89 protein-coding genes, 1 tRNA gene and 1 pseudogene are annotated in these 82,885 nt (G+C 72.1%); 41 read left to right on the top strand and 50 right to left on the bottom strand.

Translation table 11 applies throughout. The annotated features are described in order from the left end of the window. Window positions 1-157 precede the first annotated feature (157 nt). Window positions 158-1,372 carry a winged helix-turn-helix domain-containing protein gene (locus ACWDN5_RS14500; RefSeq protein WP_449676616.1) on the bottom strand — a complete coding sequence of 405 codons (1,215 nt, stop codon included), beginning with the start codon at window positions 1,370-1,372 and terminating at the stop codon, window positions 158-160. 59 nt (window positions 1,373-1,431) lie between these two features. Between ACWDN5_RS14500 and ACWDN5_RS14495 the strand changes: the two genes are divergently transcribed. Continuing rightward, entirely contained in the window at window positions 1,432-1,989 is a 558-nt protein-coding gene (locus ACWDN5_RS14495; RefSeq protein ID WP_310972588.1) for a GNAT family N-acetyltransferase, read from the top strand. Between the two features lie 66 nt (window positions 1,990-2,055). Here the strand turns inward: ACWDN5_RS14495 and ACWDN5_RS14490 are convergent. Next, window positions 2,056-2,286: pseudogene (locus tag ACWDN5_RS14490) on the bottom strand (GtrA family protein); the annotation flags it as partial. 318 nt (window positions 2,287-2,604) lie between these two features. On the opposite strand from ACWDN5_RS14490, the gene ACWDN5_RS14485 reads away from it, so the two are divergent. Continuing rightward, entirely contained in the window at window positions 2,605-3,123 is a 519-nt protein-coding gene (locus ACWDN5_RS14485; protein ID WP_310972587.1) for a hypothetical protein, read from the top strand. On the opposite strand, the gene ACWDN5_RS14480 is transcribed toward ACWDN5_RS14485, so the two are convergent. The 10 genes from ACWDN5_RS14480 to truB all read right to left on the bottom strand — a co-directional run bounded on the left by ACWDN5_RS14480 (window position 3,071) and on the right by truB (window position 12,328). Continuing rightward, window positions 3,071-3,808, bottom strand: coding sequence for a hypothetical protein (locus tag ACWDN5_RS14480; protein ID WP_449676615.1), 738 nt, complete (start codon window positions 3,806-3,808; stop codon window positions 3,071-3,073). The two genes, ACWDN5_RS14485 and ACWDN5_RS14480, sit on opposite strands and share 53 nt — an antisense overlap. Before the next feature lie 35 nt (window positions 3,809-3,843). Further along, window positions 3,844-4,290: a tetratricopeptide repeat protein gene (locus ACWDN5_RS14475; protein WP_310972585.1), complete on the bottom strand. Its 447-nt coding sequence runs from the start codon at window positions 4,288-4,290 to the stop codon at window positions 3,844-3,846. Continuing rightward, entirely contained in the window at window positions 4,287-5,027 is a 741-nt protein-coding gene (gene dapB / locus ACWDN5_RS14470; RefSeq protein WP_449676614.1) for a 4-hydroxy-tetrahydrodipicolinate reductase, read from the bottom strand. Before dapB ends, ACWDN5_RS14475 begins: the two co-directional genes overlap by 4 nt. Then, complete coding sequence (locus tag ACWDN5_RS14465) at window positions 5,024-6,388, bottom strand: M16 family metallopeptidase (RefSeq protein WP_310972583.1); 1,365 nt, start codon at window positions 6,386-6,388, stop codon at window positions 5,024-5,026. The genes dapB and ACWDN5_RS14465 overlap by 4 nt, the downstream gene beginning before the upstream one ends. A 77-nt stretch (window positions 6,389-6,465) precedes the next feature. Then, complete coding sequence (locus tag ACWDN5_RS14460; RefSeq protein WP_310972582.1) at window positions 6,466-8,718, bottom strand: polyribonucleotide nucleotidyltransferase; 2,253 nt, start codon at window positions 8,716-8,718, stop codon at window positions 6,466-6,468. 220 nt (window positions 8,719-8,938) lie between these two features. Continuing rightward, window positions 8,939-9,208 carry a 30S ribosomal protein S15 gene (gene rpsO / locus ACWDN5_RS14455; protein WP_003084034.1) on the bottom strand — a complete coding sequence of 90 codons (270 nt, stop codon included), beginning with the start codon at window positions 9,206-9,208 and terminating at the stop codon, window positions 8,939-8,941. 132 nt (window positions 9,209-9,340) lie between these two features. Next, window positions 9,341-9,844, bottom strand: coding sequence for an RNA 2',3'-cyclic phosphodiesterase (gene thpR / locus ACWDN5_RS14450; protein WP_310972581.1), 504 nt, complete (start codon window positions 9,842-9,844; stop codon window positions 9,341-9,343). Further along, window positions 9,844-10,317, bottom strand: coding sequence for a helix-turn-helix transcriptional regulator (locus ACWDN5_RS14445; RefSeq protein WP_310972580.1), 474 nt, complete (start codon window positions 10,315-10,317; stop codon window positions 9,844-9,846). Before ACWDN5_RS14445 ends, thpR begins: the two co-directional genes overlap by 1 nt. A gap of 94 nt (window positions 10,318-10,411) precedes the next feature. Further along, window positions 10,412-11,395, bottom strand: a complete 984-nt coding sequence (locus tag ACWDN5_RS14440; protein ID WP_449676613.1) for a bifunctional riboflavin kinase/FAD synthetase — start codon at window positions 11,393-11,395, stop codon at window positions 10,412-10,414. A 27-nt stretch (window positions 11,396-11,422) separates the two neighbouring features. Next, entirely contained in the window at window positions 11,423-12,328 is a 906-nt protein-coding gene (gene truB, locus ACWDN5_RS14435; protein ID WP_310972578.1) for a tRNA pseudouridine(55) synthase TruB, read from the bottom strand. A gap of 63 nt (window positions 12,329-12,391) precedes the next feature. Between truB and ACWDN5_RS14430 the strand changes: the two genes are divergently transcribed. Beyond that, a complete protein-coding gene (locus tag ACWDN5_RS14430) occupies window positions 12,392-12,901 on the top strand; it encodes a GNAT family N-acetyltransferase (RefSeq protein WP_449676612.1) in 510 nt (169 codons plus the stop codon). On the opposite strand, the gene ACWDN5_RS14425 is transcribed toward ACWDN5_RS14430, so the two are convergent. From ACWDN5_RS14425 to ACWDN5_RS14415, 3 genes are all read right to left on the bottom strand, one after another. Continuing rightward, window positions 12,846-14,168 (bottom strand): MFS transporter, encoded by a 1,323-nt coding sequence (locus tag ACWDN5_RS14425; protein WP_449676611.1) that lies wholly within the window; start codon window positions 14,166-14,168, stop codon window positions 12,846-12,848. The genes ACWDN5_RS14430 and ACWDN5_RS14425 overlap by 56 nt on opposite strands. Before the next feature lie 279 nt (window positions 14,169-14,447). Continuing rightward, window positions 14,448-15,770, bottom strand: a complete 1,323-nt coding sequence (locus ACWDN5_RS14420) for an MATE family efflux transporter (RefSeq protein WP_449676610.1) — start codon at window positions 15,768-15,770, stop codon at window positions 14,448-14,450. A 79-nt stretch (window positions 15,771-15,849) separates the two neighbouring features. Then, the gene (locus tag ACWDN5_RS14415; protein ID WP_396136935.1) at window positions 15,850-16,845 is read right to left on the bottom strand and encodes a DHH family phosphoesterase; all 996 of its coding nucleotides are present in this window, start codon (window positions 16,843-16,845) and stop codon (window positions 15,850-15,852) included. 25 nt (window positions 16,846-16,870) lie between these two features. Between ACWDN5_RS14415 and ACWDN5_RS14410 the strand changes: the two genes are divergently transcribed. Then, window positions 16,871-17,902, top strand: coding sequence for a TRM11 family SAM-dependent methyltransferase (locus ACWDN5_RS14410; protein ID WP_449676609.1), 1,032 nt, complete (start codon window positions 16,871-16,873; stop codon window positions 17,900-17,902). A 4-nt stretch (window positions 17,903-17,906) separates the two neighbouring features. Here ACWDN5_RS14410 and ACWDN5_RS14405 read toward each other — a convergent pair whose 3' ends face one another. Further along, on the bottom strand, window positions 17,907-19,028 hold the full coding sequence (locus ACWDN5_RS14405) for an SPFH domain-containing protein (protein WP_449676608.1): 1,122 nt from the start codon (window positions 19,026-19,028) through the stop codon (window positions 17,907-17,909). 33 nt (window positions 19,029-19,061) lie between these two features. Next, window positions 19,062-19,292, bottom strand: coding sequence for a hypothetical protein (locus ACWDN5_RS14400; protein ID WP_449676607.1), 231 nt, complete (start codon window positions 19,290-19,292; stop codon window positions 19,062-19,064). Window positions 19,293-19,446: 154 nt separating this feature from the next. Between ACWDN5_RS14400 and ACWDN5_RS14395 the strand changes: the two genes are divergently transcribed. Next, window positions 19,447-19,989 (top strand): TetR/AcrR family transcriptional regulator, encoded by a 543-nt coding sequence (locus ACWDN5_RS14395; RefSeq protein ID WP_310972571.1) that lies wholly within the window; start codon window positions 19,447-19,449, stop codon window positions 19,987-19,989. Further along, entirely contained in the window at window positions 19,986-20,603 is a 618-nt protein-coding gene (locus tag ACWDN5_RS14390) for a class I SAM-dependent methyltransferase (protein ID WP_449676606.1), read from the top strand. The genes ACWDN5_RS14395 and ACWDN5_RS14390 overlap by 4 nt, the downstream gene beginning before the upstream one ends. A gap of 796 nt (window positions 20,604-21,399) precedes the next feature. Here ACWDN5_RS14390 and ACWDN5_RS14385 read toward each other — a convergent pair. From ACWDN5_RS14385 to rimP, 8 genes are all read right to left on the bottom strand, one after another. Next, window positions 21,400-21,876 carry a hypothetical protein gene (locus tag ACWDN5_RS14385; RefSeq protein ID WP_449676605.1) on the bottom strand — a complete coding sequence of 159 codons (477 nt, stop codon included), beginning with the start codon at window positions 21,874-21,876 and terminating at the stop codon, window positions 21,400-21,402. Then, window positions 21,873-22,691: an alpha/beta hydrolase gene (locus tag ACWDN5_RS14380; protein ID WP_449676604.1), complete on the bottom strand. Its 819-nt coding sequence runs from the start codon at window positions 22,689-22,691 to the stop codon at window positions 21,873-21,875. The genes ACWDN5_RS14385 and ACWDN5_RS14380 overlap by 4 nt, the downstream gene beginning before the upstream one ends. A 3-nt stretch (window positions 22,692-22,694) precedes the next feature. Next, window positions 22,695-23,177, bottom strand: coding sequence for a 30S ribosome-binding factor RbfA (rbfA, locus tag ACWDN5_RS14375; RefSeq protein ID WP_310972567.1), 483 nt, complete (start codon window positions 23,175-23,177; stop codon window positions 22,695-22,697). A gap of 19 nt (window positions 23,178-23,196) precedes the next feature. After that, on the bottom strand, window positions 23,197-23,490 hold the full coding sequence (locus ACWDN5_RS14370) for a DUF503 domain-containing protein (protein ID WP_003083991.1): 294 nt from the start codon (window positions 23,488-23,490) through the stop codon (window positions 23,197-23,199). A 71-nt stretch (window positions 23,491-23,561) separates the two neighbouring features. Next, complete coding sequence (infB, locus tag ACWDN5_RS14365; RefSeq protein WP_310972681.1) at window positions 23,562-26,552, bottom strand: translation initiation factor IF-2; 2,991 nt, start codon at window positions 26,550-26,552, stop codon at window positions 23,562-23,564. Between the two features lie 78 nt (window positions 26,553-26,630). Then, the gene (locus ACWDN5_RS14360; RefSeq protein ID WP_310972566.1) at window positions 26,631-26,948 is read right to left on the bottom strand and encodes a YlxR family protein; all 318 of its coding nucleotides are present in this window, start codon (window positions 26,946-26,948) and stop codon (window positions 26,631-26,633) included. Window positions 26,949-27,025: 77 nt separating this feature from the next. Then, window positions 27,026-28,072, bottom strand: a complete 1,047-nt coding sequence (nusA, locus tag ACWDN5_RS14355; RefSeq protein WP_043785288.1) for a transcription termination factor NusA — start codon at window positions 28,070-28,072, stop codon at window positions 27,026-27,028. Beyond that, entirely contained in the window at window positions 28,069-28,602 is a 534-nt protein-coding gene (gene rimP, locus ACWDN5_RS14350; RefSeq protein ID WP_310972565.1) for a ribosome maturation factor RimP, read from the bottom strand. The genes nusA and rimP overlap by 4 nt, the downstream gene beginning before the upstream one ends. Before the next feature lie 118 nt (window positions 28,603-28,720). Between rimP and ACWDN5_RS14345 the strand changes: the two genes are divergently transcribed. Continuing rightward, window positions 28,721-29,656 (top strand): ferritin-like domain-containing protein, encoded by a 936-nt coding sequence (locus tag ACWDN5_RS14345; protein WP_449676603.1) that lies wholly within the window; start codon window positions 28,721-28,723, stop codon window positions 29,654-29,656. Between the two features lie 69 nt (window positions 29,657-29,725). Here ACWDN5_RS14345 and ACWDN5_RS14340 read toward each other — a convergent pair whose 3' ends face one another. The 5 genes from ACWDN5_RS14340 to ACWDN5_RS14320 form a co-directional block, all read right to left on the bottom strand. Continuing rightward, a complete protein-coding gene (locus tag ACWDN5_RS14340; RefSeq protein ID WP_310972680.1) occupies window positions 29,726-30,322 on the bottom strand; it encodes a hypothetical protein in 597 nt (198 codons plus the stop codon). Window positions 30,323-30,434: 112 nt separating this feature from the next. After that, a complete protein-coding gene (locus ACWDN5_RS14335) occupies window positions 30,435-31,448 on the bottom strand; it encodes an aminotransferase class V-fold PLP-dependent enzyme (protein WP_310972563.1) in 1,014 nt (337 codons plus the stop codon). Between the two features lie 32 nt (window positions 31,449-31,480). Beyond that, window positions 31,481-32,254: an isocitrate lyase/PEP mutase family protein gene (locus ACWDN5_RS14330; protein ID WP_449676602.1), complete on the bottom strand. Its 774-nt coding sequence runs from the start codon at window positions 32,252-32,254 to the stop codon at window positions 31,481-31,483. A 9-nt stretch (window positions 32,255-32,263) separates the two neighbouring features. Next, window positions 32,264-33,727 carry a PH domain-containing protein gene (locus ACWDN5_RS14325; protein ID WP_449676601.1) on the bottom strand — a complete coding sequence of 488 codons (1,464 nt, stop codon included), beginning with the start codon at window positions 33,725-33,727 and terminating at the stop codon, window positions 32,264-32,266. After that, on the bottom strand, window positions 33,724-34,221 hold the full coding sequence (locus tag ACWDN5_RS14320; RefSeq protein WP_310972560.1) for a PH domain-containing protein: 498 nt from the start codon (window positions 34,219-34,221) through the stop codon (window positions 33,724-33,726). The genes ACWDN5_RS14325 and ACWDN5_RS14320 overlap by 4 nt, the downstream gene beginning before the upstream one ends. 93 nt (window positions 34,222-34,314) lie before the next feature. Between ACWDN5_RS14320 and ACWDN5_RS14315 the strand changes: the two genes are divergently transcribed. Then, window positions 34,315-34,911 carry a TetR/AcrR family transcriptional regulator gene (locus tag ACWDN5_RS14315; RefSeq protein WP_310972559.1) on the top strand — a complete coding sequence of 199 codons (597 nt, stop codon included), beginning with the start codon at window positions 34,315-34,317 and terminating at the stop codon, window positions 34,909-34,911. A gap of 137 nt (window positions 34,912-35,048) precedes the next feature. Here the strand turns inward: ACWDN5_RS14315 and ACWDN5_RS14310 are convergent, their stop codons facing one another. Continuing rightward, window positions 35,049-35,702, bottom strand: coding sequence for a GOLPH3/VPS74 family protein (locus ACWDN5_RS14310; RefSeq protein ID WP_449676600.1), 654 nt, complete (start codon window positions 35,700-35,702; stop codon window positions 35,049-35,051). Window positions 35,703-35,862: 160 nt separating this feature from the next. Between ACWDN5_RS14310 and ACWDN5_RS14305 the strand changes: the two genes are divergently transcribed. Both ACWDN5_RS14305 and ACWDN5_RS14300 read left to right on the top strand, forming a co-directional pair. Then, window positions 35,863-37,098: a sensor histidine kinase gene (locus tag ACWDN5_RS14305; protein ID WP_449676599.1), complete on the top strand. Its 1,236-nt coding sequence runs from the start codon at window positions 35,863-35,865 to the stop codon at window positions 37,096-37,098. Further along, entirely contained in the window at window positions 37,073-37,723 is a 651-nt protein-coding gene (locus tag ACWDN5_RS14300) for a response regulator transcription factor (RefSeq protein WP_310972556.1), read from the top strand. The genes ACWDN5_RS14305 and ACWDN5_RS14300 overlap by 26 nt, the downstream gene beginning before the upstream one ends. On the opposite strand, the gene ACWDN5_RS14295 is transcribed toward ACWDN5_RS14300, so the two are convergent. From ACWDN5_RS14295 to ACWDN5_RS14280, 4 genes are all read right to left on the bottom strand, one after another. Beyond that, entirely contained in the window at window positions 37,720-38,427 is a 708-nt protein-coding gene (locus tag ACWDN5_RS14295) for a M50 family metallopeptidase (RefSeq protein WP_310972555.1), read from the bottom strand. The two genes, ACWDN5_RS14300 and ACWDN5_RS14295, sit on opposite strands and share 4 nt — an antisense overlap. A gap of 84 nt (window positions 38,428-38,511) precedes the next feature. Next, window positions 38,512-41,715 (bottom strand): tetratricopeptide repeat protein, encoded by a 3,204-nt coding sequence (locus ACWDN5_RS14290; protein ID WP_449676598.1) that lies wholly within the window; start codon window positions 41,713-41,715, stop codon window positions 38,512-38,514. A 118-nt stretch (window positions 41,716-41,833) separates the two neighbouring features. Further along, on the bottom strand, window positions 41,834-42,205 hold the full coding sequence (locus ACWDN5_RS14285) for a winged helix-turn-helix transcriptional regulator (protein ID WP_310972553.1): 372 nt from the start codon (window positions 42,203-42,205) through the stop codon (window positions 41,834-41,836). Window positions 42,206-42,245: 40 nt separating this feature from the next. Then, entirely contained in the window at window positions 42,246-42,671 is a 426-nt protein-coding gene (locus ACWDN5_RS14280) for an SRPBCC family protein (protein WP_449676597.1), read from the bottom strand. Between the two features lie 23 nt (window positions 42,672-42,694). Between ACWDN5_RS14280 and ACWDN5_RS14275 the strand changes: the two genes are divergently transcribed. The 12 genes from ACWDN5_RS14275 (at window position 42,695) to ACWDN5_RS14220 (ending at window position 53,702) form a co-directional block, all read left to right on the top strand. After that, window positions 42,695-43,225 (top strand): TetR/AcrR family transcriptional regulator, encoded by a 531-nt coding sequence (locus ACWDN5_RS14275; protein WP_310972551.1) that lies wholly within the window; start codon window positions 42,695-42,697, stop codon window positions 43,223-43,225. Window positions 43,226-43,237: 12 nt separating this feature from the next. Continuing rightward, entirely contained in the window at window positions 43,238-44,983 is a 1,746-nt protein-coding gene (locus ACWDN5_RS14270; protein WP_449676596.1) for a CocE/NonD family hydrolase, read from the top strand. 65 nt (window positions 44,984-45,048) lie between these two features. Then, the gene (locus ACWDN5_RS14265; protein WP_310972549.1) at window positions 45,049-45,447 is read left to right on the top strand and encodes a hypothetical protein; all 399 of its coding nucleotides are present in this window, start codon (window positions 45,049-45,051) and stop codon (window positions 45,445-45,447) included. Then, a complete protein-coding gene (locus ACWDN5_RS14260; RefSeq protein WP_310972548.1) occupies window positions 45,444-45,632 on the top strand; it encodes a hypothetical protein in 189 nt (62 codons plus the stop codon). Before ACWDN5_RS14265 ends, ACWDN5_RS14260 begins: the two co-directional genes overlap by 4 nt. Window positions 45,633-45,677: 45 nt before the next feature. Further along, entirely contained in the window at window positions 45,678-46,364 is a 687-nt protein-coding gene (locus tag ACWDN5_RS14255) for a response regulator (RefSeq protein ID WP_449676595.1), read from the top strand. After that, window positions 46,361-47,719: an ATP-binding protein gene (locus tag ACWDN5_RS14250; RefSeq protein ID WP_449676594.1), complete on the top strand. Its 1,359-nt coding sequence runs from the start codon at window positions 46,361-46,363 to the stop codon at window positions 47,717-47,719. The genes ACWDN5_RS14255 and ACWDN5_RS14250 overlap by 4 nt, the downstream gene beginning before the upstream one ends. Before the next feature lie 219 nt (window positions 47,720-47,938). Next, entirely contained in the window at window positions 47,939-48,844 is a 906-nt protein-coding gene (locus ACWDN5_RS14245; RefSeq protein ID WP_310972545.1) for a LysR family transcriptional regulator, read from the top strand. A 120-nt stretch (window positions 48,845-48,964) separates the two neighbouring features. Continuing rightward, a complete protein-coding gene (locus tag ACWDN5_RS14240) occupies window positions 48,965-50,101 on the top strand; it encodes a CaiB/BaiF CoA transferase family protein (protein ID WP_310972544.1) in 1,137 nt (378 codons plus the stop codon). A 14-nt stretch (window positions 50,102-50,115) separates the two neighbouring features. Further along, a complete protein-coding gene (locus ACWDN5_RS14235) occupies window positions 50,116-50,859 on the top strand; it encodes a crotonase/enoyl-CoA hydratase family protein (protein ID WP_449676593.1) in 744 nt (247 codons plus the stop codon). Next, window positions 50,856-51,602 carry an acetoacetate decarboxylase gene (locus tag ACWDN5_RS14230; protein ID WP_449676592.1) on the top strand — a complete coding sequence of 249 codons (747 nt, stop codon included), beginning with the start codon at window positions 50,856-50,858 and terminating at the stop codon, window positions 51,600-51,602. The genes ACWDN5_RS14235 and ACWDN5_RS14230 overlap by 4 nt, the downstream gene beginning before the upstream one ends. Continuing rightward, a complete protein-coding gene (locus ACWDN5_RS14225) occupies window positions 51,599-52,504 on the top strand; it encodes a 3-hydroxyacyl-CoA dehydrogenase NAD-binding domain-containing protein (protein ID WP_449676591.1) in 906 nt (301 codons plus the stop codon). The genes ACWDN5_RS14230 and ACWDN5_RS14225 overlap by 4 nt, the downstream gene beginning before the upstream one ends. Before the next feature lies 1 nt (window position 52,505). After that, entirely contained in the window at window positions 52,506-53,702 is a 1,197-nt protein-coding gene (locus tag ACWDN5_RS14220; RefSeq protein ID WP_449676590.1) for an acyl-CoA dehydrogenase family protein, read from the top strand. Window positions 53,703-53,706: 4 nt separating this feature from the next. Here the strand turns inward: ACWDN5_RS14220 and ACWDN5_RS14215 are convergent, their stop codons facing one another. Then, entirely contained in the window at window positions 53,707-54,918 is a 1,212-nt protein-coding gene (locus tag ACWDN5_RS14215; RefSeq protein WP_449676589.1) for an LCP family protein, read from the bottom strand. Between the two features lie 209 nt (window positions 54,919-55,127). Beyond that, on the bottom strand, window positions 55,128-55,871 hold the full coding sequence (locus ACWDN5_RS14210; RefSeq protein WP_449676588.1) for an SDR family NAD(P)-dependent oxidoreductase: 744 nt from the start codon (window positions 55,869-55,871) through the stop codon (window positions 55,128-55,130). A 39-nt stretch (window positions 55,872-55,910) separates the two neighbouring features. On the opposite strand from ACWDN5_RS14210, the gene ACWDN5_RS14205 reads away from it, so the two are divergent. Continuing rightward, complete coding sequence (locus tag ACWDN5_RS14205) at window positions 55,911-56,915, top strand: RNA polymerase subunit sigma-70 (RefSeq protein ID WP_449676587.1); 1,005 nt, start codon at window positions 55,911-55,913, stop codon at window positions 56,913-56,915. Window positions 56,916-57,047: 132 nt separating this feature from the next. Here ACWDN5_RS14205 and ACWDN5_RS14200 read toward each other — a convergent pair whose 3' ends face one another. Next, a complete protein-coding gene (locus ACWDN5_RS14200) occupies window positions 57,048-57,311 on the bottom strand; it encodes a WhiB family transcriptional regulator (protein ID WP_310972536.1) in 264 nt (87 codons plus the stop codon). Between the two features lie 517 nt (window positions 57,312-57,828). Here ACWDN5_RS14200 and ACWDN5_RS14195 point away from each other — a divergent pair. Then, on the top strand, window positions 57,829-58,317 hold the full coding sequence (locus ACWDN5_RS14195) for an RNA polymerase sigma factor (RefSeq protein WP_310972535.1): 489 nt from the start codon (window positions 57,829-57,831) through the stop codon (window positions 58,315-58,317). Window positions 58,318-58,464: 147 nt separating this feature from the next. Then, a complete protein-coding gene (locus tag ACWDN5_RS14190) occupies window positions 58,465-59,061 on the top strand; it encodes a sigma-70 family RNA polymerase sigma factor (protein WP_310972679.1) in 597 nt (198 codons plus the stop codon). Here ACWDN5_RS14190 and ACWDN5_RS14185 read toward each other — a convergent pair. Beyond that, window positions 59,058-59,891 carry a LysR substrate-binding domain-containing protein gene (locus ACWDN5_RS14185; RefSeq protein ID WP_449676586.1) on the bottom strand — a complete coding sequence of 278 codons (834 nt, stop codon included), beginning with the start codon at window positions 59,889-59,891 and terminating at the stop codon, window positions 59,058-59,060. The two genes, ACWDN5_RS14190 and ACWDN5_RS14185, sit on opposite strands and share 4 nt — an antisense overlap. A gap of 96 nt (window positions 59,892-59,987) precedes the next feature. Here ACWDN5_RS14185 and ACWDN5_RS14180 point away from each other — a divergent pair, with 96 nt between their 5' ends. Continuing rightward, window positions 59,988-60,962, top strand: coding sequence for a bile acid:sodium symporter family protein (locus ACWDN5_RS14180; protein ID WP_310972533.1), 975 nt, complete (start codon window positions 59,988-59,990; stop codon window positions 60,960-60,962). 16 nt (window positions 60,963-60,978) lie between these two features. Here ACWDN5_RS14180 and ACWDN5_RS14175 read toward each other — a convergent pair whose 3' ends face one another. Next, window positions 60,979-61,242 (bottom strand): hypothetical protein, encoded by a 264-nt coding sequence (locus ACWDN5_RS14175; protein ID WP_449676585.1) that lies wholly within the window; start codon window positions 61,240-61,242, stop codon window positions 60,979-60,981. 134 nt (window positions 61,243-61,376) lie between these two features. Between ACWDN5_RS14175 and ACWDN5_RS14170 the strand changes: the two genes are divergently transcribed. Then, window positions 61,377-61,880, top strand: a complete 504-nt coding sequence (locus ACWDN5_RS14170) for a hypothetical protein (RefSeq protein WP_449676584.1) — start codon at window positions 61,377-61,379, stop codon at window positions 61,878-61,880. Window positions 61,881-61,921: 41 nt separating this feature from the next. Here ACWDN5_RS14170 and ACWDN5_RS14165 read toward each other — a convergent pair whose 3' ends face one another. Continuing rightward, window positions 61,922-62,188, bottom strand: coding sequence for a hypothetical protein (locus ACWDN5_RS14165; RefSeq protein WP_310972530.1), 267 nt, complete (start codon window positions 62,186-62,188; stop codon window positions 61,922-61,924). Window positions 62,189-62,372: 184 nt separating this feature from the next. Here ACWDN5_RS14165 and ACWDN5_RS14160 point away from each other — a divergent pair. Next, a tRNA-Ile gene (locus ACWDN5_RS14160) sits at window positions 62,373-62,446 on the top strand. 278 nt (window positions 62,447-62,724) lie between these two features. On the opposite strand, the gene ACWDN5_RS14155 is transcribed toward ACWDN5_RS14160, so the two are convergent. The 4 genes from ACWDN5_RS14155 to ACWDN5_RS14140 all read right to left on the bottom strand — a co-directional run bounded on the left by ACWDN5_RS14155 (window position 62,725) and on the right by ACWDN5_RS14140 (window position 67,165). Beyond that, complete coding sequence (locus ACWDN5_RS14155; protein WP_449676583.1) at window positions 62,725-64,635, bottom strand: multicopper oxidase family protein; 1,911 nt, start codon at window positions 64,633-64,635, stop codon at window positions 62,725-62,727. 128 nt (window positions 64,636-64,763) lie between these two features. Next, the gene (locus ACWDN5_RS14150; RefSeq protein WP_449676582.1) at window positions 64,764-65,363 is read right to left on the bottom strand and encodes a dihydrofolate reductase family protein; all 600 of its coding nucleotides are present in this window, start codon (window positions 65,361-65,363) and stop codon (window positions 64,764-64,766) included. Beyond that, the gene (locus tag ACWDN5_RS14145) at window positions 65,360-66,160 is read right to left on the bottom strand and encodes a metalloregulator ArsR/SmtB family transcription factor (RefSeq protein ID WP_449676581.1); all 801 of its coding nucleotides are present in this window, start codon (window positions 66,158-66,160) and stop codon (window positions 65,360-65,362) included. The genes ACWDN5_RS14150 and ACWDN5_RS14145 overlap by 4 nt, the downstream gene beginning before the upstream one ends. A 33-nt stretch (window positions 66,161-66,193) precedes the next feature. Then, complete coding sequence (locus ACWDN5_RS14140; protein ID WP_449676580.1) at window positions 66,194-67,165, bottom strand: hypothetical protein; 972 nt, start codon at window positions 67,163-67,165, stop codon at window positions 66,194-66,196. Window positions 67,166-67,352: 187 nt separating this feature from the next. Here ACWDN5_RS14140 and ACWDN5_RS14135 point away from each other — a divergent pair, with 187 nt between their 5' ends. After that, a complete protein-coding gene (locus tag ACWDN5_RS14135; RefSeq protein ID WP_449676579.1) occupies window positions 67,353-68,312 on the top strand; it encodes a hypothetical protein in 960 nt (319 codons plus the stop codon). Between the two features lie 32 nt (window positions 68,313-68,344). Here the strand turns inward: ACWDN5_RS14135 and ACWDN5_RS14130 are convergent, their stop codons facing one another. Beyond that, window positions 68,345-68,512 (bottom strand): hypothetical protein, encoded by a 168-nt coding sequence (locus ACWDN5_RS14130; RefSeq protein WP_449676578.1) that lies wholly within the window; start codon window positions 68,510-68,512, stop codon window positions 68,345-68,347. A gap of 299 nt (window positions 68,513-68,811) precedes the next feature. Beyond that, on the bottom strand, window positions 68,812-69,330 hold the full coding sequence (locus ACWDN5_RS14125) for a hypothetical protein (protein ID WP_449676577.1): 519 nt from the start codon (window positions 69,328-69,330) through the stop codon (window positions 68,812-68,814). A 208-nt stretch (window positions 69,331-69,538) separates the two neighbouring features. Between ACWDN5_RS14125 and ACWDN5_RS14120 the strand changes: the two genes are divergently transcribed. Continuing rightward, window positions 69,539-69,820 (top strand): isoamylase, encoded by a 282-nt coding sequence (locus ACWDN5_RS14120; RefSeq protein ID WP_310972522.1) that lies wholly within the window; start codon window positions 69,539-69,541, stop codon window positions 69,818-69,820. 4 nt (window positions 69,821-69,824) lie between these two features. On the opposite strand, the gene ACWDN5_RS14115 is transcribed toward ACWDN5_RS14120, so the two are convergent. After that, window positions 69,825-70,520, bottom strand: coding sequence for a substrate-binding domain-containing protein (locus ACWDN5_RS14115; RefSeq protein ID WP_310972521.1), 696 nt, complete (start codon window positions 70,518-70,520; stop codon window positions 69,825-69,827). 42 nt (window positions 70,521-70,562) lie between these two features. Here ACWDN5_RS14115 and ACWDN5_RS14110 point away from each other — a divergent pair, with 42 nt between their 5' ends. The 4 genes from ACWDN5_RS14110 (at window position 70,563) to ACWDN5_RS14095 (ending at window position 73,482) form a co-directional block, all read left to right on the top strand. Next, a complete protein-coding gene (locus ACWDN5_RS14110) occupies window positions 70,563-70,934 on the top strand; it encodes a DUF5997 family protein (protein ID WP_310972678.1) in 372 nt (123 codons plus the stop codon). After that, window positions 70,931-72,133 (top strand): kynureninase, encoded by a 1,203-nt coding sequence (locus tag ACWDN5_RS14105; RefSeq protein WP_310972677.1) that lies wholly within the window; start codon window positions 70,931-70,933, stop codon window positions 72,131-72,133. The genes ACWDN5_RS14110 and ACWDN5_RS14105 overlap by 4 nt, the downstream gene beginning before the upstream one ends. Window positions 72,134-72,209: 76 nt before the next feature. Next, on the top strand, window positions 72,210-72,647 hold the full coding sequence (locus tag ACWDN5_RS14100) for a MarR family winged helix-turn-helix transcriptional regulator (RefSeq protein WP_310972520.1): 438 nt from the start codon (window positions 72,210-72,212) through the stop codon (window positions 72,645-72,647). Window positions 72,648-72,651: 4 nt separating this feature from the next. Beyond that, window positions 72,652-73,482 (top strand): haloalkane dehalogenase, encoded by an 831-nt coding sequence (locus tag ACWDN5_RS14095; protein ID WP_449676576.1) that lies wholly within the window; start codon window positions 72,652-72,654, stop codon window positions 73,480-73,482. Here the strand turns inward: ACWDN5_RS14095 and ACWDN5_RS14090 are convergent. Further along, window positions 73,479-74,105, bottom strand: a complete 627-nt coding sequence (locus ACWDN5_RS14090) for a TetR/AcrR family transcriptional regulator (protein ID WP_310972518.1) — start codon at window positions 74,103-74,105, stop codon at window positions 73,479-73,481. The two genes, ACWDN5_RS14095 and ACWDN5_RS14090, sit on opposite strands and share 4 nt — an antisense overlap. Window position 74,106: 1 nt before the next feature. Continuing rightward, a complete protein-coding gene (locus ACWDN5_RS14085) occupies window positions 74,107-75,516 on the bottom strand; it encodes a fatty acid desaturase (protein WP_449676575.1) in 1,410 nt (469 codons plus the stop codon). Between the two features lie 520 nt (window positions 75,517-76,036). On the opposite strand from ACWDN5_RS14085, the gene ACWDN5_RS14080 reads away from it, so the two are divergent. The 7 genes from ACWDN5_RS14080 to ACWDN5_RS14050 all read left to right on the top strand — a co-directional run bounded on the left by ACWDN5_RS14080 (window position 76,037) and on the right by ACWDN5_RS14050 (window position 82,586). Beyond that, window positions 76,037-78,439 carry a nitrate- and nitrite sensing domain-containing protein gene (locus tag ACWDN5_RS14080; protein WP_449676574.1) on the top strand — a complete coding sequence of 801 codons (2,403 nt, stop codon included), beginning with the start codon at window positions 76,037-76,039 and terminating at the stop codon, window positions 78,437-78,439. A 54-nt stretch (window positions 78,440-78,493) separates the two neighbouring features. Further along, complete coding sequence (locus ACWDN5_RS14075) at window positions 78,494-78,919, top strand: roadblock/LC7 domain-containing protein (protein ID WP_013228184.1); 426 nt, start codon at window positions 78,494-78,496, stop codon at window positions 78,917-78,919. Next, window positions 78,916-79,287, top strand: coding sequence for a DUF742 domain-containing protein (locus ACWDN5_RS14070; RefSeq protein ID WP_310972515.1), 372 nt, complete (start codon window positions 78,916-78,918; stop codon window positions 79,285-79,287). The genes ACWDN5_RS14075 and ACWDN5_RS14070 overlap by 4 nt, the downstream gene beginning before the upstream one ends. Further along, entirely contained in the window at window positions 79,268-79,858 is a 591-nt protein-coding gene (locus tag ACWDN5_RS14065) for a GTP-binding protein (protein ID WP_310972514.1), read from the top strand. The genes ACWDN5_RS14070 and ACWDN5_RS14065 overlap by 20 nt, the downstream gene beginning before the upstream one ends. A 285-nt stretch (window positions 79,859-80,143) precedes the next feature. Next, entirely contained in the window at window positions 80,144-81,124 is a 981-nt protein-coding gene (locus ACWDN5_RS14060) for a hypothetical protein (protein WP_449676573.1), read from the top strand. A gap of 20 nt (window positions 81,125-81,144) precedes the next feature. Continuing rightward, on the top strand, window positions 81,145-81,774 hold the full coding sequence (locus ACWDN5_RS14055) for a hypothetical protein (RefSeq protein WP_310972512.1): 630 nt from the start codon (window positions 81,145-81,147) through the stop codon (window positions 81,772-81,774). After that, a complete protein-coding gene (locus ACWDN5_RS14050) occupies window positions 81,771-82,586 on the top strand; it encodes a hypothetical protein (RefSeq protein ID WP_449676572.1) in 816 nt (271 codons plus the stop codon). Before ACWDN5_RS14055 ends, ACWDN5_RS14050 begins: the two co-directional genes overlap by 4 nt. Window positions 82,587-82,885: the final 299 nt, after the last annotated feature.

The following is an 82,885-nucleotide window of genomic DNA, read 5'->3' as shown; positions in this document are numbered from 1 at the left end:
ATCAGGCACGGTGGCGGGCCCCGTACTCGCGCGGAGGTCGAGCGCAGTTTGGCGGAACTGGAAGAACTTCTCCTCAGGTGCCTCGCTTCGAGTGCCCGAATGAGTCATTCGCGACCTCGGGGCGGGCTGCCGTAGGGCCGGCTCTGCACCACCGGGGCTAGCGGACCAGTTTCGCCAGCGGCCGCGCCAGGTCTCCGCGGGCGCCGACGGTCACGCCCGGCAGCCCGAGCCACTCCGCCATGTGCTTCAACTCGGCCGCCAGCTCCGGCAGGACCCGGGCCACGTCCGCGCCCTCCTCCACGAACGCCCCCTGCACCCGCAGCACCCCCGCCGCGCGGTCGGACTTCAGGTCCACGCGGGCGACCAGCTCCCCGTCCAGCAGGAACGGGAACACGTAGTACCCGTACACCCGCTTCGGCTCCGGCACGTAGATCTCGATCCGGTAGTGGAAGCCGAACAGCCGCTCGGTGCGGCCCCGTTCCCAGATCAGCGGGTCGAACGGGCACAGCAACGCCCGGCCCGCCACGTTCCGCGGTGTCCGGGCCGAGGTGTGCCGGTACGCCACCTGCTTCCAGCCGCGGACCGCGACCGGCTCCAGCTCGCCCGCCTCCACCAGCTCCGCCACCGCCTGGCGGGCCGGGACCGGGCCGAGGCGGTAGTAGTCGCGCAGGTCCGTCTCCGTCGCCACGCCCAGCGCCCGCGCCGAACGCGAGATCAAGCCCCGCGCGCCCTCCTCCGCGGACACCGAGCGGGCCAGGATCTCCGGCGGGACCACCCGCTCGGTCAGGTCGTACAGCCGCTCGAACGACCGGCGCGTGCCCGTGGTCAGCTGGCCGATGCCGAACAGGTACTCGCAGACGCGCTTGACCTCCGACCGCTCCCACCACGAGCCCGGCCCGCGCCGCTGCGCGTCGGCCTCCACCGCCCGCTCGATGCCGCCCGCGCCGATCGGGCCGAGTTCCTTCACCACCGACAGGATCTCGTCGACCAGGCCCGGCGACTTCTCGATCAACGGCCCGTAGTGCCGCCACCAGCCGTCGCGCTTGGCGCCCGAGCGGATCAGCGGCCAGTCCTCGATCGGGAGCAGGCTCGCCTCGTGCGCCCACGTCTCCACCAGCAGCCGCGGGCGGCGCGCCGAGTTCGCCCACGCCGCTTCGTCGAGCATGGCCGGGTCGTACGCGCCCAGCCGGGAGAACACCGGCATGTAGTGCGCGCGGACCGCGACGTTCACCGAGTCCAGCTGCAGCAGCTGGACTCTCGACAACACCCGTTTCAGGTGCTGCCGCGAAGGCACGCCGGACGGACGCGGGTCGGTGAAACCCTGTGCGGCCAGGAACGTCTTCCGGGCCGTCGAGACGCTGATCGTTTGCATGATGACGTCATGGTGCCACCCACCACCGACAAAAACGGCAACCTATAGATTCACGCACCATGAGCGACGCCGCCGTCCGTCCCGCCGACCTGTCCGACGCCGCGGAGATCGCCCGCATCCAGCGCGAAACCTGGCACGCCGCCTACGAAGACCTGCTCGGCAAGCAGGCCCTCGCGCAGCTGGACGCCACCGACCTCGCCGGCACCTGGACCGAGACCATCGACTACCCCGGCAGCCTCGTCTACGTCGCCACCGAGGGCGAGTTCACCGTCGGCTTCTGCGTCGCCGGCCGCGCGCCCGAGGACGAGGTCGCCCAGGCCGATGGGAGCCTGCCCGAAGACGCCGAGACGACCGGGCTGATCGCCACCCTGCTCGTCGAACCGCGCTGGGGTCGCCGGGGCCACGCCGGACGGCTACTCGCGACGGCCGCCGCGGGGCTGCGGGCCGACGGCGCCACCCGCGGCATCGCCTGGGTCGCCCAGGGCGACCACGCCACCCTCGGCTTCTACCGCCGGGCCGGCTGGAACCCCGACGGCACCGTCCGCACCCTCGACACCGGCGAGCGCACCCTCCGCGAGGTCCGGCTCACCGGCACCCTCGACCTCACCCTGAGCTGAGTCCCGGAAGATCACCCACCGCATCACGGCGTACATGAACACGCCTTCGCACGCGCCCGCGAGCAGCCGCGAGACGTGGTATTCGACGCCCAGCGCCGTCAGTCCCGCGCCCACACCCAGCAGGAACGCCGCGTAATTGACAGCAATCGCCACGATGTAAAGCCCGAGCTGAATTCCGACGGCGGCGTGGGAATGGAAGTTGAATGTCCGGTTCAGCGCGAAGCTCAGCCCGAACGCGCAGACGTACGCCAGCGTGATCGCCAGCCACACCGGCCAGCCGAGCAGCCCGTGGAACACGGTCAGCAGCGCGAGGTCGACGCCGAACGTGAACCCGTTGATGAGGCAGAAGCCGAGAAACGTCGGCGCCACGATCCGCGACAGACCCAGTGGCAGCACGCGCACGACGGCCCGGCAGAGGGCGCCGAATCGGTCAGCGGGCGTACGGGATTGCTCGGCGGCCACCCCGCCAGTGTTCCGACGGGAGGTGACGGGCAGCCGTCCGGCAGGTGATCTTCTGGTGCGGACCACCCGCCGAACAGGGGGGCCAACCCCAGTGCGCAGAGATTTCGAACTGATAACTTGAAAGAACGCGAGCGAATTTCAGGAGGTGACACGATGAGCTGGATCCTGCTGACGCTGGGCGTCGCGTTCGGTTCGGCCATCGTGCCGCTGGTCAACGCCGAGATCTTCCTGATCGGGCTGTGCGCGAGCCAGCCGGGGCTGCATTGGCTGTGGCTCGGGGCGGCGGTGGCGGTCGGGCAGATCGCCGGGAAGACGCTGTACTACCTCGCCGCGCGCGGCACGATCAAGCTGCCGAAGCCGCTGCACGACCGGTTGCACCGCGAGCGCCCGATGACACCCCGGCGGGTGCGCTGGCAGCTGCGGACCAAGCGGGTGCGCGCCTGGGTCGACCGGCTGCGCGAGCGGTGCCACCGGCACCCGCACTGGATGGCCGGGACGTACGGGGTGAGTTCTCTGGTGGGCCTGCCCCCGTTCATGGCGACGAGCGTGCTGGCCGGCCTGGTCCGGATGCGGCTGGTGATGTTCCTGACGACGGGGCTCGCCGGACGGTGGATCCGCTTCAGCCTGATCGCGGCTTCTCCCGCGGTGTTCGCCGGCTGGCTGCACCACTGAGCAGCTGCCACCCCACGGTCCCGGCGACCGCGACGGCGAACGCCCACCCGCCGATCGGCTCCGCGAACACCGCCACCAGGAAGCAGAACGCCGAGAACCCGCCGAGCCCGCGCAGCACGCCTCGCGTGGTCGCCGCGGCCGCCGCCGGGCCGCCTTGCGCCAGAGCGAACACCGCCACCACGCTCGTCCCGGTCGGGAAGGGCGCGAGCACGCCGGTGAGATCGGGGCCGAGCCGGCCCGCCGCGGCCGTCAGGACCACCACGAGCACGGCCGTCGCCACCGCGCGCGCCGGCAGGTCCCACCACGGCAACGCCACCGGCCGGGCCGCCCCCGGCTCGGGCAGCAACCGGATGCCCGCCCAGGCCGCCGCCAAGGCCAATCCGAGCGCCACCCACCCCGGCACCGGCGCGAAGGACAGCGCCAGATCCAGCGCCAGGCACACGAGCCAGCCGACCAGGAGGGTGCCCGGCCAGCCGCGCGCCCGCGACACCCGCGCGAACACCACCGCGAACGCGGCCAGCGACACCAGGCCCAGCAGGGACGCCGACGCGGCCCGCGCGACGAACGCCGGCCCGTGTTCCAGGTAGGTGATCAGCAGGATCGGTCCCGCGACGACCGGCATCGCGACCAGCAGGCCCGTCAGCCCGGGTCCCCAGCGCCGTCCGGCCAGTGACGAGGCGACCACCAGCAGCGGCGCCAGGACGAGCTTCAGCAGCAGCGTCAGCGGTCGGCCGCTTCCAGTTCGACGGCCTTCTTCATCGTCTCGCGCGCCCGGCGGCGGTCGCCCGCGATGTCGTAGGCGTACGCGAGCTTGTACCAGGCCCGCCAGTTCTCCTGGTCGGCCTCGACCTCCGCGCGGCGCTCCGCGAACCAGGCGTCGGCCGCGTCGCGATCCACCCGGCCCGACGGGCGGCGCGGGAGGTCGGAGACGTCCGGGAGCGCGCCCTCGGCGTCCAGCCGCCGGGACAGGCGCTGGATCTGCAGGCCGTTGCGCCAGGTCATGACGACGACCCAGATGCCCAGGACCGGCAGCAGCAGCACCCCCGCCCCCAGCGCGATCCCGACGCCCGTGCCCGTCTTGAACAGGGCGACCGCCCGATCCGCCAGCAGGAACAGGTAGACGACCAGCGCCGCCGTCAGCAGCAGCGCCACATTGCGTGCTTTCACAGGTCGAGGACGTTTTCCAGGCCGACCGTCAGGCCGGGCCGCTGCAGCACCTCACGCACCCCGAGCAGCACGCCCGGCATGAACGACGTCCGGTCGAGGGAGTCGTGGCGGATGGTGAGGGTCTCCCCTTCGCCGCCGAACAGGATCTCCTCGTGCGCGACCAGGCCCGGCAGGCGGACCGAGTGCACGCGGACCTCCTCGACCGTCGCACCACGGGCGCCGTCGAGCTCTGCCGTCGTCGAGTCCGGGCCCGGTGCCACGCCCGCTTCCGCGCGGGCGGCAGCGATCATCCGCGCGGTGTGCGCGGCGGTGCCCGAAGGCGCGTCGGCCTTGCGGTTGTGGTGCAGCTCGATGATTTCGGCCGAGGCGTAGAACTTCGCCGCCTGGGCCGCGAACCGCATCGCGAGAACCGCGCCAAGGGCGAAGTTCGGCGCGATCAGCACGCCCAGCGACGGCTTCGGCTCGAGCAACGAACGCAGCGAGGCCAGCCGGTCTTCGCTGAAGCCCGTGGTGCCGACGACCGCGTGGATGTCGTGCTCGACCAGGTACTCGAGGTTGCCCATGACGGCGTCGGGGTGGGTGAAGTCGACGACCACCTGGGCGTCGGCCAGCGCCGCGAAGTCGTCGCCCGCGTCCAGCGCGGCCACCAGCTTCATGTCCCCGGCGCCTTCGACGGCGTTCACCACCGTCGCGCCCATCCGGCCGCGCGCACCGAGCACACCGACGTTGATGGTCATGAAGCGATCACCTCGTGCAGGTCGTCAGGAAGGTCGTCGGCGTGAGCGTACGGGCCGACGACCGCCGCCGCCGAGACGCCACCGGGCCGCGCGAACAAAGTGCGAGCGAGCGCACACACGTCCTCGGTGGTCACCGCGTCGATGCGCGCGATCGTGTCGTCGACACCCAGGTAGCGCCCGTAGTTGAGCTCGTTCTTGCCGATCCGCGACATCCGCGACGACGTGTCCTCCAGGCCCAGCACCAGCCCGCCGCGCAGCTGGCCCTTGGCGCGGGCCACCTCGGCGTCGGTCAGGCCGTCGACGCCGACCTTGTCGAGCACCTCGCGGATGACGCCGGCGACGTCGCCGAGCTTCTCCGGCTGGCAACCCGCGTAGACGGCCATGTGCCCGGTGTCGGCGTAGCTCGCCACCGACGAATACACCTGGTACGCCAGCCCGCGCTGCTCGCGGATCTCCTGGAACAGCCGCGACGACATGCCGCCGCCGAGGGCCGCGTTGAGCACCGACAGCGCGAAGCGGCGGTCGTCGTGACGCGACAGCGACCGCAGGCCGAGCATGACGTGCGCCTGCTCGGTGTCGTCGGTGTGCAGGGCCAGCTTCGGCACGGTCTTGATCCGGGCGCGACCCTCGCGCGGCGCGATCGGCGTCGCGGTGCCGGCCAGGCGCTCGCCGAGCGCCTTGCGGACCAGGCGCAGCACTTGGTTGTGGTCGATGTTTCCGGCCACGGACAGGACCATGCGCGGCAACGTGTAGCGGCGCTTGTAGAAGTTCCGCAGCGCGGCCGGGGACATCTCGATGATCGACTTCTCGGTGCCGAGCACCGGGCGGCCGAGCGGGTGGTCGCCGAGGATGGCCGTCACGAAGGTCTCGTGCAGCAGGTCCTCGGGGTCGTCGTCGCGCATCGAGATCTCTTCGAGGACGACGCTGCGTTCCATGTCCATGTCGCGGTCGGTGCACAGTGCGTCGAAGACGACGTCGGTGACCAGGTCCATGGCGAGCGGGAGGTCGGCGTCGAGCACCTGCGCGTAGTAGCAGGTGTGTTCCTTCGCCGTGAAGGCGTTGAACTCGCCGCCGACCGCGTCGATCTCCTCGGCGATCTGCGTGGCGTCGCGGTGCTTGGTGCCCTTGAACAGCAGGTGCTCGAGGTAGTGCGCGGCGCCGGCGACCGCGGCCGGCTCGTCGCGGGAGCCGATGCCGACCCACAGCCCGACCGTGGCCGAGCGCGACGCCGGGACGTGCTCGGTGATCACGCGCAGGCCGCCGGGCAGGACGCTGCGCTTGACGACCGCACCGTCCGGGGTGGACTCCAGCGTGCGGGTGGTGCCGACGGGCTGCTCGTGCCCGGAAACCTGCCGTGCCATGGGTTCCTTACTCAACTTGCCGTGAAGGCCACCCCGGGACATCCCGAGGTGGCCTTCACGAACCGGAACGAGCTGTCTTACTTGGCGTCGGCCTTCTCGGCGTCGGCCGGCTTGTCACCCTCGGCGGGCTTGGCGGCCTCGTCTTCCTTGACGACGATGAGGCTGATCTTGCCGCGGTTGTCGATGTCGGCGATCTCGACGCGGAGCTTGTCGCCCACGTTGACCACGTCCTCGACCTTGGCGATCCGCTTGCCGTTGCCCAGCTTGGAGATGTGCACCAGGCCGTCCTTGCCCGGCAGCAGCGAGACGAACGCGCCGAACGCGGCCGTCTTCACCACGGTGCCGAGGAAGCGCTCGCCGACCTTGGGCAGCTGCGGGTTGGCGATGGCGTTGATCTTGTCGATCGCCGCCTCCGCCGACGGGCCGTCGGCCGCGCCCACGTAGATCGTGCCGTCGTCCTCGATGGAGATGTCGGCGCCGGTCTCCTCGGTGATCGAGTTGATCATCTTGCCCTTCGGGCCGATGACCTCGCCGATCTTGTCGACCGGGATCTTCACGGAGGTGACGCGCGGCGCGAACGGGCTCATCTCGTCCGGGCCGTCGATCGCCTCGGCGATGACCTCGAGGATGGTGTTGCGGGCGTCCTTCGCCTGCTTCAGCGCGGCCGCGAGGACCTCCGACGGGATGCCGTCGAGCTTCGTGTCGAGCTGCAGCGCGGTGATGATGTCCTTGGTGCCGGCGACCTTGAAGTCCATGTCGCCCAGGGCGTCCTCGGCACCGAGGATGTCGGTCAGCGCCACATAACGCGTCTCCCCATCCACTTCATCGGAGACCAGGCCCATCGCGATGCCCGCGACCGGCGCCTTCAGCGGCACGCCGGCGTTGTACAGCGCCATGGTGGACGCGCAGACCGAGCCCATCGACGTCGAGCCGTTGGAGCCCAGTGCCTCGGAGACCTGGCGGATCGCGTACGGGAACTCGTCGCGCTTCGGCAGCACCGGCACCAGGGCGCGCTCGGCGAGCATGCCGTGGCCGATCTCGCGGCGCTTCGGCGAACCGACGCGGCCGGTCTCACCGGTGGAGAAGGGCGGGAAGTTGTAGTGGTGCAGGTAGCGCTTCGTCGTCTCCGGGGAGAGCGAGTCGATCTGCTGCTCCATGCGCAGCATGTTCAGCGTGGTGACGCCCAGGATCTGGGTTTCGCCGCGCTCGAACAGCGCCGAGCCGTGCGCCCGCGGGATCACGGCGACCTCGGCCGAGAGCGACCGGATGTCGGTGAGGCCACGGCCGTCCATGCGGATCTTCTCCGTGAGGACGCGCTGGCGCATGATCTTCTTCGTCAGGGCCTTGAACGCCCCGCCGATCTCCTTGTCACGGCCTTCGAAGGCTTCGCCCTCGCCCAGGCCGATCTTCTCGATGACGGCGGCCTTGACCTCGTCGGTCGCGGCGTCGCGGTCCTGCTTGCCGGCGATCTGCAGCGCGCGGGACAGGTCGTCGGTCGCGATGGCGGCGACGGCCTCGTAGACGTCCGGCTGGTAGGCCGGGTAGACCGGGAACTCGCCGGTCGGCTTGGCGGCGTCGGCGGCCAGGCGCTGCTGCGCCTCGCACAGCACCTTGATGAACGGCTTGGCGGCCTCGAGGCCCTCGGCGACCGAGGTCTCGTCCGGTGCCTTGCCGCCGGCGGCGATCAGGTCGAGCGTGTGCTCGGTGCCCTCGGCCTCGACCATCATGATGGCGACGTCGTCACCGACGATGCGACCGGCGACGACCATGTTGAAGGTGGCCTTCTCCAGCTGCGACCAGGTCGGGAACGCGACCCACTGGTCCTCGATCAGCGCGACGCGCACGCCGCCGACGGGGCCGGAGAACGGCAGGCCGGCGATCTGGGTCGACGCCGAAGCGGCGTTGATGGCCAGCACGTCGTACGGGTCGTCCGGGTTGAGGCTCTGGACGGTGATGACGACCTGGATTTCGTTGCGGAGACCGTCGGCGAACGACGGGCGCAGCGGGCGGTCGATCAGGCGGGCGGTGAGGATCGCGTCGGTCGACGGGCGGCCCTCGCGGCGGAAGAACGCGCCGGGGATGCGGCCCGCGGCGTACATGCGCTCTTCGACGTCGACGGTGAGCGGGAAGAAGTCGAAGTGCTCCTTCGGGTGCTTCGACGCGGTCGTCGCCGAGAGCAGCATGGTCTCTTCGTCGAGGTACGCGACCACGGCGCCGGCGGCCTGGCGGGCCAGGCGGCCCGTCTCGAAGCGGACGGTGCGGGTGCCGAACCGGCCGTTGTCGATGACGGCTTCGGTCTCGTGCACGGTGACTCCGGTGGAGTCGGTCATAGGGTGTTTCTCCTCTTTAGTTCCTTCGTACGACGCGAGTCTCCCACCCTGGGACCCGTTTCGCCTGAGGACGCTCGAGGAATGAGGCCGGTCTTCGATCGAAGCTCCCGGGACGCTTCCCGGGAACCACTACCGAGGACCGGCGGACGGACCCTCGTGCGCGCTCGCGCCGTTTGTGGCGAGGGGGAGCGACCGCGTGGCCACTCCCCCTCGGGTAAAGCTATCGGCGCAGGCCGAGGCGCTGGATCAGCGCACGGTAACGCTCGATGTCCACCTTCATCACGTAGTTCAGCAGCCGGCGGCGACGGCCGACCAGCAGCAGGAGCCCGCGACGCGAGTGGTGGTCGTGCTTGTGAGCCTTGAGGTGCTCGGTGAGGCCGACGATGCGCTTGGTGAGCAGCGCCACCTGGGCCTCGGGGGATCCGGTGTCCGAGTCGTGCACGCCGTACTCGGCCAGGATCGACTTCTTCTCTTCGGTGGACAGCGCCACTTGTGTTGCTCCTCGAAATAATCAGTGCCGTGCGGCCCCGGACGCCGGTTGCACGCCGGGAAGACGGTCACGGCCGCCACGGACTGCAGCCGGACCCGATCGTTGAGGTTACCAGCCCGCTGAACTGCGTCTTCAGCCGCGGTCCAGCTCGAAGGAGCGGGCCACGGAGTAGCGGGGACCACCCCGCTCGCGCTCGCTGGTCATCAGCGCCACTTCCGCGGCGCGCCACTGCCGGCTCGTGAAGTTCGCGAGACGCTCGGTCCAACGCGCGGCGAGCCCCGGTTCTTCCCGGGGGAACCGCGCGAGCGTCAGGTGGGCCCGGTAGGGCCTCGGTTCGGCGCCGGCGCCCGCGGCGTTCGCGAGCGGCGTCAGCTCCGGTCCGGCGACAGTCAACCACAGCACCCCGGGGAACGTCGCGGCCTTTTCCAGCCGGACGTCGACGGCCGGGCGGCCGGTCAGCCGCTCCCCCAGCCAGGCGGCCCGCGTGCCGACGTCGTCCGGCCCGTAGTAGGCGAGGGTGATGTGCCAGCGCTCCGGCGGCTCCCAGCGCAGGCCGTCGCCGGTCTCGCCGAGGGCCGCGGCGAGTCCGGCCACGACGTCCTCCGGCGGGAGCAGGGCGCTGAACAGGACCGGCATCAGGCGCCGTTGCCCGCCCGGCGGAGCAGGTCGGCGATGGCCGGGAAGTCGTCGTCGAGGCGCTTGGCGGCCTCGCCGAGGTCCTCGTCCTCGGCCAGGTCGCGCAGGTAGGCGAGGACCTTCTGGTCTTCGTTGACCACCGGGATGTTGTCGCGGCCGACGGTGGGCCGGGAGTCGCGGACGTCCTCCATCGCGGCCAGCATCGCGTCGCGGTTGCCGGCGGCGACCTCGGGCACCAGGATCTTGCGCTCGAGCATGATCATCCGGGCCAGCACGACCGGGTTGCCGATCTTCGCCCGCCGTCCGCTCATCACCTGGCTGAGCATGGGGGCGCTGATCCCGAGGACCTCGGCCAGGAACGCCTGCGAAACGTCGAACGCGACGACGAGCCGGCGCACACGGTCACCAAGCGGCTCCCCGTACCACTCGCGCTGCAACGCGATGTTCCGCTGGACGATCTTGTGGTCCTCCACCAGTCTCCCGCTCCCCTGTTTTTCGCGAGCACAGCCGCGCACACCGTCCGTGAGCATCTTGCCATCGCTGTCACGGAGATGGACGCGGAATCCCCTATTCGTCCCCGGTCAGGGCGTCCGGGGGCAGTTCGAGTGCCTTTCTCGTCTCGACCACGTCGTCGTCGATCTGCGCGACCAGCCCGGCCGAGTCGGCGAACCGCACCTGGTCGCGCAGCCGCGTCACGAAGTCGATGGCCACGTGCTGGCCGTAGAAGTCCTCGTCGACGTCGAGGACGAAGGCCTCGACCGTCCGCTCGCGCCCGGAGAACGTCGGGTTGGTCCCGACCGAGACGGCGGCGCGCAGCCGGCGCGCCGGGTCGGCCGAACGGGTGAACCACGCGCTGTAGACGCCGTCGGCCGGGACGGCGGCGAAGCGCGGGGTCGACAGGTTCGCCGTCGGGTAGCCGAGCTCGTGGCCCCGGCCGTCGCCGCGGACGACGATGCCTTCGAGGCGGTGCGGGCGGCCCAGCGCCTCGGCCGCGACGACCACGTCACCGGCGTCGATGCACGACCGGACGTACGTGCTGGAGAAGGTGATGGCCGACTGGTCCTCTTCGGACAGTTCCTTGCCCTGCAGCTCGGCGCCGTACGCGGCGAAGCCGAACCGGCGGCCGAGGGTGCGCAGCAGCTCGACGTTGCCGGCCGCCTTGGCGCCGAAGGTGAAGTTGTCGCCGACGATCACCGCGGCCGCGTGCAGCCGGTCGACCAGCACCTCGTGCACGAACTCCTCCGGCTGCAGCCGGGACAGCTCGAGGGTGAACGGCAGCACGCAGAAGACGTCGACGCCGAGGCTTTCGACGATCTCGGCCTTGCGCCGCAACGTCGTCAGCTGCGCCGGGTGGCTGCCCGGGCGCAGCACCTCCGACGGGTGCGGGTCGAACGTCACCATGACGCTCGGCAGGCCGCGCTCGGCGGCCGCCGCCACCGTCCGGCTGATCAGCTCCTGGTGCCCGCGGTGGACACCGTCGAACACGCCGATGGTGACCACGCACCGGCCCCAGCTGCCGGGAAGGTCCCCCAGCCCACGCCACCGAAGCACGTCACACTCCCGTCTCTCGAGCCCACCCTAGGCGGGCAGCAACACGACCACCGCGCGGGACACGCCTTGTTCGTCGGCGGCCAGGGCGAGCACCCGGCCGTCGGGGCCGAAGAGCCCGTAGGTGCCCGCGAGCCCGGCCGCCGGGATGCGCTGGCCGTGGCGGACCGCTTTCGCCGTGGCGGCGTCGAGGTCGCGGCGCGGGAACGCGGCGGCGACGGCGGCGTCGAGGTCGAGGCTCAGTTCGGGCTGCTCTTCGAGCTGGTCGAGGGTCCTCGCCTTGGCGAGGGTGAAGGGGCCGACGGTGGTGCGCCGGAGCGCCTTCAGGTGACCGCCGACGCCGAGGTCGGCACCGAGGTCGCGGGCCAGCGCGCGGACGTAGGTGCCGGAAGAGCACTCGACGACGGCGTCGACCTCGACGTGGTCGTCCTCGTGGCGGACGGCGAGGACGTCGAAGCGGTAGACGGTGACCGGCCGGGCCGGGATGACGACGTCCTCGCCGGCGCGGACGCGGGCGTAGGCGCGTTTGCCGTCGATTTTGACCGCGCTGACCGCGCTGGGCACCTGCTGGATGTCGCCGGTCAGTTTCGCGACGCCGGCGGCGATGTCTTCGTCTGCCACGGTCGCGGTCTCGGCGGTGGTGAGGACTTCGCCCTCGGCGTCGTCGGTCGTGGTGCTGCTGCCGAGGCTGAGGGTGGCCAGGTAGGTCTTGCGGTCCAGGGCCAGGTGGCCGAGCAGTTTGGTGGCGCGCTCGATGCCGAGCACGAGCACGCCGGTCGCCATCGGGTCGAGCGTCCCCGCGTGCCCGACCTTGCGGGTCCCCATGATCCGCCGGGCGCGCGCGACGACGTCGTGGGACGTCATGCCGGCGGGCTTGTCGACGATGAGGAGGCCGGGAGGCGGGGCGGGACGGCGGGGCGGTTTCGGGCTCGACACGCGGCAAACCCTAGCGGCCGCTCGTCGTGGATCGGAGGACGGCCGGGCGGCCACGATGGAGGCGTGACGGAGATCGAAGTCCGGGCCGTCCGGCCCGCGGAACTGGAAGCAGTCGCCTCGCTGCGGTGGCGCTGGGTGGCCGAGCGCGACGGCCTGCCCGCCGACGGCCGGGCCGCGTTCGTGCGGGGATTCGCCGCCTGGGCGCGGGAGAACGCGGCCACCCACCGCTGCCTCGTCCTGATCCGCGAGGGCCGGGTGCTCGGGATGGCGTTCCTGGCGATCACGCCGCGGGTGCCGACCCCGGCGGCGCCGTCCCGGGCCGCCGGGGACCTGCAGAGCGTGTACGTCGTGCCGGAAGCGCGTGACGCCGGCCTCGGCGGGCAGCTGATCGAGGGTGTCCTGCGGCTGGCCGGGGAGCTGGGCCTGGAGCGGGTCACCGTGCACTCGTCCCCGCGCGCGGTGCCCGCGTACGAGCGGCGCGGGTTCGCGGTGGCGCCGGAGCTGCTGCAGGCGCCGGTCAGGCGGCGACGATCGGCGTCTCCGGCAGAGCGGCGTCCCAGCGGCGGCGGGTGATCCGCACCGGCAGTTCCTCGCCGCGGGCCTCGGCGAGGAACAGGTGGGTACGGGTCCGGCGCCACCACACGAGCATCCGGAAGGTGCCGAAGGCGAGCACCGCGACCAGCGCCAGCAGCGACAGCCGGAAGTTCCCGCCGGTCACCTGCAGGAGCACGCCGACCGCGAGCGCGGCGATCGTCGTCGCCACGAAGCCGCCGACGTTGACCACGCCGGTCGCCGTGCCGACGCGGCTGAGCGGGTTGTAGTCGCGTGCCAGGGCGAAGCCGATCATGGACGCCGGGCCGCCGAGGGCGAGGAAGGCGAAGGCGGGCACCAGCACCGGCAGCGGCACCTGGCCCGGCCAGCCCAGCAGCACGGCCCAGACGAGCGCGGCCCCGCCGATGTACCCGCCGACCAGCGGCATCCGCAGCGACGGGCGCCGTCCGATCAGGCCGCCGAGCGCCGGGCCGCCCGCCATCGAGCCGAAGACGAACACGGTGAGCAGCGCACTCGCCGTGGCCTTCGACTGGCCTTGGCCCTGGACGAGCCAGGGGACGCCCCAGAGCAGCGTCAGGGCGTTCGGGGCGAACATCGTGCTGAAGTGGACCCAGAAGCCCAGGCGCGTCCCCGGCGTCCGCCAGGCCTCGGCGACCCGGTGGGCGAGCTCGCGGGGGCGGACTTCCTCGCGGACCGGCGGCTGTTCGCCGGCCGGGACGTCGCGGACCCGGAGGGCGACGACGGCGGTGTAGAGCACCGTGATGGCGCCGACGGCCAGGAAGGTGGGGGTCCAGCCGGCGCCGTCGAGGACCAGGGCGAGCGGGACGGTGGCGGCGAGGTTGCCGATGTAGCCGACGGCCGCGGTGAACGACGTCAGGAGGGCGTACTGGCGGCCCGGGAAGTGGGCCGCGACCAGGCGCAGGACGCTGACGAAGGTGAGCGCGTCACCGAGGCCGAGGACGCCGCGGGCGAGCAGGCCGAGGCCGTAGGAGTGGGCGAAGCCGAGCAGGAGCTGGCCGGCGCCGAGGACGAGCACGGCGACGGTGAGGACGCGGCGGGGTCCGTAGCGGTCGACCAGGACACCGGTCGGGATCTGCATCGCGGCGTAGACGCCGACCTGCAGGACGGTGAAGGTGCCGAGCGCGGCCGCACCGACGCCGAAGCGCTCGGCGGCCTGCAGCCCGGCGACGCCGAAGGACGTCCGGTGGAAGACGGCGAGGAGGTAGACGGTGACGGCGGCGAGCCAGATCAGCCAGGACCGGGCGGTGGCACGGCCGGTGGCGGGCACAGGTTCCTCCAGGGGTGGGGCGATTCGGGGCGCAGGACGCCCACGCTGCCGTCCCTACTACTTGTATCGCCTAAGCAACCACGAACCATAGCCGCGACCCGGGTGGTTTTCCCCACAGGTAACCCCCGTCACCCGTGCTCAGAGGGTCATCACGCGTGATTGGAGAGCCGACACGCGTGATTGGAGAGACGACACGCCGCCGGCGTGCGGCCCCGCCGTGTCGACCCTTCAATCACGCGAGCTGACCCTCCAATCACGCGTGATGACCGGTGGGGCACGTCAGACGGGGCGGGTGGCGCCGGTCACCGCCCAGTTTCCGGAGCGCCAGCGGGCCAGAACCGCCGCCAGGCGGAGGACCATGAAGAGGGACAGGCCGGTCCAGATGCCCGTGAGGCCCCAGCCGAAGCCGAGGGACGCCCAGATCAGCGGGAGGAAGCCGAGGGCCGCGCTGCCGAGCGTCGCGTTGCGGAGGAAGGCCGCGTCGCCCGCGCCCAGGAGCACGCCGTCCAGGGCGAAGACCACCCCCGCGATCGGCTGGAGCGCCACGAAGAACCACCACGCGTGCGGGATCTCCGCCAGCACGCCCGGGTCGGACGTGAACGCGTGCGGCAGCACCCACGACAGCGCCGCGAACAGCACGCACAGGAAGCACCCGAGCAGCAGCCCGTACCCGGTGATCTGCGCCGCGACCCCGCGCGCCTGCCGCGCCGAGTTCGCTCCCAGGGCCGCCCCGACCAGCGACTGCGCGGCGATCGCCACCGAGTCCAGCACCAGGGCCAGGAACGTCCACAGCTGCAGCACCACCTGGTGCGCCCCGACCGCTTCGGTCGACGTCCGGGCCGCGACGGCCGCCGCCGAGACGAAGCACGCCTGGAACGCCAGGCTGCGCAGCACCAGGTCGCGGCCCAGGCCGAGCTGGGCGCGCATCACCGCGAAGTCCGGCCGCAGCCCGACCTTCTCGCGGGCCAGCGCCAGGACGAACAGCGACGCCGAAATCACCTGGGCGGCGACGTTCGCGATCGCCGAGCCCTCCAGCCCGAGCCCGGCCCAGTACACGAGCACCGGGCACAGCACGGCCGAGATCCCGTTGCCCGCCAGCACGTACCGCAACGGCTTCGCCGCGTCCTGCACCCCGCGCATCCAGCCGTTGCCGGCCATGGTGACCAGGATCAGCGGCGCGCCGAACAACGCGATCCGCAGCCACGACACCGCGGCCGAGGCGATCTCGTCGCTGCCCGACAGCACTCGCGCGATCGGCCAGGCCAGCAGCTGCCCGGCGACCAGCACGACGAGCCCGACGAACACCGCGAGCCACGTCGCCTGCACGCCTTCGCGCACTGCGTCGGCCCGGCGGCCGGCGCCGTGCAGCCGGGCGGTGCGGGACGTCGTGCCGTAGGACAGGAACGTCAGCTGGCTCGACACCTGGGCCAGCACGACGCCGCCGAGCGCGAGCCCGGCCAGCGACAGCGCGTCGAGGTGGCCGACGACGGCGGTGTCCACCAGGACGTACAGCGGCTCGGCGGCCAGCACGCCCAGCGCGGGCACGGCCAGGCCGAGCACGCGCTTCGCCGGGACCCGTTCGATCTCCTCCACGTTCGCCACGAACCGGACTCTAACCGCCACCACCGACGGTTCTGACCGGCGGGAACCGGGAACTTTTCGGCCCCGCCGTCCGACGGGCCTACAACAGCGGCGCGCGCTCCAGCGCCTCGCGCAGCCCGGCGACGACCTCCGCCGCCGAGCCCGCGATCGTGCAGCCCGCGGCCTGCCGGTGCCCGCCGCCGCCGAACTCCGCGGCCACCGCCGAGACGTCGATGCCGATGCTGCGCAACGAGATCTGCCATTGCCCGGGCTGCGCCGGGTCCTGTTTGAGCACGGCCGCGACGGCCGCCTCGCGTACCGAGCGGATCACGTCGATCACCGACTCGACCTCCTCGCCGCGCACCGTGCGGGCCGCGTCGAGGCCGACCACCGCGTGCACGAAACCCCGGCCCTGCGCGGCTTCCGGCTCCAGCCGGGCCTCGCGCAGCACCGACGACAGCATCGGCAGCCAGGCGAACGGGCGCTCGTCGACGATCCGGCGCACGATCGCCTCGGCGTCGGCCCCCGCTTCCAGCAGCCGGGCCGCCATCCGGTGCGTCTCCGGGCTGGCCCGGCGGAACCCGCTCGTGTCGGTGACGATCCCCGCGTACAGCCCGCGCGCGATCGGCTCGTCCAGCTCGGCGCCCAGTGCCTCCAGGACGCGGAACACGAGGACCGCGCTGGCCTCGGCGCTCTCGTCGACGACGTGGCAGGTGCCGTAGAACGTGTTGGTCGCGTGGTGGTCGATCACCAGCACCGCGCCGGCGAGCTCGACGCGCCCGGCGAGCCGGCCGAGCCGCTTCGGTGTCGGCGTGTCGACACACACGAGCAGCGCCTCGGAGTCCGGGAGGTCGTCCGGGTGGGTGAGCAGGCCGTCCTCGTCGAGCCAGCGCAGCGTCTCCGGGGCCTCGTCGGGCTCGCCGAAGGAGACGCGCACGCGGGCACCGCGCTGCCGCAGGGCCCGGCCGAGGGCCAGTGCGCTGCCCAGCGCGTCCGCGTCCGGCCGCACGTGGCCGAGGATCGTCACGTCGCCGGCCGACGCGAGCAGTGCCGCCGCGTCCCGGATGTCCTGCACCGAAGCCGAAGTAGAGGTCACGGTGCGTCACGCTACGCTCTGCGGGATGCCTGAGTACGCGATGCTGGTCTACCCGTCGGCCAACCGGGTCTACGCCGCCTCCTCCCCCGCGCTGCTGCGCGCCGAGCTGGCGGTGTTCGGCGCGGGCCTGGCGGCCGAGCTGTCCGCGATCGAGGAGGTCGAGCTCGGCGGCGTCGGCTACGTGCGCTTCACCAGCTCGGCGCCCCTCGGCGAGCGCGACCTCGCGCTGCTGTCGAACGTCTCGTCCCTGTACGCGCTGTTCGAGCTGGGTGACGGCGTCCTCCGGCCGGTGCCCGTGACGCCGCTGGCGAAGGCCGACTCGGACCTGCTGACCATCCAGAAGTACGCCGGCAAGACGAACGAGCTGTTCACCAAGCTGCTGGTGAACGTCACCCTGCTGGCGACGGCGGACCCGTTCTCGGCCAAGCCGAAGTACCTGCTCGACCCGCTGTGCGGCCGCGGCACCACGCTCAACCAGGCGATGATGTACGGCCTGCACGCGACCGGCCTGGACGTCGACGCCAAGGACTTCGAGGCCTACGAGGCGTTCATCAAGACCTGGCTGCGCACCAAGCGCGTGAAACACACCGCGGAGTCCGGCCAGCTGCGGCGCAACAAGGCCCGGCTCGGCCGCCGGCTCGACATCGAGTACGCCCTGGACAAGGAAGCGTACAAAGCGGGCGACACGCGCAAGCTCACCTACTTCAACGCCGACACCCTGACCACCGACGAGGTCCTGCGGGCGAACTCCTGCGACGTGATCGTCACCGACGCCCCGTACGGCGTCCAGCACGGCAGCCACCGCGAGACCGGTCTCCAGCGCAGTCCGCGCGACCTGCTCGCGGCCGCCGTTCCGGTGTGGACGCGGGTGCTGAAGCCCGGCGGCGCGCTCGGGATTTCGTGGAACACCACCGTGCTGCCGCGGGAAGAACTGGTCGAGGTGCTCCGGAAGGCCGGGCTGGACGTCCGCGAAGGCGGCCCGTGGGAAGAGTTCGCCCACCGCGTCGACCAGGCCATCCTGCGCGACCTGGTCGTCGCGGTGAAACCGGCTTCCTGAAGCGCTACTGGGTGAGTTCGGGCTTGGCCACCTGCCCGTTCGATTCCGGCGCGGGGGCGGGCGGGGTGCTCAGGCCGCGCTTCACCGAGTCCAGAATGGACAGACCCTGGCCGACGAGCCCCGCGGCCATCTCGCCGAGGCCGTCGGCGCCGTTGAGAATGTTGACGTTCGCCCCCGACAACCCCCGCCCGGCTTCCTTGACGATCTGCGGCAGCTGGTCGATCAGCATCCGGTCGAGCGCGACCCGGTTGTGCGACGCGGCCGCCTCCGCCTGGATGCGCATCTTCTCCGCCTCGGCGACCGCCAGGATGCGGATCCGCTCGGCCTCGGCGTCGGCGGGCTTGATCACCTCGGCGACCAGCTGCTGCTGCCGCAGCTCGGCCTCGCGCTGAGCCAGCTCGGTGCGCGCGTCGATGACCTCCTGCTGCGCCTTCGCCTGCGCGAGCGGGCCGGCCTGGGCGGCTTCGGCCTGCGCCGCCTCGACCTCGGCCCGGTACTGCGCCTGCACGATCGACGTCTGCCGGGCGTACTCGGCCTGCGTCCGCTGGGACTTCTGCTCGGCCTCGGCGGCCGTCTGGTTCGCCACCGCCTGGGCGATCTGCGCGTCCCGCTGGATGGCGGCGTTGTGCGGCGCGGCCATCGCGGCGATGTAGCCGAGCTTCATGTCGTCGATCGACTGGATCTGCAGCGCGTCCACGGTGAGGCCGATCTTCGCCATCTCCACCGCCGAGCCGTCCAGCACCTCGGTGGCGAGCTTCTGCCGCTCGGTGATGATCTCCTCGACGGTCATCGACCCGATGATGGACCGCAGGTGCCCGGCGAAGATCCGGCCGGTCAGCACCGACATCTGGTCCTGGTCGGAGAGGAACCGCTGGCCGGCGTTGACGATGCTCTCGGTGTCGTTGCCGACCTTGAACGCGATCACCGCCCGGACCGTCAGGGCGATGGCCTGCTTGGTGACGCACACTTCGGTCACTTCGGCCTCGCACATGGAAAGCGTGAGGAACCGGACCTTCCGGAAGACCGGCATGACGAACGCACCGTGGCCGGTGACGACCCGGAACGGCGACGTGCCCTTGCTGTTCTTCCCCCCGGAGATCAGCATCGCCTCGTTGGGAGCAGGCACGCGATAACCCGAACATCGGCTGTCCTTCTGGTTCTACGGAGAAGCGGGATCCGAGGCGTCCCACGCCACGACGTCGACCGTGCGCCGTCCCCGGGTTTCCACGACCAGGACGGTCGTGCCCTTCGGCAGCTCCGTGTCGGACCAGGCAAGGAAGGTTTCCAGGCCGCCCCTGATCCTGATCAGCACCTCCCCGGGGCCCCGCTGCCCGCGGGTGCCGACCAGGAGGACTCCGGTGCGGCCGGACGGGGAAAGGTCGGAGTGCACGGGTGCCGACCTCCCCTCGGTGGCCGTCTCGGTGCGGGTTGACCCCCGCTGGCACCATTGTGCTCCCGCCGGGCACGCGAAGCGGACACTGTGAGGTTCCGATCAGAAGGCAACCAGGCGGGCCGCCCGGGCGTACGCGGCTATACTTCGCAGCGTGAGCGTCGAGCACCGTCCCCTGCGCGCGGACGCCCGGCGCAACCGCGAGGCGCTGGTCGCGGCGGCGCGGGAAGTGTTCGGCGCCAAGGGGGTCGACGCCCCGCTCGACGAGATCGCCCGGCGCGCCGAGGTCGCCATCGGCACCCTGTACAACCGGTTCCCGACGCGCGCGGACCTCGTCGAAGCCGCTTTCCTGCCGACGCTGCAGGAAGCCGAGGCCGTGCTGGACGAGGCCCTCGCCCGCGAAGACCCGTGGGACGGTTTCGTCCTGTTCCTGGAACGTTCGGTGCAGATGCAGGTTTCCGACCGCGGCTTCACCGAGGTGTGCTCGCGGACGTTCGACCCGGCGTCGGGGCTGGAGAAAGCCAAGGAAGCCAACGGTTCCCGGATGAACCGGATCATCACGCGCGCCCAGGAGGCCGGCGCGTTGCGGAAGGACTTCCGGGGGCCCGACCTCGCGATCGTGTTCGCGGCCGCGACCGCCACCCCGGACTGGCGGCGCGCGCTCGGCATGGTCCTCGACGGTCTGCGCGCGCGATGACCTGGCTCGCGGACACGGCCGCGTCGTACGACATGGTGGCTTCGAGCTACGCCGAGTTCGTGTCCGACGCGCTCGAGAAGCAGCCGTACCTCAAGGCGGCGCTGACGCTGTTCGCCGCGCAGGTCGACGGGCCGGCGGTGGACGTCGGCTGCGGCCCGGGCCACTTCACGGCGTACCTGGCTTCCCTGGGCGTCGACGCGTCCGGCGTCGACCTCTCGCCGGGGATGATCGACCTCGCCCGCCGCTCGCACCCGGACCTGCGGTTCGAGGTGGGCTCGATGACGGACCTCCCGCTGCCTGACGCGTCGGTCGCGGGCGTGCTGGCGTCCTGGTCGCTGATCCACGTCCCGGACGAGGCAGTGCCGCTGACACTGGGTCACTTCCACCGCGTACTGCGGCCGGGAGGGCTGCTGACGATCGGCTACCACGTCGGCGTGGGCACGCGGCTGAAGACGTCGGGGTACGGCGGGCACCCGATGCGCGTCCACGTCCACCTGCGGCAGCCCTGGTGGCTGGCCCGGCGGGTGCGGGAAGCCGGGTTCACGATCGAGGCGGAGTGGGCGCTGAACCCCGGGGCCGAGGTTTCGCAGGCGATCCTGTTCGCTTCGAAATAACCGGCACTCGCCTCGACGCTGCTGCTCGGCAAGCAGAACTGGGTGGTCAGTCGCCGGTTCACCGACGCCGTCGGCCGCAGCTACCTGCGGCTCGGCTATTTCGTGTTCGACCCGTCGAGCAACGCAAGACGCGCCGGGATTCACCGGTGACCCGAACGGCCACCTCACCGGGACTTCCGCCTACGACGCGACATCCGGACAGGTGACGATCACCTGGACCCAGCAGGACGATCAACGGCTCGATGACCGCGGTGAACCTCGGCGGTCTCCGAGCTGCGCCCGGGCCTGGGCCGGATGCAGCTGGTGACCGACACGTACTCGATCACTGGCGGGTACGCGTACGGCTGCAACGCCTCGCTGACGCAGACCATTAAGGCGTCGATGAGCAGCATCCGCACCACCCAGCCGTCGTACGTGTACGAGGCGCAGAGCTGGAACAACAAGAAGATCACCGCCCTGGCCCCCGGGTCGGCCCCTGGAACACCTGCAACGACGCGACGTGCCTCGGGTACGTGCAGAAGAACGCGGGCTGCGACGCGGCACCCTGCTGCGGGGCCCCGTCCACCCCGGGGTACGCCGCCTGCGTGCAGAAACTGACCGACAGCGGGCGACCGCCGAGTTCAGATGCGATGCCTGTCCTACGACGGCCGCGACCTGCTCAACAGCCACGTGCGCCCGCTGCTGCAGGTGATCGACGACGCGGGCACGTTCCAGGGCTGGGTCGGCGCGGAAGTCGGCCCGACCGAAGCGGCACCCGGCCCCAGGGAGGCGAGTACTCCGGCGCCTTCGCCCGGACCTAAACGAACGCCTGCTCGGCGAAGCTGAGTCCCCCGCGCTCGGGCAGGGTCAGGACCTGCCGGTCGACGTGCTGCGGCGGCCGGCGGATGTACTGCCGGAAGCCGCGGGCCCGGAACTTCAGCTCGAACTCGTGCCCCTCCAGGTGCCAGGCGGGGTACGGCTGGTCGTCCGGTGGGTCGAGGCGGTGGAGGTCCGCGACCTCCAAGCCGCCGTACAGGGGGCCGACGTCGCCGGTGATGTCCCAGGCCTGGTCGAACACCAGGGTGGCCGGGGCGACCCAGAACGTGAAGTGCTTCTGCCGGCGGGCCGGCTCGACCCAGCGGACGAGGTAGTCCAAGTCCAGCGAGAGCCGGCCCGGCGGGAGGTCGTCGTCCTCGGTGAGGGCGATCGCGTGGATGCGGCTGTCGTGCCAGCCCATCTGCGGGAAGTCGGCGTCGGTCCACACCGCCTTGGACAGGCCGGACGGGTCGGTCATGCCACGCGCTCCCCCACGAACTCCACGATCTCCGGCAGCACGCCCCGCCAGTACTCGTCGTTGTGCTCGCCCGGCGAAAACCGGGACACTTCCGGCGAAACCGCCTTCACCAAGCGACGATCCGCGCCCAGGAACGGGTCCGACTCGCCGCACCACACGCCGAGGCCCGCGGGGCGCAGATCGGCAGTGTGCAGCAGGGGTTCCTCCGCGCGCCAGTTCTTTTCGTCCGCGAACACCTTGCGGCTGCGGGCATCCGGCCAGCTGACGAACAGCGCCGCGCTCGCCGTCGCCACCGCCTTCACGTCCGGGTGGGCCCGGGCGAACCGCAACGCCCCGAAGCCGCCCATCGAGATGCCGAACACCGCCGACGGCGGACGCAGGTCGCAAGCCGCCAGCCAGGCGGGCACTTCGTCGGTGAGCATGCGCTGCGGGTCGTCACCGCCGCCGACATTCACCCAATAGTGGTCACCATCGACGGCCGCGATCGCGAACGGCGGGGTTCCGGCGCGGACAGCCGCCGTCAGGACGTCGGGGACGCCGAGGGAGAGGAACGTCCGCGCCTGAGCACCGCGGCCGTGCAGGGCGAGGCAGACCGGCAACCCCGCGGCCGGCACCCCGGACGGGGTGATCAGCACCAGGTCGACGTCGGTGCCGCGGGCTGCCGAGGGCATGCGCTGGACCGTCACCGGCCCGGGCAACGCCGAAGGGCGGCTCGGCGCCGGTACCGGGGGCGGTCCGGGAGGAGGTTCGGAAGACGAGCAGCCCGCCAGCAGCGCCAGTGCGCTGCCGGCGAGCAGGCCGCGGCGGGAGAGCACGGGTCAGCCCCGGCTCTCCTCCTCCGCGAACTCGTCGTCTTCGGCGTCTTCGGCCTCGCGAGGGGCCTTGTACGGGTCGGCGTCGCCCGCGTGCTGGGCTTCGGCCGCGCGCCGCGCCACCTCGGCGTCGGCCTCCCGGGCCTTGGCCAGCAGGTCCTCGATCCGCTTCGACTCCTCGGGAATCGTGTCGGCGACGAACGTCAGCGTCGGCGTGTAGCGGACGCCGGTGCCCTGCCCGACCTTGGTGCGCAGCATCCCGCGCGCCGATTCGAGCGCGGCGGCCGCGCCGGCGAAGTCCGGCACGGAATCCAGCTTCTCGCCGAGCACCGTGTAGTACACCGTGGCGTCGTGCAGGTCGCCGGTGACCTTCGTGTCCGTGATGGTCACGTAGTCCAGGCGGGCGTCCTTGACCTCGTGTTCGATCGCCGACGCGACGATCTGCGAGATCCGCTTGGCGAGCTTGCGAGCCCGAGCAGGATCGGCCATGTCGTTCTCCTAGAAAGTGCTAATCGTCCGGACCGAGCAGCCGGCGGCGCGCGGAAAGCAGTTCGAACTCCGGCCGGCTCGCCACGTACCGCTCACACGAGTCGAGCACGTCCCGGACGTGCTCGCCACCTTCGGCGACCACGGCCACCCCGATGAGAGTCCGGCGGTGCAGGTCGGTGTGCCCGGCTTCGGCCACCGACACGGCGAAGCGCTTGCGCACCTCGGCCAGCACCGGACGGACCACGGATCGCTTCTGCTTCAGCGAATGGACGTCGCCGAGCAGGATGTCGAGCTCGAGAGCTCCGACGAACATAGGCAGTTTTGGTGGTGTAGTTGGGAAGCACCGGGTGTGCGCGGGAAGCGCACACCCGGTGCCGGACATCCTTACGCGCGAGGCTTCTCGCGCTGCTCGTAGGTCTCGATGATGTCGTCGACCTTGATGTCACCGTACGAACCGAGCGTCAGACCGCACTCGTAGCCCTCGCGGACCTCGACCACGTCGTCCTTGAACCGCCGCAGCGAGCTGATCGGCAGGTTCTCCGCCACGACGGTGCCGTCGCGGAGCAGACGCGCCCGGGCGTTGCGCCGGATCTCGCCGGACATGACCAGGCAACCCGCGATCGTGCCGATCTTGGAGGACTTGAAGACCTCGCGGACCTCCGCGCGGCCCAGCTCGACCTCTTCGTACTCCGGCTTGAGCATGCCCTTGAGGGCCTGCTCGATCTCGTCGATCGCCTGGTAGATGACCGTGTAGTACCGGACGTCGACGCCCTCGCGGGTGGCCCGCTCGGTCGCCTTGCCCTGGGCCCGGACGTTGAACCCGAGGACGATCGCGTCGGACGCGGTCGCCAGGTCGATGTCCGACTCGGTCACGCCACCGACACCGCGGTGGACCACGTTCAGCTCGACCTCGTCACCGACGTCCAGCTGGAGCAGCGAGGCTTCGAGGGCCTCGACCGTACCCGAGTTGTCACCCTTGATGATCAGGTTGAGGCTGTTCGTCTCCTTCAAGGCGGAGTCGAGGTCCTCGAGGCTGACCCGCTTGCGGCGCGACGCGTTGAGCGCGTTGCGCGTACGAGCGGAGCGGCGCTCGGCGATCTGCCGGGCGACGCGGTCCTCGTCGACCACCAGGAAGGTGTCGCCCGCGCCCGGCACCGAGGTGAACCCGATGACCTGGACGGGCCGCGACGGCAGCGCCTCGGTGACGTCGACGTTGTGCTCGTCGACCATCCGGCGGACGCGGCCGTAGGCGTCACCCGCCACGACCGAGTCACCGACGCGCAGCGTGCCGCGCTGGACCAGGACGGTGGCCACCGGGCCGCGGCCTCGGTCCAGGTGCGCCTCGATCGCGACACCCTGGGCCTCCATGTCCGGGTTGGCCCGGAGGTCCAGAGCGGCGTCGGCGGTCAGCAGGATCGCCTCGAGCAGGCCGTCGATATTGATGTTCTGCCGCGCGGAGATCTCGACGAACATCGTGTCGCCGCCGTACTCCTCGGCGACCAGGCCGTACTCGGTCAGCTGCTGCCGGATCTTGTCCGGGTTCGCGCCTTCCTTGTCGATCTTGTTGATCGCGACCACGATCGGGGCCTTGGCGGCCTGCGCGTGGTTGATCGCCTCGACCGTCTGCGGCATCACACCGTCGTCGGCCGCCACCACGATCACCGCGATGTCGGTCGAGTTCGCGCCACGGGCACGCATGGCGGTGAACGCCTCGTGACCCGGGGTGTCGATGAAGGTGATCAGGCGCGGGTTGCCCTCGAGCTCGGTCTCGATCTGGTACGCACCGATGTGCTGCGTGATGCCGCCGGCCTCGCTCTCGCGGACCTTCGTCTTCCGGATCGTGTCGAGCAGGCGGGTCTTACCGTGGTCGACGTGACCCATGATGGTCACGACGGGCGGCCGGACCTGCAGGTCCTCTTCCTCGCCGGAGTCTTCGCCATACGTGATGTCGAAGGTCTCCAGGAGCTCGCGGTCCTCCTCCTCGGGGCTGACGACCTGAACGTTGTAGTTCATTTCGCCGCCGAGCAGCTCGAGGATGTCGTCCGACACGGACTGCGTCGCGGTGACCATCTCGCCGAGGTGAAAGAGCACCTGCACCAGCGAAGCCGGGTTGGCGTCGATCTTCTCGGCGAAGTCGGTCAGCGAGGCACCGCGCGGCAGCCGGATCGTCTCGCCACTGCCCTTGGGCAGGCGGACGCCGCCGACGCTGGGCGCCTGCATGTTGTCCATGTACTCCTGGCGCTTCTGCCGCTTCGACTTGCGGCCCTTGCGCGAGGGACCACCGGGACGCCCGAAGGCACCCGCGGTACCGCCACGGCCACCGGGGCCGCCACGACCGCCGCCGCCACCGCGGAAGCCGCCGCCACCGGCCGGGGCACCGCCCCCACCGGGACCGCCGCCACCCGGGCGGAAGCCGCCGCCACCGCCGCCGCCACCGGGACCGCCGCGGAAGCCACCGCCGCCGCCACCACCGGGACCGCCGCGGAAACCGCCGCCGCCACCGGGACGACCGCCGCCACCGGGGCCGCCACGGGCGCCGCCACCGGGGCCACCGCGGGCGCCGCCACCGGGACCGGCGGGACGCTGCGTGCGGCCCGGCATCATGCCGGGGTTCGGCCGCGGGGGCATGTTGCCCGGGCTCGGCCGGTTGCCACCGGCGCCACCACCCGGCCGCGGGGCCGGACGGTCACCGCCGGCGCCACCGCCGGGACGCGGGGGCCGGTTGTCGCCGCCCTGGCCGCCACCGGGGCGCGGAGCCTGCGGACGCGGGGCCGGGGCGCCGGAACCGACGCCGAACGGGTTGTTGCCGACGCGCGGCGTGCGCGGGCCGGGCTTGGGACCGCCGGGCTTGGGGCCCTGCGGCTTCGGCGGGACGACCGAACCGGTGCCCTGCGCGGGCGCGGCCGGGGTGTCCTGCTTGGGCGCAGCCGGAGTCTCGGCTTTGGCGGCCGGGACCTGCTGCTGGGGTGCGGCCGGAGCCGGGCGCGGGCCGGGCCGGGGGCCGGGGCGCTGCCCCGGGGTGGCCGGCTTCGACGCCGCGGGCGCCTGCTGCTGGGGTGCCGCCGGAGCCGACGCGGCCGGAGCGGGCGCCGCCTGGGCCGCCGGAGCCTGCTGGGCAGGCGCGGGGGGCTTCGGGGCAGCGGGTCCGGGCTTCGCGGCCGGCGGGCCGGGGCGCGCCGACGGGCCGGGGGTGGGCGTGGGCTTCTTGGCGCCCTTGGGGGCGTACGCGTCCCGGAGACGGCGGGCGACGGGCGCCTCGACCGTGGACGACGCGGACTTGACGAACTCGCCCTGTTCCTTCAACTTCGCGAGCACGTCCTTGCTGGTGATGCCGAGCTCCTTCGCGAGCTCGTGTACGCGGGCCTTGCCTGGCACAACTCTCCTCATCTAGGGGAGGCCAGGCGGAAAACCCGCTGACCTCGTCCTTATTGTCTGACGCTCATGGCTTCAGCTTCACGGCTGACTCATGACGGGTCGACCTGCTTCCTTGCTTCCTCGCGACCCCGGGGACATCCCGGGTTCGTGGTGCGGGGTGGTGCGCCCGACGTGCTCGCGGACCTCCGAGGCGTCGGCCGCCCCGGGAGCCCGCAGGGCCCTCGGGAAGGCTCGCCGCCGTTCGGCCTTGGCCAGGCAGTCCGGGTCGGGGTGCAGCCAAGCCCCCCGGCCCGGCAGCCGCCGACGCTCGTCGACGACCACCCGCCCGGCCACCGCGACCACGCGCAGCAGCTCACCGATCAATGCCCGCCGCTTGCAGCCGACACAAGTCCGCACCGGGGAATTCCGGTGGGGCTGGTGCCCGGCTACCCGCCGCGGGCTTCGAACCACTCCTGAGTCTAGCGCTTCGACCTTCACTCAGCCGAACCGGTTGTCGCGGCGGGCCGCGGCGGACGGGCGTGGTCTTGATCACCCTCGTCGTCCGCCGGTGCGGCGTCGCTGCGGATGTCGATCCGCCAGCCGGTCAGGCGGGCGGCGAGGCGGGCGTTCTGGCCCTCCTTGCCGATCGCCAGCGACAGCTGGAAGTCCGGCACCACGACACGGGCCGTCTTCGCCCGCTCGTCCACGACTCGTACCGAGACAACCTTCGCGGGCGACAGCGCATTCCCGACGAAGCGAGCGGGGTCCTCGGAGTAGTCGATGATGTCGATCTTCTCACCGGCCAGCTCGCTCATCACGTTGCGCACGCGCGCGCCGACCGGGCCGATGCAGGCGCCCTTGGCGTTGACGCCCGGCACGGTGGACTTGACCGCGATCTTCGTGCGGTGTCCCGGCTCGCGCGCGACGGCGGCGATCTCGACCGTCCCGTCGGCGATTTCCGGCACCTCGAGCGCGAACAGCTTGCGCACCAGGTTCGGGTGCGAGCGCGAGAGCGTGATCTGCGGGCCGCGGTTGCTGCGCGAGACCGTGACCACGTACGCCTTGATCCGGCTGCCGTGCTCGTAGGACTCCCCGGCGACCTGCTCGCCGGACGGCAGCACGCCCTCGGTGTCACCCACCTGGACCACGACCATGCCGCGCGCGTTCGCGCGGGCGTCGCGCTGGATGACGCCGGCGACGATCTCGCCCTCCTTGGTGGAGAACTCGCCGAAGGTCTTCTCGTGCTCGGCGTCGCGCAGCCGCTGCAGGATGACCTGGCGCGCGGTGGTGGCGGCGATCCGGCCGAACCCCTCCGGGGTGTCGTCCCACTCCTCGTCGACCTGGCCGTCGTGGGTCAGCGTGTGCGCGAGCACGCGCACCAGGCCCGTCTTGCGGTCGATGTCGATGCGGGCGTGCGGCTGGTGGCCCTCGGTGTGCTTGTACGCGGTGAGCAAGGCCGTCTCGATGGCCTCGATCACCGTTTCGAAGGGGATGTCCTTGTCCCGTTCGATCGCCCGCAGCGCGGCGATGTCGACGTTCACTTCGACCCCTTCTCCGTCTCGGCCGCGATCGAGCCGGACGCGTCGTCTTCGAGCAGTTTCAGGTCCTCGGCGGGCGGCTGCTTGAACTCGATCTCCACGACCGCCTTCGCCACGTCGGCGTAGCGGACGTCGCGGATCTTGCCGCCTTCGAGGACGCGGGCGGCGTGTTCGCCCGCGTGGCCGACCCGGCCGATGAACGCCGCGCCGTCGTTCGGGGTGACCTTGACCAGCCGGAACCGCGCGCGCCGCCAGTGCCGCGCCTGGGTGAGCGGGCGGTCGAGCCCCGGCGAGGTGACCTCCAGCGTGTAGGCGCTCGCCAGCACGTGGTCGTTCTCGTCGAGCGCCGCCGAGACCTTGCGGCTGACCTCGGCGACCTCGTCCAGCCCGACCCCGTCGTCGGCGTCGACGACGACCTTGACCAGCTGGCGCCGGCCGGCCTGCTGCACCTCGAACGAATCGAGGTCGAAACCCGCGGCGGTGACGGCTTCGGCCACTATCGGCTGAAGCCGGCTGGCGAGTTCTCCTGGCACGTGGGGGTCTCCTTGCTCGGGCTGGGTGGTCGGGTCGGTGGTGGACCAGCTTATCCGGTCGCCCGCTCACCCCGCGCGAGCGGCGGGGCCGCCCCGGGGCCTGGCAGGATGGGGCGGCGTGACCGGAAGACCGACCGAGCTGACCCGTCGTACCGCCCTCCGCGCGGGGGCGCTGGCCGCACTGGCCGTTCCCCTCGCCGCCTGCGGGCCCGGCTACGACGAAAGCCCCGACCCGCTGCAGCCGCTGCTCGCCGCCGCCCAGGCCGACGCCGACGCCGCGCGGGCGCTGGCGAAGGGGGCCGACGCCGACGCCGCCGGCCAGCTCGCCGACGCGCGCGCGACGCACGCGGCCGCCCTCAAGTCCGAAGTGGACCGGCTGAACCGGCCCACGCCGTCGCCGTCCGCCGCGCCGCCGGCGCCCGCCGCGCTGGGTGACCTGAAGGACCGGCTGGCGGCCGCGCGCAAGCAGGCCGAAGACCTCGTCGGCGGGCTGCCGCGCTACCGCGCCGGGCTGGTCGCGGCGGTGGCGGCGGGCTGCGCGTCGCTGCAGCGCATCGCCCCGGCGCTGGGCCCGGGCGAGGACGCGCCCAAGGTGGGCACCGCCCCGGCCGGGGCGATCCCGCCGGAGGCGGTGGACCCGCTGCAGGCGGCGCTGGCGGCCGAGCACGCCGCGGTGTGGGTGTACGGCCTGGTGAGCGCGTTCCTACCGGGCGAATTCGGCGACGCGGAGAAGAGCGGCGCGGCGGAGCACGCCCTGCGCCGCGACTTCCTGCAGACGGCGCTGGCGGCGGCCGGGGCGACCCCGGTGGCCCCCGAGGCGGCGTACGTGCCGAAGAACCCGGTGACGGACGCGAAGTCGGCGTCCCAGGTGGTGGCGACGGCCGAGGCCGACTGCGCGTCGGCCTGGCACGCGGTGATCGACCACACCGACGACGCGGGGTTGCGGACCACGGCGTTGCACGCGCTGGTCGCCGCCTCCCGCCGCGGCACGCCGTGGCGTTCCGAGGCGGGCGAGAAGCCGGTCGCGATCGCCATGCCCGGCCGGACGAGCTGACCCCCGTCGTGAGTGTCAAGGCGGGTTCTGACCCGCCTTGACACTCACGACCGGCCGCGGCGGACCGGGTCAGGAGTGGAGGTCGGCCGACAGGCGGAGGGCGTCGTCGGCGATGCTCTCGATCAGCTTCTCGTCCTTGTGCTTGTCGTAGAAGTCGGCGAGCACGATCGTCGTGTTCGTGCCGTCGACCTTCGACGAGTACGCCGCGTCCTTGCCGCTCACGCTCGGGGTGCCGCTGCCGGCGAACGTCTTGTCCTTCACCAGGTCCGTGACGTTGCCGGTGCCGTCCCGCTCGGTCAGCGCCTTGAGCGCCTTCGCCTTCGACGAGTCCGGCATGCCCACCAGCGCCACCGACACCAGTGCCTTCGCGCCGCCCGACTCCGTCGTGTACAGCGCGCGCACCAGCGACTGGCACGGGCTGTCCTGGAAGAACGCCTTCGTATCGCCGTAGGACTTCTCGACGCAGTCCGTCGTCTTCGCCGGCCCGGCGACCAGCGTGAACTTGTACTGCCCGGTGTTCTGCGCCGGCGGCTGCGCGACCGGCTCGTCCGGCGCCGAGTCGTGCCGGATCAGGAACCACAGCAGCCCGGAGACGACGGCGATCGCGACCAGCCCGGCCCCCTTGAGCAGCAGGGACCGGGTGTCACGAGCCGGCGGGCCCGGCACGGGCGGGCGGGGCTGCGGGGGGACCGCGCCCAGCGGGGCCGTGTCGGACGGGCCTGGGGTGAAATGCGCACCAACCACGGGGCCATACGGTAGTTCACCGGCGTCCGGCGGTTCACTCGAACGCGCGTAAAACCCGTTCGACGTCGTCAAGCGTGTTGTAGAGGTGGAAGCCGACCCGCACCCGGCCACCGCGGACGCTCGACACGACGCCCGCCTCGGCGACCCGCGCCGGGTCGGCGTCCAGCGACACGATCGCGGTCCGGCGCGGCGGCAGCCCGAGCTTCTCCAGCAGCGTGTCCGCGAGGCCGGCGTTGTGCGCCCTGACCTGGGCGAGGTCGAGGCCGGCGAAGTACTCCAGGGCCGCGGCCGAGCCGACCTGGGCCAGCCAGACCGGCGAGAGGTCGAACGCGCGGGCGTCGCCGGCCAGGCGCAGCGGGAGGCCGTAGACCGTGGCCCACGGGTCCTCCCCCGCGTACCAGTTCGCCGCGACCGCGCGGGTGCGCTCCTGCGCGTCCGGCCGCACCGCGAGCCACGCGGTGCCCCGTGGCGAGCAGAGCCACTTGTACCCGGCGCCCACCACCCAGTCCGCCCAGGCCACGTCCAGCGGCAGCCAGCCGACCGCCTGCGTCGCGTCCAGCAGCACCGCCGCCCCGGCGGCCTCGGCCGCGGCCCGCAGCGCCGCCAGGTCCACGATCCGGCCGTCGGCGGACTGGACCACGCTCACCGCGACGACGTCGTGGCCTTCGACCCGCTCCGGCAGCACGTCCAGGGGCACCTCGGTCACCGTGACGCCGGGGTTGACCGCGAAGGGGAACGTCACGCTGGTGAAGTCGCCTTCGGCGGCGAGCACCCGGGTGCCGGCGGGCAGCGCGGCGGCGACGTTGGCGACGAGCTGCGAGACCGACGCTCCGCTCGCGACGCGCTCCGGTTCGACGCCGAGCAGCCGCGCGAACCCGGCCCGCGAACGCGCCACGTACTGGTCGAACTCCCCGGGCCTGGTGGCGCCGGTCCGCCACCGTTCCACCGATTCGGCCACGGCTTCGGCCACCGGTGCGGGCGGGACGCCCACGCTGGGCGTGTTCAGGTATCCGGACGGGGCGGCGAAGTCGGTTCCGAAGGCGCGCATACCCCTCACGCTCGCAGATCCGGCCGGTCGGTTCACCCCGATTTCGGCAGCAGCGCCAGGACGTCGGCGTAGGACGGCGGGCTCAGCGGCAGGGCACGGCCGTCCCGCACCGCGAGTGCGCTTTCGGCCGCGGCGGCCAGCGCGACCCGGTACGGCAGCGAGCCCAGGCTGACCCGCGCGACGCCCAGGCCGGCCAGCCCGGCCACGGTCACCTTCCCGGGCAGGAACAGCAGGTTGAGCGGCAGGCCGACGGCGACGATCCGCTCGACGTCGCCCGGCTCGGCGAGGCCGGGGACGAAGACGCCGTCCGCACCCGCCGCCGCGTACGCCCGGACTCGCCGCTCGGCCTCGGCGAGCGAGCGGTCGCCGGCCCAGTGCGTATCCGTCCGGGCGTTGACGAACAGGCTCGGCACACGTTCCTTGACCGCGGTGACCAGGGCGCACTGGACGTCGACCGGGGCGAGCGAGCCGTCGGCCCGGCCGTCCTCGAGGTTGACGCCGGCCACGCCCGCGTCCGCCAGCTCGGCCGCGAGGTCGGCGACCGCGGCCGGGTCCGCGCTGAAGCCGTCGGCGAGGTCGACGCTGACCAGCACGTCCAGCCGGGTCAGGCGGGTGGCGAGGGCGACGGTCGCGGCGCGCGTCGAGGGCGCGCCGTCCGGCTCCCCCGCCGCCGCGGAGACGCCGAGGCTGGTGGTGCCCAGGGCGCGGAAGCCCTGCGCGGCGAGGAAGGCGCCGACGCCGAACTCCCACGCGTTCGGCAGCAGCAGCGGGGAACCGGGGACGTGCAGGGCACGGAAGTCGTCCATGCCCCGAACCTAGGTCCGCGACGCTTCGGCGGGCGCCGAACTCTCGAGGAACGGCGCCAGCACCCCCGGGACGGCGTCCGCCGCGAACTCCAGGCCTTCGTCCGCGCCGGCGTCGAGGATCGAGTAGGCGCCGGAGCCCGCCGCGGTGGTCGCGGTGAACGTCGCGAGCCCGCGACGGCGCTGGAACACGGACTGCTTGACGGTCCAGCCGATGACGCCGTCCCGCGCCAGGACGGCCGTGCTGCGCCGGACCGTGCCCGCGCGCGTCACCAGGTAGCGGCCGCGCAGGCCGTGCCCGAGGCCGCGGTAGGCGTCCCGGGCGAGCAGGACGGCCACGGGCAGCGCGACGACGGCGAGGGCGACGCCGAGCACGAGCAGGACGTCGGTGAGCAGCGCGCCGAGGAGCAGCAGGACGAGCACCGGCGTGAGCGCGGTGAGCAGGGCCCAGCGCAGCCGCCGTCCGCGGGCCGCGGGTGGGTGCGGCACCAGCTCGACGGCGTCGAGGCGGTCGCCCAGCACCCGCGCCGCGACCCGGTGCGCGTCGGCTCTCGGTGCGGCGGGCAGGAGTGTCTTGGACTCGGTCTTGTCGTCGTCCCGTTCCAGCCCGGTGGCGATGGCGTCGACGCGGGCGGCGCCGGCCAGCCGGGCACCCAGCGGCTCGACCAGTTCGACCCCGCGCAGGCGCCGTTCCTCGACGGTGATCGTCCGGGTGGTGAACAGCCCGCGGCGGACGCGCAGGGTGCCGCCGGGTTCGCGGTCCAGCCGGTAGTGCCACCACATTTCGGTGAACAGACCCACCGCCCCGGCCACGCCGACGACCATCGCGAGAACGAGCAGGAGCAGGATGCTCACGACGAGGGGCAGGTCGCCGAAGAGGTCGAGGAGCCAGCGGAGGAGGCCGCCGCCGGCCCCGAACCAGTCGGCGATCTTGAAGAGGGACCCGAACGCGGCCAGCCCGAGCGTCGGAGCGACGAAGGAGACCGGGGCGTAACGGATCCAGCGCGGGTCGAGTGTCGCAAGTGAACCGTCGTGAGTGGACGGTGCGCGGTGCAGGAGTTCGGTGCGCAGCGCTTCGGCGTCCGCCTTGGCGAGCGGGGAGAGGGTGATCCGCTCCTGCCGGCCGGTGCCGATGGAGAGGGTCGCGACGCCGAACGCGCGGTGCAGCGGGTTGGCGGTCAGGTCGGCGGTGCGGATTCGCTCGCGCGGCAGGGATTTGCGGGTGTGGACGGCGAACCGGAACTCGATTTCGAGGCGTTCGGCGGTGCAGCGGAAGCGGGTGTACCGCCAGCGGACGTATTCGACGAGCACGCCGGCGCCGACGAGCAGCGCGGCGGCCGGGAGGAGCCAGAGGGACCGGGTGCCGATGGCGACGGGCGTTCCGGCGGAGATCGCGACGCCGGCCATGAGGACGGCGGTGACCCCGAGGGTGCGCCGGTCGAGACGACGCCACCCGGCTTCGTGCTCGCCGCTCATGTCGCGTCCCCCGGCGTGGCGTCCGTGCGTTCCGTCAGCCGCTCCGCCACGTCCGCCGCGACCTGCGCGTCCAGCCCGCGAAGCCGGACCGCTCCGCGCGCCGAGGCCGTCGTCACCGTGACCGTCGCGAGGCCGAAGCGCTGCTGGAGCGGGCCGCGCAGCGTGTCCACCGTCTGCACCCGCGACAGCGGCGCCACCCGCCACTCCTGCCACAGGAATCCCGAGCGCACGTACACCGCCGTGTCGGTCACCTCCCAGCGGTGCAGGCCGAACCACCACCGCGGCAGGACCGCGCACCACGCCACCCCCAGCACGGCGACCACCGCCGCCGGCGCCAGCAGCCAGAACGCGGCCGGCGGGATCAGCAGGCCGAGGACCGCGAGCACGAGCACGACCGGCCCGAACGTCAGCGCTCCCTGCGTACGCCACCAGGCGATCGCGCGGCGGTCGAGTGCGTGACGCGGTGGCCGCAGCCGTAGTTTTCCGGTCTCCACCGGACACCCCCCGGGATTGTTTTACAATGCGACCGCATCGTAACGGCGGAGCCCGCGTTTTCGCAATGCGATCGCATGACAACGGGAGCGGACGTGCCGAAACAGGTGGACCACGAGCAGCGCCGGGTGCAGATCGCCGAGGCGCTGCAACGGCTGACCACGCGCGCCGGCCTGGAAGGCGTCAGCCTGCGCCAGGTCGCCGCCGAAGCCGGCATGTCGATGGGCTCGGTGCAGCACTACTTCAAGACCAAGGACGAAATGCTGCGCTACGCCCTCGAGCACCGGCACAAGCTCCGCAGCGAGCGGATCACCGCGAAGGTGCTGGCCGAAGGCCCGCCGACCCCGCGCTCGATCCTGCGCGCGTGCCTGGTCGAGATCCTCCCGCGCGACCCCGACAGCGAAGCCGACTTCCTCATCGGCGTCGCCTACTTCATCCGGGCCATCGCGGACCCGGCGATGGCGAAGGCCTTCGGCGAAGGCATGCCGGAACTCCTGGACTTCTTCGCCGGCCAAGTCCGCGAGGCCCAGCAGGCGGGCGACGTCCCGGCATCGGCCGACCCCGCGACCGAGGCCGCCCTGCTCTGGGCGATCGCCGACTCCCAGGGCTCGGAAATCCTGATGGGCCACCGCACCCCGGCCCAAGCGATCTCCACAGTGGACTACTACCTCGACCGCCTCTTCACCCCCTGACCGTGTCGACCCGCCAATCACGCGTGTCGACTCCTCAATCACGCGTGTCGACCCTTCGAGCACGAACGACCTGTGCGGGAAAGGTCGACGCGCGTGATCCCGGGGTCGACACGCGTGATTGAAGGGTCGACACGGCATCAGCCGCCTCCGCCGCCCGAGGCCGCGGAGATCGCGGCCGTGCGGGCGGCCCGGACTTCGCGGATCACCTTGCGCAGGGCCGGGACCGCGGCCCCGGCCTGCTCCTCCAGCCGGGCCAGGCGGTCGCGGTGACGTCGGCGGTCGCTGCGCGGCAGTACCGCGCCCAGCTCGACCGCCGCGGCCAGCGACGTCAGGGCCGCGATGTCCGCGGACACCGGCGCGTCACTCCGCAACGCCGCCCGCACCGAGTCGCGGAGCGCGGCCGCCGAGGCCGGCTCGCGGACCACCGGACGCCGGCGCGGGAACAGCCCCAGGACCCGGGACGTCCGCAGCGAAATCACCCCCGCCGCGGCGAGCTGGGCTTCCAGGGACCGCAACGTCTCACGCGCCCCGCGGCGGACCCGGGCGCGCCACTTCCGGTGCGGGTCGGCGGCGAGCTCGGCGAGGAGGTCGTCGAGCACCAGGTGCCCGGTGCCGCCGGCGTCCGAGACCACCGGACGGCCGCCGTCGTCGGTGATCCGGCCGCGTAGCACCAAGTCCGTCAACGCCGCCGCGCGCACCAGCAGCGCCACCCGCTCGCGGTCCGGCAGCCGGTCGCGGGCGGTGTCGCAGGCCAGCAGGTACGCCCGGGCCGGCAAGGACAGCTCGCTCATCCCCGTTTCCCTCCCTCGTCGCCGGACCCCAGTCCACCGCGCCGGACCACGCGGGCGAAACCGGACGACGGAGGTGATCGCGAAGACGAACGGGGGGACCCGGGCGCAACCAAAGTTGCACGCCCGGGCGGCGGCCCGGAACAGCGGTTACCGTGACCGCGTGACCACCGCCCGGCGGCCGCTGTGGCCGAGCCGCTCCGACGGCTACTGGCTGATCTTCGCGGCCCTCGCCTTCGCCGGGATGAACACGCTCCTCTACGTCCTCGGCGACCGGACGACCGGCGCGTGGGGCCCGGCCGCCGGGCTGGTCCTGCAGATCGCCTGCGACCTCACCCTGATCCTGCTGTTCCGGTTCCCCGGCCCGGTGTGCGCGTTCGTCATCGCGGCGGCGGTCGCGATGCTCGCGGCCGACACCTTCGCGCCCGGCCTGCTCGTGCCGCCGCACCCGCTCGCCCTGACGACCGTCCCGACGATCACCTCGGTGATCCTGTCGCAGGCGGCCCGGGTGCTGGACAAGCGGACCGTGCTGTGGGTGGCCGGCATCCTGGCCGTGATCGCCGCGCGGCCGTGGACGCCGAGCTGGGCGACCACGCCGTTCGGCCTGCTCAGCACCGCGCTGCCGGCGCTCGCCTCGCTGTACTTCGAAGCCCGCAAGCAGCTGCTCCAATCCCTGCGCGACCGCGCGGAACGCGCCGAGCGCGAACAGCACCTGCTCGCCGAGCAGGCCCGGGCCGCGGAACGGCGGCGGCTCGCGGGCGAGATGCACGACGTCGTCACCCACCGGCTCAGCCTGATGGTGCTGCACGCCGGCGCGCTCGGCGTGACGTCGGCCGACCCGGCCGCGCGGGCGGCGGCCGAGGACATCCGCCGCGAAGGGGCGCTGGCCCTGGACGAACTGCGCGACCTGGTCGGCGTCCTGCGCAACGGCGCCGAGGCCGGGCCGCGGACGCTCAGCCCGGAGCAGCCCGGCGACCCGGCGCGGCTGGTCGAGGAGTCCCGGTCGGTCGGGGTGACGACGGACCTGGTGGTGGACGGCGACCCGGCGCAGGTGTCGCCGACCGTCGCGCGCACCGCCTACCGGCTCGTGCAGGAGGCGCTGACGAACGTGCGCAAGCACGCGCCGGGCGCGTCGGCGGCGGTGTCCCTGCGCTACCACCCGGGTGGCCTGGACGTCTCGGTCGACAGCACGGCGGCGCGGCAGCCGCCCGACCCGGCGCTGGCGGGCAGCGGTTCCGGCGCGGGGCTGGCCGGCCTGCGGCAGCGCGTCGAACTGGTCGGCGGGCGGTTCGACGCGGGCCCGCGGCCCGGCGGCGGGTTCCGGGTCGGTGCGATACTGCCCGCCTACGTCCCGACGGCGGAAGGCACGCACTGTGATCCCGGTGCTCGTGGTCGATGACGAGCCGATGGTCTGCGCGCACCTGCGCACGATCCTGGGTTCGGCCGACGACATCGAGGTGGTCGCCCAGGCCGCCGACGGCGCCGAAGCCGTCGAAGCCGTGGTCCGGCACCGGCCGCGCGTGGTGCTGATGGACCTGCGGATGCCGGGCGTGGACGGCCTGACCGCGATCGCCCGCATCACGGCCATGCCGGACCCGCCGGCGGTGGTGGCCCTGACGACGTTCGACGCGGACACGTACGTGATCCGCGCCCTGCGCGCGGGCGCGGCGGGCTTCCTGGTGAAGTCGACACCCCCGGAGGACCTGATCGGCCTGGTCCGCGTGGCGGCGGACGGCCACACGGTGCTCTCGCCGTCGGCCGCGCGCCGCCTGGTGGCGCTGTCGTCGGACAGCCGCGAACGCGGCGAAGACGCGCGACGCCGGACGGCGGGACTCACCGAGCGGGAGCGGGACGTGCTGGCCTGCCTGGGTTCCGGACTGTCCAATGCGGACATAGCCGCCCGGCTGCACCTGGCCGAGGCGACGGTGAAGAGCTACGTCTCCCGGATGCTGGTGAAGCTGGACTGCGCGAACCGGACCCAGGCGGGCTTGCTCGCGCACGAGGCGGGTCTGGTGGCCCGTTAGGGGAAGAGCAAGGGTGCGGCGTGCCAGATCGCCCAGCCGTTGAGCAGGAACCACCCGCCGATCCACAGCGGCGACGGCATCTTGGTCTGCTTGGCCAGCTTGGCGGCATCGTCGGTGTGGCCGCGGAACCCATGTTCGCGGCGGTTCGAGACGAGGACCTGCACGCCGCCGAGCTCACTGATCAGCAGCAGCCAGGCTTCGGTGTAGGCGGTGGCAGTGCGCAGCCATCCAGGCGCATAGCGCAGGGCCGAGTACACCACCGCTCCCACCGCGACGACCACGGCCAAGGTGCGCAGGTCCCGGGTGAACAGGACGATGAACACCAGCGCGACGAGGGTCAGGACGAGCACGGCCGTCACGCGGCCCTGGTGCAGGAGGACCGCCGCCCCCAGCCCCGCCAGGGGTGGCATCGCGTACCCGGCGGCGGTGGCCAGGACGACGCCCAGGCCCGGCGCTTGCCTCCAGTTGGTGAAGCCACCTCCCGGACTCGTGATGGCGACCCGAGTGACGTCACCGCCGGTCAGCAGGCTGACCAGGGCGTGGCCGCCTTCGTGGAACAGCGTGGCCAGGACGTTGGCGTTGCGCAGGAAGCTCCGCCGGCCGGAGGGCGGCGTGACGACCGAGGTCAGCGACACCGCGAAGGCGAACAACGCGGTGAGGGCAACGACTCCCCAGCCCGGCGCGGGCACGGTCTCGTTGAGCACGGCGACAGTGTCCCTGCGGACGGCGCCGCGGAACCCGTCCCGAGGCGGATTGTCCAGGAGCTGTCCACTGGACGGTGCCGCGCTTCAGCCGGCTTCGGCCTCGGCCAGGCGGTCCAGGAAGATCGACTGAGCGTCCGGACCGGCCAGCACGGTGGCGAAGTCCGGGCCGAAGATCCGCCGGCAGATCGCCCTCACCAGCCGGTATTCCCGCTCGGCTTCGTCCCGCCGGTCCAGCTTGAGCAGCACCCCGGCCCGGTTGAGCCGGCAGACCACGGTGTCGCGGCCGGTGGGGCCGAGCACCCGCACGCGGGTCTCCAGCGCGGCGCGGAACTCGTGTTCGGCCTCCGCGAGCCGGCCCAGGTCGAGCAAAGTGGCGATGAGCGCGTCCCGGCTGTGCAGGGTGTCGCGATGATCCGGCCCCATGACCCGCGAACACGTCTCGAGCTCGGCCCGGTGTTCCCGCTCGGCCTCGCCGAGCCGGCCGAGCTTGCCGATCACCTTGGCGAGGTGGTAGCGGCTGGTCAAGGTGCCGCGGTCGTCCGGGCCGAGGGTGCGCTCGCGGAGATCGAGGACCGCGCGGTGTTCCCGCTCGGCCTCCGCGAGCCGGCCCAGCTCGCCGAGCGCGATCGCCCGGTTGGCCCGGCTGGTCAGGGTGTCGGCGTGGTCCGGGCCGAGGGTGCGGGTCCGGCTTTCGACCTGGATCCGGTATTCGCGCTCGGCCTCTTCCGTCCGGTGGGAGTCGCGGAGGGCGGTGGCGAGCAGGTCCCGCTCGAACAGGGTGTCCGGGTGGTCCGGCCCCAGGACGCGGCCGGTCACTTCGAGCACGGCCCGGTGCCCGGCCACGGCCTCCTCCCACCGCCCGAGCCCCTGGAGGACCGTTGCGTGGTGGCGGCGGCTGCCCCGGGTGTACGGGTGCTCGGCACCAAGGATCCGGGTTCGCGCCTCGACCACCGTGCGCTGTTCGCGCTCGGCCTCCGTGAACCGGAGCAGCTCACCCAGGACGATCGCCAGGTTGTTCCGGCTCGTCAGCGTGTCGGGGTGTTCCGCCCCGAGCACCCGGGTCCGCGCTTCCAGTGTGGCCCGGCCCTCCTGCTCGGCTTCCTCCAGCCGCCCCAGGTGGTACAGGTCGAACGCGCGGTTGCTGCGGCTATACAGGGTGTCGGGGTGCTCCGCCCCGAGGATCCGGACGCGGTCCTCGAGGACGGCGAGGTGGTCGCGTTCGGCTTCTTCGTACCGGCCGAGGCCGCTCAGCACGGCCGCGAGGTTGTTGCGGCTGGTCAACGTATTCGGATGTTCCGGGCCGAGAACCTTGCGACGCGCTTCGAGCGTGACGCGGTCTTCGTGCTCGGCCTCCGCCAGCCGCCCCAGCCGGCACAGCGCCAGCGCGAAGTTGCTGCGGCTGGTCAACGTCTCAGGGTGCTCCGCGCCCAAAGTGCGGACGCGGGCTTCGAGGACGGCGCGGTGCTCCCGCTCTGCTTCTTCCCAGCGGCCCAAGCTGCAGAACACGCGCGCGAGATCGTGACGGTAATTGAGGGTCTCGGGGCTTTCCGCGCCGAACAGGAGGATCATGCCGTCGAGCGTGGCGCGGTGTTCGCGCTCGGCCTCCGCCCAGCGCCCCTGTCGTTCGCTGATGACGGCGAGATTGCCGCGGACGGTCAACGTGTACCAGCTCTCGGTGCCGACCAGACGCACCAGCACCTCCAGCGTCGCCCGCTGCTCGTGTTCGGCCTCAGCCAGCCTGCCCAGGTCACTGAGCGCGGTGGCGAGGTTGTTGCGGCAGGCCAGCGTGTCGAGGTGTTCCGGCCCCAGCGCCCGCGTGCGGACTTCCAGGACCTCGCGGGTCTCCCGCTCCGCCTCCGCGAAGCGCCCCATCGCGTGGAACGCACTGGCCAGACTGGCCCGGCTCGTCAGGGCATCGGGGTGCTCGGGCCCGAGTTCACTCGTCAGCCGCCGCGTGGCGCGGGAAAACGCCTCGAGCGCCAGCGCGTAGTGCCCCTGCCTGGTGCAGGTGGCCCCGATGGCCATCGCCTCGGAGCCGTCGGAGATGTCGAGCACCGCGCGCAGGGTCGGCTCCGGCACGTACCCTTCCGGACCGCCGACGTGCTGGGCCTCGTCGACCAGGTAGTCGAACACGTCGTAGCCGGTCCTGGCGGACCCCGTCATCAGTGACGTCGTCGCCCGCCGGGCCCGCAACGCCCATTCCCAGGCCGCCGCCGTCGATTCGGGACGCAGCCGGTCACCGCCGCGCCGGCGCAGGCAGTCGTCGGCCAGTTCTTCCAGCAACCGGCCGGAAAGCGGCGGCTCGAGGCCGGCCCGGCGCACGTCCACCGCGGCGGTCACGAACGCCGCGCCCCGCGGGTGGGCCCCGACGTCCCACCCGTCGTGCCACGCCCGCAGCAGTTCGGGGCCGGCGGCGAGGTATTCGGCCAGCCCGTACTCCCCGACGTGGTCCATCGCGTCGGCGATCCGCGGGTCCCACGCCAAGCCGGCGGCGCGCCCGGCTTCCGCGCTGCTCAGCAGCCGCTCGACGCGGACCTCGTCATCGACGAGGGCCAGCGTCTCGCGCGCCGCGCGGTACATCTCCCGGGTCGCTTCGTCCAAGCCGCCGGAATCGGCGAACCGGGCGCGCTCGAGCGCCCGGATCGTGCCCACGACCACGGTGTGCCGCGATCCGGCCAGCAGCCGGCCCAGCACCTCGCGGGTGAGGCCCGCGGGTCCCAGGTAGTGCTCCACGTCGTCCAGCCAGACCACGCAGTTCCCGGCCCGCATGGCGCGCTCCAGCGCGGGTTTCACCGCGCCGCGGTCCTGCGGGGCCACCAGCACGTGATCCGGGACGGTCGCCAGGATCGCCTCGAACGCGGTGCGCGACTTCCCGGCGGTCGAGTCACCGACGAGCAGCACGAATCCCCCGCGCGCGATCCGCGCCCGCACCCGCTCGTCGACGTCGCGCGGGACGTACGCCGGCATCGTCTCCGCGGCGTCTCCGGGCCCGGTGGGATCGAGCTGGGCGGCGGGGTGCACGCCCAGCCGCCGCGGATCGGCGACCTGCCGCACTTTCGGGAACTTCCCGCGGGCGGTCACCAGGCAGCCGTGCACCACCGACAGGTCGCCGTCGTCCCGGCGGGAAATCCGGCTGCGTATCCGGTCGGCGGCCACCTTGACGAACGGCGTCACGAGCACCGCGGCCCCCGCGGCGGCGCCGGCCCACCAGGAGTTCCCGGCTCCCGCCGCTTTCAGCGCGGCCGGAACCGCGAGCACGGCCGTCCCGGCGAGCAGCGCGAACGCCACCCAGCCCCACCTTGGCACCGGCACCCCCCGCTCACGGCTTCGACGAACCGCAAAGTGTTCCATCCGCGCCTCGATGGCCGAGAAGACGGGCCGACCGGTCACCCGGACGGATCAGTCTCTACGCGGACGCGGGCGTGTGCTCCGCGTCGTAGGCGTCCCGGGCTTCCTGGACCGAGGCCATGTGCTGCCGGGCCCAGCGGTCCAGCATGTCCAGCGGCTCCGACAGGTTCCGCCCCAACGCCGTCAGCTCGTACTCGACCTTGGGCGGGATCGTCGGGTACGCCGTGCGGGTGAGGATGCCGTCGCGGACCAGGCTGCGCAGCGTCTGCGTCAGCACCTTCTGGGAGATCCCGTCCACGCGGCGGCCGAGTTCGGTGAAGCGGAGGGGGCCGCCGGAGAGGGCGCCGACGATGAGGACCGTCCACTGGTCGCCGATGCGGTCGAGCAGCTGGCGGGTCGGGCAGTTGCGGTCGTACGGATCGGGACCCACGGCGCGTCTCCTCACTCTCCCAGGGAGAGTAACACGCCGATCAGGCCGTGGCGCGCGCCAAGCCCGCGGCCACCCGCTTGATGAAGGAGCCGAGGAACCACCGGTAGAACCAGCCGGTGCCGGGGACCTTCGGCGTGAACGTCGAGTGCCAGTGGATGTCCGTCCCGCCGTCACGCGGGACGAGGTCGACGTAGGCGACGTAGTCCTGCAGCGGCAAGCCGCGCTCCAGCGCGTAACCGAACCGGCGGCCGGGCTCCAGCGCGACGATCTTCTCGTACGAGCTGACGCCGTTGGTCTTGAACAACCGGACCGCGCCGAGCCCCTCCGGCTCGCCCTCGCCTTCGCGGACCAGCTCGAACGACCCCAGCGGCGACCACTTCGGCCAGCTCGCGCCGTCCCTCAGCAAGGCGTACACGGTGTCGGCCGGCGCGGAGGACCGGGCACGCACCGAAATGCGTTGTACCATTTGGTACGTGTACCATCTGGTACATGATCGACGCAAGCCCGCGGGCGAAGCTCCTCGCCGCGGCGATCGACCACATCGCCCACCACGGCGGCGCCGACCGGAGCCTCCGGGCGCTGGCCGCGGACCTCGGCACCAGCCACCGCATGCTCATCTACCACTTCGGCTCGAAGGAAGGCTTGCTCACGGCGGTGGCGCGGGAGGTGGAGGCCCGCCAGCGCGCCGCCCTCGCCGGCCTCGACCCGTCGGAGTTCTGGCGCCGGCTCACCGATGACGACCTGCGCGCCAACGAAAAGCTGTTCTTCCAGCTCTACGGCCAGGCCCTCGGCGGCACCCCGGGCACGGCGGAGTTCCTCGACGGCGTGATCGACGACTGGCTCGGCCCCATCGAAGCCCGGCTCGCCCGGCTCGGCGTCCCGGAGGCCGACCGGCCCGCCCACGCCCGGCTCGGGCTCGCCGTGGCCCGCGGGCTGCTGCTCGACCTCGTCACGACCGGCGACCGCGAAGCCGTCGACGCCGCGATGGAAAAGTTCCTGGCCCGATACGAAAAACCGTGATCCCCTGGCTTGATGCGACTGATCCTGGGGTTCTTGGCCGCTTCGCTCACGACAACGGGGCTCGCGGCCCCGGCCGCCGCCGCGGAAAGCCGCCCGGCCTATTCCTACGCCGACGCGATCCGCGAGACGGCGTGGGTGGAGACCGGCACCGACCATGACCACGACGGCAAGCCCGACCGCATCGCCGCCGACGTCATCCGGCCGGACACGCGCGGGCGCGTCCCGGTGATCCTCGACGTCAGCCCGTACTACGCGTGCTGCGGCCGCGGCAACGAAATGCAGAAGAAGACGTACGCTCCGGACGGCAGGCCGCAGCAGTTCCCGCTGTTCCTGGACAACTACTTCGTGCCGCGCGGGTACGCCGTCGTGCTCGCCGACGTCGGCGGGACGAACCGGTCGTCCGGCTGCTTCGACGACGTCGGCTCCGGCAACGCGGTCGTGAACTGGCTGGGCGGCCGGGCGAAGGCGTTCGACGCCCCGGAGGGCGGCCGCCCGGTGCAGGCGGATTGGTCGACCGGGAACGTCGGCGCGATCGGCAAGTCCCAGGACGGCGCGACTGCGATCGGGATGGCCGCCTCGGGCGTCGCCGGGCTGAAGACGATCGTGCCGATCGAAGGCGTCGCGGACAACTACGCCCAGGTCATCGCGAACGGCGCTCCCCTGGCCACGCCGGAGAACACGGGCTCGTCCTTCACCTACAACGAGCGCGCCGCCGAGCTGTGCAAGCCGTTCGAGGCGGACCTCAAGGCGCGCGCGGGCACGAACGGCGACTACAACGCCTACTGGCAGAGCGTGCACTACGTCCCCCGCGCCGGGCAGGCGAGCGTGCTCATCGCCCAGGGCTTCGGCGACTGGGTCGTGGCGCCGAACCAGTTCGCCCGCTACTGGGAAGCGCTGGGCCGGGCCGGCGTCCCGCGCAAGGCGTGGCTGAGCCAGGCCGGGCACACCGACCCCTTCGACCTGCAGCGGGCGCGGTGGGTCGAGACGCTGCACCGCTGGTTCGACCGCTGGCTGCTCGGGCTGCGCAACGGCGTCGAGCGCGAGCCCGCCGTGCACCTCGAAACCGCCCCGGACCGGTGGACCGACGTCCGGAGCTGGCCGCCCGCCACGCTGCCGGCGACGTTGCGCCCGTCGGCAGACGGGACGCTGGGGCCGACCGGGTCCGGGACGGCGAGCGTCGTCGACGACCCCGCCGTCACGCGCGAGCAGTGGGCGGCCGGGGTGTCGGCCGCGAAGTTCACCGGCCCGGCCCTGCCCGCGCCGGTGCGGATCGCCGGGTCGCCGTCGGTGACGATCACGGCGTCGTCGGACAAGACCGCCGCCCGGCTCGGGGTCGCGCTCGTCGACTACGGGCCGGCCGACCTGCGCGACACCGCCGAGTACGGCAGCGGGGTGAAGAACCTGGCCACGCGGTCGTGCTGGGGCTCGAGCACCGGCGCCGACAGCGCGTGCTTCCTCGACACCGTCGCCGACGTCGTGCGCGTCGACCACCGGATCGTCGCCGCCGGCTGGGCCGACCTCGGGCACCACGCGTCGCTGCGGCACGGCGAACCGCTGGTCCCCGGGCGGCCCTACACGATGACGTTCGGCCTCACCGCGCTCGACCACGTCGTGCCGGCGGGGCACCGGCTCGGGCTGCTCCTCGGCGGCACCGACGGGCTGCTCTTCGACCCGGCGCTGCCGGACTTCGGCGACACGCTGACGTTCGACCTCGCGCGGACGTCGGTCACCGTCGGCCTTACAAAGCCCGAACACTAGGCGGACGCCCTTCGTACACGCCCCGGCCAGAGTTTTCCTCGTACCCCCGATCACGAGGAGAAACGATGCGAGGAACCACCTGGACGCGGCTGGCGCTGGCGGGCGGGGCGAGCGCGGTCTGCCTGCTGGTGGCGGCGCCGCTGGCTTCGGCCGAGACACCGACGCCGGTGGCACCGATCACGCTCAGCCCCGAGGAGTCGCAGCAGGTCTGTTCGGACTGGGTGCCGAAGCTGCAGAAGCGGGCCGACAACCTGAAGAAGCGGATCAACGGCGGCGCCGAGGTCAAGGGCTCGGTCGCCAACCTCAAGGCGCGCGCGGCCGACCAGCGGGCCGCCGGGCACACCGCCCGCGCCGACCAGCTGGACCAGCGCGCCACCAAGCGGCAGGGCCGCGTCGGCGAGCTGGACGCGGCCAAGCAGAAGCTCGACGCGTTCGCGTCCGCGCACTGCAAGCCGGCCAAGTGAGGGGCGCGAGGGTCGCGGCGGCGGTCGGGGCCGCCGCGCTCATCGCGCTCGGCTGCTCGGCGTGCCGCGACAACCTGATGGGCTCCCCGGACTCCGGGAGCGCGCCGGCGTCGTCGGAGCTGAGCGGGATCGAGTCGACGCTGAACGGCATCGAATCCGACATGAACAGCGATGGCTCGCCCTGACCGGCTAGCGTCTCCCCTCTGAACACGGCGGAGACGGGAGCAGGCATGGGGTCACCGGGACGCGGCCTCGTCCTCGTGGTCGAGGACGAGGCCGCGATCGCCGAGCTGGCGGCGCTCTACCTCAAGCGCGACGGCTTCGGCGTGCACGTCGAGGCCGACGGCGGCCGCGCGCTGGACGCCGTGCGGCGGCTCAAGCCGGTGGCGATCGTGCTCGACATCGGACTGTCCGGAATGGACGGTATCGAGATCTGCAAGGCGTTGCGCGCGGCCGGGGACTGGACGCCGGTGCTGTTCGTCACCGCCCGCGACGACGAGCTCGACCGGCTGCTGGGCCTGGAGATCGGCGCGGACGACTACCTCACCAAGCCGTTCAGCCCACGCGAGCTGGCCGCCCGGGTCCGGACGGTGCTGCGGCGGGCCTCCGGGGCGACGCCGGTCGCCTCGGTGCTGACCGTCGGCGGGGCGCGGGTGGACCTCACCAGCCGCCGCGCCTGGGCGGGCGACGCCGAGGTGTTCCTGACGTCCACGGAGTTCGACCTGCTGACGCACCTGCTCCGGCACCCGGGGCAGGTGCTTTCGCGCGACCAGCTGCTGAGCGCCGTCTGGGGGTACGCCGCGGCGGCGGGGACGCGCACGGTGGACGTCCACGTGGCGCAGCTGCGGGCGAAACTCGGTGCGTCGAGTCCGATCCGGACGGTCCGGGGCATCGGGTACGCGGCGGATCCGGCATGAAGTTCCGGGGGTCCCTGGCCGGGCGGATCACGCTGGTGTGCCTGGCCGTCGCCGGGGTCGCGGTGATCGTGGCGGGGCTGGTCGCGTCCCGGCTGATCCGGACCACGGCGGACAACGTGCTGCAGTCGACGCTGGCCGCGCAGGCCGACGTCGTCGCGTCGCAACTGGACGAAACGGGCATCGGCAATCGGCTGGGGGTCGGCAAGGTGGCCGACGTCGTGCGCGGGCAGGGCATTTCGGTGGTGGTCCGCCGGGCGGGCGGGCAGGCGCTCGGGGACGCCGTCGCCGTCCAGGCCGCCGTCAAAGCCGGTCTGGGTGCGGACAAGTCGCAGCGCGTCACCGTGGCCGGGTCGCAGTACCTGGTCGAGACGCGGGTGGTCGGGTCGCGCGGGGCGGCGTTCGCGCTGGTCCTGCCCACGCGCAACGCCCAGGCGACGCAACGGGCGCTGGTGCGCAACATCCTGCTGGCGCTGGGCATCGGCCTGGCGGTGGCGGCCGTGGCGGGGTTCGTCTCCGGATGGCTGCTGGGCCGCCCGCTGCGCCGGGCCGCGCTGGCGGCGGGCTCGCTGCGGGCGGGCCGGCGGGACGTGCGTGTGCCGGTGCAGGGGCCGCGCGAGGTGGCGGAGGTGGCCGGGTCGCTCAATTCGCTGGCCGACGCGCTGGCGGTGAGCGAGGCGCGGCAGCGGGAGTTCCTGCTGTCGGTGTCGCACGAGCTGCGGACGCCGCTGACGGCGGTGACGGGCTTCGCCGAGGCGATCGCGGACGGCGTCGCGTCGGGCCCCGACGCGGTGCGCGCGGGCGAGACGATCCAGCGGGAGGCCGCGCGGCTTTCGCGGCTGGTCGAGGACCTGCTGGAGCTGGCCCGGCTGGGCGCGGACGAGTTCCGGCTGGACATGGCTTCGCTGGACCTGGCGTCGTTGGTTCGTGATTGCGCGGAGGTGTGGCAGCTGCGGTGCCTGGCCCAGGACGTCCGGCTGTCCGTCTCGGTGCCGCCGTCGCCGGTGCCGGTGCTCGCGGACGCCCGCCGGCTCCGCCAGGTCGTCGACGGGCTGGCCGAGAACGCCCTGCGCGTCACCCCCGCCGGCGCCCCGATGGTGTTCTGGCTCGCCTGCGACGGGGTCTCGGCGTCGCTGTCGGTCCGCGACGGCGGCCCGGGCCTGGCCCCGGAGGACTACCCGGTGGCGTTCGAGCGAGGCGTCCTGAACGCCCGCTACCGCGACCGCCGCCCGGTCGGCTCCGGCATCGGCCTGGCCCTGGTCCACGCCCTGGTCACCCGCATGGGCGGAACCATGACCGCCGGCCCCGCCCCCGAGGGCGGCGCCGCCTTCACCCTCACCCTCCCCCTCGCCTCCTGACCGTGTTGACCCTCCAATCACGCGAGATGGCTCCCCAATCACGCGAGATGCGCGCCGGATCACACGAGTCGTCCATCCAGGTACGCGAGTCGTCCGCCTGGGTACGCGAGTTCGCCGGTCCGGTACGGGGACTCGCGTGATTGAGGGCGGAACTCGCGTGATTGGAGGGTCATCATGCGTGATTGGAGGGTCGACACGGGTGGGCCGTAGGGTCGGGGCATGGAGATGCTGCACCTGCGCTACTTCGTCGCGGTCGCCGAGGAACTGAACTTCTCCGCGGCCGCGCGGAAGCTGCACATGGCCGCGTCGCCGCTCAGCCAGCGGATCAAGGATCTCGAGCACGAACTCGGGCAGCAGCTGTTCGACCGCAGCACGCACCACGTCACCCTCACCGACGCCGGGGCCGCCCTTCTTCCGCTCGCGCGGGACGTCCTCGAGCAGGTCAGCGCCATTCCGTGGAAACTCGCCGAAGCCACCAAGCCGCAGCGCAGCACGCTCTTCCTCGGCATGCCCGCCGGCGTGCACCCCGATCTGCGGGAACGCGTCAACGCGCTCGCCGAGCGCGTACGGGAGAAATACGAGCTCAAGCGGTGGCCCGGTACGACCGCCGACCTCGTCCAGGGCGTGCACGACGGCAAGCTGGCCCTCACCCTCGCCCGCCTGCCGGTCACCGATCCCGCGCTGGAACAGCTGCCCGTGATGACCGAACGGCTCGGCGCCGTCGTCCCGGCCGACCTGTTCGCCGGCCGGGAGTCCGTCAGCCTGGCCGAGCTCACCGAATTCCCGTACGTCGCCTCACCGGGCGAAATCGTCCCCGCCTATTTCGACCAGCTCGATCATCAATTGAACGAACTCGGCGTCAAGAAACGCATCCGGCTGACCAACACCGGTTACGGCGGGACGTCGGAAATCATCTCCAGCGGCGAAGCCTTTTCCATTTCCATGCTCGACGCCAAGTCCCCGATGCACGGCTACCGGCTCGACAACGTCACCGTGCTGCCCTTCACGGATTTCCGCCCCCAACTGGACACCGGCCTGCTCTGGCGGCGCGACCGCACCGACGGCGACCTGCGGGACCTCGTCGACGCCGCAAAAGAGATCTTCGCCGAACCGCTCAGCAGCTGAAACAATGGTATGACCACCAGAGTCATACCATTGTTCGCATCATGATCATTCCCTTTCCCGCCGGACGCGCCTACGTTCGTAAGTAGAGCGAAGCAGCAAGGCGCGAAAGGACGGAAACACATGACGACCGGACCGCTGGACGGCGTGCGCGTGATCGACCTCTCGACCGTGGTGATGGGCCCGTACGCGGCCCAGATCCTCGGCGACCTGGGCGCCGACGTGATCAAGATCGAGTCCCCCGCGGACACCGTGCGGGTGGGCGAGTACCGCACCACGCCCGGCATGACCGCGCTGAACCTCAACGTCAACCGCAACAAGCGCAGCGTGGCCCTCAACCTCAAGGACGAGACCGAGCGCGCGCAGGCCCTCGAGCTGATCGACACCGCCGACGTGCTGATCACCAACATGCGCCCCGGCGCGCTGAGCCGCCTCGGCCTGAACTACGCCGACGTCGCCGAGCGCAACCCCCGCCTGGTCTACGCCCACGCGCAGGGCTTCCGCAGCGACTCCCCCCAAGCCGGCAACGCCGCCTACGACGAGACCGTGCAGGCCTCCTCCGGCCTGGTCGACGTGGCCAACCGGGCCCTGGGCGAGCCGGTCTACCTGCCGACGATCATCGGCGACAAGGTGTCGTCGCTGACCATCGCCTACAGCGTGCTCGCCGCGCTGGTCCACCGCGACAAGACCGGCCAGGGCCAGCAGATCGAGATCCCGATGACCGACACGCTCATCGCGTTCAACCTGGTCGAGCACCTCGCCGGGCACACCTTCGAACCGGCCGAAAGCCCCACCGGCTTCGCGCTGTCGATGACGAAGGGCCACGCCGCGGTCCGCACCAAGGACGGCCTCGCCTGCGTCATCCCCTACAACCCGAAGAACTTCCGCGACTTCTTCGCCGCGGCCGAGCGCCCCGACCTCGCCGAGGACCCGCGCGTGAACGGCGACGCCATCAACCGCGCCGACAACGAGTGGCTGACCGAGCAGATCGCCGCGTGCGCCCCGGCGCTGACCACCGAGGAGTGGGCCGAAGTCTGCGCGAAGCACAGCATCCCGATGGCGCCGGTGCTGGAGCTGGACCGGGCCCACGAGGACCCGTACGTCCGCGACGGCCACCTGCTGGACACCGTCGAGCACCCGAGCGAGGGCACCATCCGCACGGTCGGCATCCCGGTGAAGTTCTCCGCGACGCCCGGCTCGATCCGCCGCCTGGCCCCGCTGGCCGGCCAGGACACCGCCGAAGTCCTCGCGGAACTCTGAAAGAAGCAAGAGTCATGAGTGAAGTACGCACCGAACGGATCGGCAGCACCCTGCTGATCACGATCGACCGGCCCCAGGCCCGCAACGCGGTCAACGCCGCCGTCGCGACTCGGCTGGCCGCCGCCCTCGACGACCTCGAGAGCGACCCCACGCTCCGGGCCGGCGTCCTCACCGGCGCCGACGGCACCTTCAGCGCGGGCATGGACCTCAAGGCCGCGCTCAAGGGCGAGTCCCCGGAGATCCCCGGCCGCGGGTTCGGCGGCCTGACCGAAGCCGAGCTCACCAAGCCGCTGATCGCCGCCGTCGAAGGGTTCGCCATGGGCGGTGGGTTCGAACTCGCCCTGGGCTGCGACCTCATCGTCGCCGCCGAAGACGCCGAGTTCGGCCTGCCCGAGGTCAAGCGCGGCCTGATCGCCGCGGGCGGCGGCGTGGTCCGGCTGCCCCAGCGGATCCCGCACCACCTGGCGATGGAGTTCCTGCTCACCGGTGAGCCCGTCACCGGCCGCCGCGCCGGCGAACTCGGGCTGGTCAACCGCGTGACCGCGCCCGGTGACGCCGCCGCCGTCGCCGTCGGCCTGGCCGAGAAGCTGGCGGAGAACGCGCCTCTCGCGCTCGCAGCCGTCAAGAAGATCGTGCGCGCCACGGACCCCAAAGCCGCGGAACGCGCAGAGATCAAGAACCTGATGCAGTCCAAGGACGTCCGCGAGGGCATGACCGCCTTCGCCGAACGCCGCGCTCCGAAGTGGACAGGCGAATGAAGATCGAAGAAGTCCGCCGGCACGTGACGACCCCGCTGACCGCCCCGGCGTTCGCGCCCGTCGTCCCGCGGTTCACGAACCGCGAGTACCTCAACATCGTCTACCGCACCGACGCCGACGTCCTGCGCGCGGTCGTCCCGGAGCCACTGCGGGTCGAGGAACCGCTGGTGCGCTTCGAGGTCATGAAGATGGGCGACGTCTCCGGCTACGGCCCGTACACCGAGTCCGGCCAGGCGATCGAGGTCAGCTTCGACGGCGAGCGCGGCGAGTACCAGCACGCGATGTACCTCGACAACTTCCCGGCCACCGCGTCCGGCCGCGAGGTCAGCGCGTACCCGAAGACTGCCGGGTCGCCGAACCTCTATGTCGACAACGGCGTCCTCGTCGGCACCTTGGACTACGGGACGCTGCGGGTGGCCACCGCGACCATGGGCTACAAGCACCACGAACTGGACGCCCGCGAGGCCGAACGCCAGATCACCGTCCCGACGTTCATGCTCAAGACCATCCCCGGCTACGACGGCGCCCCGCGCGTCCAGGAGCTGGTCCGCACCGAGATCACCGACGTCGTGGTCAAGGAGGCCTACACCGCTCCCGCCCGGCTCCAGCTGTTCCAGCACGTCCTGGCCCCGCTGGCCGACCTGCCGGTGCTGGAGGTCGTCTCCGCGAGCCACGTTCTCACCGACCTGACGCTCGCCCCGGTCAAGCCGGTTTTCGACTACTTGAAGGGAGCCCAGGCATGAAGAACGCCGCAGTCATCGGCGCCGGCACCATCGGCCTGTCCTGGACGGCGCTGTTCGCCCACCACGGCCTGACCGTCCGGGTCACCGACCCCCGTCCCGACCTCGCCGAGGCCGTCGAAACCGCGCTGGCCCGGTTCGCCCCGCACCTCGGCACGACCGCCGACGAGCTGGCGAGCCGCGTGCGGATCGCCGCCGACGTCACCGAAGCCGTGCGGGACGCGGATGTCGTGCAGGAGAACGGCCCGGAGAACGTCGAGTTCAAGAAGGACCTCTTCAGGCAGCTCGTCGAAGAGGCGCCGAAGCACGCGCTGCTGCTCAGCTCGTCGAGCGCCATCCCCTCGACGGCGTTCACCGGCGGAATCGACGGCAGCCGGGTCCTCATCGGACACCCGTTCAACCCGCCGCACCTGATCCCCCTGGTCGAGGTCGTCCCCGGCGAGCGCACCAGCGCCGAGGCCGTGCAGCAGGCCGTCGACTTCTACACCTTCCTCGGCCGCACCCCGGTCGTGGAGCGCAAGGAGATCCCCGGGTTCGTCGGCAACCGGCTGCAGAACGCGCTCAGCCGCGAGGCGATCTACCTCGTCGAGCAGGGCGTCGTCACGCCCGAGGACCTCGACAAGGTGATGACGAATTCGCTCGGCATCCGCTGGGCCACGGTCGGGCCGTTCCTCGGCTCGCACCTCGGCGGTGGCCCCGGTGGCTACCGGCACATGGCCGAGCACATCGGCAAGTCCATGAAGCAGATGTGGGCCGGCCTGGGCAACCCCAGCCAGAGCCCCGAAGAGCAGGAACGGCTCATCGAAGCGGTCGAAAAGGCTTACGGCTCCTCCACGTACTCGGAACTCGCCGAGACGCGCGACCGCAAGCAGCTCGCCGTCCTGACCGCAGTGGAGGAGAACTGACATGAGCATGGCACGACTCGAAGACCAGCTGACCGCCGACTTCTACAACTACGAGACGCTGCTGAGCGACGAAGAGCTCAAGCTGCTGGTCCAGGCCCGCGACTTCATGCGCACCGACGTCAAGCCGCTGGTGAACGAGAACTGGGAGGCCGGCACCTTCCCGAAGGAGCTCATCGGGATGTTCCGCGAGAGCGGTCTCGCGGGCCTGCCCTACGAAGGCTACGGCGAGCACAAGCCGGCGGTCAGCCACCTGCTCACCGGCATGATGGCGATGGAGATGAGCCGCACGGACGCTTCGGTCGCCACGTTCTTCGGTGTCCACAACGGACTTGCGATGTACTCGATCCATTCCGGCGGCAGCCAGGAGCAGCGCGACCGGTGGCTGCCCGAACTGGCCGCGATGGACAAGATCGGCGCGTTCGCGATGACCGAGCCGCTCGGTGGTTCGGACGTCGCCGGCGGCATGCGCACCACCGCCAAGCGAGACGGTGACACCTGGGTCCTCAACGGCGCCAAGAAGTGGATCGGCAACGCGACCTTCGCCGACTACGTCGTGGTGTGGGCGCGGGACCTCGACGACAACAACGTCAAGGGTTTCGTCGTCGAGAAGGGCACGCCGGGGTTCGTGGCGGAGAAGATCCAGGGCAAGACCGCCTTCCGGATCGTCGAAAACGCCGAAATCACCCTGACCGACGTGCGGGTGCCGGAGGAGAACCGCCTGCAGGGCATCAACTCCTTCCGCGACGTCGCCGAGATCCTGCGCGCCACCCGCGGCGGCGTGGCCTGGCAGGCGCTGGGCGTGATGGTCGGCGCCTACGAGCTCGCGCTGGACTACGCCAAGGAGCGCAAGCAGTTCGGCCAGCCGATCGCCCGCTTCCAACTGGTGCAGGACCTGCTCGTGAAGAGCCTCGGCAACATCACCGCCTCCTGGGGCATGCTGGTGCAGCTGGCCCGTCTGCAGGACGCGGGGATCTTCCAGGACGAGCACTCGTCGCTGGCGAAGGCGTTCGTCACCGCGCGGATGCGCGAGGTCGTCGCCTGGAGCCGGGAGATCTTCGGCGGCAACGGGATCGTGCTCGAGTACGACGTCGCGCGGTTCTTCGCCGACGCCGAGGCGATCTACTCCTTCGAGGGCACGCGCGAGATGAACACCCTGATCGTCGGCAAGGCGATCACCGGGCAGAGCGCCTTCGTGTGAGGTCTCAGTTCACGCAGCCGGCGGCCGTATTGGTCGCCGGCTGCTTCGTGTCCGACGAAGGAGGAGCCGGCGCCTTGGTCCCGGTGGCGGCCACCGGCTTCACGCCGCCGGTCGTGTCGTCACCCGAGGCCTGCACCGCCGCGGTGCTGATCGCCGTCCGGACGAACTGCTGGACCTGCGCGGGGTCGACCTTGACCGCGTCACCGTCGTAGGGCGTCGCCAGCGACAGGCTCTGCACCGGGATGGTGGCGAACGCGATCGCGCCCGAGGTCATCCCCCGCAGCTGCTGCGCGAAGCTCAGGATGTCCCAGCCCCGGTCCAGCACCACCGAGCCCTGCACCGCGCTGACCAGCGAGCTCAGCTTCGACGGTTCGGTGAACGTGCCGGCGCTGAGCACCTTCTTCGCCATCCCGGACAGGAACGCCTGCTGCCGCGCGATGCGGTCGAGGTCGCCGTTGAGGAGCCCGTGACGCTGCCGGACGAAGGCGAGTGCCTGCGCCCCGGACAGGGTCTGCGTCCCGGCCGGGAAGTCCGCGCCGGAGTAGCTGTCGTGCACCGGTGCCTTGAGGCAGACGTCGACGCCGCCGACGGCCTGCGACAGCGCGTCGAAGCCCGCGAGGTTGATCGCCGCGTAGTGGTTGATGGTCAGCCCGGTGAACTTCTCGACCGTCTGGATCGCCGTCTTCGCGCCCGCTTCGTTCGCCGCCACCTCCAGCTGCGCGCCGGAGAGCCCCTGGGCGCGCAAACCGGACATCGAAGCGTTCTTGCCGCGGCTGTAGGCCGAGTTGATCTTGTGCTTGCCGTAGCCGCCCGCGATGTCCACATAGGAGTCACGCGGGATCGAGATGGCGGTGGCCGCGGCGCCGCCCGCCGGGATGTGGACGACGATCATCGTGTCGGTGGTGTCGCCGCCGTCGTCGCCGCCACCGGCGTGGAGCGCGTCGAGCACGTTCTGCGGCAACGGGTTGCCGTACGCGTCGGTGCGGGCGTCGATTCCGACGAGCAGGATGTTCTGGGCGACCGGCAACGGCTCGCCGGGCGGGGTGTCCTCGGTGTCGAGCTGCGCGGCCGGCGGGATGACGTCGGCGGTGACGATGCCGGAGTCCAGGGAACTCAGCTGCGTCCACAGGTAGCCGGTGGCGCCGAGCACGACCGTCGAGACGACGCCGAGCGCGACCCGGCCGCCGATGCGGCGCCCCCGCGACGACAACAGCACGGCTTTCCCCTTGCTTCCCTCTGGCGACTTCCCCTCCTTCGAGGATCACCGCGTTAGCTGGGAATCAGCTGAGAAAGTTGTCGGAAAGCTGTGACGCTGCCCGATCGGCCGAGCGGATTCGGGCCTCTCGGCCGGTTTTGCGACGCACGGTGAGGAAGTGTGCACGAACATGCGCTGTGGCACCGGCCACAATGGTCCCCGCTATCGCGTCACCGCGGCAACTTGCGCCAGATCGCGCGCGGCAGAAGGCGCATCAGGAAGAAGACCGGACGGAGCATTCCGGGCACCCAGACGACCCCGCGGCCCCGCCGCAACGCCGCGACGGTCGCTTCGGCCACCTGGTCCGGCGTGCTGGAGAACGGCGCCGGCGTCATGCCTTCGGTCATCCGGCCGATCACGAAACCGGGGCGCACGAGGAGCAAGTGGACGCCCGAGCCGTGCAGGGCGTCGGCGAGTCCGCTCGCGAAGCCGTCGAGACCGGCCTTGGCCGAGCCGTAGACGTAGTTCGCGCGGCGCACCCGCACCCCGGCGACCGACGAGAACACGACGAGCCGGCCGTGCCCCTGCGCGCGCAGCAGGTTCGCGGCGTGGGTCAGCACGCCGACCTGGGCGACGTAGTCGGTGTGCACGATCGCGGCGGCGTGCGTGGCGTCCTGTTCGGCGCGCGCCTGGTCGCCGAGGATGCCGAAGGCGAGCACGACGGTCTCGAGCGGCCCGTGCGCGGCCGCCACCTTGTCGAGGAACGGGCCCTGCGCGGCGAGGTCGTCGGCGTCGAACTCGGCCGTTTCCACCGTCTCGGCGCCGGCCTCGCGCAGCGCGGCGACCTCCGCGGTCAGGTCCGCACCCGGCCGCGCGGCCAGCACGAACCGCCGGGTGTCCCCGCTGACCAGGCGTTTCGCCACGGCCAGTCCGATCTCGCTGCGGCCGCCCAGCACCAATACCGTTCCGCTCATGGCAGCAGTCTCGCAGCCGGGGTGCGCTAGCGTTCTCGGGTGGGTCAGGACTTCGAGACGCTCGTCGAACGGCACCGCCGGGAAATCCAGGTGCACTGCTACCGGATGCTCGGCTCCCTGGCCGATGCCGAAGACCTCACGCAGGAGACGTTCCTGCGCGCCTGGAAGGCCCGCGACGGGTTCGAGGGCCGGGCGAGCGTGCGCACCTGGCTCTACCGGATCGCGACGAACGCCTGCCTCGACGTCCTCGCCCGCCGTCCGCGGCGGGTGCTGCCCGACCAGCTCGGCCCGGCCGGGGAGCCGGACGGCCCGATCGCGGCCGCCGACCTGCCGTGGCTCGAGCCGTACCCGGACCGGCTGCTCGACGGCGCGGGCCCGGACGACGCCGTCGTCGACCGGGAGACCATCGAGCTGGCCTACCTGGCCGCCGTCCAGTACCTGCCGCCGCGGCAGCGGGCGGCGCTGATCCTGCGGGACGTGCTGGGCTGGTCGGCGAAGGAGACGGCGGCGTCGCTGGAAACGAGCGTGGCGTCGGCGAACAGCGCGCTCCAGCGGGCCCGGGCGACACTGCGTGAACGACTGCCCCCGCGGCGTACAGAGTGGACGGTCGGCGACCCGACCGCCGAGGAAGCGGCGCTGCTGAAGCGGTTCATCGCCGCGTACGAAGCCGGCGACGTGTCGGCGGTGGCCCGGCTGCTGCACGAAGACGCCCAAGCGATCATGCCGCCGTACACGTTGTGGTTCGGCAACCGCGCCTCGATCGTCCGGGCGCTCTCGTTCTCGCTGGACCCGGCGTCGCCGGACTGCGTGGGGCGGTTCCGGATGCGGCCGGTGCGGGCCAACCGCCAGCCCGCGGTGGCGACCTACCTGAAACGCCCGGGAGAGCACGATCACCGGTGGTTCGGGGTCACCCTGTTCACCGTGGAGGCCGGGTCGATCACGGCGATGGCCGCGTTCGAGTCGGCCACGGCGGCGGCGTGGGGCCTGCCGGAGACGTGGCGCGACGACCCCGGACCGGCCGGAAAGATGCAAAGCGGCGCATAGATATCGCGCGTAAAAAGCCCGGGTGGGTGATTCACGGGGAATCACCCACCCGGGCGCGCACACGGCCGGAATCGGATTTCTTCCGGATTCGTGTGGTGCTCGAGGCCGCCGGGAGAGGTCACCGGGCGGCGGTCAGGCCACTCGGTGCCGCTCAGGCGCGGTGCGCACCAGCCGGCGGCGTTCGTCCGCGGTGGTGCCGCCGAAGACGCCGTGGTCAAGGCCGTTGTCGAGCGCGTAGCCGAGGCATTCGGCGCGCACGGGGCAGCGCGCGCACACGGCCTTCGCCTGCGCCGTCTGCCGGGCGCCGGGGCCGACCTCGGAGATCGGGAAGAACAGTTCCGGGTCCTCGTCCTTGCAGGCCGCGAGTTCCGCCCAGCCCGTCATCGTGGCTTCCATTTCCTTCGTTCACCTCCTTCTCTTACTGCTTCCCATTGTTGGGGCGCGTCAACCGACTTAACTTCGGCGGACGCGCGAGCGTATCCGCCTGAGTCAAGGAGGTTTTGGCTTCGGTTCCCGGCTCACCCTCCGGGCAACCAAGACTGCAACACATGAGAGTACGCCCTTCTTCCCGGGATCTCGATGTCGATCACGTCACCCGATCGGCGAACTCCGCACGCCGTCAGGCGACTCCGGACCGGCCGCCGCCGGTCCGCTTCTGCGTTGTCCGGTAGGGGTTTCCGGCTCGGCGTGATCGAAACGCGGCGATGGGCGATCGCGGTGCCCGCTGTCCGGAACCCGCCGTTCGCGGGCCCGGACGTCGCCGGGCGCGGAGGGGCGGCCGGGGCGTTCGTCACCAGCCGTCACCGAGACAACGCGGTCCATTACTCCTACCGAGGAGTCTTGATCGGATCGTTACACGTAGCGGGCGACTCACTGCACCTGTCCTTGTGAGGGCGAGGGGTGGTGGGGTCAGGTGTGCGGTCACGACGAGTTCGACACGTTCTTCCGCGCCGACTTCCCGGCCCTCGTGGCGTTCCTCTGCAAGGCCGGGTTCGAGGTCGAGACCGCGCGCGACGTCGCCGCCGAGGCGATGCTGCACGCGCTGGAGGCGTGGCCGACCGCCGAAGACCCGCGGGCCTGGGTGCGCCGGGTGGCCGGGCGGCTGATCGAGGCCCCGGGCGACGCGCGGGCGGACTGGACCCTGGCCGGCGACCCGCGGGACGACGAGGAGCTCGCGGGGCTGGTCGAGCAGCACGCGGGGCTGATCGACCTGCTCGCCGCCCTCCCGGGCAAGCAGCGGATGGTCCTGGCGTGGTCGCTCGACGGGTTCACGCCGTCACAGATCGCGGACGCGCTCCGGATCGCCCCCGCGACCGTCCGGTCCACCCTCCGCCACGTGCGGGAACGCCTCAGGCGAGTCCGGGCCGCCCGGCCCGGCGACCAGCGGGACAGGGAAAGGTGAGGGGAAATGCCGGCAACCGAGTACGGGGATCGGGCGATCACCGAGCAGCTCCGGGAGTCCAACGCCGCCCTGCACGACTCGCTGCGCGCCGGGCTCGACGTGGAGGGCACCCTGCTGCGGGTGCGCAGCCGGGCGCTCGTCCGGGAGATCGCCGCGGCGCAGCCCGCCGAAGCGTTCCCCCCGCACTGGCGCCGCCACGACGAGCCGGTCGCCGCCGCGATCGCGGGCGACGACGTCGCGACCGCGCGCCTGCTCGCCACGATCCGGCCCCTGGTGGTGCGCTACTGCCGCGCCCGCGTCGGCCGCCACGAGCGCTCGTTCGCTTCGGCGGACGACGTCGCCCAGGAGGTCTGCCTCGCGGTGCTGACGGCGCTGCCGTCCTACCACGACCAGGGCCGCCCGTTCCTGGCGTTCGTCTACGGCATCGCCCAGCACAAGGTGGCGGACGCCCACCGCGCCGCGGCCCGCAACCGCAGCGACCCGGTCCCCGAGGTCCCGGACGGCGTGAGCGAAGTGGCCGGGCCGGAGCAGCGGGCGCTGCGGTTCGAGCTGAACGAGCGCCTGGCCCGGCTGCTGGACGTCCTGCCCGCGAAGCAGCGGGAGATCGTCGTGCTGCGGGTGGTGGTCGGGTTGTCGGCGGAGGAGACGGCCGCCGCGGTGGGCTCCACGCCGGGGGCGGTCCGCGTCGCGCAGCACCGCGCCTTGGGCCGGCTTCGGCGCTTGCTCACCGGTGAAGAGTCCTAACGCCGCACCCGCTCCAGGACGAACTCCGCCAACGCCGCCGCCGGGCCCTCCATGGACGCGCGGGCCAGCAGCATGAACTCGATGTCCCCGGGGTCCGGGAGCCCGTCGAGCTCGGTCAGGTCCGCCGGCACCAGGCTGCGCGCGTGCAGGGTCACCCCCAGACCGGCCGCCGCCGCGGCGCGCAGGCCCGTCAAGCTCGACGTCTGGCACGCCGCGCGCCACTCCAGCCCGGCGCGTTCGAGGACCTCCACCGCCAGCTGGCGCGTGATCGACGGCATCGGGTACTGCACCAGCGGCACCGGCTGGCCCGGCTCCAGCACGGTGGCCGCCGACCCGATCCAGACCAGCGGCTCCCGCCACAGCAGCCGGCCGTGGTGCGCACCGGGGCGGCGCTTGCCCAGCACCAGGTCCAGCTGCCCGGCGCGCAGCCGCTGCGCCAGGACGTCCGACAGCTCGACGGTCAGCTCGACGTCCACCAGCGGGTGACTGCGGCGCAGCCGGTGCAGGATCTCCGGCAGCTCGCCGAGCGCGAAGTCCTCGGAGACGCCGAAGCGCACCCGGCCGCGCAGCTCGGCGCCGCGGAAGTGCCGCTCCGCGCGCTCTTCGGTGTCGACGATCGTCTGCGCGAACCCGAGCATCGCCTGCCCGCGCGCGGTGAGTTCCACCGTGTGGGTGTCCCGGGCGAACAGCAGGCCGCCGGAGTCGCGCTCGAGCCGCCGCACGTGCTGGCTGACCGTCGGCTGGCCGACGCCGAGCCGCCGCGCGGCCGCGGTGAAGCTGCGCGTCTCGGCGACGGCGAGGAACGAACGGCACAGGCGGGGGTCCAGCACCGGGCCAGCCTATCGCGATTCGCGATGACAGTCAGTTCGGTCATCGTGGTTCACAATGAACGCGAGGGCGCCGAGAATTGCTGCGGAAGGAGATCCATGTCCCGGTTACGTCTCGACCCGTTCGTCCTCGCGATTCTCGCCACCGTCGGCGTCGCCACCCTGCTGCCCGCCTCGGGCGCGGTGGCCGACGGCTTCGGCATCGCCACCACCATCGCCGTCGGCCTGCTGTTCTTCCTGTACGGCGCCCGCCTTTCGACGCAGGAAGCCCTCGACGGGCTGCGGCACTGGCGGCTGCACGCGGTGGTGCTCGCGGCGACGTTCGTCCTGTTCCCGCTGCTCGGCCTCGCGCTGTTCCTGCTGCCGCCGTCGGTGCTGCCGGACCAGCTGGCGGCCGGTGTGCTGTTCCTGGCGGTGCTGCCCTCGACGGTGCAGTCGTCGATCGCGTTCACCTCGATCGCCCGCGGCAACGTCGCGGCCGCGATCTGCAGCGCCTCACTGTCCAACCTGGCCGGCATCGTGCTGACGCCGCTGCTGGTGGCCCTCCTGCTGGCCGGCGACGGCGCGGGCGTCGACGGTTCGGCCGTGCTCGGGATCGTGCTGCAGCTGCTGGCCCCGTTCGTGGCGGGCCAGCTGGCCCGCCGGTGGATCGGCGGCTGGATCACCCGCCACGCCGCACCGCTGAAGCTCGTCGACCGCGGCTCGATCCTCCTGGTGGTCTACACGGCGTTCAGCGCGGGCATGACGGAGGGCATCTGGCACCGGCTCGACGTGGGTCACCTCCTGGTGCTGCTCGTGGTGTGCGGCGTGCTGCTGGCGGCGGTCCTCGGCGCGACGGGCTGGACCGCCCGGTTGCTGGGCTTCGCGCGGGCGGACCGGATCACCATCGTGTTCTGCGGGTCGAAGAAGAGCCTGGCCAGCGGCCTCCCGATGGCGACGGTGCTGTTCGGGCACGCGCAGGTCGGGTTGATCGTGCTGCCGCTGATGCTGTTCCACCAGATCCAGCTGATCGTCTGCGCCACCCTGGCCCGGCGGTACGCGGCCGCGGAGGACCGGGAGCTCGTTCCGGCGTGATCCCGTGGTGGCCGGATCACCCCACCAAGACGTTCTTGCAGAACAGGTTCGCGTAGCGGTTGACGTTGTCCATGCTGCTGCGCGAACCGAAACCGACGGCCCGGGTGAGGTCGCGGTCCTGCACCGTGCCGGTGTTCATGTCGATGCGCGTCACGTAGGAGTCGATGTCGGCGGCGTCGGCGTGCCCCGATCCGTCCAATGTGTACAGACTGCTGCCGAGGATCGTGTAACCCTGGAAGAGCGCTCTCGAAGTGATGCACGGGACGGGGTTCTGGGACACGGCTCGCCTCCTGGTCCGAACGTCGGCGAGAGCGTCCATCGGCCGCGTACAGACGTCGTACAAGCCCGATGTACGCGGTAACGGCAGAGTGCGGTGCAGCGATGGCGCTGCATCACCACTCTGGAGGACACCTCATGGGGAACAAAGCACGAACCGCACTCGCCGCACTGGCCGGAGCCGCGGCGGTCACGGCGGGCGCCGTCGCGTTCGCGGGCGCGTCGGCCGCCGCCGGCCCGTCAGCGGCACCGCTCGTCCAAACGGCGCAGGCCACCTGCACGACCGACGACGCCGGCTACTGCACGGTCTCGCACAGCCTCGGCGTGACACCGGAGGTGGTCCTGCTCTCCCAGATCACACCGGAGGGCGCCAACGGCTTCATGCTGAGCACCGTGCAGGGTTCCTACACCGCCACCACGTTCCGGGTGCGGGCGATGGCCTTCACGGACATGCCACAGATACTCAGCCAGGTTCGGTTCGGCTATGCGGCCTACGCACCGACGGGAGCACCGACCTCGACACCGCCGGTCACCTCGACGCCGAAAACCACCTCGACCCCGACGCGCACACCCACGCCCAGCACGACTCTCCCGCCGACTTCGGGTTTCCCGACGCCCACCCCCAGCGGCGGCGGAAGCTGAACGGAATCCGCGGTTTTCGTCCGGCCCGCGGGGAATTTCCGTCACCGCGGGCGGGGCGAAGGCTTCTTTCCCAGTTCCTCCGCGAAAATCGCGTCGACCCGCGAACCCGCGCGCCGCAACGCCCGCACGGCCACGCGGACCAAGTAACCCGAAACGAACACGAGCAGCAGCGTCACGCCGATCACCCCGGGGTTCGCCAAGACGACCTCCCGGTACACGTTTGCGAGGTAACCCAGGCCGGCCCCCGCGGCGAATGCGTCCAGCAACGCCAGCCGGGCGGCCCAGGAACTCGAGGTGGCAGAGCCCATTCTCACTCCCGCCGTTCCGGTCAGCGGTGACGCCCTTGCAACCTAGACGAGCCTGCGCCGCTCGGCGGCCACTACAACCTGTTTGGCCTACCGGATCTGCCCGGATGGCCGCTGTGATAACTTGAAGCGAACTGGGTGTTCTGTGCACATGCAAACCTCGGGCTGCCAGTGCACGCCGGAACCAGGGGCGGTAGCTCAGTTGGTTAGAGCAGGGGACTCATAATCCCTTGGCCGCGGGTTCGAGCCCCGCCCGCCCTACTCTCGTGAGCCCTCCTTCGGCGCTTCGCGCCTTCGGTGGGCTCTCTCGCTTCGTTGTGTTCTCTGGGGGTGCAACCCCCAGACCCCGCCCGGGGGCTCTGCCCCCGGACCCCCGTCGTGGCTGGTTTGCGTTGTGATCTTCCTTCGGGGCCTCGTAGCCGACCTCGGCCGGGTGCGTGCGCCCACCATTCGGTCTGGGGCGAAACGTGAGCGGGCGGTCGTCCGGGCGGGGAGGGGTCGCCGGTTGGGTGGGTGGGTGGGTGGGCCGTTTGGTGGGGCTAGTGGCCTTCGTGGGCGGGCATGGTTGGGTGGCCTGGGGTGGCCGGGTGCATGTGGAAGCGGCTTATCTCGGGTGGGTGGACTACGAACGGGCGCATCATCCCCTCGTCCTCGTGGTCGAGGATGTGGCAGTGGTACATGAATGAACCCGTTGCCTCCTCGAACCTGCCCGCCACCCGGATCCAGTCGCCCGCCCACACGTCGAACGTGTCCTTCCAGCCCTCCTCGTGCCTCTCGACCGGCCGGCCCGCCGCCGGGGCCGGCAGCGGGCGGGTTGTTCCGCCCGCCGCGATGTCGAACGCACTCAGGTCGGCGAACTTGCTCCTGGTCAGCAGCTGCAGGCGCGCCATGTGGATGTGCATCGGGTGCGGCGCACCACCGAGCTGGAAGAAGTTCCACACCACCCAACGGCCGCGGTCGACGAAAATCGTCGTCGCGTCGTCGAACATGCGCGCCACCCTGCGGAACGTCCGCACCCGCCCCAGCACCGGATCGGTGACCTGCAGAACACCCTCCGCCGGGAACCGCGCCGGCAACTCCGCCGGATCGGTGATCTCCTTCAGCTCCCACATCTCCGGGTGCGGCCGGCCCGCCACCCCGGGCGGCGTCGTCGCCACGAACACCTCGTCGTGATCCTCCGGCACCCGCTCCACCCGGGCGTACGAAGCGGACAGCCGCGCCGGCACCCGGAACGGCTCGGGGCGACGCCGGCTCTCGACGCGGAACTCCATGATGTCCGGCTCGATCGAGGCCCCCGTGTTGACCAGCCGCAACCGCTGCCCCGGAAACCGGCTGAAGTCGATCAGCAGGTCGGCACGCTCGGCCGGGGTCAGGGTCAGCCCACCCGCCGGCACCGCCGCCGGCGCGGGCAGCAGCCCCGCGTCCGTACCGGCGATCCGGACCGCGTCGTTGTGCACCACCCCCGCCTCGTCGACCAGGTCCAGCCGGAAGTACCGGCCGTTCGCCGTGTTCAGCACCCGGAAGCGGTACCAGCGCGCGTCGACGTCCAAGTGCGGCCAGATGCCGCCGTTGACCAAGGTGAACGGGCCGGTCACCGGAGCCGTCGTGCCGGACGCGGGCAGGTACTGGAACTTGAACAGCAGCCGGCCGGTCAGCGCGCCGGTCGCCGGGTCGGTGTCGAAGTTGCGGTCGGCGAGCACCAGCGGGATTTCGTGGTCACCACCGGGCAGGCGCAGCCGGTCCTCCTCGTCGTCGCGGATCAGGTACAGGCCCGCGAGTCCGGAGTGGACGTTGAAGCGCGTCACGGCCATCGCGTGGTCGTGGTACCAGAGCGCGGTGGCGGCCTGGTGGTTCGGGTACTCGGTGAGCTGTGTGTGCCCCGGCGAAATACCGTTGTGCGCCCAGCCGTCGTTACCGGCGTTCGTCAGCGCGCCGTGCAGGTGCACGACGTTCCACGGCGGCAGCTCGGCGACGCCCTCGATCAGCTCCACCCCGGCGGGCAGGCTGCCGTCCGCGGCGCGGTAGCCGGGCTGGTTCGCGGGCGTCGGCACGGCGTACGGCGCCCGCACCGCCACGAGCGGAACCGTGCCCCGCAGTTCGTTCGCCCACGCGACGCGCAGCCGCTTCCCGCTGCGGACTTCGATGGTCGGGCCGGGAAAATGGCCCTCGTAGGTCCACAGTGTGCTCTCCTGCAACTGGGAGTGCAGCCGCGTCCGCGCGGTGGTCATGGTGACCGTGAGGTCACCCTGGTACCGCCGCGAATGCGCCTGGATCACCGGCGGGATCCGCAGCGGGTCGAGGAACTTGGTGAGCCCGAAGTGGGGCGCCACCGGCGGCGCGGTGGCCGCCGACGCCGTCCGCGGGGCACTGGGACCGGCCAAGGCCGCCCCCGCGACAACGCCCGCGGCGGTGAGGAAGGTGCGCCGGTCGACGGAATCTGCTTCGGCCATGCGGAACCCTCCGGGCACGGGTGAATACCGGTGATCCGCACGGCTTCCAGCGGGCCGGCGGCTCGGGAACGGTAGCCAGCCGGCCCCCGGCCGGGCATCCCCTCACTTGGTATTCCTCGCGCCGCCGGTCAGCGCACGCGGTCGTAGACCACCGCCGTCTCCCCCAGCTCGCCGGTTTCGTGGTGGGTGAGCCGCCACCGCGACGCGGGCAGGCCGTCGTCGAACAGCCGGGGCCCGCCGCCCGCGATCTCCGGGCAGACCATGAGGTACAGCCGGTCGAGCAGGTCCGCCGCGAGCAGCGGCTTGATGACGCTCGCGCTGCTGTTGACCAGGAGGTCGCCGCCACCGGTGGCCTTCAGCTCGGCGACGACGTCCGCGGCCGGGGCGTTCACCAGCCGGGTGCGCTCCCACGGGGCGTCGGACAGCGTGGTCGAGAAGACCACCTTTTCCGCGTCCACCAGCCATTTCGCGTAGCCGCGGTCGCGCGGGTCGGCGGTTTCGTCGGCGGCGACGGTGGGCCAGAACCCGAGGAACCCCTCCGCATTGCGCCGGCCCAGCACCGCCGTCGTCGCGCTTTCCCAGATGCGGCCGAGGTGGCGCCGCGCGACTTCGGTGGTGGCGTACGGGAGGATCGCGCCCATGTCGGCGGGCCCGGCGGGGCCGTGGTAGCGCCCGTCGAGGGTGAGGCTGAGGTTGGCGGTCACCCGGCGGCCGGTCGGCTCGGTCACGGTGTTCGGTCCTTTCGTTCGGTGAGCACGTCGGTGAGGTGGTCGAGCACCTGGCCCCAGCCGGTTTCGATGCCGGCGATGAAGGGGACGGCCTCGACCGTCGTGGCGGTGATGCGCAGGTCCAGCCGCAGCCGGGTGCCGGCCGGGTCCGGGTGGAGCTCGAGGTCGTAGTGGCCGGTGAAGGAGGCGGGGCCGGTTACCGCGAGGTCGAAGCCGAGGCGGCCGGATTCGTCCGCAACCCGCACCCGGCCTTCGGCGCGGTACTCGCCGTCGGCGTCGCGGTAGCCGAGCACCACCCGGCCGCCCGGCCGCGGCTCGAGGGTGCAGGCGGTGACCGTCATCGACGGCGGAACCCACCAGCTCGCCAGCAGGTCCGCGTCCGTCCAGTGCCGCCAGACGTCGGCGGCCGGCGCGGGCAGCAGGCGGTCGAACGCGAACGCGCGCCCGTCCGCCCACCGGTCCCGGTCCGCGGCCGCCGTGTCCACCTCGACGGCCGCGCGGTACCGCGCCACGGCGTCCCGCTCGTCCGCGTGCGCCTCGGTCGCGTCGGCCAGCTCCCGCAGCCGCCCCGCGAAGGCGGCCAGGGGTCCGGCTTCGAGGGCGTGGACGCGGCGCTGGCCGAGCGGGAAGACGGTGACCAGGCCGGCCCGGGCGAGGGTCTGGAGGTGCTTGGTGGTCTGCGGTTGCCGCAGCCCGGTCAGCTCGGCGAGTTCGCCCACCGAGCGGGGGCGCTCGGCGAGCAGTTCGACGATGCGCCACCGGGCGGCGTCCCCCAGTGCTGCAGCGATCCGGTCCATGGGACCTAGTATTCACACAGAAGAATATTCAGGTCAAGGAATATCTTGGCGGGGTAGCCAGCGCAGCCCGTAGGCGTACCCCAGCTGCGGCGCGGCGAACTGCTGCGCGACCTCGCAGGCGCCGTCCAGCGGCAGCGGCTCGCCCGGCTGCGGCGGGTCGGCGAGCACCGACGGCGGGACGCGGTCCAGCCGCCACACCACCCGCGGCGGTTTCCGCGGGTCGAAGCGCACGCGGACCTCGAACGACTCGCACGTCACCAGCGGCACGAACACGTACGACGGCCGGATCGGCAGGCCGTCCCGGATGCGGTACACCAGCGAATACGTGTGGCTGTCGCCGCGGTCCAGGGCCCGCGGCAGGTCCAGCAGCCAGCGGAAGTGCCGCTGGCCGTCGCGGGTGCCTTCGCTGATCCGGACGCCGTGCCGGGCGTCCGCGGCGACGTCGCGCTCGCCGTCCCGGCCGTCTTCGGTGCGGGGCACGGTGAACTGCGCGGAAATCCGGGCGAGCGCGTCACGGGTTGCCACGATCAGCCGTTCCTCGGTGACCTCCGGCTCGCCGGTGTCGAGCCGGACGAGCACGTTGAGCCGCTTGACGAACCAGCCGTCGTCCGGGTCGGGGACGCCGTTGCCCGGCCGCGCGCCGGCTTCGATCTCCGCGGCGAGCCGGGCGAACGACCGGTCGACGCGGCGGCGGGCCGTGCGTTCCGAGACGCGCAGCTGATCCGCGAGGACGCCGATCCGGTCGCTCAGCAGGGCGTGCTGGGCGCCGGGGGCGATGCCGAGGGCGACGTTCACCGCCAGTTTGTCGGCGGCCGGGAATTCCGCGATCGCGGCCGAAATCGCTTCCCGCAGAACGCGGCGCGCTTCGCGGTCACTCGTCGTCCGGTGGATTTCACACCAGCCGGAAACGAGCGGCCCGAGCCGGCTGCGCAACCGGTCGGCTTCCAATCCCCAGCCGCGCCGCAACGTGGTGAGTTCCCGGAGCAGCCCGTCCTCGTGTGCCATGGGATTTCCATTGAACCACGGGCACTTCGCGGCGATCGGCGGCCGCTGCTGCGCCGATCAGGTGATTCCCCGGTGGCCAGGGATTGGCCAGTTCCCCGCGATTTCGGCCCGCTCGCGGCCTTTTCCGCCTCCGCGGCTGCCCGACCATTTCCCCGTCGACTTCCGGCGTCGGCATCGGGGAGGAAGGGTGCTGGACACTACCGGACCGGCCGACGTCGCCGGCGTCCGGCGGCTGGCCCGCGACGGCCTGCTCGCCGGCTCGGCGGCGGACGCCCGGCCCCGCGCACTGGCCCGGCTGCGCGGCGGGGTCTACACGGTGGCGTGGCCGCTGGTCTTCACGCGGATCACCAAGCCGCTGGAACACCGGCGCCGCCACGCCGACTGCGCCCGCGGCCTCGAGTGGCTGCGGCCCGACTGCCTCGACCGCTTCCACGACGACGTCGAGGCGGTGGTGGACCACGCCCTGCGGCGCGCGACCGGCCCGATCGACAACCTCGAAGGCTGGCTGGCCACCCGCCTCACCCCGGCCACGGTCGACGCGCACCGGCGCCGCCGCGGCGAAATCGGGGCGTTGCAGCGGCCGCGCCTCCCGGCGTGGCTGGCCGGTGCCCTCGGCGACGACCCGTGGCTGTGCGAGCTGGCGGTGCAGATCCTGGTCTGGGTCGGCGTCCCGGCCACGGCGGGAGCGGAACTGTGGCCCCTGGACGGCTGGGCGACCCGGCGGACGGAGGTGACGGGCGAGCCCCCGCCCGCCCGCGACACGCTCGACCGCGAGGTGGACCGGGTCCTGGCCGCGATGCGCACCCGCCCGGCGTGGCACGCGGAGCACGTCGAGAGGCCGCTGGGGCACAAGCAGGCCCCGGTCGCCCCGATGCCGGCGGAGTCGCCACCGCTGGAGCTGGTCGCTCCGCACGAGCTGGCGGACGCCCGGCTCGCGGACCTGGCCGAGCGGGCGCTGCGGGCGATCGAACTCCGGTTGGACCGTGGCGAGGCGGCGGCCTCGGCGGTGCCGGCGGTGGTCCGCTCGGTGTTCGGCGAGCAGGCCCCGCAGGGCACACCCCACGACGACTGGCTGGCGGCGGCGTTGGCGGACCGGGAGCGAGTGGAGGGGATCGTGGCGACGGCCCTGGCCATCCTGGGCCGCTGACCCCGCTCCCGGCCGCGCGCCCGGGGAAGCCGTCAGCCGTCCTCGAGCGAACGGCGGCGGGCTTCGAACACGGCGGTCAGGGTTTCGGGGGTGCAGCCCGCCGCGCGGGCGCGGTGGCCGGCTGCCGTCAGCTCGGCCACCAGGAGCGCGCGCACCGCAGCGCGGGTCGCCTCCGGGAGTCTCGAACACGGGTCGGTCACCCCTCGGCCTCCTCTCACCGGCACCAGACTTCACCTGACGGACACGCCCGCCGGCACCTCGCCGCGACATACCCGCGGCACCGAACGTCGCGAATGACTCATTCGCGGCACCAGAGGTCGCGAATGACTCATTCGCGACCTCGGCGCCCCGCAACAGCCGGCGGCAGTCCACCAACGGCCCCGCGACAGCCGGCGGCCGACCTCAGCGGCCCCGCAACAGCGAGCGGCCGCCTCTTGGCGCCCCCACGGCAACCGGGCGGCCGGCCGCCGGAGCCCTGGCGACCACCGATGGCCGCCCCTCAGCGCCACCACGGCGGCGGGGGCACCGGGAGCCGCAGGGGGCAGCCGCCGGTGTGGCGGCCCGTCCAGCAGTCCGCCAGCCAGCGGGTCAGCGCGACCGGCCCGAGGAGGCTGTCCTCCCACACCGGCGTCAGCTCGCCCGCGCGGCGCAGCATCGCTTCCGCCGTGCCGCAGAAGGAAACCACCGCCGCGATCGCCGCGTCGGCGCGTTCGGCGGGCCAGGCGACCGCGGCTCCGGGGAGCCGGGCCGGGATGGCCAGGCCGGTGCCGATGGTGCAGTTGCGCGCCAGCTGCACGGCGAGATCGAACTCGACGGCTTCGGCGTGACGCTGTCTCGCCCGCCAGCGGGGCGAAGCGGCCGCGGCGTACAGCCCGACCAGGCGGGCGGCGACCAGCCCGTCCCACACCGTCATGAGCACCGCTCGCGTGTCAGCCGGGTGGGCGTCGGCGAGCTCGTGGGTGACGGCGCTGAGCCAGGCACACGGGTCCTTGACTTGACGATCAGCGGCGACGGTCACGGCTGTCAGTTTCCCACCGCCACGGGGAAGCAACCCCCGGATGATCATGGTTCACCCCAGCATCACCCGGTCAGTGGCGGGCCGTTGAGCGGCCCCGTAACCCAATCGGGCACTGGGCGTGACCGAATCGTCACAGCTGTGCGATCATGTCGGCGCTCAGTGCCGAGCACGCCCTCCCGAACCCCTTCCCGTGAAAGGCCCCCGACGAGTGATCAAGATCAGCAAGAGCCGGGCCGGCACCCAGCGCGTCACCTTCAGCCTGCCGATCGGCGCGCCGCCCGGCCGGGTGAGCGTCGTGGGCTCGTTCAACGACTGGACGCCAGGGCGGCACCACCTCACGCCGCGCTCCAACGGCCGCCGCTCGGCGTCGGTCGACGTGACGCCGGGAACGGTCCTGCAGTTCCGCTACCTCGGCGAGGGCGGCCACTGGTTCGACGACCCGGACCTGCCCGACCGCGCCGACGGCAACTGCGTCTGCACGACGTCGTAGCGGCTCAGCCCCGCCGGCGCCGCTTCCCCGCGGCCCCGCCACCCCGCCGCGCCGGCTTGGCCGCGGCGGGCTTGCGTTCCGGGCGCTTGCGCTCGGCGGGCGCCTGCGGGCGCCCGCGTGTGCTGTTCACCGTCCGGCCGCGGACGATCCCGATGAACTGCTCCATCAGGTCCGTCGTCTCCTCCTCCAGCCACGACAGCGCGACGCTCGACTGCGGCGCGTCCCCGACCGGCCGGTAGGTGAGGTCCCGGCGGTGGTGCAGCCGGGCGAGCGACTGCGGGACGACGAGCACCCCGACGCCGGCCGCGACCAGCTCGATGGCGTCCGCCGTCGTCTCGGGCCGGGAGACCGCCGGACGTCCCGGCCACGTCTCCCACGAAAGCGTGTCGTCGACCGGGTGCAGCACGACCTCGTCCGCCAAGTCCTCAGTGGACACTTCGTCCGCCGCCGCGATCAGGTGGTCTTTCGGCACCACGACGACCGTCGTCTCGGTGTAGAGCGGGATCGCGTGCAGGCCGTCCCGGTCGATCGGCGACCGCAGCAGCGCCGCGTCGGCGTCCCGGGCGCGCAGCAGGCCGGTCGCGTCGGCGGCCTCCACCGGGACCAGGGTCAGCGGCACCTCCGGCACCCGCTCGCCCCAGGTCCGCACCCACTTGGCGGGGGTCGCTCCCGGGACGTACGCGAGCTTGAAAGAGGTCACCGGGTCAGGTTACCGGGAGTGACGCTGGCTACCCTGGACGGCATGACGTCGCACAAGACCACCCAGACGATGAAGCCCGCGACGGCGGCGAAGAAGCTGGGTGTGTACCTCGAAGCCACCCCCGCGGAGTTCCGGGAGGGCGTCGTGACGCGCGACGAGCTGAACGCGCTGCAGGCCGACCCGCCGGAGTGGCTGCGGGAACTGCGCCGCACGGGCCCGCACCCCCGCCCGGTGGTCGCGGCGAAGCTGGGCGTCTCCATCGGCGGCCTCACCCGCGGCGGCATCACCGAGCCGCTCACCACCGAGCAGATCGACGCCCTGAAGGCGGAAAACCCCGACTGGCTGGTCCGCGAGCGCGCCACCCAGGCCGAGGTCCGCAAGGAAGCCGTGCGGGTGAAGGAACAGAACCGCTGACCGCCGCCGACCTCTCGGCCGAGGCCGCGGACCGCCTCGACGCCGAGGACGAGCTCGCCGCGTTCCGCGAGCGGTTCGTCCCGATCGGCGATCCCGGCGTCGTCGCCTACCTCGACGGGAACTCCCTGGGCCGCCCGTTGCGCGCCACCGCGGAGCGGCTGCAGGAGCTCGTCACCCACGAGTGGGGTGGCCGGCTGATCCGGTCCTGGGACGAACGCTGGCTCACGCTGCCCGAAGAGATCGGGGACGAGCTCGGCCGCGTCGCGCTCGGCGCCGCACCGGGGCAGACCATCGTCGCCGACTCGACGTCCGTGTGCCTCTACAAGACGCTCCGGGCCGCCGTCGCGCTGCGGCCGGGCCGGGACGAGATCGTCACCGACACCGCGAACTTCCCCACCGACCGGTTCCTCGTCGAGAGCGTCGCCGCCGAGCTCGGGCTCACCGTCCGGTGGGCCGAGAGCGACGACGTCGCCGCGATCGCCGGGCCACGGACCGCGGTCGTCACCCTGTCCCATGTGGACTACCGGACGGCGGCGATCACCGACCTCGCCGCCGTCACGCGGCTGGTGCACGAGCGCGGCGGGCTCGTCGTCTGGGACCTCTGCCACAGCGTCGGCTCGATCCCGGTCGCACTCGACGCGGCCGGCGCCGACTTCGCCGTCGGCTGCACCTACAAGTTCCTCAACGCCGGGCCCGGCGCGCCCGCGTTCCTCTACGTCAACGCGCGCCACCACGCCGCGTTCGGCCAGCCCATCACCGGCTGGATGGGCGCCGCCGACACCTTCGGCATGGCCGCGGAGTACGTCCCCGCACCGGGCATCCGGCGGGCGCTCTCCGGCACCCCGCCGGTGCTCGGCATGGTGGGCGTCCAGGAAGGCGTGGCGCTGCTGGCGGAAGCGGGCCTCGACCGCGTGCGGGCCAAGGCAGTGGCACTGGGCCGGTGGGTGCTCGCCCTCGCCGACGCCTGGCTCGTCCCGCTCGGCTTCACGGTCGCCTCACCGCGCGACGACGACCGCCGCGCCGGGCACGTCACCCTCCGCCACCCGGACGCCGAACGGCTTTCCCGCGTCCTCATCGAGCACGGCGTGCTCATCGACTTCCGCCGCCCGGACGGCATCCGCATCGGGCTGAGCCCGCTCACCACCGGCTTCGCCGAGGTCCGGCGGGCGATGGAGCGCATCCGCGAGCTCGCCGGCTGACCGGTCCGGCACCGGTCCGGACCAGCGACGCCAAAAATAGTAGCCATGTACTTAGTAGCCGTGTACGCTATCTGGCATGAGTACTCCCGGCCACCTCGTCTGGCGGCTTTCCACGAAGTGGCGGGTCGCCGTCGACCGCGCCCTCGCTCCCCTCGGGCTGACGCACGCGCAGTACGTCTTCCTCTCCTCGCTGTCCGGCCTGGAGCGGGCCGGAACGAGCCCGAGCCAGCGCGAACTGGCCGACCACACCGGCTTGGAAGCGCTCTACGTCTCCAAGCTCGCCCGCACGCTCGACGCCGACGGTTTCGTCGAGCGCACCCGTGACCCGGCCGACACCCGGACCGTCCGGCTGCGCCTCACCGCCCGCGGGCGCGAGGTGACCGAACCGGCGATCGCCACCGTGGGCGAGCTGCTCGACCGGCTCCTCGCCCCGCTCGGCGGCCGGCACGGCGACCGCACCGCGGCGCTGGCCCGCGAGCTCACCCTCCTCCTCGAAACCCCATTGGAGTCCTGAAACCATGCTGCACCACGAAGAAACGGGCACCGGCGCGCCGATCGTCTTCCTGCACGGCAACCCCGGCTCGTCGCACAGCTGGCGCAACGTCCTTCCGCACGTCGGCGGCGGACGGCTGCTGGCCCCCGACCTCATCGGCATGGGCCGCTCGCCCAAGCCGGACATCGCCTACACCTTCGCCGACCACGCCGGCCACCTCGACCGGTGGTTCGACGCTCTCGGCCTGGACGACGTCGTCCTCGTCGGACACGACTGGGGCGGCGCGCTCGCCTTCGACTTCGCCGCCCGGCACCCCGGCCGCGTCCGCGGGCTCGCGTTCTTCGAAACCATCGTGAAGCCGATGGCCTGGGACGACCTGACCCCGCAGGCCGCCGAGCGCTCGCGGAAGATCCGCACCCCCGGTGTCGGCGAGGACATGGTGCTGACGCAGGACCTGTTCATCCGCCAGGCCTACACCGGCGGAGTGCGCACCCCGGTCGGCGACGACGACCTGGCGGCATTCCTCGCCCCGTTCCCGACCCCCGAAAGCCGTCGCCCGGTGCTGGCGTGGGCCCGCCAGCTGCCCCTCGGCGGCGACCCGGCCGAGCTCGTCGAGCGCATCGAGGCCTACGACGAGTGGCTCGCGGGCAGCGACGCCACACCGAAGCTGCTCCTGACCTTCGAGGGCTCTCCGACGCTGCTCATCGGCGAGAAGATGGCGCAGTGGTGTTCGGAGCACATCGCCGCGCTCGACGTCGTCGCGTGCGGGGAGGCCGGGCACCACGCCCAGGAGGACCGGCCGAAGGAGATCGCCGCGGAAATCGCGGGCTGGCTGGACCGGCACGGCCTGCGTTAGGTGTGCCGCAGCGGCGGATTCGCCGTCACGCCGAGGACACGCGCGGCCACCCAGGCCAGGCCGTCGGCCGTGCGGGCCGGCGTGTCCGACGGCTGCATCACGTGGCTGAGGACCGTGCGGACGATCAGGTCGATCACCACGTCGACCTGATCGCCGGCCAGCGGTGGGTGGTAGGCCGCCACGCGGCCGGCCACCACCGCCTTCGCCTGGGCGAGCAGCGCGCCCGAGTCGGTGGTCAGCAGTGGGAGGAGTTCGGGGGCGGTGCCGTGCGTCGCCGAGACGATCGCGCGCAGCAGGGTGTTGTCGTCGGCGAGTTCGAGGACCGCGCGGACGGCGTCGTAGATCGCCTCGACCAGGTCGTCCGGGTGGCGGTCGAAGGCCGCACGGACGACCGAGAGGAACCGGTCGAGCTCGTGCGCGACCATCGCTTCGGCCAGCGCGGGCTTGGACCCGATCTCGTTGTACACGGTCTGGCGGCTGACCCCGGCCAGCTCGGCCAGCCGCGCCATCGTGACGGCCTGCCAGCCGGAACGCGCCGTCAGCTCGATCGCCGCGGCGATGATCGGCCGCCGGTGCTGCCCACCTTCGGCCGGCACCTGGACCGCCCTGCTCATGATCGGCATTCTAGGCCCCGGCCCGGTCCACCCGTCCCGGTGCGACGAAGTCCACCTTCTCGCGCACGCCGCAGTCCGGGCAGCACCAGGAGTCCGGGATCGCCGCCCACGGCGTGCCGGCCGGGAAGCCTTCCCGCGGGTCGCCACGCTGCTCGTCGTAGACGTACCCGCAGCCGGGACACCTGCCGCCTTCGGTGGCGTCGCCGCGGGTGTCGGCGAGCTCGGGGGCGGCCGCCGTGACGCGGGTTCCGTACCGGGCCAGGACTTTCGCCCGCTTACCGGGCTGGATGTTGGCGCGCGAGATGTCGCCGTCGAAGTGGGCGAGCACGCGCGGGTCCATCACCCGGCGCCACAGCGGCGGGATCAGCGCGAGCACGATCATCCCGGCGTACCCGGTGGGCAGCACCGGCGACTCGGCGAAGTCGCGCAGCGTCTGGTAGCGCCGGGTCGGGTTGGCGTGGTGGTCGCTGTGCCGCTGCAGGTGGTAGAGCAGGACGTTCGTGGCGATGTTGTTGGAGTTCCAGCTGTGGCTGGGATCGACGCGCTCGTACCGGCGCCGCCCGGGCGCGCCGACGCGCTGCCGCAGCATCCCGTAGTGCTCCATGTAGTTGACGACCTCCAGCAGCGAAAACCCGACGACGGCCTGGATCACCAGGTAGGGCAGGACACCGGCGCCGAGCCAGGCGACCAGCGCCGCCCACAGCACCGCGGACATCAGCCAGGCGTTGACGACGTCGTTGCCGAGCCGGTACGGGTGGCGGTTGCGCCGGGCGTAGCGCTTGCGCTCCAAGCGCCACGCCGACTTCAGCGAGCCGAAGACCGTCCGCGGCCAGAAGCGGTAGAAGCTTTCGCCGACGCGGCTGCTCGCCGGGTCTTCCGGGGTCGCCACGCGGACGTGGTGGCCGCGGTTGTGCTCGATGTAGAAGTGGCCGTACCAGCTCTGCGCCAGCGCGATCTTCGACAGCCAGCGCTCGTGGCTTTCCTTCTTGTGGCCCAGTTCGTGCGCGGTGTTGATGCCGATCCCGCCGACGCACCCGATCGACACGGCGAGGCCGATCTTGTCCGCCACGGTGAGGTCGCCGCGCGCGATCAGCCAGAACGCGGCCGCGAAGCCGAGGTACTGGACGGGCAGGAAGGCGAAGGTGATCCAGCGGTAGTAGCGGTCGTTCTCCAGCCGGGCGATGACGTCGTCGGGCGGGTTGCTCCGGTCGAGCCCGGCGACGAGGTCGATCAGGGGGACGATCACCAGGATCACGACCGGCCCGATCCAGAACCAGCCGCCCCACCCGGTGGCGGCGTGCAGCCCGATGGCGAGGAACGCCAGGGAGGGCACGACGAGGCCGATCAGCCACAGGTACCGCTTGCGGTCGCGCCACACCTCGGTCGAGCCGGCGGGCAGGGTTCCGGTCGCTTCGCTCATCACACCCTCCTTGGCGCTGAGTGGACATGAAGGTAGCCGATGTCGAGGCAGCTTGACAACCACTGATCAGATGTAAAGCTACGCAGCGTCGCGCTCGCCTGCGACCGACGGCGCGGACGGCGCCCCGGCGGGCACTTCCAGGCACCGCCCGTTCCCTTTCTTCCTCGGCCGCGAAGCACCGCAGACGGCGAACCGGCGGAATTCAGTTTCACCCGTTCGGCCCAGTGATCGAGAGCCCGAATTAGCTCGCAGCGCCATAACCAGAGGAAATGCCGGTAATCGCTCCGGAGCAGACAGTAAACACCGTTCGCCACCAGCCGGACGAGTGTCCGCAAACCGGGTCGCACCGACCGGGTGTCAGGGGTTCGTGGTAAAAAACGGACCCTGATCGATTCCGCGGCAACACGGAGGGTGAGGCGAAGACGAGGTGACGGCGGCAGCTGTATCCCATCGTCGTGTCCGCTTCCTCGTCCGGGTCCCCATTCCTCGCCGACCGTCACTCAGGAGTTCGTGAACCGCCGTGCTGAACAAAGACCCCCGGGACGAGTCGGACAAGCCGTACGACAAGTCGATCCGCAAAAGGCTGACCAGGACCGTTCTCATTCCCAGCGTGACGCTGCTGGTGCTGTGGATCGCGGTCTCGTCCTACTTCCTCTTCAACGGCGTTTACGTCCGGTTGGTCGCGGCCTCCGTGCGTGAGGTCTCCATCCCCGCCGCCACCGCGCTGGCCGAGTTCCAGAAGGAACGCCAGACGGCGCTGCAGTACCTGGATGACCCCGCGCTCGGCCCGGCCCGGCTCCAGCAGCAGCAGAAGGCCACCGACGAAAAGCTCGTCGCGCTGAAGGACGCGTTCGCCGCGACGATCTCCAACGCGCCGGACGAGATCGCGTCCAAGGTGAACGCCCTGAAGGCCCAGTTCGACCAGCTGCCCGTGCTGCGCTCGCAGATCAGCTTCCGCAGCATCGACCGCGGTCAGGTCAACGCCTACTACAACGGCGTGATGGACACCGCGTCCAACCTCTTCGACACCCAGGCCCGGGTCGTCCCCGACGCCGAGGCCGCGACCGGCGGCATCACGGCGACGTCGGTGTTCCGCGCCGGCGACATGATGTCGCGCGAGACGTCGCTGGTCTCGACGGCCTACTCCGCCGGGACGTTCGCGCCCGGCGACTTCGCCCAGTTCGCCCAGCTGTCGGGGCTCTACCGGACACAGCTGGAACAGGTGGCGCCGTTCCTCGACCCGGGCGTCCGCCAGAAGTACCAGGCGCTGACCACCAGCACGGCCTGGCGCCAGCTGGCGACGGCCGAAGAAGCGCTCGTCAAGCACGGCCCGTGGTCGGCGGGCGAGCAGAACTCCGTGCCGGTGTCCGAAACGGACTGGCAGAACGCGACGAACCAGGTCGCCCAGGGCCTGAACGACCTCGCGATCACCCAGGCGGACAAGGTTTCCGCGGCCGCGATCGACGCCGGTGACGCCCAGCTGCGCAACGTCATCATCGGCTCCATCGTCGCCCTGCTCGCCTCGCTGGCGGCGATCATCGTCGCGGTGCGGGTGTCCCGCTCGCTCGTCGACCGCGCCCTGATGACCCGTCTCGCGCGGCTGCGCAACGACTCCCTCGACCTCGCCCGCAACCGGCTGCCGGACATCGTGGAGCGGCTGAAGAGCGGCGAACCCGTCGACCTGAAGGAAGAACTCCCCCGGCTCGACCACGGCCGCGACGAGATCGGGCAGGTGGCCGAGGCGTTCAACGTCGCCCAGCTGACCGCCGTCAACGCCGCGGCGAGCGAGGCCAAGGCCCGCAGCGGTGTGCACAACGTGTTCCTCGGCATCGCGCACCGCAACCAGGTCCTGGTCCACCAGCAGCTGCAGATCCTCGACGAGATGGAAGCGCGCGAGGACGACTCGACGCAGCTGGCGTCGCTGTTCCAGCTCGACCACCTCGCCGCCCGCGCCCGCCGCACCACCGAGAACCTGATCATCCTCGGCGGCAAGCAGCCCGGCCGCCGCTGGCGCAAGCCGGTGCCGCTGATGGAGGTCCTGCGCGCGGCCGTCTCGGAAACCGAGCAGTACGCGCGGGTCCAGGTCGAGCAGGTGCCCGACGTCGCGATCGTCGGGGCCGCGGTGGCCGACACGATCCACCTCGTCGCCGAGCTGGTCGACAACGCGACGTCGTTCTCGCCACCCGGCTCGCCGGTCGAGGTGACCAGCCGGATGGTCGCGCGCGGCGTCGTCGTCGACGTATCGGACCAGGGGCTCGGCATGAAGGACGGCGTCCGCGAGTGGGCGAACGCGATGATGGCCGAAGCCCCCGAGTTCGACGCGATGGCGCTGCGGGCCGACTCCAGCCTCGGCCTCTTCGTGGTCGCGCGCCTGGCGGCCCGGCTCGGGATCACCGTCACCTTCGACCCGTCCCGCTACGGCGGCCTGCGCGCCACCGTCCTGATCCCCACCCAGCACCTGGCCGGCGAGGACGGGGACCCGGCCGCGGCCGTGGAATCCTCGTCGGCCGAGACCACCGCGGTCCTCGCGCCGGTGGGCGCCCCGGCACCGCAGGCAGCAGAAAGCCCGCTCCGCACGATGGACACGCCCAGCTCGTTCAGCGGCCAGATCCCGATGAAGCGAGACACCAAGCCGAGGCCGTACCCGGCACGCGCCCTCACCCCGCCCGACCCGCTGCCCTCCGTGCCGGCGGCGGCGCCGGAGCCGGCGCCGATCACCCCGGCGACAGACGTGAAGCCGACCGACGACCGGCCCCGGCTGCCCCGGCGGGAGCCGCAGCAGAACCTCGTCGCCCAGCTCGAGAACGAACCCGACGACAGCGAGGACGAAGTCGTGGCGCCGGGCGAAGGCACCGCGCGCACGCTCGCGGCGTTCCACAAGGGCACCCGCCGCGGGCGCGGCGGACCGGACGACGACTCGTAATCCCCGGCCACACACACGTCAAGTCCACACAGGAAAGTCAGGGTCTGAAGTCGAATGAACGAGTACGGGAGCCCCAAACCCGATCTCAACTGGCTGCTCGACGACATGGTGAACCGCGTGGTCGGCGCGCAGAACGCCATCGTGCTGTCCGCCGACGGGCTGTTGATCGGCAAGTCGGCCGGGATGAGCAAGGACGACTCGGACCAGCTTTCGGCCATCGCCTCCAGCCTGCAGAGCCTCGCCAAGGGGGTGAGCAAGCAGTTCAACCGCGGCCCGGTGCTGCAGAACATGATCGAAATGGAGCGCGGTTACCTGTTCGTCTCCGCGGCGGGCCAGGGGGCGTGCCTCGCCGTGCTGGCCGCGGACAACGTCGACGTCGAGATGATCGCCTACGAGATGAGCCGGCTCGTCAAGCGCGTCGGCGACTACATGGCGTCCGCGCCGCGAGAAGCGGCGTCGGTGCTGCGGGAGGCCACATGAGTGCCGAAGACGGCTGGTACGACGAAGCCGCCGGGCCGCTGGTCCGGCCCTACACGATCACGAGCGGCCGGACGCCGGCCGGCACCGCGCGGCTGGACCTGTCCACGCAGGTGATGACCCTGCGCTCGGAGCAGGAGCCGACCGGGCTGGGCCCGGAGCACGTGGCGATCGTGCAGCTGTGCCGCCACCCGGTGTCGGTCGCCGAGATCGCCGTCTACGTCAAGATCCCGCTGGGGGTCGTGCGCGTGCTCGTCGGCGACCTGATCGAACGCGGCCTCGTCATCACGCGCTCGCCCACCCATAACCCGGCACAGTCGCCGGACCTCGAAACACTCCAGGCGGTTCTCGATGGCCTCATCAAGTACTGACGGCACCGGGGCCGAGCTGGTCCCCACCCCGGTCAAGATCATCATCGCCGGCGGTTTCGGTGCCGGGAAGACCACGATGGTCGGTTCGGTCAGCGAGATCCCGCCGCTGACCACCGAGGAGGTGCTCACCGAGGCGAGCGCCGGTGTCGACGACCTGTCCGGCGTCGAGCGGAAGACGACCACGACGGTCGCGCTCGACTTCGGCCGGATCACCATCTCGCCGCGGCACGTGCTGTACCTGTTCGGGACGCCGGGCCAGGCGCGCTTCTGGTTCATGTGGGACGACCTGGCCCGCGGGGCGATCGGGACGGTGGTGCTGGTCGACACCCGGCGGCTGGAGACCAGCTTCGCCGCGATCGACTTCTTCGAGCGCCGGAAGATCCCGTTCGTCGTCGCGGTGAACTGCTTCGACAACGCGCCGCGCTACACCGCCGACGAGATCCGTGAGGCGCTGGTGGTCCCGGATCGTGTGCCGATCGTGATGTGTGACGCACGCGACCGTGACTCCAGCAAGCTCGCGCTGATCCGGCTCGTCAAGCACGCGATGACCGTGGTGCCCGCGCGGGTCTGAGACCTGCGCGTTGTCCGGTTTTGTCCTGACTGGACAGCGCCGGTGTCCGTTGTGGCCCTCCGTGGCCGCGGCGGGCACCGGCGTACCCACATGGCGCAATTGACTGGACCACCCGGGTGCAGACTTTTAGTTGAGCAAGCATCCAACTGATAGCATCCGCTCGTGACGAGTCGCGTGCCGGAGTTTCCTGAATATATAAGGGAAAACTATCCGGCTCAGGGTCGTCTCTTCGGTGACTTCCTGGGTGGGCTGTGGTCCACCGCGTGCGAAGCGCTGGACGTCCCCTTGGAGCAGTCCGTCCGGACCACCCGGATGCTGCGGGCGCTGCTGCCGCCGTGGGCGCACGAGCGGATCGGGCCGGCTCCCGACCCGCCGTCCTATGTGGCGGACGACGGGTTCCCGGCCGAGATGTCGGTCAACTGGTCCGGTGCGCGGCCGGAGCTGCGAGTGCTGTTCGACAGCCTCGGCCACGACGTGGTTTGGCCTGGTGACAGCGTTTTCCGCACCCGCCGCCTCGACCACGTCCACGAGACGTTCACCCCGCGCGCGGGCCGGCCGTCGCCGGCGCCGCTGTGGCATTCGATCGCCTGGCGGCCCCCGTCCGGAGTGGTGCACAAGACGTACTTCGGGCTGTATTCGTGGCCGCACGCCCAGCGCGAGGCCGCGGTGGCCGAGGCGATGGCGCGGCTCGGCCTCGGCGAGGCCTGGGCCGACACCCGACGTCGTGTCGAAACTGTCGAAGGCAACCGCGAAATCGAGTTCTTCGCCGTCGACCTGACCGACGAAGCGCAAGCCCGCGTCAAGATCTACTACCGCAACCACGACGCCGGCCTCGCCGAGGTCGAGCGCGTCGCCGCGGTGGCCCTGCACCACGACTCCGCCCGGGCCCGCGCCGCGTACCGGACGCTGGCCGGCCAGGACGGCGACGCCGGCGAGGCGGCGTTGAGCTGCCTGGCGTTCCGGTCCGGCGTGGACCGTGCCGCCGAGTCCACGACGTACCTGCGGCTGCCCGCGCTCACACCGGACGACAGCGAAGCCGTGGAGCGCACGGCCGAGCTGCTGCACGACCAAGGCGTCGACCCCGGCCCGTTCCGCACGCTCGCCGCCGCGCTCGCCCCCGGGCCGTTGAGCGGCCCGGGCGCACGGGTGCTGGAACTGGTGAGCTTCCGCGCCGCGGGCCGGAACGGCGACGTGACCACGTACTTCCGGTTCCCGGTCTTCGACCGGCCGCCCCCCTCCCCCCTTTCGCCCGTCGATCTCGGATAGCCCAGCAGAAGGAGCAGATCGTGACCGAGCAGGACGTCGAGCGGGTCGCCCGCCACAACGAACAGCGGCAGCGGGAGTACGAGGGGTCGGCCCTGATCCGGCTGCTGACCGACGAGAGCACCACGGCGGAGACGAAGAAGGCGGTGCTCACGTACCTGCAGCCGTGGTCGAACGCCTTCCAGCGGATGATCAGCGCCCGGGTGACCTTCGAGAGCGACCCGGAGCTGCGCGCGCTCGCGTGCGAGCACCAGGCCGAAGAGGTCGGCCACGACAAGATCCTGGCCCGCAGCCGCGCGGACGACCGGGAACTGGTCTGGGACCCGGTCATCGAGATGGGCGCGTCCTGGTTCGTCGACCAGTTCGCGATCCTGCCCGGCGTGCAGCGCGCCGTCCTGGCGCACCTGGCCCTCGAGGCGGGCAGCCTGGTGTTCAGCCAGGCGGGCACGAAGGCGTTCCCCGACGACGAATACTTCGAGCTGCACGACGAAGCGGACGTCGAGCACCTCGAGATGGGCTACGAAGTCCTGCGCCGGCGCGCGGACTGGACCCCGGAGGCGGCGATCACCGTGCTGGACCGGGCGTGGCAGGTGATCGGCGTGGTTTCCGACCGCATCGCGGAGTGCGCCGTCCGCGATACGGTGGCCGCATGACGACCACCGAACCGGCCGACGCGGCCCGCGAAATCGCCGTCGAAGCCGCTCAGGTCTACCAGGAAGCGTTGGGAGAGCGCCTGATCGGCGCGTACCTGCTGGGAAGCCTGGCCTACGGTGGCTATTCCGCGGCCGCAAGCGACATCGACCTGGCTCTGGTCCTCACCGACGCCGGCGACCCCGCTTCGGTCCAGAGCACAACGGAGGAGTTGCAGCAGCGAAGCCCGTTGCACCGCAAGCTTTCGGTGTTCTGGGCATCGTTGCCGGCGTTGCGCGAAGGCCGCGACGACGGCCGCTTCCCGGCACTGGACCGCTTGCAGCTGGCCGACGACGGCCGGGTGCTGGTGGGCGAGGACGTCCGCGCGGAGGTGGCCCGCCCGGAGGCGTCGGAGCTGCTGCTGGAGAGCGCGCGCTTCGCGATCGCGGTGCTGGCGACGGACGAGGTGACGGCCGAGTTCCGGTCGCCGAAGCGGCTGCTGGTGGACAAGGTGTGGTTCACGAAGGCGGTGCTGTTCCCGGTCAGGTTCCTGTATTCGGGAACAACCCCGACGGGCCGGGCGGCGAACAACGACGAAGCGATCGACTGGTACCTGCGCCAGCCGGACGCCCCGGCGGCATCGCTGGTGCGCTTGGCCCGCAAGGTCCGCGCGGGTCACCCACTGGAGCCGGCCGAGGTGGAGCCGGAACTGGCGGCGGGGCTGGTGCCGCTGTACCGGTACTACATCGAGGCGGAAGCCGCGCGCCTGCGGGATTCCGGCGCGCCGGCGGATCTGGTGGACGCTTTCGCCGACTGGGACAAGCGGCTGGCCTGAGCAGGGGCCGCGATTTCCACGCCAGCGGAGGGCGGCGGTTGTCCACAGGCCACGTACGAACCGGCGGCCGGGCGCGCGGGTGCCGTCCTAGGCCCACCTGCCAACCGGCGGCCGGAAGCGCAAGGCAGCCACGGCATAACCACGCGCGAACCGGCGGCCGGGGGCGCGAGCCGGGCTGGGGCGCTGCGGAGTGGCGGCCGGGAGCGCGAGCCGGCCACGGCATAACCACACGCGAACCGGCGGCCGGGAGCGCAAGGAGACCAACGACGTCACCAGACCTCCCCCGCCCCTCATCCCAG

The organism is Amycolatopsis sp. NPDC003731 (assembly GCF_053586895.1).
The sequence above is the reverse complement of the archived record's forward strand: the minus strand, read 5'-3'. Positions and strand labels throughout refer to the sequence as shown.

Bases quoted from the DNA above. Each gene is read 5' to 3' on its own strand.
- ACWDN5_RS14500 (WP_449676616.1), bottom strand. From the start codon at position 1,372: ATGCAAACGATCAGCGTCTCGACGGCCCGGAAGACGTTCCTGGCCGCA.
- ACWDN5_RS14495 (WP_310972588.1), top strand. From the start codon at position 1,432: ATGAGCGACGCCGCCGTCCGTCCCGCCGACCTGTCCGACGCCGCGGAG.
- ACWDN5_RS14485 (WP_310972587.1), top strand. From the start codon at position 2,605: ATGAGCTGGATCCTGCTGACGCTGGGCGTCGCGTTCGGTTCGGCCATC.
- dapB (WP_449676614.1), bottom strand. From the start codon at position 5,027: ATGACCATCAACGTCGGTGTGCTCGGTGCGCGCGGCCGGATGGGCGCG.
- ACWDN5_RS14465 (WP_310972583.1), bottom strand. From the start codon at position 6,388: ATGGCACGGCAGGTTTCCGGGCACGAGCAGCCCGTCGGCACCACCCGC.
- ACWDN5_RS14460 (WP_310972582.1), bottom strand. From the start codon at position 8,718: ATGACCGACTCCACCGGAGTCACCGTGCACGAGACCGAAGCCGTCATC.
- thpR (WP_310972581.1), bottom strand. From the start codon at position 9,844: ATGCCGGTCCTGTTCAGCGCCCTGCTCCCGCCGGAGGACGTCGTGGCC.
- ACWDN5_RS14410 (WP_449676609.1), top strand. From the start codon at position 16,871: ATGCCTGAGTACGCGATGCTGGTCTACCCGTCGGCCAACCGGGTCTAC.
- ACWDN5_RS14390 (WP_449676606.1), top strand. From the start codon at position 19,986: ATGACCTGGCTCGCGGACACGGCCGCGTCGTACGACATGGTGGCTTCG.
- ACWDN5_RS14385 (WP_449676605.1), bottom strand. From the start codon at position 21,876: ATGACCGACCCGTCCGGCCTGTCCAAGGCGGTGTGGACCGACGCCGAC.
- rbfA (WP_310972567.1), bottom strand. From the start codon at position 23,177: ATGGCCGATCCTGCTCGGGCTCGCAAGCTCGCCAAGCGGATCTCGCAG.
- ACWDN5_RS14370 (WP_003083991.1), bottom strand. From the start codon at position 23,490: ATGTTCGTCGGAGCTCTCGAGCTCGACATCCTGCTCGGCGACGTCCAT.
- ACWDN5_RS14335 (WP_310972563.1), bottom strand. From the start codon at position 31,448: ATGCGCGCCTTCGGAACCGACTTCGCCGCCCCGTCCGGATACCTGAAC.
- ACWDN5_RS14330 (WP_449676602.1), bottom strand. From the start codon at position 32,254: ATGGACGACTTCCGTGCCCTGCACGTCCCCGGTTCCCCGCTGCTGCTG.
- ACWDN5_RS14325 (WP_449676601.1), bottom strand. From the start codon at position 33,727: ATGAGCGGCGAGCACGAAGCCGGGTGGCGTCGTCTCGACCGGCGCACC.
- ACWDN5_RS14310 (WP_449676600.1), bottom strand. From the start codon at position 35,702: ATGAGCGAGCTGTCCTTGCCGGCCCGGGCGTACCTGCTGGCCTGCGAC.
- ACWDN5_RS14280 (WP_449676597.1), bottom strand. From the start codon at position 42,671: ATGGTACAACGCATTTCGGTGCGTGCCCGGTCCTCCGCGCCGGCCGAC.
- ACWDN5_RS14275 (WP_310972551.1), top strand. From the start codon at position 42,695: ATGATCGACGCAAGCCCGCGGGCGAAGCTCCTCGCCGCGGCGATCGAC.
- ACWDN5_RS14270 (WP_449676596.1), top strand. From the start codon at position 43,238: ATGCGACTGATCCTGGGGTTCTTGGCCGCTTCGCTCACGACAACGGGG.
- ACWDN5_RS14265 (WP_310972549.1), top strand. From the start codon at position 45,049: ATGCGAGGAACCACCTGGACGCGGCTGGCGCTGGCGGGCGGGGCGAGC.
- ACWDN5_RS14255 (WP_449676595.1), top strand. From the start codon at position 45,678: ATGGGGTCACCGGGACGCGGCCTCGTCCTCGTGGTCGAGGACGAGGCC.
- ACWDN5_RS14250 (WP_449676594.1), top strand. From the start codon at position 46,361: ATGAAGTTCCGGGGGTCCCTGGCCGGGCGGATCACGCTGGTGTGCCTG.
- ACWDN5_RS14245 (WP_310972545.1), top strand. From the start codon at position 47,939: ATGGAGATGCTGCACCTGCGCTACTTCGTCGCGGTCGCCGAGGAACTG.
- ACWDN5_RS14240 (WP_310972544.1), top strand. From the start codon at position 48,965: ATGACGACCGGACCGCTGGACGGCGTGCGCGTGATCGACCTCTCGACC.
- ACWDN5_RS14235 (WP_449676593.1), top strand. From the start codon at position 50,116: ATGAGTGAAGTACGCACCGAACGGATCGGCAGCACCCTGCTGATCACG.
- ACWDN5_RS14230 (WP_449676592.1), top strand. From the start codon at position 50,856: ATGAAGATCGAAGAAGTCCGCCGGCACGTGACGACCCCGCTGACCGCC.
- ACWDN5_RS14225 (WP_449676591.1), top strand. From the start codon at position 51,599: ATGAAGAACGCCGCAGTCATCGGCGCCGGCACCATCGGCCTGTCCTGG.
- ACWDN5_RS14220 (WP_449676590.1), top strand. From the start codon at position 52,506: ATGAGCATGGCACGACTCGAAGACCAGCTGACCGCCGACTTCTACAAC.
- ACWDN5_RS14210 (WP_449676588.1), bottom strand. From the start codon at position 55,871: ATGAGCGGAACGGTATTGGTGCTGGGCGGCCGCAGCGAGATCGGACTG.
- ACWDN5_RS14200 (WP_310972536.1), bottom strand. From the start codon at position 57,311: ATGGAAGCCACGATGACGGGCTGGGCGGAACTCGCGGCCTGCAAGGAC.
- ACWDN5_RS14180 (WP_310972533.1), top strand. From the start codon at position 59,988: ATGTCCCGGTTACGTCTCGACCCGTTCGTCCTCGCGATTCTCGCCACC.
- ACWDN5_RS14170 (WP_449676584.1), top strand. From the start codon at position 61,377: ATGGGGAACAAAGCACGAACCGCACTCGCCGCACTGGCCGGAGCCGCG.
- ACWDN5_RS14165 (WP_310972530.1), bottom strand. From the start codon at position 62,188: ATGGGCTCTGCCACCTCGAGTTCCTGGGCCGCCCGGCTGGCGTTGCTG.
- ACWDN5_RS14155 (WP_449676583.1), bottom strand. From the start codon at position 64,635: ATGGCCGAAGCAGATTCCGTCGACCGGCGCACCTTCCTCACCGCCGCG.
- ACWDN5_RS14145 (WP_449676581.1), bottom strand. From the start codon at position 66,160: ATGGACCGGATCGCTGCAGCACTGGGGGACGCCGCCCGGTGGCGCATC.
- ACWDN5_RS14140 (WP_449676580.1), bottom strand. From the start codon at position 67,165: ATGGCACACGAGGACGGGCTGCTCCGGGAACTCACCACGTTGCGGCGC.
- ACWDN5_RS14110 (WP_310972678.1), top strand. From the start codon at position 70,563: ATGACGTCGCACAAGACCACCCAGACGATGAAGCCCGCGACGGCGGCG.
- ACWDN5_RS14100 (WP_310972520.1), top strand. From the start codon at position 72,210: ATGAGTACTCCCGGCCACCTCGTCTGGCGGCTTTCCACGAAGTGGCGG.
- ACWDN5_RS14095 (WP_449676576.1), top strand. From the start codon at position 72,652: ATGCTGCACCACGAAGAAACGGGCACCGGCGCGCCGATCGTCTTCCTG.
- ACWDN5_RS14090 (WP_310972518.1), bottom strand. From the start codon at position 74,105: ATGCCGATCATGAGCAGGGCGGTCCAGGTGCCGGCCGAAGGTGGGCAG.
- ACWDN5_RS14085 (WP_449676575.1), bottom strand. From the start codon at position 75,516: ATGAGCGAAGCGACCGGAACCCTGCCCGCCGGCTCGACCGAGGTGTGG.
- ACWDN5_RS14075 (WP_013228184.1), top strand. From the start codon at position 78,494: ATGAACGAGTACGGGAGCCCCAAACCCGATCTCAACTGGCTGCTCGAC.
- ACWDN5_RS14070 (WP_310972515.1), top strand. From the start codon at position 78,916: ATGAGTGCCGAAGACGGCTGGTACGACGAAGCCGCCGGGCCGCTGGTC.
- ACWDN5_RS14065 (WP_310972514.1), top strand. From the start codon at position 79,268: ATGGCCTCATCAAGTACTGACGGCACCGGGGCCGAGCTGGTCCCCACC.
- ACWDN5_RS14050 (WP_449676572.1), top strand. From the start codon at position 81,771: ATGACGACCACCGAACCGGCCGACGCGGCCCGCGAAATCGCCGTCGAA.